A 112781-nucleotide genomic window follows, 5' to 3' on the forward strand; every position below is an offset into this window, starting at 1 on the left:
CCTGACCGGCCTGCTCTGGTCGGCGTCCAAGCTGGCCGTGCCCGCCCTGGTCGCGCGCACCATCGACCAGGGCGTGGTGCCGGGGGACCGGGACGCGCTGTACGCCAACATCGCGCTGCTCGCGTGCGTCGGCCTGGCCGGCGCGCTGATCGCGGGACTGCGCCGGTGGTACGCCCAGCTGCTCGCCTACCTCGTCGAGCGCGACATCCGGCAGCGGCTGGTCGCCCACCTGTACCGGCTGCACCTCGGCTTCCACGACACGACGCCCACCGGGCTGCTGGTGTCGCGGACCGGCTCCGACCTGCTGCAGATCCAGCAGCCGTTCATCGGCATCCCGATGCTGCTCTCGAGCATCGTGATGCTGCTCGGCGCGATCGTGCTGCTGGCGCTGATCAACGTGCCGCTCATGCTGGTCGCCCTGAGCCCGACGGCCCTGATCCTGGTGGTCGCGGTGCGCTTCACCCAGCGGCTCGGCCCGCGCTCCGAGGCACTCCAGCACCGCCTGGCCGACCTGTCCGGCGTCGTGCAGGAGTCGGTCACGGGGATGGGCGCGATCAAGGGCCTGGGGGCCGAGCAGCCGGAGCTGGCGCGACTGCGCGGCCGCGCCGCCGGGGTGTACGACGCCGCGATCGGGCTGACCCGGATCCGGGCGACGTACCTCCCGCTCTTCGACTTCCTGCCCGCGCTCGGCCTGGTCGCGACCCTGTGGCTGGGCTCGGTGTTCGTCGAGCGCGGCACCCTGACGCTCGGCGAGCTGGTGCTGTTCAACGCCTACGTGCTGATGCTGGTCGGTCCGCTGCGCCTGGTCGGGATGACGCTCTCGCAGCTGCAGCGCGCGCTGGTCAGCGCCTCGCTGATCGGCGAGCTGCTCGAGGTTGAGCCCGAGATCGCGGACCCGCCGTCGCCGGTGCCGCTGCCGGACGAGGAGGGCGAGCTGCGGTTCGAGGGCGTGACGTTCGCGTACCCGGGCTCCGACGAGCCGGCCCTGCGCGACCTCGACCTGACCGTCAGCGCCGGCGAGACCGTCGCGGTCGTCGGCGCGACCGGTTCGGGCAAGAGCACGCTGGTCTCGCTGGTGCCGCGGCTCACCGACCCGTCGGCGGGGCGCGTGCTGATCGACGGCGTCGACGTGCGCGACGTGGCGCTCGACGACGTGCGCTCCGCGGTCGCCGTCGTCTTCGAGGACTCGCTGCTGTTCACCGGCACGATCGCCGACAACATCCGGTTCGGCGCGCCCGACGCCAGCGAGCACGAGGTGCGCGCAGCCGCGCGCGTCGCCGGCGCCCACGACTTCATCTCGCTGCTGGACGACGGTTACGACGCGCTCGTCGGTGAGCGCGGCTCCGGACTCTCCGGCGGCCAGCGCCAGCGGATCGCGATCGCCCGGGCGATCCTCGCGCCGGCCCGGGTCCTGGTGCTGGACTCCGCGACCAGCGCGGTCGACGCGGTGAAGGAGGTCGAGATCCGCGACGCGATCGCCGAGGTCACGAAGGACCGTACGACGCTGCTGATCGCGCACCGCGCCGCGACGATCGAGCTCGCCGACCGCGTCGTGCTGCTGCACGAGGGGCGGCTGGTCGACCACGGCACGCACGCCGAGCTGCTGTCCCGATCCGCGTTGTACCGCCGGGTCCTCGCCCGTGACGAGGCCGACAACCCCGAGACCGACACCGACGTCGAGCTGGTGAGCTGATGGCGCGTCGCATCTGGGCGCTGCTGCGCCCGTCGCGCGGCCGGCTCGTCGCGGTCGCGTTCCTGCTCGTGCTGACCACCGCGGCCACGCTCGCCGGGCCGTGGATCCTGCGCTACGCGATCGACCACGGCCTGACCGGCACGTCGCCGGACCTCGACGTGGTGACCCGCGCCAGCCTGCTGTTCCTCGGCATCGGGGTCACCGCGTTGGTGCTGGTCCGGGTCCAGACGCGGCTGGTCGCGCGGATCGGCGAGCGCTTCGTGCGCGACCTCCGCGAGAGCGTCTTCTCCCACATCCTCTCGATGCCGCCGCGGTTCTTCGAGCGCACCGCGGCCGGCCAGCTGGTCACCCGCATGACCTCCGACATCGACGCGCTGCAGCTGCTGGTCGAGATGGGCATGGTCCAGCTGGTCCAGGCGCTGCTGACGCTGTTCCTCCTCGCCGTCGCGCTGACCGTCCTGTCCTGGAAGCTCACGCTCGCCTGCCTCCTGGTCGCACCGCTCGTCGCGATCGCGACCGTGTGGTTCCGCCGCAACTCCCAGCGCGCCTACCTCGGCCTGCGCGACCGCGTCTCCGAGACCGTCGAGACGCTGGTCGAGGGCGTCGGCGGCGTCCGCGAGATCCAGGCGACCGGCCAGCAGGACCGGATGCTCGCGGCGTTCTCGGAGCGCAACGACCGGCAGTACGACGCCAACGTGCGCTCGGTGTGGGTGCAGGCGCTCTACCTGCCGGTGATGGAGCTGCTGCCGATCGTGTCGAGCTGCATCGCGCTCGGCCTCGGCGGCTGGCTGGTGATCGAGGGCGAGATGACCGTCGGCACGCTGAGCGCGTTCCTGCTCTACCTCCAGCTGACGTTCGAGCCGATCCAGTCGCTGAGCTTCCTGTTCAACCAGGTGCAGTCCGCGGGCGCGGCGCTGCGCAAGATCTTCGGCCTGCTCGACACCCCGAGCGACCTGCCGAGCGGTACGGCGACGCTGCCCGCCGGTGGTGACGTCGAGCTGCGGGGCGTGTCCTTCCGGTACGACCGCGAGGCGCCGTACGTGCTCTCCGGCGTGGACCTCGTGATCCCGCGCGGGGAGCACCTCGCGCTGGTCGGCGCGACCGGTGCGGGGAAGTCGACGCTCGCCAAGCTGGTCGCGCGGTTCTACGACCCGGCCGCCGGCCGGATCCTGCTCGGCGGCACCGACCTGCGCGACGCCGACCTCGCCGGGCTGCGTCGCCGCATCGCGATGATCACCCAGGACGGCTACCTCTTCGACGGCAGCGTGCGCGACAACATCCGCGTGGCTCGCCCGGACGCCACCGATGCCGACGTGGAGGCCGCCGTCGCCCTGATCGGCGCGACCGAGGCGCTGACCCCGCTGCTGGACTCCCTCGCCGGCCAGGGCGGGAGCCAGCTCTCGGCCGGGCAGCGCCAGCTGGTCGCGCTGGCGCGGGCCGCGCTGCTCGAGGCCGAGGTGCTGATCCTCGACGAGGCGACCTCCGACCTCGACCCCGGCACCGAGCTCGCGGTCACCACCGCGATGACCGAGGTGATGCGTGGCCGCACGGTGCTCGTGATCGCGCACCGGCTCTCGACGATCCTCGAGTCCGACCGGATCGCGGTGGTCGCCGACGGCGGCATCGCCGAGCTCGGCACCCACGACGAGCTGGTCGCACGTGGTGGTCGGTACGCCGCGCTCTACGCCAGCTGGCCCGGCGGGGACGTCATACGAACGTGAACATCCGGCTCCCTGGCGCGGGCAGTCCGGGAGGGCCCGGCCACCGGTGCACGCCGACGCGGTAGCTCACGTCGTCGGGCCGCACGAACGCGACCTCCTCGAAACCCGCGTCCGCGAACAGGTCCCGGACCAGGTCGGCGGGGTCGCCGGCGTACCCCGTGGGGTCCTGCGGCACCCGGTTGCCGCGCGTCCAGATCACGTGACCGCCGTGCGTCAGCAGGGTCGGCAGGGTGGCGACAGTCCGGGCGATGTCGTCGTCGGTGATGTTGCCGAAGACCCCGCAGGCGAGGAACAGGTCGGCCGGGCAGGCGTCGGCGTACGACGCGGTCGTGCCGGCGTCGGCGGTGCGGACCTCGATCCCGGCGGGCGCGTTCGCGCGGGCGCGCCCGGCGAGCTCGGGGTCGATCTCGACCAGCACGCCCGACACGCGTGCGCCCTCGAGCACCGGCAGGGTGTCGCGGCCGTCACCGGCGCAGATGCTGACCAGCCGGACCGGCCCGTCGGCCGCGGCGAGCAGCGAGCCGAGCTGGTGGCGCACTTCGGCGAGCCGACGCGACAGGCTCGAGCCCGGGTCGTCGTACGCGTCGTACCAGGTGTGCCAGTCGCGGCTCACGAGTCCAGCCACTCCCGGACGGACTCGTTGTGCTGGCCCAGCGTCGGGGGAGCGAGGTGCTCGGAACGCCCACCGGAGTAGGGGTTGTCGTCGAAGCGGATCGGTGACCCGGGGAGCTTGAGGTCGCCCTTCGTGGCGTGCTCGACGTCGAGCACCAGCCCCTGCGACAGCGTCTGCTCCCAGCCGTAGACGGCGTCCATCGACCGCACCATCCCGGCCGGGACACCGGCGTCCGACAGCAGCCCGAGCCAGTGCTCGGCGGGTCGGTCGGCGAACAGCGCCTCGATCCGCTCGATGAGGGCGCCGCGGTTGGCGACCCGCAGCGCGTTGGTCGCGAACTCCGGCTCGGCGGCGTCCCAGCCGAACGCACCGCACAGCGCGCGCCACAGGCCCTCGGACCCGCACGCGATCTGCACCGGAGCGCTGCCCGTGGCGAACATGCCGTACGGCGAGATCGACGGGTGGTGATCGCCCGCGAGGCCGGGCACCTCGCCGCCCACGGTCCAGCGCGTGCCCTGGTAGGCGTGCACGCCGACCATCCCGGCCAGCAGTGACGTCCGGACCACGCGGCCGACGCCGGTGCGGTTGCGCTCGTGCAGCGCGGCGACGACGCCGTACGCGCCGTACATCCCGGCCACCAGGTCCGCGATCGGTACGCCGACCTTGGTCGGCTGCTGCGTGCCGGTGATCGACATCAGTCCGCCCTCACCCTGGGCGATCTGGTCGTAGCCCGACCGCGACGCCTCCGGGCCGTCGTGGCCGAAGCCGGTGATCGACATGATCACCAGGCCGGGGTTGATCTCGTGCAGCCGCTCGACCGTGAAGCCGAGACGGTCGAGCACGCCGACCCGGAAGTTCTCCATCAGCACGTCCGCGCGCGCGACCAGCCGCGTGAGGACGTCGCGACCGTCGTCGGACTTCAGGTCGAGGACGATCGACTCCTTGTTGCGGTTCGCCGACATGAAGTACGTCGACTCGCGGTCCTCGCCCTCGCCCAGGAACGGCGGGCCCCAGCCGCGGCTGTCGTCGCCGTCGGGCGACTCGATCTTGATGACGCGCGCGCCCATGTCGCCGAGCATCATCGCGGCGTGCGGCCCGGCCAGCGCGCGGGTCAGGTCGAGCACGAGTACGTCGGACAGGGGGCCTTCGGTCATGGGGGCACGCTACTGACGCGCGCCGACAGCGCCTATGGCGAGACGTGCCAACAGGCAGCCGCCGTCGTTGGTCGAGTAGCGAGCGTATCGAGACCCGGCGGTCTCGATACGCCGGTCGCGAGCTCCTCCGTCGCTCGCGCGGCTACTCGACCTCGAGCCCGAGTCCTGGCCTTCGCAAGCTCAGGCCGGGGGCTACGACTGCCACATCCACTCCATCTCGGTGACGGTGCGGTCGCGGGTCTCCTGCCCGGCCAGCAGCTGCACGACGTGCAGCGCGAGGTCGACGCCCGCGGACACCCCGGCCGAGGTGAGGACCGTGTCGCTGCTGCGTACGAACCGCTGTCCGCGCACCACCTCGATGGTCGGGGAGATGGCCGCGAGCTCGTCAGACGCGTCGTGGTGGGTGGTCGCCGGACGCCGCTCGAGCAGGCCGGCCGCGCCGAGCACCAGCGCGCCCGTGCACACCGACAGCAGCAGCTCGACCTCCGCCGCCCGCTCCTTGACCCAGGCGAGCAGCGCGTCGTTCGTCATCAGCGCTCGGGTGCCGGCGCCGCCGGGGATGAGCAGCAGGTCCGGCGGCGGGGCGTCCTCGATCGAGTACGTCGGCAGCACGGTGAACCCACCGCGGCCGACGGCCGGCTCGCGGGTCAGGCCGACCGAGAACACCGAGAACGGATGGCCCTCGCCGAGCTCCCCGGCCACGTTGAACACCTCGTAGGGCCCGGCGAAGTCGAGCACCTCCATGTCGTCGAAGGCGAGGATCGCGACGGTTCGTTGGCTCACCGGCCCATTGTCGGGGCTTGTCGGCGGCAGGTGGTCGAATAGCCACATGACGGCCACTGCGTCTCCGGCGACGACCTTCCACCTGGTCCGTCCCGACGCTGCCGTCACGGTGCCGGAGCTCGACGAGCACCAGCGCCGCGTCGTCGACCACGCCGGCGGCCCGCTGCTCGTGCTCGCCGGCCCCGGCACCGGCAAGACCACCACGCTGGTCGAGGCGATCGTCGACCGCATCGAGCACCGCGGTGCCCGGCCCGACGAGGTCCTCACGCTCACGTTCTCCCGCAAGGCCGCCGAGCAGCTGCGCGACCGCGTCACCGCGCGCGTCGGCCGCACGATGGCGACCACGCTGAGCTCGACCTTCCACTCCTTCGCCTACGGGTTGGTGCGGCGCTACGCGCCCGCCGAGCTGTACGCCGCGCCGCTGCGCCTGCTGTCGGCGCCCGAGCAGGACGTCGTGCTCCAGGAGCTGCTGACCGACAACCCCGAGTCCGTCCGCTGGCCCGACGCGCTGAAGGCCGCGGTCGGGACGCGCGGGTTCGCCCGCGAGGTGCACACGATCCTGTCCCGCGCGCGCGAGCGTGGGCTCGACCCCGACGACCTGGTCGCGCTCGGGCGCGCCGAGGGCATCGCGGAGTTCGAGGCCGCCGGGCTGTTCCTGGCGCAGTACCTCGACGTCCTCGGCGACCAGGCCGCGATCGACTACCCGGACCTCATCGCCCGCGGCGTGATCGAGGCGCAGCGGCACCGTGACGAGCTGCGCGCCCAGTTCACCCACGTCTTCGTGGACGAGTACCAAGACACCGACCCGAGCCAGGTCGCGCTGCTCCGCGCGCTGGCCGGCGACGGCCGCAACCTCACCGTGGTCGGCGATCCCGACCAGTCCATCTACGGGTTCCGCGGCGCCGACGTGCGCGGCATCCTCGACTTCCCGGCGGACTTCCGCACCAGCGAGGGCGACCCCGCCCCGGTCGTCGCGCTCGGCACCACGCGCCGCTTCGGCTCGCGGCTGCTGCGCGCCTCGCGCACCGTCGCGGCCTCGATCGGCATCAGCGGCGCGATCCCGCACGAGGCCTGGGGCGCGTTCCGCAACCCCGAGGCCGCCCCCAACGAGCTCGGTCGCGGCACCGTCGAGGTCCTCACGTTCGACACCGCCCGCGCCGAGACCGAGCACGTCGCCGACCTGCTCCGGCGCGCCCACCTCGAGGACGGCCTGCGCTGGTCCGACATGGCGGTCCTGGTCCGCTCGGGTCGCGGCAGCATCCCCGCGCTGCGCCGCTCGCTCGCGGCGGCCGGCGTACCCGTCGAGGTCGCGAGCGACGAGACCCCGCTGGTGCGCGAGCCAGCCGTGCTGCCGCTGCTCGGCGCGCTCGCGGTCGTCGTCGACGCCGCCGTCGACGACCCGACCGACGACGACTACGTGGGCGCCGACCGCGCGGAGGCGCTGCTCACCTCGCCCCTCGGCGGTCTCGACGCCACCGACGTCCGAGCCCTGACCCGAGCGCTGCGCGCCCGCGACCCCGAGGCCGCCCCCCGCGATCTGGTACGCCGCGCCGTGCTCGACCCGGACGCCCTCGACGGCATCGACGGCGAGCCGTCCCGCCGCGCCCGCCGGCTCGCCCGGCTCCTCGCCCTGGCCCGCCAGGAGGCTGCCGACGGCGGCACGGCCGAGGAGGTGCTGTGGTCGCTGTGGGACGGCTCCGACTGGGGCCGCCGGCTGCGCCAGGCCACCCAGTCCGGCGGGTACGCCGCCCGGCTCGCGCACCGCGACCTCGACGCGATCTGCGCGCTGTTCGAGGTCGCCGCGCGCACCGAGGAGCAGCGCGGCCACACCAGCATCGGTGCGTTCCTCAGCACCCTGCGCGCCCAGGAGATCCCCGCCGACACCCTCGCCGACCGGGGCGTGCGCGGCGACGCCGTCCGCCTCCTCACCGCGCACCGCTCCAAGGGCCTGGAGTGGCGCCTGGTCGTGGTCGCCCACGTGCAGGAGGGCGCCTGGCCCGACCTGCGGAGGAGGTCGACGCTCCTTCGGTCCGACGAGGTGGCTGACGGCTTCCTCCGACCGCCGACGTCGGCTCGCGAGCTGTTGGCCGAGGAGCGCCGGCTCTTCTACGTCGCCGCGACCCGGGCCCGCCAGCGGCTGGTCGTCACCGCCGTGCAGTCGCCCGACGACGAGGGCGAGCAGCCGTCGCGCTTCCTCTCCGAGCTCGGCCGCCCGCTGGAGCACCGGGTCGGCCGGCCGCGCCGGCCGCTGTCGATGGCCGGCCTGGTCGCCGAGCTGCGCCGCACGCTCGCCGATCCGGCCCAGCCCGAGCCGCTGCGCCGCGCCGCCGCGCGCCGGCTGCGACTGCTCGCCGACACCGACCTCCAGGGCCGCCCGCTCGCGCCCACCGCCGACCCGGCCTCCTGGTGGGGGCTGCGCGCGACCACCCGGTCCGATCGTCCGGTGCGGCCGGAGGACGCGCCGCTCACGATCTCCGCGAGCGCGCTCGACGGCCTGCTCACCTGTCCCGCGCAGTGGTTCCTCCAGCGCGAGGCCGGGGGAGAGGTCGTCAGCTCCGCGAGCCAGGGCTTCGGCAAGGTCGTGCACGCGATCGCGGAGCGGGTCGCGTCCGGCGAGCTCGACACCGGTGACCCGATGCCGGCGCTGATGGAGATGGTCGACGAGGTCTGGGGGCGGATGGAGTTCCGCACGCCCTGGTCCTCCGCGCGCGAGCGCGAGGCGGTCGAGGCCGCGCTGCTGCGGTTCCTGCTCTGGCACCGCCGGCCCGGCGCCCGCACCGTCGTCGCGACCGAGCCGCGGCTGCAGGCCGAGGTCACGCTGCCCGACGGCCAGGTGGTCCGGCTGCACGGGTACGCCGACCGTCTCGAGCTCGACGAGGACGGCCACGTCGTGGTCGTCGACCTCAAGACCGGCAAGTACGCCCCGACCGGGCCGGAGGTCGAGCGGCACTCCCAGCTCGGGCTCTACCAGCTCGCGGTCGACAGCGGCGCCGCCGACGAGCTGGTCGGCCGGCCCGCCCGCTCCGGCGGCGCCGAGCTCGTGCAGCTCCGCCTCGGCGACGACCTGCCCAAGGTCCAGCACCAGCCGCCTGCGGCCGGCGACGGCCCCCGGCTGGTCGAGCAGCAGCTGGAGGTCGCCGCCTCGGCCCTGCGCGCCGAGGAGTTCGCGGCCCGTCCCGGCTCGCACTGCGACCGCTGCACGTTCTGGGCGGTCTGCCCGGCCAAGGCGTCCGGGACGGTGCTGTCGTGATCACCCCGCGGAGTTCGTCACTTCCCCCGGCTGCGCACCTCCGTGAACAACCCCGTGAACAACCCCGCGAGGACCCCGCGATGCTGAGGACCATCGACACCCCGGAGCAGCTGCGCGACGTCCTGGGCGCGGACTTCACGTTCAGCGCCCAGCAGTTCGCCGCGATCACCGCGCCGCTCGAGCCCGCTGTCGTGATCGCCGGCGCCGGCTCCGGCAAGACCACGGTGATGGCCGCGCGTGTCGTCTGGCTGGTCGCGACCGGTCGGGTCAGCCCCGATCAGGTCCTGGGGCTGACGTTCACCACCAAGGCGACCGCCGAGCTCCAGCAGCGGATCCGCGAGAGCCTGCGCCAGGCCGGGCTGCTGCCCGACCGGTCCCGCCCGCTCGCCGACGACGACGAGGAGGTCGAGGAGCCGACGGTCGCGACGTACCACTCCTACGCTGCCAACCTGCTCAGCGAGCACGGCCTGCGCATCGGCCACGAGCCCGACACCCGGCTGATCGCCGACGCCAGCCGCTACCAGCTCGCCGCCCGCGCCGTGCAGCGCTACACGACGCCGATCGAGAAGCTCAGCGACTCCCCGCGCCACGTCGTGCAGTACCTCCTCTCGCTCGACGCCGAGATGAGCGAGCACCTCGTCAGCCCCGCGCAGGTGCGGGCGTACGACGCCGCCGAGCGCCCCCGCTTCGAGGAGGGGATGGCGACCGAGCACCGCAAGACCTACCGCGAGCGCAACGAGAAGGCGATCCTCGCGATCGACCGGCGCGCAGAGCTGCTCGGTCTCGTCGAGGCCTACCGCGCCCTGAAGTCGCACCTGGGGCTGATGGACTTCTCCGACCAGATCGCACTGGCGGCCCGGCTCGCCCAGGACTGCCCGGAGGTCGGCGAGGCCGAGCGGGCGAAGTACCGCATCGTGCTGCTCGACGAGTACCAAGACACCTCGGTCGCGCAGGCGCTGATGCTCAGCCGGCTGTTCGGCGAGGGTCACCCGGTCACCGCCGTCGGTGACCCCAACCAGGCGATCTACGGGTGGCGTGGAGCATCGGTCTCCAACATCCTCGAGTTCGCGCAGGACTTCCCGGCGAACGACGGCCCCGGCACGACCTACCCGCTCACCGTCAACCGCCGCTCGGACGAGCGCATCCTCGCCACCGCCAACCACCTGGCCGCGCAGCTGTACGCCGAGCGCCCGGACCTGCTGCCGCTCGAGCCCAAGCCGGATGCCCGGCCGGGCGAGGTGCGCGCGATCGTGCACGAGACCGACGTCGACGAGCTCGCCTGGCTGGCCGAGCGCGTGATCGAGGCGCACGCCGCGATCGCGGCCCGCACCGACCAGCCCGCGTGGAAGGAGATCGGCGTCCTGACCCGCGACAACGCGCACGCCGCCGCGGTCTTCGACGCGCTGAGCGAGCGGGAGGTCCCGGTCGAGATCGTCGGCCTCAAGGGCCTGCTCCGGCTGCCCGAGGTGTCCGAGGTGGTCGCCACCTTGACCCTCGTACAGGACGTCACCGCGAACGCCGCCCTGCTCACCCTGCTGGCCGGCCCGCGCTGGGCGATCGGGCTGCGCGACCTGGCGCTGCTGGGCCGGCGCGCCCGCGAGCTGGCGGGCAGCGTCAGCGGCGGGGCGTCGTACGCCGACCTCGAGGCGCAGCTGCGCGCGGCGGTCGAGGGCGCCGACCCGACCGAGATCCCCTCGCTCTGCGACGCGCTCGAGGACCCGGGCGACCTCGACTACTCGGCCGAGGCGCTGGACCGGTTCCGGCTGCTGGCCGACGAGCTGCGCCGGCTGCGTACCGCGATCGGGGAGCCGATCCTCGACCTGGTCCGCCGGATCGTCGACACCACCGGCATCGACGTCGAGCTCGCCTCGTCGGTCAGCCCGGCGGCGGTCGCCCGGCGCGAGAACCTCGACCTGTTCGTGCAGGCGGTCGCGGAGTTCCAGGCCGTCGACGGCCAGGTCACGCTGGCCGCGCTGCTCGCCTGGCTCGAGGCGGAGGACGAGTTCGGGCAGGGCCTCGACGTCGCGACCCCGTCGGAGGCCGACTCCGTGAAGCTGCTGACGGTCCACCGCGCCAAGGGCCTCGAGTGGGACGCCGTGTTCCTCGTCGGCGTCACCGAGCAGAAGTTCCCGACCAACCGCGGCCGGTCCAGCTGGCTGACGGTGCCGTACGTCATGCCCGCCGCGCTGCGCGGCGACGCCCGCGACATCCCCCAGCTGCGCGGTCACACGCCCGAGGACATCGCCGAGCGCGCCAAGGCCGCGAAGGAGCACGAGGCGCTCGAGGAGCTCCGGCTCGGGTACGTCGCCTGGACCCGCGCCCGCCACCAGCTCTTCGTCTCCGGCTGGCGCTGGACGGCCTCGCGCAAGGGCGGCCTCGGCCCGTCGGCGTACCTCGTCCGCACCCGCGAGGCGATGGCCGGCTGGGGCGCCGAGCCCGACGAGTGGCGTGAGCCGGTCGCCAAGGGCGAGCCCCATCCGTTCGCGGACGCCTCGCCGGACCTGCCCTGGCCGATCTCCCACCACACGCCCGAGGTCGAGCGGCGTCGCGAGGCCGCGGCATGGGTGCGCGCCGCCGAGCCGACCGCACCCGACGAGGTCGAGGACATGCTGCTGCTCGACCGGATCCAGCAGTGGGACGACGAGATCCGGCGGCTGCTCGACGAGGCGACCCGGGAGCGTGCGCCGGAGGTCGCCGTCCCGCTGCCGTCCAGCCTGTCCGCGACGTCGCTGGCCCGGCTGCGCGACGACCCCGAGGAGTTCGCCCGCGACCTGGCTCGGCCGATGCCGCGGCCGCCGTCGTCCGCGGCTCGGTTCGGCACCCGCTTCCACGCCTGGGTCGAGGCCCGCTTCGGCCAGCAGCTGCTGCTCGACCCCGACGACCTGCCCGGCCGGGCGGACGCCGAGGTCGACGACGACGCCGACCTGCGCGAGCTGGTGAAGCGCTTCGAGGACGGCCCGTTCGGTGACCGGGTCCCGGCCGCGATCGAACCGTCGTTCGCGTTGGTCGTCCACGGGCAGGTGATCCGGGGCCGGATCGACGCCGTCTACGAGGAGGCGGACGGCTCCTACCTGCTCGTCGACTGGAAGACGAACCGGTCGGCCAACGCCGACTCGCTCCAGCTCGCGATCTACCGGTTGGCCTGGGCCGAGCTGCACGACGTGCCGCTCGAGCGGGTGCGCGCGGCGTTCTACTACGTGCGCACCGGCGACCTGGTCGAGCCCGACGACCTGCCCGACCGTCAGGCGCTCGAGGCGCTGCTCTCGGTCTGACCCAGCCAGCGAGCCACACCCGCGGCAGCGGCGCGGCCGGCACGGTTGGCTCCGATCGTGCTCGCCGACGGCCCGTAGCCGACCAGCTGCACCCGCGGGTCCGCGACCGCGGTGGTGCCGGCCCGGTCCAGCTGGATCCCGCCGTGCTCGGAGCGCAGGTGCAGGGGAGCGAGGTGGGTGACCGCGGGCCGGAACCCGGTCGCCCAGAGGATGACGTCCGCCGCCCACACCGACCCGTCGGGCATCCGCACGCCGTCGGGCTCGACGCGCACGAACATCGGGCGCCGCTCGTAGGCGCCCATCCGCTCGGCCACCCGCTCCTGCTCGCGCAGCGCGAGCCCGGTGACGCTGACGACGCTGGCGGGCGGCAGGCCGCGGCGTACTCGTTCCTCGACCAGCGCCACCGCCTCGCGGCCGGCCTCGGGCGTGAACTCGTCGGTGCGCCACACGGGCTCGCGCCGGGTCACCCAGAGGGTGTCGGCGGCGACCGGCGCGATCTCGCCGAGCAGCTGCACACCGGACGCGCCGCCGCCGACGACCACGACCCGCTTCCCGCGGAAGTGGTCCGGGCCGGGGTAGCCGACCGTGTGGAGCTGCTCGCCGCGGAACGTCTCGATGCCGGGGTAGTGCGGCACGTGGGGCTGGGTCCAGGTGCCGGTGGCGTTCACGATCGTGCGGGTCGTCCAGCTCCGCCCACCTGCGTGGACGACCAGGAGGTCGCCGACCGACTCGACGCGATCGACCCGCACCGGCCGCACCACCGGCAGCCGGTTCGCGCGCTCGTAGGCGCCGAAGTACGCCGGCACGACCACGTTCGCCCGGCCCGCCTCGTCGGCGGGGGACTCCGAGTCCGGCAGCGAGGCGATCCCGTGGACGTCCTGCATGGTCAGCGAGTCCCAGCGGTGCTGCCACGCCCCGCCCGGTGATGCGTCCGCATCGAGGACGACGTGCGCGACGCCGCGCCGGGTCAGGTGGTACGACGCCGACAGGCCGGCCTGGCCGGCGCCGATGACCACCGCGTCGAGGATCTCCACGCCGGGAGAACGCCCTCGGGGCGCGGGTTAGTCCGTGACGGAGGTCCCAGCGACGAGTGCCATCTCGACCATCTCGCCGAACGTCTGCTCGCGCTCCTGCGACGACGTCTCCTCGCCGGTGACCAGGTGGTCGGAGACCGTGCAGATCGCCAGCGCCCGGCGGCCGTGCTGCGCGGCCAGCGTGTAGAGCGCGCTGGCCTCCATCTCGACCGCGAGCACGCCGTACTCGACCATCCGGGCGGCCAGCTCGGGTCGCGCGGCGTAGAACGAGTCGCTGCTGTAGATCAGCCCGACGTGGACCCCGCTGGTCGAGCCCGTCGAGACCCCGGCGTCGTACGCCGCCCGCAGCAGTCCGAAGTCGGCGACCGGGGCATAGTCGAGGCCCTCGAACCGGATCCGGTTCATCGACGAGTCGGTGCAGGCGCCGGACGCGATCACGATGTCGCGGATCGCGACCTTCTCGCTCATCCCACCGCACGAGCCGACGCGGATGACCGACCGGACGTCGAACTGCGTGAACAGCTCGTGGACGTAGATCGCCAGGGACGGCTGGCCCATGCCCGAGCCCTGGACCGAGACCCGGTGACCGTTCCACGTGCCGGTGTAGCCGTACATGCCGCGCACCTCGTTGTAGAGCTGCGCCTCCTCGAGGAACGTCTCCGCGATCCACTTCGCGCGCAGCGGGTCGCCGGGCATCAGGACGAGCGGGGCGATCTCCCCGGGGTGGGCGCCGATGTGCGTGCTCATGGCGCCCACCCTAGAGAGTGGCGTCAGCCGGTGACGCCCACCAGCTCGTTGGGCACCTCGGGCAGCGTCAGGCTCCGCAGCACCGCGAGCCGGTCGAGATCGATCACGTGCACCTGCTTGCTCGCCGGCTCCGTGACGTACGCCGTGCCGTCCACGACCTCGAGCGTCGGCCGCGGCTGCTCCCAGTCCAGCGGCTCGCGCCACGGCGCGACGACCGGCAGCGACGCGCTCACCGTGCCGCGGCGCACGTCGACCACGTGCAGCGAGCCGTCGGTGCCGAGCACCAGCCCGTCGCCGCCGGGGGTGCGGCCGAGCGAGCGGAAGGAGTAGCTCGCGGGGAGGTCGACCAGGCGCAGCGAGGCATCGGTCGTGTCGATCACGCTCACCCGGGTCGGGCGCTCGAGCTCGGCGTCCGGGTCGACCTTGTAGTCGCCGAGGACGTACGCCGACTCCTCGTGGCCGGCCTGGTTGCCGATCCGGCCGTACGCGTCGGGCGCGGCGACCTTGGTGATCTCGGTGCCGTCGACCACGAGCACGCCGTCCTCACAGCCGACGACCGCGACCTCGCCCGCGAACGCCTCGCCGTGCACGCCCGGGCACTCGTCGCTGACCGCGAGCTGCTCGCCGTCCTCGGCGAGGACCGTGACGCCGGACCGCTCCTCGGAGGTGCCGAGCGTGTGCAGCCAGCCGCCGTCGTGGGTGCGGGCGGCGACGCCGTGGTGCGGGTCCGGCGTGGTTGCCGTCTCGGTCTCGAGCTCGTCGGGCTTGTCGAGGTCGTGGGTCTCGAAGGACGTCATGGTGCCGGTTCCGTCGTCGAAGAGCGTGGTCCAGCCGTGGTGGACGACCACGTGGCCCGGCTCCTCAGCCGCCACGGTGAGGTCGAGCAGCGCGGGGTCGTCGGCGTACGAGTGACCGTGGTCGCCGTGGTCGGCCGTCCAGGAGCCGACGTCCAGCGCGGTGAAGCCGCCGGTCCGGCTGACGAGCACGTGCCGGTCGTCACCGGCGGGGTTCACCCGCAGGAAGCCGTCAAGCGGCTCGTCGAGCAGCACCTCGCCGTCCGACGCGCGCAGCACGAGGACGCCGCCGTCGTACGTCACCGCGAGGCGCGGCTCGGGGTCGTCGACCGATCGGACGGACGGTGCCTCGGGTGTGGCGGTCGGCTGCTCGGCAGCGGGGGAGTCGTCGTTCCCGCAGGCCGACAGGGTGGCGAGCGCGAGGGCGACGAGGACGGGCAGGCGACGGGAGAGTGTGCGTGACATGAGAACGATTCTCATTATAAATGAGAATCGTTGTCAACTGGACGCCCGCTCCGGCGCGCCGCGCGGGCCGCCGCATAGCCTGCACTCGTGACGTACCAGCACGAGCGCCTGTCCGCGAACCCGCACGACCGGACCGCCCAGCACCGCGCGGACGACACCTGGCTCGCCGGGCGCTGGGCCGACCCGGAGACGCGGGTGCTGGTCGTCTCGGGCACGCGGGTGCGCCCGGCCGACGGCGCTCTCGACTGGGTCGCTCCGGCGCAGGCGCCGGACGGGTTGCGGGTGCTCCTCGGCGAGCACGACGGCCGGGCGTGGTTCGCGGTGATCGTCGACGCCGATATCTCCAAGGCCGACGGCGACTGGACGCCGCTGCGCGGGCTGCTGCCGTTCCTCGCGGACGACGCGCTCGCGGGCGCGCCGCTGGTCTTCCACGCCCTCGGTCTTGCCGAGTGGCTGTGGGTCACCCGCTTCTGCCCGCGCTGCGGCGAGCCGCTGAGGCCCCGGGCCTCCGGTCACGAGCTGGCCTGCGACAACGGGCACGTGCAGTTCCCGCGCACCGACCCGGCCGTGATCATGATCGTCACCTCGGGCGAGCCCGGCGCCGAGGACGAGCGCTGCCTGCTCGGCCGCCAGGCGGTGTGGCCCGCGGGCCGCTACTCGACGCTCGCCGGCTTCTGCGAGCCGGGTGAGACGCTCGAGGACGCCGTACGCCGCGAGGTGCTCGAGGAGTCCGGTGTCGTGGTCGGTGACGTCCAGTACTTCGGCAACCAGCCCTGGCCGCTCCCGGCCAGCCTGATGCTGGGCATGGTCGGCCGCGCGACCACCACCGAGATCGCGGTCGACGAGCACGAGCTCGAGGATGCGCGCTGGTTCACCCGTGCGGAGATGAAGGAGCTGGCCGAGGCGGGCACGCTGCTGCTCCCGCAGGGCGTCTCGATCAGCCGCTCGCTGGTCGAGCACTGGTACGGCGGACCGCTCCCCGGTCAGTGGTGACCGGGGAGCGGTTCCGGTCAGCAGCGCTTGGCGAACGCCGCGATCTCGTTCTCGAGCTGGGCGATGCGAGCGGTGGTGTTGTTGTCGTACGCCGCGCTCGGGCCGGGGGTCTGCCAGAAGCTCGGCAGGTAGACCTCGGCGTAGAGCGCGTCGGCGGTGGCCAGGCGGTCGTAGACCTTGGCCCAGTCGTAGCCGTCGGGCTGGATCATCTGCAGGCCGCGGGTGGGCACCGGCCCGTTCCAGATCTTGTCGAAGTCGTTCTCGACGGCGGCGCTGGGACTGCCCCACTCCTGCGTCTCGTCCCAGCCGTTGGCCTGGATCGCGAACTGGTCGACGCGGGCGCCCATGCGCTCGGCGATGTGGTCGGCGAGGGCGGCCGACTGGCCTCCTGACAGCGGGCCGTAGCCGGAGAGCGGGAGCTCGACGGTGAGGTTCTTGCTCGCGAACTGGGCGCCGACGTCGATGAGCTGCTCGTGCCCGGTCAGCCAGGTGCTCTGGCTGTAGCCGGGAGCGGCTCGGACCTCGGCGCCGTGGTTGAGCTCGGCCCAGTCCAGGCCGTACCAGGACAGGTGCAGCAGTCGTACGTCGTGGGCCTTGGACCAGGCGGCGAGCTTGGCGAGGTAGTCCCGGTAGGCGTCGAGGAAGACCTGGTGGTCACCCGAGGCGTTGGACCACGGGAGCGGGGCCGGGTTGCCGTTGACGAGGTACGACGCGGCGCCGGCGTCGAAGACGCGCTGCGGGGTGTGCGCGCCGGCCATGAACCGGATCGAGAGGGCCTTGCCGGAGTCGGCGGCGATGTCGGCGGCCTCGTCGAGCAGGGGGGTGGTGGTCTGGGTGCCGGTCATGTCGGCGGCGTCCCAGGGGAAGCGGACCGAGAACCCGACGACACCGGGCAGCGCGAGCGCGTCCTCGATCTTCGTCCGCAGCGTGCGCAGCTGCGACACGCTCTCGACCTGGTACAGCACCCAGGTGCCGCAGATCGCGTTGTCGGTCGAACCGCCGGGAGCCGGCTCCTCCGGGGTCGGCTCCTCGGGGGTGGGGTCCTCCGGCGGGACGGTCGGCGGGTTGGTCGGCGGGCCGCCCGGCGGGTTGGTCGGGGCGTTCGAGGCCGGCTCGCCGTTGGTGCGCAGCGTGTACGAGATGCCGCGCGGATCCACCGGGTCCATCGCCCGCACGCGGAGCCGGTAGTCGCCACCGGGGACGTCGGCGCTGACCTGGAGCGGACCCGTGCCGACGTCCCGGGTGATGAGGGCGCCCGTGTCGTCGCGCAGGCTCAGCGCGATCCGGGAGCTCGAGACGTTGTCGGCGCGGAGGGTGGCGACGAGCGTGCCGTCGGACGCGGTGACCTCGTGCCGCGTCAGCGGCCGCTCGGGGGTCAGTCGCCCAGCGATCTCGTTGGTCGAGCCGGAGGATGCCGGCACCAGTCCGGTGGCAGCGCCGGCCGGTGCCAGGGCGAGGACGGTCGCGGAGGCGACGGCAGATGCGAGGGAGACGGATCTGGACGGACGTTTGCGGCGCGCGGACAGGCTGGAAGTACTCACGGGGGACCTCGGGGGCTGGGTAGGCGGAGCGTCGAGGGCACCGCCTGGGTGTCACGATCGGCCCGGACTACGAGCGGCGATCGACGTTGAGCGCCGGTCCGGGTTCTCGTATGGCATCGGGACGATCCCCGTCGGACGGGCTGGGTGAACCCCCGAATTTTGGTATATCCATTCATCAGGCCGGGTCTCCCGTGAATGTCTATGCATGCGACCAGGCCCGCCCCCCGGTCGGTGACCGGGGAGCGGGCCTGTGGTTGTCAGATCAGCTGCAGTGCTGCTTGGAGAACGCGGCGATCTCGCTCTCGAGCTGGGCGATGCGGGCCGTGGTGTTGTGGTTGTACTGCGGCGTCGGGCCAGGCGTCTGCCAGAAGCTCGGCAGGTAGACCTCGCCGTACGTCGCGTTCACGGCCTCGGCCTGGTCGAAGACCTTGGCCCAGTCGTAGCCGTCCGGCTGGATCATCTGGACGCCGCGCACGAGCGGGCGGTTCCAGATCTTGTCGAACTGCGACTCGACCGTCATGTCCGGGGCGCCCCACTGGCGGGTCTCGTCCCAGCCGTTGGCCTGGACGATGAACTGGTCGTTGTTGGCGCCGACCGTGGTGACGATGTGCGCGGCCAGCGCGTCCGACTGACCACCCGACAGCGGGCCGTAGCCCGACAGCGGCAGCTCGACGGCGAGGTCCTTCGAGGCCAGCTTGGCGCCGACGTCGATGAGCGCCTTGTGGCCGGCCAGCCACTTGTCGTAGGTGTAGCCGCTGGCGGCCCGCACCTCGGCGCCGTGGTTGAGCTCGGCCCAGTCCAGGCCGAACCACGACAGGTGGAGCAGGCGGACGTCGTGCGCCTTCGACCAGGTGGCGAGCTTGCCGGCGTAGGCGGCGTACTCGTTGAGGAAGACCTGCACCTTGCCGGTGGTGCCGTCCCACGGCAGCGGGGACTTGTCACCGTTGACGGAGATGTAGCCCGCGCCGGCGTCGAAGACGCGCGTCGGGGTGTGCGCCCCGGCCATGAAGCGGATCGACAGGGCCTTGCCCGCCTTGCTGGTGATGTCGTACGCCTCGTCCAGCAGGGCGTTCGACGTCTGGGTGCCGGTCAGGTCAGCGGCGTCCCACGGGAAGCGGACCGAGAAGCCGACGACGCCCGGGAGCTTCAGCGCGGCCTCGATCTTCGGCCGCAGGGTGCGCAGCTGCGACACGTTCTCGACCTGGTAGAGCACCCAGGTGCCGCACGACGCCTCCGCGTTGGTGACGACCGGCTCCGGGGTCGGGGTCGGTGTGGGGGTCGGCGTCGGGGTCGGCGTCGGCGTGGGGGTCGGCGTCGGGGTCGGCGTCGGCGTGGGAGTCGGGGTCGGCGTGGGAGTCGGCGTCGGGTTGGTGATCGTGGTGCTGGCGGTCGTCTTCACCGCCAGCTGGTAGGTCATGCTCTTCTGGGTCAGCGGCCAGGCGGTGCTGACCTTGAGCTTGTAGCTGCCGGCCGGGACGCTCTGCTCGATGGCGACCGGGCTGGTGCCGTAGTCGCGGACGACGACCTTGCCGCTGCTGTCGACGAGCTCCAGCGTGGCGGTGAGGCCCGTCGAGCCCGTGAAGGTGAGCGTGGCGGCGAGCGTGCCCTTCGACGCGGTCACCGCGTGCGTGGCGCTGGTCTTGGACTTCGTCAGCGTGCCGCTGTACTTGTAGTCGGCCGCGTCGCTGGGCGACGCAGGCAGCACGAGGGCGACCACGACGGAGACGGCCAGGATCACCAGGGCCATCAGGGTCAGGCGGGGCGCGCTGGCAATGGACTTTCCACGGTGGGCGTCACGTGGATGGGGGCGTAGCGAATTCACTTCGTACCTCGGGGGGTGTAGGCAGCAGGCGTCCGAACGCCGCGCCAAAGCGGTGTCACGGTCGGCCCGGCACCCCCCGAATGTCAGCCGATGCTGTTCACGCGGTGCCAGGGCTTTCCGTATTGCGGTGTCCGTATGCCCTGCCGATCGGCCCGGCAACACCCCGTCTGATCCCCGATTTTTGGTAACTGGGTCGCCAAGACTCCCGATCGTGTGGGTTAGGTCACGCGAATGGGTACAGAAGGTGGTTCAGGTCACGTCAGCCGACGGTGAAGCTGGTCCACGCCGGCGTCGGATCGGCGATGCCGCCGACGTCGCGAGCGCGGGCGCCGACCCGGAACGAGCCGGCGTGGTCGGCGGACCACGTGGTCGACCACGTGGTCGGGCTCGCCATCCGGGTCGCGGGGGTGGCGTCCCCGTTCATCCACGTGAAGGGGCCCCACGTCTGCGTGACGTCGTTCCACCACAGACCCGTGGCGATGTCCTGGATCGCGACGTCGACCGCCCGGATGCCGCTGTCGTCGCTGGCCCGGCCGGTGATCGTCGTGGCGCCCAGGGGCACCGACTGCCCGCCCCTCGGCGTCGAGATCGTGGCGTTCGGGGCGGTGACGTCGCCCCCGGGGATCGTGAGCGTCACGGTCGTCGTCGCCGGGGTCGGGTCGACGTTCCCTCGGCTGTCCACGGCCTGCGCGGAGAACACGTAGGTGCCCGCGGAAGGCGGGGTCCAGGAGCTCGACCACGAGGTGCTGGTGGTCCCAGGAGCTACGGGGCTGCCGGGGAGCAGGATCTCCTCCGCGACCCAGCCGGTGCCGCCCCAGTACTGGCCGCTGAAGGCGTGCCGGACCGACCAGCGCACCGTCGCGATGCCCCGGTCGTCGGTCGCGGTGCCGGACAGGTCGACCCGCCCGACGGGGGCCGTGCTGCCGTCCAGCGGGGCCTCGAGGACCGTCTCGGGCGGCGCGCCGTCCGGCCTGTCGACGCGCACGTCGACCGCTCGGACGGGGGAGGAGACGGTGTTGTCGGCGTCCCGTGCCCGCGCCTCGACGTGGTAGGTCCGGCCGTACTGCGGGCCGGGGAACGTCCAGCTCCACCGGGCCGTGGTCGGGGTTCCCCACCACGGCGCGAAGCCCCAGGTCTGTGCGGACGTCCAGGTCGCCGTCGCCGGGTCCCACCACAGCCCGGTGCTCTCGTCGCGCACCGAGATCTCGACCGTCGAGAGCCCCCGGTCGTCGGTCGCCCTGCCGGACACGACCATCGGCGCGTCCGTGGTCGATCCAGGGGTCGCCGGTGACGTGATGGTCAGCGTCGGCCGGCCGAAGAGGTAGGCCGGCTTCGCGACCGCCGGGTCGAAGACCGAGATGCGGTCGTTGCTGGAGTCGGCGACGTACAGGCGCCCGGTCGAGTCGTGGGAGATCCCGGAGGGGTTCCGCAGCTGGTACGGCCCGGAGCCGGCGCCGCCCCACTTGCCGAGGAACGTGCCGGTGGTCGTGAAGGCCTGCACGCGCGACTGCGCCTCGTCGGTCGCGTAGACGACGCCGTTGACGACCGTGACGCCCCAGAGGCCGGTGAACTTGCCGTTGGCCGTGCCCTTGCCGCCGAAGCTGCGCAGGGCGGTGCCGCCCGTCGGCCCGTAGACGTAGATCTTCTGCTGGCCGGCGTTGGCGTCGGCGACGAAGACCTGGCCGGTCGCCGGGTCGACCGCGACCGACTTCGAGTTGCGGCCCGTGATCGTGCCCACCTGGGTACCGGTGGCGGCGTCCAGGATCTTCACCTGGACGGTGTTGCCCGTGTACGTCGAGCCCACGTCGGTCACGTAGGCGTAGCCGTTGCCGAACGCGATCGCGAAGGGCTTCTCGAACATGCCGGGGACGCTGTTGCGGCGGTTGTCCTCGTTTCCGACCTGGAACAGGAAGTTGGCCTGGTCGTCGTAGACGTAGATGGTCCCGCCGGCGTTGTTGGCGACCCAAACCCGGCGGTTGACGGGGTCGAAGCCGATGCCGCGCGGGTACTTCACGCCGTACGGCGGGGTGTTGCCGCGCCCGCCCCAGCAGCCTTCGTGGGCGCCGTCGGCGGCGTACCGGCAGAAGCGCTGGTTCCACGAGTCGGCGACCCAGACGTCCCCGGTGGCGGGGTCGACCGCGACGTCACGGGGCTGGCCGAGCTGGCCGGCCGGTCGCTCGGGGAGGGGCGAGGGCTGGATGTCGAGCGAGGCGCCGGTGGCGGGGTCGAACTCCTGGACCCGGTAGTTGCCGTACTCCGTCGTCCACAGCGTGCCGTCCGGCCCCATCGCCAGCTGGCGCGGTGCGATGAGCTGCCCGGGAGCCGTGCCCTCGCCACCGAAGTGGAACAGGGGGGTGCCGTCGAGCCCGAACACCTCGACCTGGTTCTGGAGGGCGTCGACGACGTAGAGGCGGCCGTGCTCGTCGTCGACCAGGACACTGCGCAGGTCGCCCGACAGCCCGCCGACGACGCTGACGTCGCCCGACAGCCCGATCGTGCGCACCAGGTGCCCGTCGGGATCGAGCACCAGGACCCGACGGTTGATCGAGTCCGAGACGTAGATCCGCCCGTCCTGCCCGACGTCGATGCCGTAGAACTGGCCCGGCTGCTGGTTGGGGAACGTCAGGTCCCACGCCGCGACCTGGGATCCGCCGCCGGGGGCCAGCTTGATCAGCCGGGACGGGTTCGCGGCGGTGTTCCAGAGGTGGCTGTCGAGGATGTAGATGTAGCCCTGGTCGTCGATGCTCAGCCAGGCGGTGTAGGTCTGGGCGTCGGACCCGGGGTCGACGACGACGTCCGGGAGCCGGTTGCCGGCGGCGTCGTAGTGGGCGAGCGTGTCCGGCTTCGGCTTGCCGACGTACACGTCACCGTTGCGCGGGTCGACGGCGACGGAGGCCAGGACGGACTCGGGGTCGCCGGTGGCGGCGCTGGGCTGAGGCAGCGTGCGCGCGTAGGTCCAGTCGGCGTCGTACTCGCGGACCTGGTAGTTGAAGTAGTCCGTGACCACCCAGGAGTCGGCGACCGGGTTCCAGGCCATGCCCCAGGGGAAGAGGCTGGCCCGTCCGGTGCCACCGATGCTGCGCACGTGGGACGGCGTGACCCAGGCGTCGGCGGCCGACGCCGGAGTTGCCACCACGACGGGTACGCCGACGATCAGGAGCGCCGCCGCCCCGAGGCAGGCGCAGAGTCTGTCCCACACCTTGCCGAGCGTGCCCGGTCAGCGGGCGGGGCGCCTCGCCAAATGGGGGTACGTCAGCCGGCGAGCGCGGCGAGCTTCTGCTTCACCTGCGCGAGCGACGGGTTCGTCTGCGCGGTGCCGTCGGAGTAGACCAGCGTCGGCACCGTCTGGTTCCCGTTGTTGACCGACTCGACCAGCTGGGCGGCGTCGGGCTGCTGCTCGATGTCGACGATGTCGAACGTGATGCCCTCGCGGTCGAGCTGGCCCTTGAGGCGGTGGCAGTAGCCACACCACGGGGTCGAGTACATCGTGAAGGAACCGTGCATCGGGACTGTCGCCTCCGGCGTCTAGGGTTTGGAAGGTCTCGCTGACACAACCATCGCCCACGAGGAGTTGTTCCCCCGAATGCCCGTCGCCCACCCCCTGCTCGATGCGCTCGATCCCGAGCAGCGGCGGGTCGCCGAGGCGCTCCGCGGGCCGGTCCGCGTGCTCGCCGGAGCCGGCACCGGCAAGACCCGGGCGATCACGCACCGGATCGCGTACGGCGTCGCCACCGGGACCTACGCGCCGACCGAGGTCCTCGCGGTCACGTTCACGACCCGCGCCGCGGGGGAGATGCGCGGGCGGCTGCGCGCCCTGGGCGCCGGCCCGGTCCAGGCCCGCACGTTCCACTCCGCGGCGTTGCGCCAGCTGCGCTACTTCTGGCCGCAGGCGCAGGGCACGGAGCTGCCTACGCTGATCGAGTCCAAGATCGGCCTGCTCGCCACCGCCGCCCGCCGGCAGCGGCTCTCCGCCGACCAGGCGCTGCTGCGCGATCTCGCCTCCGAGGTCGAGTGGGCCAAGGTCAGCAACGTCCACCCCGACGACTACCCGCGCGTCGCCGCCCAGCGCGGCCGCAGCGTGACCGGGCAGGACCACGAGACCGTCGGCCGGGTGTTCAGCAGCTACGAGGACGTCAAGCGCGGCCAGGGCCGGATGGACATGGAGGACGTCCTGCTCCTGACCGCCGGCATGCTCGCCGACGACGAGCGGATCGCGGCCCAGGTCCGCCGTCAGTACAAGTGGTTCGTCGTCGACGAGTTCCAGGACGTCTCGCCCCTGCAGTCCGCGCTGCTCGACCTCTGGCTCGGCGGCCGCGACGAGCTCTGCGTCGTCGGCGACCCGGCGCAGACCATCTACTCCTTCGCCGGCGCCAACGCCGACTACCTGCGCGACTTCCCGCGCAAGTACGCCAATACCACCTCGGTCGAGCTGGTCCGCAACTACCGCTCCACGCCCGAGGTGGTCGACGCCGCGAACACCCTGCTCGCCGGGTCGCCCAGCCAGGGCGTGGAGCTGCGTGCCCAGCGTCCGTCCGGCCCCACCGTCAGCTACACCCCGCGACCCGACGAGGTCGCCGAGGCGGAGTCGGTGGCCGCGGCGATCCTGCGGCTGCGCGACGCCGGCCGCAGCCTCGGCCAGGTGGCGGTGCTGTTCCGCATCAACGCCCAGTCGGAGTCGTTCGAGGAGGCGCTCTCCGCCCGCGGCATCCCGTACGTCGTCCGCGGCGCCGCCCGGTTCTTCGACCGGCCCGAGGTCCGCGAGGCGGTCACCCGGCTGCGCGGCGCAGCCCGCTCGGGCGAGGCCGGCGACGACGCGGCGAGCATCCCCGGTGCGGTGGCGGCGATCCTCGCCGGCATGGGCTGGACCGTCGAGGCGCCGACCACGCGCGGCCAGACCCGCGACCGCTGGGAGTCCTGGCAGGCGCTGGTCGACCAGGCCATCGAGTTCGCCGGCCACGAGGGCGCCACCCTGAACGGCTTCGTCGACGACCTCGACCGCCGCGCCTCCGAGCAGCACGCCCCGGTCGCCGACGGCGTCACGCTCGCGACGTTCCACGCCGCGAAGGGCCTCGAGTGGGACTCCGTCTTCCTGTGCGGCCTGCAGGACGGCACGCTCCCGATCACGTACGCCGACACCCCGGCCGCGGTCGAGGAGGAGCGCCGGCTGCTGTACGTCGGGATGACCCGGGCCCGCCTCGACCTGTCGCTGTCCTGGGCGCTGGCGCGCAACCCGGGCGGGCGGGCCGGCCGCAAGCCGTCGCGGTTCCTCGACCCGCTGCTGCCCCAGGAGGTCCTGGCGGCACGGGAGCAACCACGCAGCCGCAAGGTCGCCAGTTGCCGTGAGTGCGGCCGGCCGCTGTCGACCGGCGCGGAGAAGAAGCGGGGCCGCTGCTCGGACTGCCCCGCGTCGTACGACGAGGAGCTGTTCGAGCGATTGCGCGACTGGCGCAAGGACCGCGCGGGGGAGGAGAGCGTGCCGGCGTTCGTGATCTTCACCGACGCGACGCTGCAGCTGATCGCCGAGCACAAGCCGCGCACACCGGAGGCCCTGCTTCGCATCAGTGGTATAGGCCGGTCCAAGCTCGAGAAGTACGGCGAGGACGTGCTGACGGTCGTCGGCTGAGCACGTCCTGAGAAAAAATCAAGAAATACCCACTAAATCGTTTGCCCATTACATGGGTCGCACGATAGTTTTCCCTGGCAACAGAAACAGCGCACCACGATCTTGGCAGGATCGGCGCACTACGACTGAAGGAGGTGGCACCACATGAACAGCACCAAGACCTGGATGACGGCTCAGACCCCGTCGGCCTTTGGCATGCCCATTTCCGGTGGCCACGCCTTCGGTGCGTCGGCCATTGAGGGTTGCTCCGCTGTCGCCACGACGCTCGTCGTGCGCGATCGCGCCGCGGCAGCCACGAATGGCGCCGTCAAGACGGACCGAGTCTTTGCTCAGTCCTACGTCCCGGGGACCAGTGCCTGGAGTCCACCGATCTGTTGAGAACCAACAGCTCGGCAGCCTCCAGGCCGCGGAACCCGAAAACCGGGATCCGCGGCCTTCTTGTTTCTCAAGGCACGGATCTTCAGCCAGAACTCGCATCATCCACCGCGATCAGGTCAGAAGAGGAGGTGAAACATGACCATCAGCGAGCTCGTTCGCACCGATGGCACCGAGGTCAGCCTGGGTCAGCTGCACGACCAGGCCAACCAGGTGGACGACGACCTGCTGCCCTGCCGGGCCAACAACCCGGAGCTGTGGTTCGCAGAGTCCCCGAGCGACGTGGAGAGCGCCAAGGCCCTGTGCCTGGACTGTCCGGTCCAGGCCCTGTGCCTCGACGGTGCCCTCGAACGCCGTGAGCCCTGGGGAGTCTGGGGAGGCCAGCTCTTCCTCCAGGGCGTGGTGATCCCGCGCAAGCGTCCGCGGGGCCGCCCCCGCAAGAACCAGGCAGCCGCCTGATTCCAGCACCACCGACCAACCTCTTCGACAACGACGTCAGGAACCGAGATGAACCTCAACCACCAGTACCTCGCTCGCGCGGAGCAGACCGCTCGCCTGCGCGAGGCCGAGCAGTGCCGACCGGGTCGCCGGCTGGCCGGTGCCATGCGCACCAGCCGCAACGCCGAACGTCTCGCTCAGCAGGCCCGCCTCGCTCTCGCTCGCACCTTCTGAGCGCAGCACCGAACAACGAAAGCCACTCATGAACACCATCGTGACCACGAACCCGAACGGAATGAACGACATGAACTTGATGCATGAAGATCTGGCCCGCGCGCAAATGTCCATGCGCCTGGGAGAGGCGCAGGAGCTCCAGCTGGGTCGCCGGCTGGCCACCGCTCGTCGACTCAGCCGCAAGGCCGAGCAGGCGGCACAGCAGGCGCGTCTCGCTCTGGCCCGCGCGCTCTGATCGAACACCGGTACTCACCTGATCGCGGGTGACTGAACCCGAGAGCCGGGTGCCACGACCAACGGTCGCGGCACCCGGCTCTCGGCGTTTCCACGCTCTACCCTGGAGGGGTGGGCATGATCTGCGACTTCTGCGGCCGGCAGGAATCCGACGACGCCAAGACCCTGACCTGGACCACCTCGGTGGAGAACGGGCGGAAGCGGGCCTACTGCGACGACTGCTCGCGCGCGAACCTGCGGGCGATGGAGGGCAAGCTCGACTCCGAGTTCTGGTGACCTAGACCGCGACCCCGTCGGCCCACGAGCAGCCGCAGTGGGGGTGCCGCAGCCACGCGTGGGTACGCGGCGCCAGGTCCGCACCGACCGCGACCGTCGCGGACCACGTCGACGGCCGGCCGCCCTCGGCATGGGTGAGCACGTCGCGCACCGCCCAGGCCGCGACCAGCGCGGTCAGCCCCGGGTCGTGCGACTCGACCGCCAGGCCACCGACCTGCTCGACGACCACGGCCCGGCGCGGGTCGTGCTGGCCGAGGTGGGCATCGACGCAGCGCAGGCAGGCGGTCCACCCGGGCACCACGAACGGCCCGATCGTGAACCCGTACGCCGATGCTGCCACCACGAGGTGCGCCCGGCCGTCGCGCACGTGGGCGTCCACGTCGGCGCGGACGGGCTCGCCGTCGGCCAGCGCCAGCGCCACCTCGGCGTCCTCGGCGGGCACCAGGTCGCAGCCGGCGGCGCGCAGGATCCTCGCCGCCTCGGTGGCCACCGCGCTGCCGCCCTCGACCGCGACCCGGGCCGCCCCGCGGGGAGCGGGACTCTCCACCAGCAGGCCGGCCCGGCCGAGATCGGCCAGCGCACGGTGCGCCTGCGGTGAGTCCGGGACCGGCGGCCGCCCGGAGACCAGGTCGTCGAGGAGGCGGCGTACGTCCGGCCGGTCGGGGAGGACCAGGCGCCACGGCGGGTCGACGCCGACCTGGAGGTGGTCGTCGTCGCGGCGCACGACGTGCAGGCCGGGTCGCAGTCGGGGATGGCTCATGAGAGCCGTCTACCCGGTGAGTCGGGGACCGATCAGCCTGTCCACAGATGGGTTTCGAGATGTCTCGACCTCAGGGGCTGAGGCTCGTCCCTCGCAGGCTCGGTCAGAGCTGCCCATGACAAACGGCGCCCACCCGGTCCGTCGGACCGGATGAGCGCCGTTGTACTAGCTCAGTTCGGCGATACGCGGATGTGCGTCAGGCCTTGCCGAGGATGCGGTTGAGGTTCGTGCCGCAGACGGGGCAGACGGCCTTGGCCATCCGGGTGCCCTTGTCGTTGACCTTGACCTCGCCCTCCGCCTCGCGCTTCTCCTTGCACTTCACGCAGTAGAACTCGCCGCTCCAGGTCTCCGCCATGACGGCCTCCTTGCCTAATCATTTTCATCGGTCGTCGCGACGGGGAAAAGGGGAAGACCCGTCGGAGTACGACGGCGGGTGCCGTCGAACCGCCTCGACCCTACGACACGCACGCCTGAGCGTGCGTCAGGCGCACCGTGAGCGGTGAATCGGGTCACGGCGCGCCGGATCGGCGTTCAGTACCTTGACCCCATGACTACCCGGTCCCACCTGCGTCTCGAGCGCCCCTCCGAGGGCGTCGCGCTGCTGACGCTCGACAACCCTGACCAGCGCAACGCGATGTCCGACGAGATGACCTCCTCGTGGGTCGCGGCGATCGACGAGCTGGCCGCGGACCGCTCGGTGCGAGCCGTGGTCGTCACCGGTGCGGGCTCCGCGTTCTGCTCGGGCGGCAACACGTCGTGGATCGCCAGCGAGCCGGACGCGTCGGTCGACCACCTGCGCACGCGGATGATCGCGTTCTACCGCGCGTGGCTGTCGATCCGCCGGCTCGAGGTGCCGACGATCGCCGCCGTCAACGGTGCCGCGATCGGCGCGGGTCTGTGCCTCGCACTCGCGTGCGACCTGCGGTACGCCGCCTCCGGCGCCAAGCTGGGCGTGCCGTTCGTGAAGCTCGGCATGCACCCGGGCATGGCCGCGACCCACCTGCTGCCGAACGTGGTCGGGCCCGCGCACGCGCGCGACCTGCTGCTGACCGGCCGCGTGGTCGACGCCGACGAGGCGCTGCGGCTCGGCCTGGTCTCGCAGGTGCACGCCCGCGAGACGTTCCTCGACGACGTGCTCGCGACCGCGGCCGGCATCGCCGCGACCGCGCCGATCCCCAGCAAGCTCACCAAGCTCGCGCTGATGGACGGCGGGCACGAGGACTTCGAGGCCGCGATCCAGTGGGAGGCGATGGCGCAACCGATCACCCTCGCGACCGCTGACCTGCAGGAGGGCATCCGGGCCGCGCAGGAGAAGCGGGCGGCGGTCTTCACGGGGCGCTGAGAACCCGGCTGATGATCGCGTGCACCCGTGCCCGGGTGCTGTCGTCGTCACGCCAGTGCAGCCGCCGTCCCAGGTCGGTGACCGTGGAGATCGCGGCCAGCGCCAGGAACCGCGCCTCGGGCAGCCCGAGGTCGGGCCGCGCCCCGCGCAGCAGCGTCACCCACAGCGCTACGTGCTCGCGCTGCAGCGCGCGCAGCCGGGCCTGGTCGGCAGCAGGGAGCGTCGTGACGTTGGCGTAGTAGACCGACATCTGCTCCTTGTGGGAGAACGAGTGGGCGACGTACGCCCGCGCGAGCCGGTCGAGCGCGATCGCCGGCTTCGCGCCGCGGATGCCGGCCGCCTCGACCGCGGTGTTCAGGTCCTGGGAGGCGACCAGGCACGCCTCCAGCAGCACCTCGGCCTTGCTGCGGAAGTGCCGGTAGAAGCCCGAGGTCGTCAGGCCGGCCTCGGCGGCGATCGCCTCGATCGTGACCTCGGCGAAGCCCTCCGCGTAGAACTGGTGGACCGCCGAGTCCAGCACGGCGGTACGCCGGGGGACGCGCCCCGGTGACGCGACGGGTGCCGGAGCGGCCGCGCCGGGGGACGCGGGCGGCAGCTCGGTGCCCACCACCCGGGTGGCGGCGTCCGCGACCAGCCGCGTGAGGCGCGTGATCGGGAGCGAGGTCCGGTGCGCGGTGATGCTGGCGACGACGCTCAGCGCTCCGGAGCTCAGCAGGTCGATGTCCGCGGACGGGTCGTCAGGGCACACGGTGCGCACGTCGGCCGCGACCCGCGCGATCATCTCCTCGAACTGGAGGCGCACCTCCTCGCGGTCGCCCGGCTCGAGGTAGCGGCCCTCCCAGCGGTAGATGCCGCCGGCGCTGCGCTGCCTCGCGGTGACGCGGGTGAGGGTGGCGAAGACGTCGTGCAGGTGGGCCATCGCGACCTCGGGATCCGCGAGGTCGGCGCCCAGGGGAGCGGTCGCCCACTCCTCGAGGAGCGTGCCGCTGAGCGAGGTCGCGCAGGTCGCGAACATCGCGTACTTGCTGGGGAAGTGGCGGTACAGCGCCGGGCCCGAGACCCCCACGGCGGCGGCGATGTCCTCCATGCCGACGTTGTGGTACCCGCGCGCAGCGAAGGCGTCGCCGGCGGCAGCCAGGATCAGCTGCTTGCGGTTGCGCGGCCGCACGGCGACGCGTTGCGCACCTGCCACGGGGCCAGCCTCTCCCAGTCTCGAACGTGTGGATGGGCGTTAACTTATCTGTGAATCTCGATTAACAAAATCCTTGCAAATCCGTTCGCGACCCGGGCATGCTGTGCCGCACGTCACGTCGGCAGGCCGGCGGGAACCGGGAGAGGGAGCGCATGGAGCTGACCGAGAAGCAGCGGGCCAACCTGGCCCTGATCTGCGACACGTTCGCCCCGGGGGACGGCGACCGGATCCCGTCCGCGAGCGCCCTCGGTGCCGTCGCGGTCGTGGAGGGTCTGGCCGCCCACAACCCCCGCGCCGCGGAGTTCGAGCAGCTCGCCCGGCTCCTCTCGGCCTGGGACTCGCGGACGCTCGGCCTGCTGCTCGGCTTCGGCCCGCGCCGCTTCTCGCGGCTCGACCAGGACCAGCGCGAGGCGGCGCTGATCGGGCTCTCGGACTCCCGGATCTCCCAGAAGCGGGCGCTGTTCCAGGCGCTCAAGGGCGCCGCGACCCTGGCGTACTACATGACGCCTGGACCCACGGCCCGCTCCCCGCTGTGGGACGCCATCGGCTACCCGGGACCCCTCGGCCCGCTCGCGACCGCGCCCGCACCGGCGCTCCAGCCGGTCACGCCGAGCGGTCCGCTCGAGCTCGACTGCGACGTGGTCGTCGTCGGCTCCGGGGCCGGCGGCGGTACGGCGGCCGCGGTGCTCGCCGCGGCCGGCCACGCGGTCGTCGTGCTCGAGAAGGGCCTCTACTACGACGACCGCGACTTCGACGGCGGCGAGCTCAGCGGCATGTCCCGGCTCTACGCCCCCGGTCCGTCGGCCACGGTCGAGGGCCAGCTCAGCCTGCTCACCGCCCAGTGCCTCGGCGGCGGCACGGTCGTGAACTACTCGACCTGCTTCCGCACGCCCGACGACGTGCGGTCGGAGTGGGCGGGCCTCGGAGTGCCGCAGTTCGCGACCGAGGAGTTCGACCGCTCGCTCGACGCGGTGTGGGACCGGCTGCGCGTCAACGGCGACCACAGCCAGATCTCCTCGCGCGACAGGATCATGGAGGCCGGGCTCGAGAAGCTCGGCTGGCACGTCGACTCGCTCGACCGCAACGTGGTCGGCTGCGACACCGGTGCCGAGTGCGGCCGGTGCGGACTGGGCTGCCGGATCGGCGCGAAGCAGTCGGTCACCAAGACCTGGCTCGAGGACGCCGAGCGCAGCGGCGCGCGGCTGGTCACCGGTGTCGACGTACGCACGATCACGCGCAGCGGCGGGACGGCAGACGGCGTCGAGGGCCGGACGGCGGACGGGCACCCGGTCCGCGTGCGAGCCCGAGCCGTGGTGGTCGCCGGCGGCAGCATCCAGACCCCGGCCCTGCTACGCCGCTCCGGGCTCGGCAACGCCAACATCGGCAAGCACCTGCGCCTGCACCCGGCCACGGCCGTGTGGGCGGACTTCGACGAGCAGGTCGTCCCGTGGGAGGGGGCGATGCAGAGCCGGTACTCGCGCGAGCACGCCGACCTCGACGGCTCCGGGTACGGCGTCGTCTACGAGACCGCGGCCGCGAACCCGGCCCTGGCCGTCGCGTTCATGTCCTGGCGCGGCGCGGCCACGCATCGCGAGCGGATGCTGCGGCTGGCCAACCTCAGCAGCGTCGGCGTGATCACGCGCGACCAGGACTCGGGGGAGGTGCGGGTCGGCAAGGACGGCGAGCCGGTCGTCAGCTACCGCCTGTCGGACCGCGACGAGCGGCGGTTGCGGGCCGGCGTCGCCGGCGCCGCCCGGATCCTCGAGGCCGCCGGCGCGCGCAGCCTGTTCTCCGGCCACCAGGCCGGCGTCACCTGGACCCGCGACCGGGACGGCGGTGTCGAGGGGTTCATCGAGCGCTGCGACCGCGCCGGGTACGGCCCGGGCCGGTGCGCGATGGCGGCCCTGCACCTCATGGGCTCGGCGCGGATGGGCGGCGACGCCGCGACCAGCGCGACCGACCCCGACGGCGTCACGTGGGACGACCCGAACGTGGTCGTCGCCGACGCCTCCAGCTTCCCGACCGCCTCGGGCGTGAACCCGATGGTCTCCATCGAGGCGATCGCCCACATGAACGCGTCGCGCCTCGCCGCGCGGCTCTGATCCACCCACCACTGCGCTCGGGCGCCCATCGAAGAGAGGTATCCATGCGAACCAGGCACTCCCTGTGGCGCTCCGTCGTCGTGTCGTCGGCGGTGGCGCTCGCCCTCGCCGGCTGTGCGTCGGACAGCGGCGGCGGCAGCGGCAGCGACGACGAGACCGACGCGGCGGCTCCGTCGACGACGGCGGCCGCCGAGCTGACCGGTACGCCGGTCAAGGTCGGCTTCCTCAACCCCTCGGGCGGCCCCGTCCCGCAGCCCGGCGCCGACACCGGCGCCACCGCCGCGGTCGACTACGTCAACGGACAGGGCGGCATCGGCGGCCGTCCGCTGGAGCTCGTCTCCTGCGACACCGACACGACGCCGGAGTCGGCCACCTCGTGCGCGAACACGTTCGTCGAGGAGGGTGTCGTCGCGGTGATGGACGGCTTCAACCTCTCGTCGAGCGCCACCCTGCCGGTGCTGAGCTCGGCGAAGATCCCGCTGGTCGGCATGATCCCGTTCGACTCCGTGACCGGCTCGGCGGCCGAGGACCGCGTGTACTTCGCGGCCCCGCAGGCGTCGTTCCTCGTCGGCGCCATGCAGGCCTTCAAACAGGCCGGCAAGGACTCGGTCGTGCTGGCGCTGGTCGACACCCCGTCGTCGCACCAGACCATCGACACCCTGCTGCCCGCGCTCGCCGGCGCCCTCGAGATGGACGCGTCCGGTGTCTACTTCTCGCCGACCAACCCGAACTTCACCGCGCTCGCGGCGACGATCGCCAAGGACGACCCCGACGTCGGCGGCCTGATGGCCTCGCCGAACGAGGCGGCCTGCACCGCGCTGGTCCAGGCGCTGCGCCAGCAGCAGTACGACGGCACGATCTTCACCGCGGCCTGCACCGACTACATCGAGGCGGCCCCCGCGGACGCGGCCGGCGGCGCGCTCTACTCGTCGACCTGGCTCCCGGACGCGATGGACTACGCGCCGGACGACGTCAAGGCCGACCTCGAGATCGCCCAGCAGGCGATCGAGGGTGTCGACGGCGGCACCGGCGGCTTCTACGCGTACGCCGAGTTCGCCCAGTTCGTGACGTTCGCGAACGCGCTCGAGGGTGTCGAGGGTGACCTCACCGGCGCGACCGTGCTGTCGACGCTCAAGGGGCTCGAGAGCTTCCCGAGCTTCCTCGGCCCGGACATCACGTGCGGCAGCAAGACGTCGCCCAACTGCACGACGGAGATGCTGCTCTTCGACGTCCAGGAGGACGGCACCATCAAGCCCGCGGGTGACGGCTTCCTGACGCCGGTGCCCGAGATCCTGGCCCAGATCCCCGGCGCGACCTGACGTGGATCAGCTGGTCCTGTTCGTCAGTCTCGGCTTCACGGTGGGAGCCGTGTATGCCGTGATCGGCTCGTCCCTGGTCGCGATCCACAGTGCGACCGGCGTCCTCAACTTCGCGCAGGGCTCGGTCGCCCTGTGGGGAGTCTGGGTCGCCGCCGAGCTCGGCACGACCGGCACCCTGGTCCTGCCCGTCGGTGAGCTCCAGCTCACCGACGGGCCGGCCACGATCCCGGTCACGGTGGCTCTCGGCGTCATCAGCTCGACCGTGCTCGCGCTGCTCCTGCACCTGCTGGTGCTCCGGCCGTTGCGGGCAGCGCCCGCACTGTCCCAGGTGGCCGCGTCCGTCGGCGTGATGCTGCTGGTCGCGAGCCTCGTGCCGCTGCGCTTCGACGTCACCACCACGGTGGCCCGCCCGATCCTGGCCGACTCGTCGGTGACGATCCTCGGTGCCGAGGTCGCGGTGGCGAACCTGGTGATGCTCGGCCTCGCGGTCGGCGTCGCGCTGCTGCTGGCCGGCTACCTGCGCTTCACCCGCTGGGGTACGGCGACCCGGGCCAGCGCCGAGGACGAGGTCGCCGTGCTGCTCACCGGCTACTCGCCGGACCGGCTGGCCGCCGTCGTCTGGCTGGTCACCGGAGCGGCGACCGGCCTGATCGCCGTCGTGGGGTCGCCCTCCATCGGGCTCGACCCGTTGGCGTACACGTTCTACGTCCTGCCCGGCCTGGCCGCGGCGCTGGTCGCCCGGCTGCGGTCCGTGCTCGTCGCGTGCGCCGCCGGCCTGGCGATCGGCTCGTTCCAGTCCGTGCTCCTGCTGCTGAGCACGTACGACTTCTGGCCGGTGTGGGCGCAGGCCGGCTTCGGAGACACGGTGCCGTTCCTGGTCGTCGTGGTCGCGCTGTTCGTCAACGGCAAGAGCCTGCCCGAGCGCGGCGGTGTCGTGAGCGGCCGGATGCCCGCGGTGCACCCACCCACGATGCGCGCCCTCCCGGCCCTCCTGACCCTGGCCGGCGTACTCGCCGCGATCCTGCTGACCGAGGGCAGCTGGCGCTTCGGCGTCGTCACCTCGGTGATCATGGCGCTGATCGCGCTCTCGCTGGTGGTGCTGACCGGCTACCTCGGCCAGATCTCGCTGGCCGCGATGGCGTTCGCCGGCACCGGCGGCTTCCTCCTCTCGCGCGTGACGACGGAGTGGGGGATCCCGTTCCCGCTCTCGCTCCTGGTGCCGGCGCTGGGCGCGACGGTCCTCGGCGTCGTGGTCGGCATCCCCGCGCTGCGGATCCGCGGCGCCCACCTCGCGGTGGTGACGCTCGCCGGCGCGCTCGCGATCCAGAACTTCGTGTTCGGCAACCCCGCGCTCACGCCGTACGAAGGGAACCTCATCGCGGACCCGACGCTCGGCGGTCTCGACCTCGGCGTGCGCGAGGGCACGAACCTCACGACGATCCGGTTCGCGTTCATGGTGGTCGTCGTGGTCGGCGCGTTGACCTGGCTGACCGCGCGGCTGTTGAGCGGCCGCACCGGCCGCGCGTTCCTCGCCGTACGCTCCAACGAGCGCGCCGCCGCGGCGGCCGGCATCAACGTCGCCGCGACCAAGCTGCTCGGCTTCGGCATCTCCGCGTTCCTGGCCGGAGTCGGCGGCTGCCTGATCGGCTACAGCCGCGGCCAGCTCTCGGTCGAGTCGTTCAGCATCCTCGTCGGGCTGGCGCTGCTCTGCACGGTGTACGTCGCCGGCATCACCAGCCTCACCGGCGCGCTGCTGGCCGGGCTGCTGGCCCCGCTCGGCGTCGCCGAGACGTTCCTCGAGTCGAGCCTGGGGCTGGGGGAGTACTACAACCTCATCGCCGCGCTCGCCCTCGTCGTCACCGCGGTCCTCAACCCGGTCGGCATCACCGGCAGCGTCCGCGCCGCGATCACCCACGCCCGCAGCAGGAGGCAGCAGCATGTCCTCGCAGCCTGAACCCGTCCTCCGCACCCGCGGCCTCACGGTCCGCTACGGCGGGGTCACCGCCAACGACGCGGTCGACCTCGAGGTCCACCGCGGCCAGGTGGTCGGGCTGATCGGACCCAACGGCGCCGGCAAGACGACGTACGTCGACGCCGTCACCGGGTTCGCCCGCTCCACCGGTGAGGTCTGGCTCGCCGGCCGGCGCATCGACCGGCTGCCCGCGCACCGGCGCCGCCGGGCCGGACTGGCCCGCACCTGGCAGGCCGGCGAGCTCTTCGACGACCTCAGCGTCGCGGAGAACCTCGCGGTGGTCGCCCAGGGAGGTGGGCTGCGCGGCCTGGCCGCGGACGTGTTCCGGCGCCGGGCCGACCGGTCGCCGCGGGATCCGGTGCTCGACGACCTCGAGCTGACCGACGAGGCCGCCCGCCGCCCGGACGCGCTCAGCCTGGGCCGGCAGAAGCTCGTCGGTGTCGCCCGCGCCCTCGCCGGCGAGAGCCACGTGCTGCTGCTCGACGAGCCCGCCGCCGGGCTCGACACCCACGAGAGCCTGGCGTTCGGCGAGGAGGTCCGGCGGATGGCCGGCCGCGGCTCGGGGGTCCTGCTCATCGACCACGACATGAACCTCGTGCTCGGCACGTGCGACCTCATCTACGTGCTGGACTTCGGCCAGGTCATCGCCTGCGGCACCCCGGACGAGGTGCGCCACGACCCGGCGGTCGTGGCGGCCTACCTCGGCGCGGAGGTGGCACCGTGACCGTGCTGGAGATGCGCGGCGTGACCGCCGGCTACGGATCCGCGGCGGCGGTCCGAGACCTCGACCTCACCGTCGCCGCGGGCGAGGTGGTCGCGCTGCTCGGCCCCAACGGTGCGGGCAAGACCACCACCCTCAAGACCGCGATCGGCCTGATCCGGCCGCGCGCCGGCGAGGTGCGCGCGCTCGGGCGCGTCGTCGACCGCCGCGTCGACCGGACCACGCGCCACGGCGTCGTCCTCGTGCCGGACACGCGAGCGATCTTCTCCGGGCTCTCGGTGCGCGACAACCTGCGGCTCGCCGCACGCCGCGGTGGTCCGCGGTGGGACTCCGCGCTGGAGCGCCTGCCCCGACTGGCACCGCTGGTCGACCGGCGGGTCGGGCTGCTGTCGGGCGGCGAGCAGCAGATGCTCGCGCTCGCGAAGGCCCTGCTCTGCCGGCCGAAGGTGCTGCTCGTCGACGAGCTGAGCCTCGGGCTCGCCCCGGTCGCGGTCAAGGAGCTGCTGCCGGTCGTCCGTGGCCTGGCCGACGACCTCGGCGTCGGCGTGCTCCTCGTCGAGCAGCACGTCGACCTGGCCCTCGGGGTCTCCGACCGCGGCGTGGTGCTGCACCACGGGCGCACCGCGCTGGAGGCGTCCGCCGCCGAGCTGCTCGCCGACCGCGACGCCGTGCACCGCGCCTACTTCGGCGCCGACGAGAGGAACGACTGATGGACTTCGACCTGCCCGACACCGCACTCGCGGTGCGTGAGGGGGTCGCCGCCGTCGCAGCGAAGTACGACCACGCGTACTGGTCGCGCTGCGAGGACGAGCACCGGTTCCCCGCGGAGGCCTGGCGCGACCTGGCCGACGGCGGCTGGGTCGGGCTCTGCGTCCCGGAGGAGTACAGCGGCGGGGGAGCCGGCATGCTCGAGCTGGCCGTCGCGTGCGAGACCCTTGCCGCGTCCGGCGGCACCGCGGGCACGTTCCTCTACATCCTCACGCCCGGATTCGGCGCGATGACCCTGGCCCGGCACGGCACCGAGGAGCAGCGGCGCCGGATCCTTCCGGGCGTCGCGACCGGCGAGACCCAGTTCTGCATGGCGCTCACGGAGCCGGACGCCGGCTCCAACGCGATCGAGATCGCCACGACCGCGCGCGTCGACGGCGACGAGCTGGTGCTGCGCGGTCAGAAGGTCTGGATCTCCGGTGTCGAGAACGCCGCGTGGATGCTCGTGATCGCCCGGTCCACGCAGGCGGCCGAGGCCAAGGAGCGGCTCGGCTCGCGGACCGCGGGCTTCACGATCGCGCTGGTCGACGTACCGGCCGCCCTCGCGGCCGGGACGCTGAGCTACACGCCGATCCCCAAGCTGGGCGGCAACATCGTCACCTCGAGCCAGGTGTTCCTCGACGACGTGCGCGTCCCGCTGTCGAACGTCGTGGGTGAGGTCGACGAGGGCTTCGCCGTGCTGTGGGACGTGCTCAACCCCGAGCGGATCCTCGCCGCCGCTGGTGGGGTCGGCGGCGCCGAGGCCGCGCTGCGACTGGCGGTCGACTACGCGACCGAGCGGGAGGTGTTCGGCCGGCCGATCGGCGCCAACCAGGGCATCGCGTTCCCGCTCGCGCAGCTCAAGGCGAAGGTCGAGCTCGCCCGGCTGATGACCTACAAGGCGGCCTGGCTGTTCGACCAGGGCCGCCCGTGCGGCAACGAGACCAGCGTCGCGAAGCTGACCGCCGCACAGGTCGCCTGGGAGGCGGCCGACCGCGCGTTCCAGACGTTCGGCGGGATGGCGTACTCCAAGGAGTACCCCGTCGAGCGGCTGTTCCGTGACAGCCGGATCGGGAAGAACATCCCGGTCTCCGAGGAGCTCGTCCTCGCCCACATCGGCACCCAGATGCTGGGTCTGCCGCGCAGCTACTGAGCCCCGAAGATCAAGGAGAGAGCCATGACCGACGTCCTGACCGAGCGCGCCGAGATCGAGCACCGGATCGACGGACTCACGCTGCCCATCACGCTGGCGCGGGTGGTCGCCGAGCGTGGCGACGGGCCGGCGTACTCCGACAAGGTCGGCATCGACGGGACCGGCTGGCGCACCGTCAGCTGGCGGGAGTACGACGGGCTCGTGCACGACGTGGCGGCCGCGCTGCTCGAGCGCGGGGTCGGCCGCGGCGACACGCTCGCGATCATGGCATCGAGCCGGATCGAGCACGTCGTGGTCGACATGGCCGCCGTGCACGCGGGCGCGACGCCGATGTCGATCTACGCGACGCTCTCGCCCGAGCAGGTGGCGTACGTCGCCGGCCACTCCGAGCCGACCGTCGTCGTGCTCGAGGGAGCCGACCAGCTCGCGCGGTGGCGGCCGGCGCTGGACGCGTCGGCGAGCGTGCACACCGTGGTGCTGCTCGACGAGTCGGCGGTGCCGGCAGGGGACAGGTACGTCTCCTGGTCCGCGCTGGTCGAGCTCGGCCGCGCCGCCGACCGGAGCCGGCTGCTGGAGACCGTCGTCGCCGTACGCCCCGACGACCCGGTGACGATCCTCTACACCTCGGGCACCACCGGGAACCCCAAGGGCGTGGTGCTCACGCACCGCAACGTGCTGTTCGAGGCGCACTCCTCGCTGCGCACCGCCGCGCCCGAGGGCGACCTGGTGTGGATCTCCTACCTCCCGCTCGCGCACATCGCCGAGCGGCTGCTGGGGATGTACATCCCCCAGGTCATGGGCGGTCACGCCCACCTGGTCGCCGACCCGTCCCAGCTCGTCGGCGCGCTCGCCGAGGTGCACCCGACGCGGTTCTTCGGCGTCCCGCGGGTCTGGGAGAAGATCCAGATGGGACTCGGTGCCCGACTGGCCGCCGAGCCGGACGAGGCCAGGCGGGCCGCGGTCGCGGCCGCCATGGCCGTCGGGCTCGAGTACGTCGAGGCGCAGGAGTTCGGCCGCCAGCCGTCCGCGGAGCTCGCCGAGCGGTTCGCCGCCGCGGACGCGCAGGTCCTGATGCCGATGCGCGCCCTCCTCGGCCTCGACCGGGTCGAGTGGGCGACGTCCGCCGCCGCCCCGATGCCGCTCGAGACGGCGCGCTTCTTCGCGGGCCTCGGGATGCGCATCTACGACGTGTACGGCATGACCGAGACCACCGCGGCCGTCACCGCGGGCGGGCCGGCGCAGTTCCGGCTGGGGACGGTCGGCAGACCGCTGGCAGGCATCGAGGTGCGGCTCGCCCCGGACGGCGAGATCCTCGCCCGCGGCCCGGTCACCACGCCCGGCTACTTCCGGCAGGAGGACGCGACCGCGGCGCTCATCGACGCCGACGGCTGGGTGCACACGGGTGACATCGGCGAGCTCGACGAGGACGGTTTCCTCAGGGTCGTGGACCGCAAGAAGGAAATGATCATCACGTCCTCGGGCAAGAACATCGCGCCCTCCAACGTCGAGAACCTCCTCAAGGAGTCGCCGGTCATCGGCCACGCGCTGGTCTTCGGCGACGCGCGGCCGTACTGCGTCGCCGTCCTCACCCTCGACGGCGAGGTCGCGCCGCTCGTCGCGCAGCGCCTCGGCATCGAGGCCGGCTCGCTGGCCGAGCTCGCCCAGCACCCCGCGATCCTCGCCATGGCGCAGGACGCCGTGGACAAGGCGAACGCCCGGCTGTCGCGGCCCGAGCAGGTGAAGGCGTTCGAGCTGCTGCCGGTCGAGTGGAGCGCCGAGTCCGAGGAGCTCACGCCTACGCTCAAGCTGAAGCGGCGCGTCGTGCACCAGAAGTACGCCGACGTGCTCGACCGTCTCTACGCCTACCCGTCCCGTGAGGAGGAAGGTGCCTGATGGAGCCCACGCTGCTGACCCGCCGCCTCGCGGCGCTGCGCCGGATGGACAACGTGCCCGCCGAGGACCTCGACGCGCTCTGGGCGGACTGCACGCCCGTGCGCGCGGCCGACATCCTGGGCTCCTGGGCCGGCTCGGACTTCGACACCGACCACCCGGTGCACGGGATGCTCGCCGCGTCCGGCTGGCACGGCAAGCGCTTCGAGTCGGTGAAGGTCGCGCACCCACTGATCTGCCGCGGCGAGGACGGCGCGCTGTTCTCCAACGAGGAGCTCGGCCGCGGGCTCGCGTCCCTCTGGGACATCGAGTTCCGCGACGAGGTCACCGCGTCGATGGTCTACGACGGCCAGCCGGTCGTCGACCACTTCAAGGCCGTCGACGCCGACAGCCCGCCCACCATCCTGCTCGGGGTGATGAACGGCAAGGGCGTGCGCCACCAGGGCCGGCACTACTACTTCGTGCTCGAGCGCGAGGCCTGAGAACGAAAGAGAGGCCCCCGGTCTGCCAGCCGGACACTTGCCTTCCCCTTGCGAGTGTCCTTCGGCGGGCCAGGGGCCTCGTCTGCGCGCAAACCTAGGAGCGGGGACGGGCACTGGTCAACGCCACGCAGTCACAGCCTGTGGATAACTCTGTGGACAACCTTGTGGAGGACGCCGCGGACCGGTGGAGGAACCCGGTCCGGTGCGGGATCAGGCTGTGGACGAGCCGCGGTCCGGGACGACGTACCCGCCCCTGACCAGCAACAATGGCTCTCCACCGGGTGTGGAGAAAAGAAACCCGGAACGAGTTCGGGAGGTCATCGGCGTGTCGGAGCCCCGCTACGAGGGTGGTCCAGTCGCGGCGCTGCGCCGGATCGCGTTCCTGCTGGAGCGCGGCCGCGAGGACACCTACAAGGTGAAGGCGTTCCGCGGCGCGGCCGCGTCGATCCTCCCGCTGCCGTCCGAGCAGGTGGCGGCGGCGGTCGAGGACGGCACCCTCACCGACCTTCCGGGGGTCGGCGCCAGCTCGGCGAAGGTGATCGCCGCGGCCGTGCGCGGTGAGATGCCGGCCCGGCTGGCCGAGCTGGAGCACGAGCACGGCGGCCCGCTGACCGCGGGCGGCGCCGAGCTGCGTGCCGCTCTGCGCGGCGACCTGCACTCCCACTCGGACTGGTCCGACGGCGGCTCGCCGATCGAGGAGATGGCGTTCACGGCGATGGAGCTCGGCCACGAGTACCTCGTGCTCACCGACCACTCGCCTCGGCTGACCGTCGCGCACGGGCTGAGCCCGGAGCGGCTCACCCGCCAGCTCGGTGTCGTCGACGCCGTCAACGACCACCTGTCAGGGAACTTCACGCTCCTCAAGGGCATCGAGGTCGACATCCTCGACGACGGCGGGCTCGACCAGGAGGACGCGCTGCTCGCCCGGCTCGACGTCCGGGTCGCGAGCGTGCACTCGAAGCTCAAGATGGACGCCCCCGACATGACCAAGCGGATGATCGCCGCGGTGCAGAACCCGTTCACCAACGTGCTCGGCCACTGCACCGGCCGGATGGTGATGGGCAACCGCGGCACCCGGCCCCCGTCACGGTTCGACGCGAAGGCGGTCTTCCGGGCGTGCGCCGACAACGACGTGGCCGTCGAGATCAACTCGCGCCCCGAGCGCCGCGACCCGCCCACCGACCTGATCGCGCTCGCGCTCGACCTGGGCTGCGTGTTCTCGATCGACAGCGACGCACACGCGCCCGGTCAGCTCGACTTCCAGGTGTACGGCTGCGAGCGCGCCGAGGAGGCCGGGATCCCCGCCGAACGCATCGTCAACACCTGGCCGCGAGAGCGCCTGTTGTCGTGGGCGAAGAAGTAGCGTGCTGACATGACCCAGCCGCAGGTGGAGGTACGGCGCTCGAAGCGGCGCCGGCGTACCGTCTCGGCCTACCGCGACGGCGACCGCGTCGTGGTGATGATCCCCGCCTCCTTGTCGCGCAAGGAGGAGGCGGAGTGGGTCGAGACGATGCTCGCCCGCCTCGAACGGTCCGAGCGGCGGCGCAAGCCCAGCGACACCGACCTGCACCGCCGGGCCACCGAGCTGAGCGACAAGTACCTCGGCGGGCTGGCGATGCCGGAGTCGGTGCGCTGGGTCGACAACCAGCGGTCGCGGTGGGGCTCCTGCACGCCGGGGGACCGGACCATCCGGCTCTCGTCGCGGCTGCAGGGCATGCCCGGCTGGGTGGTCGACTACGTGCTCATCCACGAGCTCGCGCACCTGCTCGAGCCCGGGCACGACGCGAAGTTCTGGGCGTGGGTGGACCGCTACCCGCAGTCCGAGCGGGCCAAGGGCTACCTGATCGGCTGGTCCGCCGCGGCCAAGCTCGATCCGCCGCCGGTCGAGCACGACTGACGCACGCGCGCCAGCGCGATCGCCTCGACGAGGTCCGGCTCGGGCTCGGGCAGCGCGTCGACCGGCCACCAGCGCACGTCCAGCGACTCCTCGCTGACCGCGTGCTCGGCGCCGGCCGGTGCGACGGCGACGAACCGCACGTCGAGGTGGTGCACGTCGCCGGCGCCGCCCTCGGACGGGCCACAGAACGGTACGGCGTGCTCGCTGAGCTGGACCGGCTCCGGGTCGAGCACCAGCCCGGCCAGGCCGGACTCCTCGGTCGCCTCGCGCAGCGCCGCTCCGGCGAGCGTGGTGTCACCGGGCTCGCAGTGCCCGCCGAACTGGAACCACCGCCGCGCCTTGGCGTGCAGCGTCAGCAGCACCGCGCTGCCGTCGCCGTTCAGCACCACCGTGCTCGCGGTGACGTGGTCGGGCCGGCAGCCACGGGTCATCCCGTCGGGGTGCGCGCGCAGGTGGGCGACGTACCGCTCGCGGAGCCGCTCCTGCCCGTCGTGCGGCGCGCGCCAGCCCTCGAGGAGCGCCAGCGCGTCGGCGTGGAGACTCACTCCCCGTCGAGGAGCTTCTTCAGCTCCGCGTCGAAGTCCTCGTCGGCCAGCTCCGGCGGGGCCGTCGCGTCCTCGCGGAACCCCAGCGGGTCGTCGAGGTCCTCCGCGGTCGGCAGCAGGTGCGGGTGCATCCACACGCCGTCGCGTCCCTCCGTGCCCTGGCGGGTGCGCAGCGAGCCCCACAGCGTGGAGGCGTCGCGCAGCCGGCGCGGGCGCAGCTCGAGGCCGACGAGCGTGGCGAACGTCTGCTCGGCCGGGCCGCCGGCCGCGCGGCGGCGCCGGAACGCCTCCTGCAGCTTGGCCGCCGACGGCATCCGCTCGACGGTGGCCTGGCCGACGACCTCGTCCACCCAGCCCTCGACGAGCGCGAGGGTGACCTCGAGCCGCTGCAGAGCGGCGTCCTGCGAGGCCGATCGCGGCAGGTCGAACAGGCCGCCGTCCAGCAGCGCCTGCATCGACTCCGGGTTGGTGGGGTCGATGCCCTGCATCTGCTCCTCGATCTTCGCCTGCAGGCCCTGGGCGTTGACCTCGATGCCGCGGGCGTACTCGGCGACCGCGTCGATCAGGTGCTGGCGCAGCCACGGGACGTGGGAGAAGAGGCGCTGGTGGGCGGCCTCGCGCAGCGCGAGGTAGAGGAGCACGTCGTCCTCGGTCACGTCGAGACCGGCCGCGAACTCGGTGACGTTCGTGGTCACGATCGCGGCCTGGCCGGGCGCGGCGAGGGGCAGGCCGATGTCGGAGACGCTGAGCACCTCCGAGGCGAGCCCGCCCAGGCCGGAGCCGACCTGCGAGGCGAGCATCCCGCCGACCGCCTTGCCGAGGATGCCGAGCAGCGGCCCGGCCATCGACGCCTCCTCGGGCAGCGCGCCGCCGAGCGCCTGCACCGACGACTCCGCGATCGGCTCCACGAGCACCTTCCACACGTCGGTGGTCCCGACGACCCACTCGGCGCGGCTCCAGGCCGCGGTCGAGGTGACGCCGGACGGGAACTCGGTGGTCGTGTCGAGCCAGTGGTCGGCGAGCCGGACCGCGTCGGCGACGGCGTCCTTCTGCTTCTGCGACGGCGACGGGTCGGGGGACTGGGCGACGACCTTGCGTGCGGTGTCGAGCACGAACTCCCAGTTCACCGGGCCGTCGTGCGGCTGCATGAGGAACTGGAGCTGGCTGAAGAGCTGGTTGAGGTCGGGGAGGCCCGGGGCGGCGCCCGCCGGTCCGTTGGCGAAGGCGCCGAAGATCTGCTCGAACGGCGTGCCCTTGAACGGGTTCTTGCCCTCGTCGGGCGTCTCGCCCGGCTTGTCACTCATGGCACCAACGGTACGCCGCGGGCCTAGGGTTGGCGTGTGACCTCCGCCGTACGCCTCGTGGACCTCCGGGAGACCCCGCTCGACGTCAGTGAGGTCGTCGCCGCGCTCGACGACGACGCCTCGGGCGGCCTGACCCTGTTCGTGGGCCGGGTGCGCGACCACGACGGCGGCAAGGGCGTCCACGGCCTCGACTACAGCGCCCACCCGACGGCGCTGGAGAAGATGCGCGAGATCTGCGAGCAGGTGGCGTCGACGTACGACGTCCACGGCATCGCCGCCGTCCACCGGGTGGGCACGCTGGCGATCGGCGACATCGCGGTGATCGTCGCGACCACCACCGCGCACCGCGGGGAGGCGTTCGACGCGTCGCGCGCGCTGATCGACACCCTCAAGGCCGAGGTGCCGATCTGGAAGCACCAGCGCTTCGCCGACGGCTCCGAGGAGTGGGTGGGCACGCCGTAGGAGACGCGGGAAGCCGTGGCAGGCAGTGGTGCGGGGACCTCGCTGGCGCTCGCTGCTCGACCACCGGTGCGCGAGCCTCCCCGGCGGCGGGCGCGTGCGCGCCTAGCCTGAGCACGTGGAGATCCTGCTCTGGCTGGTGCCGTCCGTCGTCGTCACGCTGCTGGCGATGCTCTGGGTCGGCTGGCTGGGGCGAGAGGGCCGCGGCGAGGTCGAGCGCGACGTCGCCGTGCGCCGGATCGCCACCGCGCTCGAGCCGAACCCGCGGCGTCGGCGCCCGGCGCCCGGCTACGCTGTGAAGCGGCCCGACCCCGACCGCTCCACCGGCATCGCTGTACGCCCGTCGCGTCGCGCTTCCTGACCCGCCTGCGCCGGGTTGGGCGGGTTTGAGAGGCTTGGCGCCATGACGCAGCGGACCGTGGCCGGAGTGCTGGCCGTCCCGTTGCTCATCGGGTTGTGGCTGGCCGCCGCGCTGCACCCGCTCCCGTACGTCACCTACGAGCCCGGGCTGACCGTCGACGTGCTCGGCACGAACGACCAGGGCGACGAGATCATCGAGGTCTCGGGGCACGAGACCTTCCGCGACGACGGCCAGCTGCGGATGACGACCGTGTACGTATCGCAGCCCCTCCCGAAGGGCTCGAACAACCTCTTCGAGCTGATGTACGACTGGGTCAGTGACGAGGACGCCGTCTACCCGTACGACGCGGTCTACCGCGAGGACGAGACCGTCGAGCAGAACCGCGAGGAGGGCGCCGCGGAGATGACGTCCTCGCAGGACGCCGCCACCGCGGCCGCGCTCGAGGAGCTCGGGTACGACGTCACGCACCCCGCGGTCGTCGGCGTCGTGCCGAAGGCGCCGGCCGACGGGAAGCTCGAGGACGGCGACGTGATCCTCGAGGTCGACGACCAGGAGGTCGACGACACCCAGGCCGTCGCCGACGCGGTGGCGGCGGCCCCCGAGGGCGAGCCGGTCGCGTTCCTGGTGCTCCGCGACGACCAGCGCATCGAGGTCGAGGTCACGCCCGAGGTCGCCGACGGCCGGCCCCAGGTCGGGATCCAGCTCGGCACCGTCGTGACGCCCGACCTCCCGGTCGACGTCACGATCAACATCGACGAGGGCATCGGCGGCCCGAGCGCGGGGCTGATGTTCTCCCTCGGCATCTACGACACGCTCACGCCCGGCTCGCTCACCGGCGGCCAGGTCGTCGCCGGCACCGGCACCCTCGACGCCACCGGCACCGTCGGCCCGATCGGCGGCATCCAGCAGAAGGTCGTGGGCGCCCGCGACGCCGGGGCGAAGCTGTTCCTCGTGCCGCCGGACAACTGCGACCAGGCCGTGCTCGCGCCGAACGACGACATGCGCCTGGTCCGGGCGCCCACCATGCACAGTGCGCGCGAGTCCGTCGAGGCGTGGGTCGAGGACCCCGATGCCGAGCTCCCGAGCTGCGAGAAGGGCGACGCATGATCACCCCACGCAATCGCGCAGTTCCCCCGCTGCGCTCCTCCAGCCCACGATTCCGAGGGGACCCCGCGTGACCGAGTTCGACGACAGCCTCGACGTGGACCCGGCGCTCGCCGCCGCGGTCCTCGAGATCGAGAGCCACACCGCAGCCGGGGGCTGGGACCAGCCGGCGCGTCTCTACGCGCTGGTCGACACCGCGGCGCTGGTACGCCGCGAGCCCGCCCTCGCCGCCGCGATGGGCCTGGACGCCTCCTCGGCGCAGGGGTCGCTGACCCCGGTCGAGCAGGACCAGCTCGCCCCGGACCAGCCGCTCGAGGTCGTGCTCGAGTCGATCGTGTGGCCCGAGGAGGTCGCCGGCTGCGCTGCCGTGGTGGAGCGGCTGGTGCTGCCGCCGGACGCCGACGCGCACATCCCGGACGACCAGGCGGCCGCCGAGGAGTTCGCTCGCGAGCACCCGGAGCGCCAGGAGGTCCGCATCGTCGCGGGCGCGACCCGCGCCGGCGCTACCTACTGTGCCCTACGTTTGCGAGCGCACGACGACGACCAGTCCGTCGTGGGTGGGGGTGACCTCGTGCCGGCACTGCTGCAGCTGCTGCGCGCGACGTTGGAGGAGCCCGGCGCTGCCGGGCACGAAAGGGAGAACCAAGCATGAGCGAGCTCTTCGACCAGGAGTCGCGGGAGAACCAGCCCCCGCCCCGGTCCGGGTCGCGGCGTTCCCGCGCGCTGATCATCACCGCGGTCGTGCTGGTGATCGCGTTCCTCTTCCTCAGCACGTTCGCCGGCCTCTACACCGACCGCCTCTGGTACAAGGACGGCGGCTACTCCGAGGTGTTCAGCACCCTGGTGTGGACCAAGACCCTGCTGTTCGTCGTCTTCGGCGCCGTGATGGCCGCCGTCGTGGGCGTGAACATCTACCTGGCCTACCGGTTCCGCCCGTTCTTCCGGCCGAACTCGCCCGAGCAGAACGGCCTGGACCGCTACCGCGAGGCGATCTCGCCGATCCGGACCTGGCTGCTGGTCGGCATCTCGCTGGTCCTCGGCGCGTTCGCCGGCAGCTCCGCGATCGGTCAGTGGCGCTCGTACCTGCTGTGGCGCAACGGCGTGCCGTTCGGCACGGAGGACGAGTGGTTCGACAAGGACATCGGCTTCTACGTCTTCGACCTGCCCTGGTTCCACTTCCTCATCGACTTCACGATGGCGGTGCTCGTCGTCGCGCTGCTCGCGTCGGCGCTCGTGCACTACCTGTACGGCGGCATCCGGCTGCAGACCGCCCGCGACCGGCTCTCCGGTGCGGCCCAGGTGCAGCTGTCGGTGCTGCTCGGCCTCTTCGTGCTCGCCAAGGCGGTCGACTACTGGCTGGACCGTTTCGACCTGGTCACCCAGGGCGGACCGCTGTTCACCGGCATGGGCTACACCGACCACAACGCCGTGCTGCCGGCCAAGAACATCCTGCTCGGCATCTCGGTGGTCTGCGCGATCCTCTTCTTCATCAACGTCTGGCGCCGCACCTGGCTGCTGCCGTCGGTCGGCCTCGCCCTGCTCGCGGTGTCAGCGATCCTGCTCGGCCTGATCTGGCCGGGCATCGTGCAGCAGTTCCAGGTCAAGCCGTCGGAGGCGGACAAGGAGCAGCAGTACATCGCCGCGAACATCGACGCGACCCGGATGGCGTACGACATCGAGGACGTCGAGGTGCAGCAGTACACCAAACGCGCCGTCGCCTCGAACGACGAGCTCACCTCCCTGGTGGCGGAGACGAAGTCCGTGCCGCTGGTCGACCCGCAGCTGGTGCGGCAGACGTTCGAGCAGAACCAGCAGGTCCTCGCGTACTACTCGGTGGCTGACGTGCTCGACGTCGACCGCTACGAGATCGACGGCACCGACCGGGCGCTGGTCCTCGGCGTGCGCGAGCTCAACCAGGACGACATCAGCGACGGCAACAAGAACTGGTCGAACCTGCACACCGTCTACACCCACGGCAACGGCATCATCGCGGCGTACGCCAACCAGCGCCCCGCGAACGACGGCCCCGAGCAGACCGACACCCAGTGGGCCCAGGGGCTGCAGAGCGCCGACCAGGACTCGCTGACCGAGCTCGGCACCGGGCCGTACCAGACCCAGGTCTACTTCGGTGAGCAGAGCCCGGACTACTCCGTCGTCGGCAAGGAGTCCGGCGGCAAGGACGTCGAGCTCGACCTGCGGACGACCGAGCCCGCCGGCGACGACACCGCGACCGAGGGGGAGACCGACGCCGACAGCGAGACCGCCGACAGCGAGGCGGAGACGTTCACGACGTACGACGGCGACGGTGGCGTCCCGGTCGGGAGCTTCTTCAACAAGCTGATGTACGCCGTGAAGTTCGGTGAGCCGAACTTCCTGCTGTCCGAGCGCGTGAACTCCAACAGCGAGGTCATCTACAACCGCAACCCGCGCGAGCGGGTCGAGAAGATGGCGCCCTGGCTGACCATCGACGACGACCCGTACCCCGCGATCGTGGACGGCAAGATCGTCTGGATCCTCGACGGCTACACGACCACCGACCGCTTCCCGAGCGCCGAGAAGGAGTCGTTCGACGACATGACCGACGACTCGCTCCAGGCCGACACCGGTCTGGCGACGCTGCCGACCGACGAGGTCAACTACATGCGCAACGCGGTCAAGGCGACCGTGGACGCCTACGACGGCACCGTCACGCTCTACGAGTGGGACGAGGAGGACCCGATCCTCAAGGCCTGGAGCAGCGCGTTCCCCGGCACCGTGCAGCCGAAGTCGGAGATCTCCGACGACCTGATGGCGCACCTGCGCTACCCCGAGGACATGTTCAAGGTGCAGCGCTACCAGTACGCGCGCTACCACGTCACCGACCCGGTCGACTTCTACAACGGCAACAACCGCTGGCAGGTCCCGGAGGACCCGAACTCCCGCGACCACCTGCAGCCGCCGTACCGGATGTTCGTGAACCAGGGGAGCAGCACCGGCGCCGAGGTCGACGACGTGTGGTCGCTGACGTCGAACTTCGTGCCGTACTCCAAGAACAACCTCGCGGCGTTCGTGTCGGTCTCCTCCGACGCGACCGACGAGGAGAACTACGGCAAGATCAACGTCCTGCAGCTCGCGGACACCGACACACCCGCGCAGGGCCCGGGCCTGATCGCGAACGAGTTCGCGGGTGACCCCGACGTCCGGGCGGCGCTGCTGCCGTTCCAGACCGGCGGCAACCCGCCGCTGTACGGCAACCTGCTGACGATCCCGGTCGACGACGGCCTGATCTACATCGAGCCGATCTACGCGGCGCGGGCCGGCACCACCGGCGGGTACCCGATCCTGCAGTACGTCCTCGTGTCGTACGGCGGCAACGTCGGCATCGGCTCGACGTTGTTCGAGGCCCTCGGCGATGCCCTCGGCGCGAGCGACGTCACCGAGGAGCCGGGCACCGAGGAGCCGGGCACCGAGGAGCCGGGGACCGAGGAGCCGGGGACGGAGGCCCCGATCCCGGACCAGATCCGCGACCTGCTGATCGACGCCCAGGCGAAGTTCAACGCGGCCGACGAGGCCCAGCGCGAGGGCGACACGGTCGAGTGGGCGACGCTGATGGAGGAGGGCAAGGCCCTCGTCAACCGCGCCGTCGAGCTCTCCGGCCAGCTGCCGGAGAACCAGGACCCGAGTGACACGGCCTCGCCCTCGGAGTCGGCCAGTCCGGAATCCTGACCCCCGGATTTGGACCGGCCGACCCCGCCCGGTAGGGTTGGTCTCACCGACGCGGGGTGGAGCAGCTCGGTAGCTCGCTGGGCTCATAACCCAGAGGTCGCAGGTTCAAATCCTGCCCCCGCTACAAGAACCAGAAGGCCCCTCACTCAGGTGAGGGGCCTTCTGCATGTCACGACGACGGAGGGGTGCATGGCCAGCGGCGACCACCTCGTCGTACGTCGGGGACTCCGGTACAGCCACCACGGGATCGACTGTGGCGACGGCTCGGTCATCCACCACATCCGGGAGAGTCGCAAGCTGCGCGTGGCCCGGACCTCCCTCGAGGAGTTCGCCGCGGGCTCGCGGGTGCGGGTGCGGACCTATGCCGGCCGGCTGAGCGCCGAGGACGCGGTCCGCAACGCCGAGTCGCGGCTCGGCTCCACGGACTACAGCCTGGTGCGCAACAACTGCGAGCACTTCGCGGCCTGGTGCAGCACCGGGCGCGCGAGGAGCGCGCAGGTACGCCGCTGGGTGCTGCTCCAGGGTGCGGTCGTCGCCGCCCTGCTCGTCGGCGCGGTCCTCGGCAGGACGGTCTAGATCAGGACGCGGTGACGCCGGCGTCCTCGATGACCTGACCCCACAGGTCGATCTGGTCCTCGAGCTTCGTCTGCTGCGCTGCGGGGGTCACCTGGTCGGCCGGCACCGGTGCGGTGCCCAGGTCGGCCAGCCGGTCGACGACCTCCGGGTCCTGCAGGGCCGTCTCCAGCGCGTCGGTCAGCTCCTCGACGATCTCGTCGGGCGTGCCGGCCGGCACCCAGAGTCCGTGCCACACGGTCACCTCGACGTCGGGCAGCCCCTCCTCGGCCGTGGTCGGGAGGTCGGGGAGCGCGTCGATCCGCTCGGGCGTGGTGACGGCGTACGCCTTGATCTCGCCGGACCGGATCTGGTCAGCGGTGTTGGTGGTCTGGTCGCACATGAAGTCGACCTTCCCGTCGACCAGGTCGGTCAGCGCCGGCCCGGTGCCGTCGTACGACGCCTCCTCGAGCTGCACCCCGATCGCCTGCTCGAGCATCAGGCCGCACAGGTGGGACGCGCCGCCGACGCCGGCGTTCGCGATGGTCACCGTGTCGGCGTTCTCGGTGACGTAGGCGACCAGCTCGTCGAGCGTCTCGGCCGGGAAGTCGCTGCGGGCCACGATCGTCATCGGGACGTCGGCGACCAGCCCGATGGTGTCGAAGTCCGCCACCGGGTCGTAGGCGAGGTCGGGGTAGAGCGACGGGGCCGTGGCCATGCCGAGGTTGTGGATCATCACCGTGTAGCCGTCGGCCTCGTCCTCGGCCACCGCGGCGGCGGCGACGGTGCCGCCGGTGCCCTCGACGTTCGTGACCACGACGTCCTGGCCGAGCTCCTCGCCCATGGGTTCGGCGAGAAGGTGGGCCAGCGTGTCCGTGGGGCCGCCTGCCGGGAACGGCACCACGAGCGAGATGTCGTGGTCGGGATAGTCGTCCGCAGCCTCGTCGGAGCCGCGGCACGCGGCCAGCGAGAGCAGGGCAGCACCGGCGAGTACGGCGACCGCGCGGCGGCGGGTCCGGGTCGAGTCCATGGTTGCTCCTTGGTCGGCCCGAGATACCTCGGCGGACAGTGTGCCGGTGGTGCGCGGCCGCCGTGGTGAAAACGCCGATCTCGCCTGCGGAGCGGCGTACCACCCGCCCGGGGCAACGCGCCCACCGCGAGGCCGCCGCTCACCCGAAGGGGTGAGTTTAAGGACGCGTCCATCTGCCCACAATCCAGCCATGCCTGCTGGTATCGCCAAGGTGGCGGTGCTGAGCCCGCACCCGGTGGTGGTCGAGGGATTCTCGGCGATGCTGAGTCGCCACCACGACCGGGTCGAGGTGATCGACCTGCCAACCTCATTCGATGATCTCGAGCCCGACGTCGTCCTCTACGACGTCGCGGCTCTCGCCGACGGTGACGGCGTGGACCTGGACGAGCTGGTGAAGGCCACCGCCAGCGTCGTCCTCGCCGTCGCCCGTGACCTCCGACCCGACCTCCTCGGTCGCGCCCTCTCGCGCGGCGTCGACGGGTTCATCCCGCTCGGGGCCGGCGAGGAGGAGCTGATGGCCGGCATCGACTCGGCCATGACGGGGTGGCAGGCCGGCGACCCGGGCCCGGACCCCGTCGTCGGCTCCAGCACGTCGGAGCAGCGCTCGCACCGGCTCGGCGCGGACGTGGGGCTCAGCGTCCGCGAGGCCCGCGTGCTCTCGCTGATCGCCCAGGGGCGGAGCAACGACGAGATCGCCGCCGAGGAGTTCCTCAGCGTGAACACCGTGAAGAGCTACATCCGGACGGCGTACCGCAAGATCGGCGTGCACACCCGGTCCCAGGCCGTCGTGTGGGCGGTCCAGCACGGCGTCGAGACCGACGCCGAGCGCTGACGGGTAGGCTGAACTGGTGTCCAGCCACCCGTCCGTACTGCCCCAGCGCGGCCTCAACGTGCGCCAGGTCGAGACCGTCGAGAAGCTGTTCGCGTCCGCGCGGGCGCTGCTCGACGAGGCGGCGTACGACGACATCTCCATCCGGCTGGTCGCCACGGGCGCCGGGGTCTCTGCCGCGACGGCCTACACCTACTTCTCGTCGAAGGACCACCTGTTCGCGACGCTCTACTGGCGACACCTCGCCGATGCGGGGCGACCGGCGCTGTCGGGCGATCCTGCCGAGCGTCTCCAGCAGACCGTGCGCCACCTGGCGGACACGATCGCCGGCGGTCCGATGCTGTCCGCGGCCGCGACGAAGAGCCTGCTCGCCTCCGACCCGGACGTCGAGCGGGTCCGCAGGTCGGTCGGCCAGCACTGGTACTCGCTGTTCAGCGAGGCCCTCGGCGACCGCGCCGAGCCTGCGCTGCTCCGCACCCTCGTCTTCACCTTCTCCGGCGCCCTCATCGAGGCAGGCGTCGGCGTCATCGAGTACGCCGACCTCGGCCGCGAGCTCGAGGCGTCCGTCGCGCTGATCGCGCGCGGCAACACCTGAGCCGCCTCAGGCGCGGAAGCCCCGGAGGCTGCGCGGGACCGGGAGGTCGGCGCTGCTGGCGAACCCGGGCGGTGCCGCATGCACGTGCGGGATCGCGTTGACGACCTGCATCGCGGTCGCCACGCTCGCGGCACGCACGTGGTCGGCCATGCTGCGCGGCTCGGAGAAGCTGGCCAGCGTCATCAGGTGTGCGGAGACCGACGGGTCGCCCTCGAGCTGGAGCGTCCAGCCGTGCTGGGCGGCCGGCCAGTCGGCCGTGGTCGGGCCGACCGTCCACCTGCAGTCGATCTCGACCAGGTCCACGCCGGCCGAGCGCCCGGTCCAGCGCCAGCGCTGCGCGTTGACGGTGCCGGGCTCGATGACCCGGTCGAAGACCGGGATCCGCTCCTCGGTCACCACGACCTCGTGCTCGGTCGCGACCTCGTCGAGGTCGGCACCGAGCGCGTCCCCGAGCAGCCACACCTGCTGGCGGAAGAGGTCGGCGTTGAAGGCCAGCAGGTCGCTGGCCGACTCCGACACGTCCTCCGGCGGCCACCCGAACCGCATCGCGTCGAAGGTGATGCTGGTGCTCTCGTAGACCGCCCAGTCGGCGCGCTCGGTCAGTGACACCTTGCGCAGGCGGTGGACCAGCCCGGACAGTGCCAGGGGTACGGCGGCGCTGAAGTTGCCCGGGTTGAGGCCCGAGCCGTGCAGGGTCGAGCCGCCGGCGCGAGCGGCCTCGAGCAGGCGGCTCCGGTCCGGCTCGGCCATCCGCGCCGGGTGGAAGCAGAACGCCGTCGTCACCACGTCCACCCCGGCCGCGAGCAGGTGGCAGACCTCGTCGACCGACGGCGTCCGCGGCGTGTAGACCACGACGTCGGGACGGGCGGCGAGCAGCTCGTCGACCGAGAGCGTCGTGCTGGCCCCGTTGCCGGCATCGGCGCCCGCCTTGCCGGGGGAGTGGACCTTCACGGCGACGAGCTCGAGGCCGGGCGCGTCCAGGATCCCGGCGATCGCCTCACGGCCGACGGCACCGGTCGCCCACTGGGCGACCCGGATCGGTGCGTGGTGGCTGCTCATGTCGACTCCTCGGAAAATGGACGAGGCCCCGGCACGCGATGCGTGCCGGGGCCTCGGTCGTTCGTCGTACGGCGTCAGGCCGTGCGGCGGCGCCGGATCAGCAGCCCGCCGGCGACCAGGCACAGCGCACCGGCGATGTAGAAGACGATCGGCAGCGTGCTCGTGACGAGGTTGAGCAGCTTGATGTTCGACTTGGCGTCGTCGACCTTCTGGGTGTACTCCGCGTCGGTGAACTCGAAGTCCAGGTTCAGCACGAGGTCCTCACCGTTGAGGAAGCGCTCCTGGTGCTCCTTCTTGCCGACGATCGAGCCGGTGACCGGGTCGACGTACCAGGTGGCCTGGTTGATGTAGGTGCCGGGGACGTCGGAGAGGATGTTCACGTCCTCGGCCGTCACGTCGGTCTCGAACACGTAGACGTCCAGGCCCTTGAGCGTGGTCTCCTCGACGAACTTCGCCTCGACGGAGTCGCCGACCACGCCGTCCCACATCTCGTACGACTTCTTCTCCACGTCGAACGGCCACTTGTTGATCAGGCCGGTGTGGGGGATGGCGTCCTCGCCGATGTACTCGACGTCGTTGACGGCCTCGCCGGTACGGCGGTCGGTCGCGTAGCGGTCGAGGTCGGCGGTGACCAGCCGGCCCTCCGGGTCCTCGGCGTCGACGCAGCCCTCGAGCTCGCCCTCGTCGCGCAGGAGGCAGGTGTACTCGTCATAGACCGCGACGTCGTCGTCGGACTTGTCGGTGTCGGACTTGGTGCCCTGGTAGACCCGGATGTCGGCCTGCTCCAGGTTGGTCGGCTCGGCGAAGTTGGCCGGCAGCAGGGCCACGCCCTCGAGCTCGGTGACCTCGTCGGTGTCGATCGGAGCCCGCTTCAGCTGGTCGGGCGCCCAGAACTGGAACAGAAGGCCCGCAACGACGAGGAAGGCGGCCAGGCCTACCAGGACGAATCCCAGCCAGCCGCCGCGCTTCTTGTGTTCGGTCTTGCTGGGCGCACCGTCGGCGCTCCGGCTCTGCGTGGTGGTCATGTTTCCCTTTCGCCGATTCGCGCTCGCCGGGGCACCCGGGGCGCGCGTCGGAGGTCGCTCGTCCTGCCTGCGTGTAGGCAGACAAGGCCGCCCCTCCCGCGGAGGAGGGTAGACGTCTGTCTGATCGGAGGTCCAGCACTCGCGGGTAACAATTTGGAGTGTCGCGCTCGCAGGCATGGCCCGGTCTATCGGGGTTCCGTAACGATCGCGTGGGTCCCTTGACTCTCGTCTGGACACCTGTTTAGATCCGTTTCGCGGTGACGGAGGTCACCCTGGGCCGAATTGGGAGGGGGTCCGGCACTTCCGCGCGGGGGTGGACGGACGGCTATTTCTCTCACAGGTCTCGGCTCTCCAGATCTGGACTGGTACCACTCCGCTTCGGCGGCCCGAGCTCACCAGGAGAGAAATGAAGCAAGTTGCGAACCGACGCGGTCGGATGGCTGCCATCGCGCTGGTCAGCGTCGCGACGCTGGCCCTGGCCAGCTGCGCGAGCAGCGACAGCGATGGCGGCGGTGACGGGTCCGGCGAGACCAAGGAGACGACCGACCTCGGCGAGAAGAACCCGGCCACCGGAGACCCGGTGCGCATCGGCGTCGCTGCCGAGGAGGCCGACGACGCCCGCCTGACCGGCTACCGCGCGACCACCGAGTACATCAACGAGTACCTCGGTGGGCTCAACGGACACCCGATCGAGCTCGTCGAGTGCGCGACCAAGAACACCCCTGCCGGTGGTACGGCGTGCGGCGTCCAGTTCGGCCAGGAGGACGTGGCCGCGGTGCTGGCGCCGAACATCGGCGTGTCCCTCAGCGTGTACAAGCCGCTCGAGGACTCCGGCATCCCGTTCATCACCCAGCTGACGGCGGACATCGACGTCCTGGGCAGCGACGAGTCGTTCGTGCTCTTCAACCCGCTCGGCCTGGGCAGCGCGACGATCGCGGTCGCCAAGGACGAGGGCGTCGAGAGCGCTGCCTTCGTGATGCCGGACCTGCCGTCGACGACCGGTCCGGTCAAGGAGCTCGCCGAGCCGCAGTACGAGTCGGCCGGCCTGGAGCTCGAGATCGTGCCGATCCCGCTGCAGGTGGCAGACCCCACGGCCGCCATCCAGCAGGCGATCAACGACGGCGCCGGTCAGCTGGTCTTCTTCGGCGAGACCGAGTTCGTCACGACGGGCATCAAGACCGCGAAGCAGCTCGGCTTCGACGGCCCGCTGATCACCCAGGTGAGCGGCTTCCCGGAGGACCAGATCGCGTCCATCCCCGGAGGCCTCGAGGGCGTCATCGTGCTCGGCAGCACGACGCTGGACGAGAGCGACGACGACCGGAAGCTCTACAACACCGTGATCGAGACGTTCGCCGACGGTGCGCCGACCGACGACATCTTCACGACCGCTGCCTTCCAGGTCGAGCTCGCGCTCTACCACGCGCTGGCGCTGACGCCTGACGCCGGTGCCGACGCCGCGTCCGTCATGGACGCCCTGCAGAACATGGACCGGCCGGTCCCGCTCCCGCTCGGCGGTGGCATGACCTTCCAGTGCGGCGCCGACGTGATCGCGGTGCTTCCGGGTGTCTGCGTGGCGACGACGCTGCGCTCCAACCTCGACGCCGAGGGCAACGCGACCTCCGAGGAAGTCCTCACGGCCGCCGACGCCGGCTGACGACCCCCACACCGGTGGGGTCGGCAGCAGCTGACCCCACCGGTTCCCCGGTCGACCCCGCACGCAGAACGTCCACCGGCCAGGCCTGACTACTCGAGGTATTCATGGATCAGCATCTCGTCTTCCTGCTCTTCGGCCTGGCGAACGGGGCCATCTACGCCGCGCTGGCACTGACCCTGGTCGTCACGTACCGCAGCAGCGGCGTCATCAACTTCGCCACCGGCGGGCTCGCGGCGCTCGGCGCCTACACCTACGCGTTCCTCCGCCGGGGTGAGCTGCTCATCCCGATCCCGGGTCTGCCCAAGACCGTGGACCTCGGCTCCGAGCTGACCTTCTGGGGTGCCGCCGCGATCTCGGTGGTCATCACCTCGCTGTTCGGCCTGGTGCTGTACCTGGCGGTCTTCCGGCCCCTGCGCGACGTACCTCCGGTCGGCAAGGCCGTGGCCTCCATCGGCGTGATGCTGCTGCTCTCGGGCCTCTACACCGTCCGGCTCGGCGACATCGGCATCACCACGGAGCCGATCCTGCCGGTCGAGCCCTGGAAGATCGCCGGCGCGAACGTCACCAGCGACCGCGTGTGGTTCGCGATCGTGATCCTCGCGATCACGATCGCGCTCGCAGCGTCGTTCAAGTTCACCCGGTTCGGCCTGCTCACCCGGGCGGCCGCCGAGAGCGAGAAGGGCGCCTACGTCAGCGGCATCCAGCCGGACCGGATCGCAGCCGTGAACTGGATGATCAGCGGCGCGGTCGCCGCGGTCGCCGGCATCCTGATCGCCCCGATCGTGCCGCTCACCCCGAACCTCTTCACCCTGCTGATCGTGCCCGCGCTCGCGGCCGCGGTCATCGGGAACTTCCAACGCCTGCTCCCGGCGGTGATCGCCGGCCTCGCGATCGGCATGGTCCAGAGCGAGCTGACCTACCTGAAGGGGCAGCACGACTGGCTGCCCTCCTCGGGCCGCGACGAGATGCTCGTCCTGCTGCTGATCCTGATCGTGCTGGTCGTCCGCGCGAAGCCGCTGCCCAGCCGTGGCGTCGTCGTCCGCCCGGCACTCGGCCGCGCACCGCGGCCGAGGTCCATCCTCCTGCCGACCGTGGTCGGGACGGCCCTGGGTGCCGTCGGGGTGCTGACGCTCTCGGGCGACTGGTTGATCGCGCTCATCAGCGGCTTCATCTTCTCCGTCATCGGCCTGTCGCTGGTGATCGTGACCGGGTACGCCGGCCAGATCTCCCTCGCCCAGCTCACCCTCGCCGGTGTCGCCGGGTTCGCCATGGGCCGGCTCATCGACGGCGGGGTCCCATTCCCGATCGCGCCGGTCCTCGCCGCCCTGATCGCAGCGGCGATCGGGGTCGTCGTCGGCCTCCCGGCGCTGCGCATCCGCGGCCTTCCCGTCGCGGTCGTCACCCTCGCCACCGCCGTCGCCATCGAGGCGTTCTGGTTCCACAACCTCGACTTCGTGAACGTGTCCGGCCAGGACATCGACGGTCCGACCATTCTCGGCATCGACCTGAGCGCGCGGGTGGGCTTCGAGTACCCCCGCAAGGAGTTCGCGTTCCTCTGCCTCGCGGTCCTGGTCATCGTGGCGGTCGGTGTCGCGAAGCTGCGCACCTCGCGCCTCGGCTCGCAGATGCTGGCGGTCCGGGCCAACGAGAAGGCCGCGGCCGGCGCCGGCATCCCGGTCGTCCGGGTCAAGATCATCGCGTTCGCCATGGGTGCCTTCACCGCCGGCCTCGGTGGCTCGATGCTCAGCTACTTCCAGGCGAACATCACCTTCATCACGTTCTCCGTGTTCCTCGGCCTGACGGTCTTCGCCACCACCTACCTCGCCGGTATCACCAGCGTGTCCGGCGGTGTGCTGTCCGGCGTCGTCGGTGCGGGCGGCCTGCTGGCGATCGGGATCAACGAGGGTCTCGGCCTCGGCGGAGACCTCTACCCGATCCTCTCGGGCATCGGTCTGGTGACGATCCTGATGACCCAGCCGGAGGGCATCGTCGGTCCGTTCCACAACTGGCTCGACGCACGGCGTCGCGCCAAGCTCGCCGACCTGCAGGCCGTCGCCGTCCAGGCGCTCGAGGGCCACCTCGAGCCCCAGGAGCCGGTGCCCGGTGGGGACGTCGTCCTCCAGACGCGCGGCGTGGCGGTGCGGTACGGCGGCGTCGTCGCCGTGGACGGCGTGGACCTCGACGTCCGCGAGGGCACGATCGTCGGGCTCATCGGTCCCAACGGCGCGGGCAAGACGACCCTGCTCGACGCGATGAGCGGCTTCACGCGCTCGACCGGGACCATCGAGCTGCACGGCCGGGACCTGTCCTCGCTCAAGCCGCACCAGCGGGTGCGCGCGGCGATGGGCCGCACGTTCCAGCACACCGAGCTCTACGAGGACCTGTCGGTCAGCGAGAACATCGTCGTCGGTGCCGCCGCAGCCCAGGGTCGTGACCCGAAGACGCTCGAGGAGACCCTCGAGCTGCTCGGTCTGAGCGACGTCGCCGAGGTCCCGGTCGCCGAGCTCTCGCAGGGCCGGCGCCAGCTGGTCTCGATCGGCCGCGCGCTGATCGGCAACCCGCGGGTGCTGCTGCTCGACGAGCCCGCGGGAGGTCTCGACAGCCGGGAGAGCCAGTGGCTCGGGCAGCGGCTGCGCACCCTGCGGGACAGCGGCGTGACCATCCTGCTGATCGACCACGACATGCACCTGGTCCTCAACCTGTGCGACGACATCTACGTGCTCAACTTCGGCAAGGTCATCGCCCACGGCGTGCCCGCGCAGATCCGAGCCGACCGGACGGTCGCCGAGGCCTACCTCGGCTCCACCCACGCCGATCAGGAGGTCGTGTCGTGACCATCGCAGAGCCGCTCGCGGCGAAGGCCACCCCGGGCAACCCCGTCTTCGTCTGTGACGGCGTCAGGGCCGGCTACGGCAAGGTCAACGTCGTCCACCAGTTCGACCTCGAGGCCGCTGCGGGATCGGTCATCGCCGTCCTCGGGCCGAACGGGTCGGGGAAGACCACGCTCCTCACCACCCTGGCCGGGCTGCTGCCCGCGCAGGCCGGCACGGTGTCGATCGACGGGCAGGCGCTGAAGAACGGCCGTCCTGGGATCGCGGCGCGGCGCGGGCTGGTGCTCGTGCCCGACGACCGGGCCCTCTTCACGGGGCTGACGGTCGAGGAGAACCTCAAGGCCGCTCGCGGCAAGCACGCGACGACGGTCGACCAGGCCTTCGACCGGTTCCCGGCGCTGGCCAAGCGGCGCAAGATCAACGCCGGCGACCTGTCCGGCGGTGAGCAGCAGATGCTCGCGGTCGCCCGGGCGCTCATGCAGGAGCCGCGGGTGCTGCTCATCGACGAGATGAGCATGGGCCTGGCGCCGGTCATCGTCGAGGAGCTGATGCCGATGGTCCGCAAGATCGCGGACGAGACCGGCGCGGTCGTGGTGCTCGTCGAGCAGCACGTGCAGCTCGCTCTCGAGGTGGCCGACCGCGCGATGGTGCTCGTCCACGGGGCGGTGGTGCTCGACCGGCCCGCGACCGAGCTGGCGAAGCAGACCGAGCTGCTGGAGGCGGCGTACCTCGGCGACGTCGAGAGCGTCGAGGCGAAGGCCCCGGCGGCGGAATGATCGCCCGAAGGGCCCGGCGGTGACGACTCCTCAGGCGCGGCGGCCCGGACGACGCCTCGACCTCGACGTCCCGAGCGTGCTCGTGGACACCGCCGAGCGGATGTTCGGGGAGGGCGGCGTGGACGCGGTCTCCGTGCGGGCGGTCGCCCGCGACGCCGGGGTCGCTCCGGCTGCCGTGTTCTACCACTTCGCGAGCAAGGACGACCTGGTCACCGCGGTCGTCGACCGGCGCGGACGCGCCGTCAGCGACGAGATGCGGGCGAACCTCGTCGCGCTGGCGGACTCCAAGCAGAAGACGTCGGTGCGCGACGTCATCGACGCGGTGCTGCTGCCGCTCGTGCACGTCATCGACGACGACCCGGTGGCCGGCCTCAACTGGATGAAGGTCGTCGACTGGCTGGGCGTGACCCGGGACGCCGCCTTCTACGAGGCGCAGGACATCGAGCCGGGCATCACCGCGCTGTTCGCCACGTGCGTCCGCCGCGCGACCGGGCGGAGGAGCCAGAAGATCGGTCGGCGCTACGGGATCGCGATGTTCGGCATGCTGCACGCCCTCGCCCGCGCCGACCTCTACGGGTACGGCGGAGCGGTGGGCCCGTCAGGCCTCGACAGCGACTGGGTCGAGCAGCTCGCGGTCTTCACGGCGGGCGGCCTGGAAGCTCCCTGACGGCTGTCGACACGCAGGAACGCTTCAGCGCTTGAGGTCGCGCAGCACCCGCTGGCTGGCGAGCTTGCCGGGGGAGCCGATCACGCAGCCGCCCGGGTGCGTGCCCGAGCCGCACTGGTAGTAGCCGTCGATCGGGGTGGCGTACTGGCTGTATCCCGGCGCGGGGCGGAAGAAGTACATCTGCGGGGCGAGGAACTCGCCGGCGAAGATGTTGCCCTCGGTCAACCCGGTGCGCGACTCGATGTCGACCGGCGTGACGACCTCGCGGTGCAGCACCAGGTCGCCGAAGCCGGGGAAGTGCGACTCGAGCACGGCCTGCGCCTTGTCGCCGAAGTTGTCCCGCTCGGTCTCCCAGTCGCTGCCACGCAGCTCGTACGGCGCGTACTGCACGAAGCACGACATGACGTGCTTGCCCGGGGGTGCCATGTCGGGGTCGACGACGGACTGGATCGCGGCGTCGATGAACGGCCGCTCGGAGTACCAGCCGTACTTCGCGGCGTCGAACGCCTTCTCGACGTACTCGATCGTCGGGCCGATGTTGAGGAAGCCGCCGTAGTGGTCGACCGTGTCCGGCAGCGCCGGGAACACCGGCAGCCCGTCGAGGGCGAAGTTCACCTTCGCCGAGACGCCGCGGAACTTCATCCGGCGGATGTTGTCGACCAGGTCGAGCGGCAGCTCGCGCGGCTCGACCAGCTCCAGGAAAGTACGCCGGGGGTCGAGCGCGGAGACGACCACGGGGGCACGGAACTCGGTGCCGTCCTCGAGGGCGACCCCGACCGCGCGGCCGTCCTGGGTGATGACCGAGGTCACCGGAGCCGCGAGCCGGATCTCCGCGCCGTAGGCCTGCGCGGCCCGGGCCAGCACCTGCGTGAAGCCGCCGTTGCCGCCCTTGTGGAACGCCCACGAGCCGAGGTGGCCGTCGTGCTCGCCCATCTTGTGGAACAGCAGCACCAGGCCGGAGCCGGGCGACATCGGCCCGACCTTGGAGCCGATGATCGACGAGGACGCGTGGTAGCCCTTGATCGCCTCGTGCTCGAAGTAGTCGTCGAGCCAGTCCTTGGCGCTGCCGGTGAGCAGCCGCACGGTGTCGTGCATGGTCTTGCGATCGATGCCACCGAGGTGGTCCATCAGCCACTTCACGTCGACCGCGTCCTCGGGGTCCGTGCCCCACAGGTTCGGCGGCGGGTTGTCGAACAGCGGCCGGATCGCCTGGCAGACGCGGTCGAGGTCGCGGTGGTAGCGCTCGTACGCGTCGGCGTCGCGCGGCGAGTGCCGGCGTACCTCCTGGAGGTTCTGCGTGTGGTCGTCGCCGAACAGCAGGTAGTCGCCGTCGCCCGTGGGGTGGAACGACGACGGCATCATCAGCGGCAGGAAGCCGTGCTTCACGAGGTCGAGCTCGTGGATGATCTCGGGCCGCAGCAGGCTCAGCGCGTACGAGAACGTCGTGAAGCTGAAGCCCGGCATCAGCTCCTCGGTGATCGCGGCTCCACCGACGAGGTCGTTCTTCTCCAGCACCAGCGTGCGCAGGCCCGCCTTCGCGAGGTACGCCGCGTGCGTGAGTCCGTTGTGGCCGCCGCCGACGACGATCGCGTCGTACTCGTTGCTCATGACTTCTTCCTGTCGGGCTCGAAGAACGGCATCGGAGTCGTGGCGATCCGCACCGTGGTGTTGTGGTGGTTGACGGCGAGCTCGAGCCGCAGCTCGGTGCCGGCCGCGGCGAGGTCCGGGCGGACCCGCGCGATGCCGATGTGGCGCTGGAGCACGGGGGAGTAGACGAAGCTGGTGCAGTAGCCGACCTCGGCGCGGTCGTCGTCCAGGATCATCGACTCGTACGGCAGCGGGTGCTCGGACTTCGGCGGGAACAGGTCGGCCGCGCGGTAGAGCCGGTCCCAGTCGCCGGCGTCGACGACGATGCCGGTGGTCGCCCAGCGTGACGTGCCCTCGACGAGCTCGCGACGGATCGCCTCTGAGCCGACGAACCGCCGGGAGCCGTCGCGCACGCCGCGGAGCATCCACCCGAGGCCGAGCTCCTTGGGGGTCACGCAGTCGGCATCGCTGAGCGTGAGCCGGGCGTCGTGCCACTCGATGTCGACCAGCGGGAGGCCGGCCTCGATGCGCAGCGTCATCAGGGCCTCCTCGCCGAACGGCCTGATGCTGTGCGGCTTCCCCGCCTCGAGCACCGCGTCGAGGACGGCGACCGCGTCGTCGGAGGCGACGGTGATCTCGAAGCCGAGGTCGCCCGTGTAGCCGGTGCGTGAGAGGACGACGGGGGTGCCCGCGACCTTGGCGGGGGTGTGGTCGAAGTAGCCGAGCGTCTCGGCCCCGGGCATCAGCTCCGCGAGCACCGCGCGTGAGCGTGGTCCCTGGACCGCGAGCATGCCGTAGTTCTCGGTGACGTCCTCGAGCTCGACGCGGAGTCCGGTCCCGAGCTCCTGGAACCACGACAGCGCCGGGCGGCCGGCCGTGAGCAGGAACTCGTCCGACGCGTGCCGGAACACCACGCCGTCGTGCATGACGTAGCCGCGGTCGTCGCACCACGCGGTGTAGTGCGCCTGGCCCGGACGACACGTCCTGATGTCGCGCACCAGCGCCCCGGACAACAGCTTCTCGGCGTCGGGCCCGGTGACGGCGTACTTGTAGAGAGGAGAGGTGTCGAAGACGCCGACGCTGTTGCGGACCGCGAAGTACTCGTGCTTCGGCGCATGGGTGTAGCGCAGCGGCGACAGCGTTCCCTGCCAGTGCGTGAACAGGTGCTGGTCGTTGAGCTCGTTGAGCCGTGCGTGGAACGGCGTCGTCCTGATCATCGGTTCGATCCTCTCAGAGCACTGCGTCGAGAAAGGTCTTGGTCTCCGGGCGGGTCGGCGCGGAGACGATCTGCTCCGGCGGGCCCTCCTCGAGGATGCGTCCCTCGTGGAAGAAGCACATCCGGTCGGCGACCTCGCGGGCGAATCCCATCTCGTGGGTCACCACCATCATCGTCATGTGCAGGTCCGTCGCCAGCGAGGTCATCACCGCGAGCACCTCGCCGGTCAGCTCGGGGTCCAGCGACGAGGTCGGCTCGTCGAACAGCATCACGTCCGGCTCCATCGCCAGCGCGCGGGCGATCGCGACCCGCTGCTGCTGGCCGCCGGAGAGCCGGATCGGGTGCTCGCCGGCCTTGTCGGCCAGCCCGACCCGGTCCAGCAGGTCGAGGGCTCGCTGCTTCACGACCGCCTCCTTGCCTCCGCCGGCGCACATCGGGCCGCACATGACGTTGTCGAGCGCGGTCATGTTCGGGAACAGGTTGAACTGCTGGAACACCATGCCGGTCCTCAACCGGAGCTGGCGGATCTGCCTGCGCTTGCGTCGGGTGCGGTGCCCGCCCCCGAGACGTACGCCGGACACCTCGATCGTCCCCTCGGTCGGGTCCTCGATCATGTTCACGCAGCGCAGCAGCGTGGACTTGCCGGAACCCGAGCGGCCGAAGATCACCACGACCTCGCCCTTCTGGACCTCGAGGTCGACGCCACGCACGACCTCGAGGTGGCCGAAGCTCTTGTGCAGCCCGTCGATGCGGACGATCGGCCCGCTCATGCGAGGCCCCCGCCGCCGCCGTGGGGCTGGATCGGAAGGGTCTTCACCGGCGTCCGCACGTACCCGCGGGCGACCCGGTCCTCCAACCGGCGCTGGAAGAACGAGAAGATCGCGGTGAGCACCCAGTAGAGCAGTGCGCAGGCGATGTACGCCTCGAGGTTCTTGAAGTCCGCCTTGCCGACGAGCTGCGCGCGCCGGAAGATCTCGGCGTTGGCGAGGGTCACGCCGAGGAACGAGATGAGTGCGGTGTCCTTCATCATCGCGATGAACTCGTTGCCGGTCGGCGGGATGATCACCCGGAAGGCCTGCGGCAGGATCACCTTCCGCATCTTCTGGCTGTGTGTCATGCCGAGGGCGTCCGCGGCCTCGGACTGCCCGACCGCGACCGCTTGGATGCCGGCCCGGAAGATCTCGGTCATGTAGGCGCCGTAGTTGAGACCGAGCGCGATGGTCCCGGCGACCGCGGCGTCCATGATCAGCGCGGCCTCGAAGCCCTCGGGAACCCAGCCGTACTTGTCGGTGATGTTGCGGCCGACCGGCGGCAGCGCCAGGTAGAGCAGGAACATCTGGACGATCAGCGGGGTGCCCCGGAAGAACGAGACGTAGAACCCGGAGACGCCGTAGGCGACCGGGTTGCGTGACAGCCGGGAGAGCGCGCCGAACGTCGCCAGCACGATCGCGATCACGATGCCCCCGACCGCCATGATCAGCGTGAACTTCAACCCGCCGGCGATGTACTCGAGGTTGTCGCGGATCCACTCCCGGTCGAAGCCCGCCGCCAGGAAGAACCACCCGAGCACGACGAAGATCACGGCCCAGACGGCGGCCACCTTCAGGCGGAACGGGACGCCCGCGCTGGCCAGGGCGAGCCGCTCCAGCGGCGACTCCGCTCCGCCGGAGTCAGGGGAGGTCACTGCTGGACCGTCAGGTCGATCCCGTCGTACCACTCCTCCGAGAACCCGGTCAGCGTGCCGTCGTCGTGCATCTCGCCGACGATCGCGTCGACCGCCTCGACCAGGCTGGCCGGGTCGAGCTCGGAGGACTTGTCGATGGCCACGGCCAGCGGCTCGTAGAAGATCGGGTCTCCGACGATCTTGGTCGGGTTGCCGGCCTTCTCGAAGCCCTGCGCCACGGTGATCGAGGTGATCGCCGCATCCAGGCGGTCGCCGTCGCCGACGGCGAGGTCCTGCATCGCTGTGGTGTCGGTGTCGTAGCCGACGATCTCCGCGTCGTCGATGACGAAGTCGAACGTGAAGCCCTCGATCGCCAGGCTCTTGTCGAGGAACTGCTCGTAGGTGCAGCCGGCGCAGACGCCGATCGTCGTGCCGTCGAGATCGGCGCTCAGGTCGGCGACGCTGTCGTTGTCGGCGTTCACCGCGACCACGGCCGGCGTGTAGTAGTAGGGCTGGGTGAAGTCGAGGACCTCCTGCCGGTCGTTGGTCGGGGTCATCGAGCCGACGCTCATGTCCCAGCGGCCGTTCCAGCTGCCGGCGGTGATGACGTCCCAGGACGGCGTCTCCCAGGCGATGTCGACGCCGAGGCGGTTCGCGATCTCGGTGGCGACGTCGATGTCGAAGCCGACGTACTCGTTGGTCTTCGGGTCCAGCTCGGACTGCGGCGGGTAGGCCGCGTCGGTCGACACCGTGATCACGCCCTTCTCGCAGATCTCGGCGAGCAGGTCGCCCGTCGCGTCGGTCGTCGCGCACACGCCCTCACCGGTGGCGGCGGGCTCCTCCGCGTCGGACCCGCCTCCGCTGTCGTCGCCGCACCCGGCGAGCAGGAGGGCCAGCGCGGCGGCGGCGATGAGCGGCTTGATCATGGGTGCCTCCTCGGGACGGGACGCAGCGGCGTCCTCTCGCAGGATGGCAGAAACCCGGGGTATCGGCATCGACTATCGTGCGGCGGTGCTCTGCCACGCGTGCTATGCCGATCCGGGCGTGATGCCCGACTGCGCGGCCTGCCGGGGCACCGGCCGCGCCACGTCGATGCCGTTGTGCGACGACCCGTGGAACGAGGTGGTCCCGCGACTGTGGCAGGGCGGCCACGACGTCCGGTCGCAGAGCCGATCCGCGTGCGTGGTCGGAGCCGAGTTCGATCTCGTGGTCAGCCTCGCCACCCGTGAGGGATACGGCCCGGACCCGGGAGTCGAGCACATTGTCGTGCGGCTCGCCGACGCTGTGCTCGACGACGGCGCAGCCGCTCGGGTGGACGAGCTCGCGGTCCGGGTGGCCGAGGCGGTCGAGAGTGGGCGTCGCGTGCTCGTGCGCTGCTCGGGTGGCCTGAACCGGTCCGGCCTGGTGGTCGCCAATGCACTGGTGCGGATGGGACGCACCCCGGAGCAGGCGATGGCGCTGGTGCGTGCCGCGCGCGGCCCCTGGTCGCTGACCAACCCGGCGTTCGTCCAGCATCTGAGCACGTCCGCCTGAGTTTCGTCGATCTCGGGACGAAGTTCGTCCGATCCGACGAGGATGGGCCGGGCTCGACTTCGACCACGGGTCCATCACCCGAGGATCCAGGAGCCCACGTGCAGCACCCGTTGACCGGCCGACGTCTCTCGAGCGCGGCGGTCGCCGCCGTCGCGGTGGCCGGCATCGCCGTCACCGCCACCGCCTCCGCGCCGCTCTCGCGCGTCGGGAGCGAGCGGACCATCAACGCCTGCTACCTGCCGAAGGACGGCTCGCTGCGGCTGGTCACCCAGAAGGCCGGTGGTTGCCGGGCCGCGGAGCGTCCGCTGACGTGGAACACCAAGGGACCGCGCGGCGCCACGGGTGCGACCGGCGCTACGGGTGCGACCGGAGCCATGGGTGCGACCGGAGACACGGGCGCCGCGGGTGCGACCGGTGCCACGGGCGCGACCGGCGCCGCGGGTGCGACCGGCGCTGCGGGTGCGACCGGTGCTACCGGTGCTACCGGTGCTACCGGTGCAGCGGGCACGAACCCCTGGTCCGCGATCACGGTCTGGGACCAGGCCGCCGAGTACCTCGCGGGCCCGCCGTCCGACGTCGTCACCTATGACGGCGGTGCGTACGTCGCGACCGGTGACAGCACCGGCGTCGAGCCCGGCACCGACCCGGGTCGCTGGATCCAGATCGCCCGCCCCGGAGCCGACGGCCCTCAGGGCATCCCCGGCGCGGTCGGCGCCACCGGCGCCACCGGCGCCACCGGCGCCACCGGCGCTCAGGGTCCCGCCGGGCCTACGGGACCCACGGGACCCGCCGGGCCCACGGGCCCTGCGGGAGCTCAGGGGGCGGCGGGACCGCAAGGCCCGGCCGGTGTTCTGGCCGGGTACGGCGACGGCAGCTCGGGTTCGCTCACCGTCGCCGCCGGCATGACGCTCGACCTGGGTGCGTCGGCCGGACTCCTCAACCCGCAGTTCACGTCGATCACCGTTCAGACCGGCGCCACGCTGAAGGTGCCGAGTGGCACCGTCCTGCGCGCCACCGGCAACATCACGATCAACGGCATGGTCCGGGTGCTTCCCGGTGCGTTGACCCAGCCCGGCGGTCCGGCCAACCCTGGTGTCGGCCTCGCCGCGGCGACCGCCGGCTTCGGTGGGCTCGGGATGGACTCGCCCGGCCAGGCCGCGCAGGTCGGCCACACGCTGCTCGGCGGCGGCTCTGGTGCCCGCGGCACGGGTTCGCCCGACGGCGGATCCTCCGATCCCCGCGGCGCCGGTGGGGGTTCGCTGACGATCGCGGCGGGCGGAAGCGTGACCGTGGGCGCGAGCGGCGTGGTGCGGGCGAACGGCGAGAACGCCGCGGCATCCTCCTCCACCGGGATCGTCCCCGGCGCGGGCGGCGGCGCCGGCGGGGTGATCCGGATCTTCGCGAAGGGCACGCTGTCGGTCAGCGGCACCGTGACCGCCGACGGCGGTGCTGGCGCCGACGGCGTCTCGTCGGTCGCCAACAACCTCGCGGGTGGGGGCGGAGGCGGAGGCGGCGGCATCGTGCATCTCTTCGCGGTGCAGTCGCCTGCGGTCGCCGGCACGGTCACCGTCAACGGTGGTGCTGGTGGTTCCCCCGCCGGCGGTGGGACGTTGACCACCGGGTTCGGTGGCGGGGGTGCCGGGGGCAATGGCGGCGGCTCTGCGGGCGGCAACGGCGGCGCGGGTGCGGCCGGCATCTACGTCGTGACGGTGCTGCCATCACCCGAGTACGCCCTCGGCGTGGGCTGAGCGCCTCCGCAGGCGACCGACCACGTGTGGCGCCTGCGGCCGCCGGGAACGGTGCGGGGGTGACCCGATCTCATGTGCTCGCCCTCGTCCAGGCCGGTGGCGCCGGCGGCCGGATGGATGTCCTGACGCGGGAGCGGGCCAAGCCCACGCTGCCGTTCGCCGGGGTGTTCCAGCTCGTCGACTTCCCGCTCTCGAACCTCGCGAACAGCGGTATCTCCGACATCTGGCTGTCGGTGCAGTTCCAGGGCGCCGGGATGGGCGAGGAGGTGGCGAACGGCCGGCCGTGGGACCTCGACCGCAACCGCGGCGGGCTGCGGCTGCTGATGCCGCAGCAGGGCACCGGCGGCACCGACGAGGAGGGGTTCGCGAAGGGCAACGCCGACGAGCTCTACCGCTTTCGCGACCAGGTCGTGGCCGAGGCCCCCGACGCGCTGGTCGTGCTCAGTGCCGACCACGTCTACCGGTTCGACGTGACCGAGGCGCTCGAGACGCACCGTCGCAAGGGCGCCGAGTGCACCATCGTCACCACCGAGATCCCGGTCAAGGAGGCGAGTGACCACGCGACGGTGGTGGCGAACCGGCAGGGCCGGGTCACCGACTTCGCCTACAAGCCGGGCCGGCCGAGGACGGGGACCGTCGCCACCGAGATCTTCGTGTACGACCCGGCGGTGCTGGTGCCGGTCCTGGAGGAGCTCCACCGCGAGCTCGGCGCCGATGCGGAGGCGGGCGACACCGGGCTGGGCGACTACGGCGAGCACCTGGTCCCGCGCCTCGTCGAGCGTGGGAAGACCTACGTCCACGCGATGCCCGGCTACTGGAAGGACCTCGGCCAGCCGGCCAAGTACCTCGCGGCACACCACGACATCCTCGACGACGACCTCGGGGTGCTCGGCGACGCCGACTGGCCGATCCTCGGCCACCAGCAGCCGCGACCCGCCGCCCGCGTCCTCGACGGCGGCCGCGTCAGCGACAGCCTGCTGAGCCCCGGTTCGTGCGTCAGCGGCACCGTGATCCGCAGCGTCATCGGCCCGGGCGTCGTGGTCGAGGAGGGCGCGCTCGTCCGCGACAGCGTGGTGTTCCGCGACTGCGTCGTACGCTCCGGCGCGCGGGTGGACTGGGCGATCGTGGACCAGGACTGCGAGATCGGGCCGGACGCCGGGATCGGCTCGCCGGACACCGACCCCGAGGACTCGGACGCGATCGTGCTGGTCGGCCGTGGGACGACCGTCGGTCGCGGCGTCGAGCTGCCGGAGGGCGCCCGGCTCGAGCCGGGCAGCAGCGCCTAGGAGCCCGCGCGCGTCGGGCACTCCGGGTTGGTGCACACGCGCTCGTCCGGGGTCGAGTCGGCATCACCGACGTACCCCTCCTGGGGGCCGACGGGGCCGTCGGGCACCTCCGGCGCGCTCACGGGACGCAGCTCGACCTGCGCTCCGCAGACGGAGCAGGGCTTGGTGTCGAAGTACACGTGGTCTCCTTGTCGTGAGCCGATCGTGAGCCGGTGGTCAGCGGGTACGGCGGGCGCGGCGGTAAGCAGGCTCGCGCAGCCGGACGACGGCGTCGTACTGCTCGAGGCCCGGGACGCGGTGCAGCAGCGGGTCGAACGACAGCCGCGCGCTGTCGTCCTGTCGCTCTCCGAGCTGGAGGGTGGCGAACGCCGTCCATGGCCCCGACGGCCGCGCCCAGCAGAGCTCGAAGGAGCCGTCGCCGGCGCCGTCGGCGCGCAGCAGCACCGCGCCGGTCGGGGTCCGGTAGGGGAGCAGCGTGGTCATCGGCCGGCCGGGGTCGCGGGTGGCGGTGAGCAGGTAGCGGGTGAGCCGGCGGGTGCCGGTGTTGGCGAACAGCAGGTCGCCCGGCCCGTCCGGCCCGTGGACGCGCACGGCGAGGCCGTGGATGTCCGGGAGCGCGTCCGGCAGCCCGACCGCGCGCGACAGCCTCACCTCGACGTCGTCGGTGCCGGGCTCGTCGAGCCAGGCGACGCCCGTCGAGGCCGTGCTCCCCAATCGCCGGAGCGATCCGTGGAAGACCTTGCCCGACGGGTGCAGGGGCTTCGCCGCCGTCCGCACGGTGGCCAGCGCGTGCGTCGCGGTGGCGAGCGCGCCGCCGGCGAGCCGGGAGATGTCGGGCATGGCTCGCAGGTACCCGGTCCGGTCGGGTTGCATCCGACAGCCCTGGGTAAAGGGAGGTGGTGACCAGGGGACCGCGGACGTGAGTGGCTTCCACGACGTGCTCATGTTCGCCAGCGACCAGGAGCTGGCGGACGGGACCCGCGAGCTGATCGAGGCCGGGGTGATGGCCGGTGACCTCGTGCTCGTGGTCGGCGACCAGCAGGAGCTCGGCGTCCTGCGCGACGCGTGGGACGACGACCCGCGGATCACGTTCACCCACCGGGACGAGGTCTACGAGCACCCGATGCGGACGATCGCCGAGTACCAGCGGCTGCTCGACCGGGAGCGCGAGAACGGCGCGCAGCTGCGAGTCACGGGCCCGGTGCCGTTCGGGGAGGACGCGCGCCGACGCCGCGGCTGGATGATCTACGAGGCGCTGATCGACCGCGCGTTCGCGGCGTACCCCTTTCGGTCGCTGTGCCAGTACGACACCCGGACGACCCCGAACGAGCTCGTCGAGCACGCGCGTGAGACCCACGAGCGGATCTTCTCCAGGACCGACGTGAGCCCCGGCAATGGTCGCGGGGCGGAGGTGCTCGCCGAGCTCACCCGAGCAGACGCGGCCGACGTCGTCGAGAGCGGGCCTGTCGTGTACGCCGACGTGCTCACGGGTGTCGGCGACCTCTCGGGATTCCGCGCAGCGATGCGGACGGCGCCGGAGTCGCTGGTCTTCGCGGCGAACGAGATCGCGGCGAACGCGCTGGTGCACGGGAGCCCGCCGGTCGACGTGCGGCTGCGCAAGGGAGCGGAGGACTGGCAGTGCGTCGTGTCCGACCGCGGGCCCGGCCTGCTCGACCCGTACGCCGGCATCGACTCCCCGCTCCACGACGAGCTCGAGGTGGGCGGGCGCGGGCTGTGGCTCGCCCGCCAGGCGTGTGACCGGCTCACGATCACCGCCGATCCGGGCACCGGCACGACCGTCCGGCTCGAGCACCGGGTCTGAGATCTCTGGAACGCTGTCGTATCGAGACGGACCTGTTCGTGGTGATGGCGAGAGGCGGTCACCGAGGTCGCCCGGAGCTGAGGAGACGACGATGACGCACTACCTGCTGAGCGTGCACGGCCCGGCCGAGCTGGGTGAGTTCGGTAGCTACGACTCGAAGGAGGAGATGGAGGAGGCGCTCGCGACGACCGGCGCCTTCAACGACAAGCTCCGCGCCGAGGGTCACTGGGTGTTCGCCGGCGGTCTCAAGCAGGCCTCGTCGGCGACCGTCGTCGACGGCCAGGGCGACGCGCCGTTGTTCACCGACGGCCCGTACCTGGAGACCAAGGAGTACATCGGGGGGTTCTGGATCATCGAGGCACCCGACCTCGACCGCGCCCTCGAGCTCGCCGCCGAGGGGTCGAAGGCCTGCCGGGGCAAGGTCGAGGTGCGCCCGTTCGAGGGCCTCGGTTGAGCGATCGCGAGGTCGCTACGCTGCGGGCATGCACCGGATCTTCTCCACCAGTGTCGCCTCGGTCTATCCGCACTACGTGACCAAGGTCGAGAAGAAGGGCCGCACGCAGGCTGAGCTGGACGAGGTGATCTCGTGGCTGACCGGCTTCGACGAGGCCACGCTCCAGAAGCACCTGGCCGAGGAGACGACGTTCCAGGACTTCTTCGCCGAGGCCGACCTCAACCCGAATGCCACCCTGATCACCGGTTCGGTGTGCGGGGTGAAGGTGCAGGAGGTCGAGGACCCGTTGATGCGGCAGATCCGGTACCTCGACAAGCTCGTCGACGAGCTCGCCAAGGGCCGTCCGATGGAGAAGGTCCTGCGCGGGTGATCGGCTCCCTCAGGGTCGCGGTCGGCACGCTCACCGCGATCCCGGTCGGTGCCGTCGCGCTCACCCCTGCGACCGCCCGCGGGGCGATGCTGGTCGCGCCGGTGGCCGCGCTGCCCCTCGGGGCGCTCGTGGCCTTCGTGTGCTGGGCGGGCTCGGAGCTCTCGCTGCCTGCTGTCGCGGTGGCCTTCGTCGCTGTCGGCGCACTCGCCGCGGGCAGTCGGGCGCTGCACCTCGACGGCCTCTCCGACGTCGCGGACGGGTTGACCGCCAGCTACGACCGCGAGCGCTCGCTGGCGGTGATGAAGGGAGGTACGGCAGGTCCGGCCGGCGTCGTCGCGGTCGTGGTCGTGCTCGGCATCCAGGCCACCGCGCTGGCCGCCTTCGACGACTGGCTGCTCGCCGGTGCGCTGGTCTGCGTGTCGCGTGCCGCGCTCTGGATCACCTGTGCCCGCGGGGTTCCTGCCGCTCGCAGCGACGGTCTCGGCAGCGCCTTCACGTCGTCGGTGCCGCGGACCTTCGTGGTCGTGGGCTGGCTGGTCCTCGCCGGCCTGTCCGCGCTCGTCGACTGGTGGCGCGGCCCGCTCGCCGTCGCTCTCGCCGCCCTGGTCGTGGTGCTGCTCGTCACCCGCGCCGTACGGCGCTTCGGCGGCGTCACCGGCGACGTCTTCGGCGCCGCGATCGAGCTCGCGCTCGCCGTGCTGCTGCTGGGATTCGCCCCCGCGTCGGGGGTGTGAGAACCTGACGGAGAGCTGAAGACCTCAGCTTCCGGACGAGACGCGCCGTACCCGCCGCCAAGACGACGCACCCGGGAGATCGACGTGTTCGAACAGATCATTCAGGTGGCGGGCTCGCTGCTCATCCTCGTGGCGTTCGTGGCCGCGCAGAAGGGCCGGATGTCCACCTCCTCGCTGCCCTACCTCGTCCTCAACCTCGTGGGCTCCGCGGTCCTCGCGGTCCTCGCCGCCCTGCACCTGCAGTACGGCTTCCTCCTGCTCGAGGGGGTCTGGGCGTGCGTCTCCGCCGCCAGCCTCGTGGCGGTGCTGCGCGGCAGGACGCCGGTCGCCGCGCACGGTGGGTGAGGTCGGCGCCCTGATCTCGGTCGGAATGCCCTCCGGCACCCGCGTCAGAGCCGCAGCACCCGACCGGCGACGACAAGGTGCACCTCGTCGACACTCGCGGCTACGCGCAGGTTCACCGTGCCGAGGAGGTCGCGGAACAGCCGGCCGGAGCGGTGCTCGGGGACGACGCCGAGGCCGACCTCGTTGGTGACGAGGACGACCGGACCCGACGGGGAGGCAAGAGCATCGAGCACCGGTGACAGACGACCCGCGACGAAGTCGGTGACCTCGTCGGACGGCGCCTCCCACAGGCCGGCGTCGTCGACGATCGCGTTGATCCAGGTGCCCAGGCACTCGACGATGACGGCGCCGGGAGCCGACGAGAGAGCAGCGTCGAGCGTGCTGGTCTCGACCGTCTCCCAGTGCGCGGGCCGCCGTTCCTGGTGGGCGGAGACGCGCGCCTGCCAGTCGGCGTCGTCGTACGCCGGCCCTGCGGCGACGTACCGCACCGCGGGCTGGTCGGCGAGGAGTCCCTCGGCGTGGAGGGACTTCCCGGACCGGACACCTCCGGTGACGAGCACGCGCATGGGGACACGCTAGGGGGTGCTCGCGGAGCACGGCGCCGAGGGCGCCACCGGGTCCTCGAGGTACGGCGCGGCGCGGTGGCGGCCGAGGTTCCACTCCAGCCAGTCGTCGTCGATCGGGTCGCGGCCGGTCAGCGCGCAACCGGCGACGTCGGCCGGGAGCGTGTCGAGCACGGGTACGGCGTCGTCGGAGAGCTGCTGCAGGTAGGACCAGTCGATCTTGCCGGTCTCCTCGTACCGGTCGATGTTGTGCTGCGCGACCCAGGCGTCCGGGTTGATCGCAGCCAGCAGGAGCAGGGCGCTCGCGCCGCTGAGCAGCGCGGTGCGCGGGAGCCAGGTGGCACTGAGCCGGACCCCCGCCGCGAGCACGCCGACGATCATCAGGCCCAGCCAGGCCTCGAAGACGTCCACGAGCAGGCGCAGCTGCGTGAAGCCGTACGCCTCCTGGTAGACGTGCATCCGGTACAGCGCGGACGCGACCACGACCAGCGTCAGCACGCAGAGCAGACCCAGCGACCCGCGCAGCCAGCCGAGGTCGGCCGGCGTCGACCGCGGCGCCTTCCGCGCCGCCGCCCACACGACGAGGAGCGTGAGCGCGGTCGCGACCGTGAGCTGGCCGAAGCCCTGGTGCACGTACTCCGCATAGGTGAGCCCGGTGGTGCTCTCGACGTACGAGTGACCACCGAAGATCACCGACGCCTGCGCCGCGAGGAACACCAGGAACACCGCGTCGACCAGCAGCACCGGCACCAGCCACTCGTAGCGATGCGCGACCGGCCGCGCCGGGCCTCCCGTGGTGTCGACGTTCGGCGGGTTGATGGCGACGTACGCCGCCGCCAGCACCACACCGCCCACGGCGACGGCCACGAACGCCCGCAGCACGAACGAGCCGAGGTCGAGGTCCGGGATCAGCGCGCCCACCCACTCGGCGAAGATCGCGTCGGCCGAGGCGAACAGCAGCCCGAACACCGCCACGCCCAGCAGCGACAGCAGCCCGGTGCGCAGCGCCGAGGCGCTGGACCCGTGGCCGCTCACGGCGCGAGCGGACCGTCCCAGCCATGGCATCCCACGCAGGGCGGCGAGCGGCCAGGCGATCGCGGCCAGCACGAACGACGGCAGCGTGCGCCCGTCCACGAGCGCGGCGACGCACACGGCACCGCCGGCCATCAGGCACAGGATCACGATCCACTCCGCGTCGCGGACGAACGTGGTCGCGGCGAGCAGCACGCACAGCCCGGCGCACGCGAGCGTGAACGGCGAGCGCCGGTTGACGCTGAAGCCGAGGATCACGCCGCCGGCGGCGAGCAGCACGAGGAACGTGCCGATCCCGAGCCCGCGGAACGGCAGGATCACGGCCGCCAGCACGCCCACGCCGAGGCAGGCCAGGACCGCGCGGGCGTTCCCGGGGACCCCGTCGTCCGGCCAGAACCGGCCGAACAGCGAGTCCATCGCCGGCTCCGGGGCCGGGACGGTTGGTGGCGTCGGTGCCGGGACGACCGGCGTGGGCTTCGTCATGAGGGGCTCCTCGATGCTCGTGGGGAGGTCGACGCGCACGCGCGCGCCGGTGCTCGGGGGCTCGGGGTCGACGACGTGGATGACGCCGCCGTGCAGGTCGGTCACCCAGCGGGCGATGGCGAGACCGAGACCGGTGCCGCCTCCGCCCTCGGTCTCCGTGAGGGTCCCGAACCGCTCGAAGACCCGTTCCCGATCGGCCGCCGGGATGCCGGGACCGTCGTCGGCCACCTCGAGCCGCCAGCCGGTGGCGGTCCCAGTGGCGCTGACCCGTACGACGCCACCGGCCGGACTGTGCCGCGACGCGTTGTCGAGCAGGTTGGTGACCAGCTGGAGCAGCCGGGCCGGGTCGGCGGTGACCGCCAGCGTCGGCGGGGTCACGCGGACGTCGTACCGCACGTCGCGGCCGGTCGCCCGGGCCTCGGCCACGGCGTTCTCGAGCAGCACCACGACCGGGACCTCGGCGGTGGACAGGTGGGCTTCGCCGGCGTCGACGCGAGCGAGGTCGAGGAGGTCAGACGCCAGTGCAGACAGGCGTTCCGCCTGTCCGAGCGCGACGCGCAGCGTCTCGGGGTCGGGCTCGGCGACCCCGTCGGCGAGGTTCTCGAGCACCGCGTACAGCGCGGCCAGGGGAGTGCGCAGCTCGTGGCTCACGTTGGCCACCAGCTCCCGTCGCTGCCGGTCCACCGCGCCCAGGTCCTCGGCCATGCTGTTGAACGCCTTGGCCAGCTGCCCGACCTCGTCGCTCGACATCGCGGTCACCCGGGTGGAGTAGTCGCCGCGCGCCATCCGCCTGGCCGCGGCGGTCATCTCGCGCAGGGGGGACGTCATCCCGACGGCGAGGAGCTGGGTCACCCCGAGCGCGAGGGCGACGGTGACGGGGAGGCTGAGCCAGGACGGCACCCCGCCGGCCGCGCCGATCGCGGCGACGGCCCAGGCCACGGTGACGCTGGCCGCGACGAGCAGCCCGAGCTTCACCTTGACCGAGGTGACCTGGTCCAGGGCGCTCATGAGGCGGCCCGCGGCTCGAGCGCGTAGCCGACGCCGTGCACCGTGCGCACCCGGTCGGAGCCGATCTTGGCGCGCAGCGCCTTGACGTGGCTGTCGACGGTGCGGGTCCCGGAGGCGCCGGGCCACCCCCAGACCTCGGTGTACAGCTCCTCCCGGGTGATGACCACGCCCGGGCTGGCCGCCAGGCAGGCGAGCAGGTCGAACTCGGTCGGCGTGAGGTGCACCTCGTCGCCGGCGACCCAGACCCGGCGCGCGGCGGCGTCGAAGTGCAGGTCGCCCAGGTCGGCGACCGGACGGGCGGCCAGCTCGGCGGCCCGCTCGACCCGGCGCAGCAGGGCGGCGACCCGGGCCACCAGCTCCCGCATCCGGAAGGGCTTGGTGAGGTAGTCGTCGGCGCCGACCCCGAGCCCGACCAGGATGTCGGCCTCGTCGTCGCGTGCGGTGAGCATCAGCACCGGGACCGGACGCTCGGCCTGGATCCGGCGGCACACCTCGTGGCCGTCGTACCCGGGCAGCATCACGTCCAGGACCACCAGGTCGGGCGAGGTCGCGGCGCAGGTCGCGACGGCGCTCGGCCCGTCGAAGGCCTGGACGACCTCGTGGCCCTCGGCGCGCAGGCGATCGGCGACGGCTTGGCTGATGATCGGCTCGTCCTCGACGACCAGGATCGTGGCTGGCATGCAGCCGAGCCTAGGAGCGGGACCGGTCGGGAATCGGGGACGACTCGTGGAGGTTCTGTGGAGATCCTCCTGTGCTGAGAACGTCCTTGTATTCAATACAGAGGTGTTCCAGAATGGCCGGGTGGCGGCCACGACGAGGACCAACCGGCGCTCGTACGACGCCTCGCGCCGCCGTGCCCAGGCGGAGAGCACGGTCGCCGCGGTGCTGGAGGCGGCGGCGGAGCAGTTTGTTACCCGCGGTTGGACCGTCGGCATGCGCGACATCGCACAGGCGGCCGGGGTGTCGGTCGAGACCGTCTACGCCACGGTCGGTAACAAGGCCGCGCTGCTGCTGCGGGTGCTCGAGCTGGCCGGCTCCGAGCGCCCCGAGGTCGGCTCGCTGGGCCAGGGGCGCCGCGCGGAGCGGGTCGCGGCCGTCGCGCACCTGATCACGGCGTTCCACCAGCGCACCGCCGAGCTGCGGCGCACGCTGAGCCACGCAGCGACCGGGGATCCAGCGCTCGCCGAGCGCTGGAGCGAGTACGACGCGCGCCAGCGCGCCTGGCTCACCCTCGGCGTCCGTCAGCTGCTGGGCCGGCCGCCCGACCTGGACCTGGTGGACGGCATGGCCGCGCTCGGGAGCCCCGAGGTCTACCTGCAGCTCACCGAGAGCGCCGGGTGGAGCCCCGAGAAGTACCGCCGCTGGCTGGCCGACCGGATCGACCAGCTGCTGCCGTAGCGGCTCAGCTCATCCAGCCGGGGTTCGCCGGCAGCTCGGGCGTGGTCGCCGGGCGCAGCTTGCGGTAGGCGCGCAGGACGCCGGACAGCTGGGACGGTGTGGCGCCGTGCATGATGATGCTGTCGACCCCGGTCGCCGGGAACTGCGCGATCACCTGCTCGGCGCAGGACCGCTCGTCGCCGGTGATCGCCGCGGCCAGCCACTCGGCGGGGATCACCTTGTCCCGCAGGTACTCCAGGTCGTCGACGGTCCCGACGGTGTCGAAGGCGCCCTGGAACGACGTGACCTTCGGGTCCTCCCGGAACCGCTGGAGCGCGGCGGGGTCCCAGTCGTTCGCGGCGACCAGCGTGTCGCCGTATCCCTGGAGGTACGTCGCCAGCCGCCCGACGGTCTTGCGCAGCCGGGTCTGCTCGTCGATGGCGTCGTCGATCACCGCGGTGCACGCCCAGATCCGGACCGACGCCGGATCCCGGCCGGCCTCCTCCGCCGAGCGGCGTACCGCCGCGACCGAGCGGGCCACGGCCTCGTCGGACATGTAGGTGTGCAGCACGACGGCGTCGGCGATCCGGCCCGCGAGCGCCATCGACTTCGGGCCGATCGACACCATCAGGATCGGGATCTGCTCGTCGAGCGGGCTGACGGTGAACAGGTACGGGTACTCGCCGGCCGGCCCGGAGTGGCCGAACTGCTCCCCGCGCCAGAGGCGGCGCAGGATCTCGAACGAGTCGGTGAGCTGCGCGTTGGTGATGCGGGGGAGGCCCATCAGGTCGAACAGCGGCGCGAACCCGCGGCCCAGCCCGAGCGCGAACCGGCCGCCGCTCGCCCGGTGCGCGGTGGCGGCCATCGTCGCGGTGATCAGCGGGTGCCGGGTGTTGTGGTTGGTCGCGGCCGTGGCGATGCCGAGCCGGGTGGTGGCGGCCACGGCCATGCCGGCCATCACCGCGGCGTCCTTGAAGTTGAAGCGCTCGGAGAGGAACACCGACCCGAGGCCGAGGTGCTCGGCCTGGCGGACCTCTCCGATCAGGTCGGCCGGGTTGTCCGAGTGGCCCGCGAGACCGTAGAAGCCGAGCTCGGGGAACTCCGGTGTGTCCGACATCGATCCTCCAGGTGAGTGGGCCGCGCCCACTTCTACCGTGACCGTCCGCCGTCGCGCCAGGATTCGTCCGAAATTCAACGGGTTGACGTACCCTCGGTGTGGGCTCGGGACCCAGCAACGTCGAACCATGACTGTCGATTGGACCGAAGCCGGTGGAAACCGCCCCTACCGACTGGCGCGTCTGCCCGCCCGTCGAGCTCACCCCCCTGCTGCGGCACGCGGCCGAGGCCTTCTTCGACCAGGGCTTCCACGGCACGTCCGTGCGTGACATCGCGGGCCGGGTCGGCGTGACCGTGCCGGCGCTGTACTACCACCACGAGAACAAGGAAGCGATCCTGCTCGCGGTGCTGCGGTCGTCGATGGTGGACCTGCTGCCCCGAGGGGAGGCCGCGATCGCGGACGGGCACGGCGACCCGGTCCTCGAGCTGGCGAACCTCGTGCAGTCGAACGTGCTGCACCTCGCCCGCCGGGCCCGCTTCGTGGCCCTCGACTCCGAGACCCGGTACCTGAGCCCGCAGGCGCGCAACGAGTACATCGAGCTGCGGCGGGCCGTGGAGCGCCTGACCCGCAAGGTCGTCCAGCGCGGGGTCGACCGGGGCGTGTTCCACGCCGTCGACGTCGCGGTGTCGACCCGTGCGATCCTCGGCATGCTCCAGGCGATCCCGCGCTGGTACAAGGACACGGGGGAGATGAGCCCGAGCCAGCTCGCCCAGCGCTATGCCGAGCTCTCGCTCGCCCTGCTCGGCATCCCGCCGGAGGAGTGCGCCCGGGTCAGCGCCTCCGCGTCCTGACGGCGTGAGACTCTGCTGCGCGATTGTATGCAATGTAGGTACCATCGAGCCGTGGAGATCATCGAGGTCGGGCCTCGCGACGGCCTGCAGAACGAGTCCGTGCTGGTGTCGACCGAGGACAAGGTCGCGCTCATCGAGCGCAGCATCGCCGCCGGCCTGCGCCGGATCGAGGCGACCAGCTTCGTGCACCCGGGCCGGGTCCCGCAGATGGCCGACGCCGAGGCCGTGATGGCCGCGGTGCCGCGCCGCGACGGCGTGTCGTACATCGGGCTGGTGCTGAACCGTCGCGGCTTCGACCGCGCGGTCGCAGCCGGTGTCGACGAGGTCAACTGCGTGGTCGTCGCGTCGGAGACGTTCAGCCAGCGCAACCAGGGCATGTCCATCGCGGACTCGGTCGAGAACGTGCGCGGGCTCGCCGAGGAGGCGCGCACCGCCGGGCTGACGCTGTCGGTCACGATCGCCGCGTCGTTCGGCTGCCCGTTCGAGGGTGAGGTCCCGGAGTCGACCGTCCTCGGCATCGCGCGCCAGGTCGCCGACCTCGGCGTCGACGAGATCGCGCTGGCCGACACGATCGGTGTCGGCGTACCGGCGCAGGTACGCCGGCTGCTGGCCGGCCTGGCCGAGGTCGCGCCGAACGCCCGGACCCGCGCCCACTTTCACAACACCCGGAACACCGGCTACGCCAACGCGATCGCCGCGGTCGAGGCCGGGGTCGCGTCGCTCGACTCGTCGACCGGCGGGATCGGCGGCTGCCCGTTCGCCCCCGCGGCGACCGGCAACATCGCCACCGAGGACCTCGTCTACCTGCTGGACCGCAGCGGCATCACCACCGGCGTGGAGATCGCGCCCGTCATCGAGACCGCCGACTGGCTGTCCGACGTGCTCGGCGAGAAGGTCCCGGCGCTTCTCGGCAAGGCCGGCACTTTTCCCGTCTAGGTCCCGTCTAGGTCCCGGCTAGCCCTCGAGGTGCGCGACGAGCACGTCGCGACCCTGGAGCACGTGCTCCCGCATCAGCGCCGACGCCCGGGAGGCGTCCCCGGCGACGATCGCGTCGCGGATCAGCTGGTGGAACAGGTGTGACCGCTCGGTCTCGGCGCGGTCGAACTGGCGGAACGCCTGGAACGACAGGGGTACGTCGACGGTGCGGTCCAGCAGCTGGCCGAGCCGGTCGTGCCGCGCCGCGGCCAGGACCGTGCCGTGGATGCGCCGGTTCGCGTCCGCGATCAGGCGCGTGACGTCGAGGGGGTCGGACTCGTCGTCGGCCAGCGCCCGGTCGAAGTCCGCGATCGCGGCGTCGAGCTCCTCGACCTGGTGCGGCTCGATGCGTGCGGCGGCGAGCTCGGCGGCGTACGCCTCCAGCTGGGCGCGCAGGCCGTAGAGGTCCGAGAGGTCCTCGATGGTCATGTCGCGCACGACCGCGCCGCGGTTCGGCTCGCTGTGGACCAGGCCCTCCGCCTCGAGCCGGCGCAGCGCCTCGCGCACCGGGGTGCGCGACAGCGCGAACTCCTCGGCGATCCGCTGCTCGATCAGCCGCTGACCGGGCTGGTAGCGGCCCTCGACGATCGCCTGGCGGATCTGGGCGTAGGCGGTGGTCACGGACTCAGCATCCCAGATTGCACACAATCCGCTAGCCTCGAGCCGTGGACATGCGCACACTCGGTCAGGGCCTCGAGGTCTCCGCGCTCGGACTCGGTTGCATGGGGATGAGCGCCAGCTACGGCCCCCGGCCGGAGCGCGCGGACATGGTGGCGGTGGTCCGCGCCGCCGTCGAGCGGGGGGTGACGTTCTTCGACACCGCCGAGGTCTATGGGCCGTTCGACAACGAGGAGCTCGTCGGCGAGGCGCTGGAGCCGGTGCGCGACCAGGTCGTGATCGCGACCAAGTTCGGCTTCGACATCGAGCCCGACGGCACCCAGCACGGCCTGTCCAGCCGCCCCGAGACGATCCGCAGGGTGGCCGACGAGGCGCTGCGGCGGCTCCGCACCGACCGGATCGACCTCTTCTACCAGCACCGTGTCGACCCCGACGTGCCCATGGAGGACGTCGCCGGCGCGGTCAAGGACCTGGTCGAGGCCGGCAAGGTCGGCCACTTCGGCCTCTCCGAGGCGGGTGTCGCGAACATCCGCCGCGCGCACGCCGTCCTGCCCGTGACCGCGCTGCAGAGCGAGTACTCGCTGTGGTGGCGCGAGCCCGAGGCCGAGATCCTGCCGGTGCTCGAGGAGCTGGGCATCGGCTTCGTGCCGTTCAGCCCCCTCGGGCGCGGCTTCCTGACCGGCAAGCTCGACCCCAACGCGACGTTCGGCGCCGACGACATCCGCGCCAGCATCCCGCGCTTCGCGGCCGACGCGATGGCCGCCAACCAGGCGATGGTCGACCTGCTCGCCCGGATCGGCGCCGACAAGGACGCCTCCCCGGCGCAGGTCGCGCTCGCCTGGCTGCTCGCCCAGAAGCCCTGGATCGTGCCGATCCCCGGCACTCGCAAGGTCGAGCGTCTCGAGGAGAACCTCGGCGCCGCAGCCCTCACGCTGACCGCGGACGACCTGCAGGCGATCGACGCCGCCGCCGAGCAGATCCAGGTCGCGGGCGAGCGCTATCCCGAGCAGATGGACCGGATGATCGACCGCTGACGCAACCTTCCGCCGGCTTCGGTAGTCATCGGAGCATGGACGTTGTGACGAGCAGGTCGGACACCCCGACGTTCGAGGAGTACGCCAGCGGCGCGTGGCCGTCGCTGTACCGCTACGCCTACCTGCTCACGGGCAGCCACGCGGACGCCGAGGACCTCGCCCAGCAGACGCTCGTGAAGGCGTACGGCGCCTGGTCGAAGGTCGTGCGGGCGGACTCGCCGACGGCGTACCTGCGCCGGACGCTCACCAACACCTACCTCACCCAGAAGCGGCCGAAGGCGCGCCGGGCCGAGGTGCTCACCGACGAGCCACCCGAGCGAGGTACGGCACCACCGCCGGGGCCGGAGGACCGGATGGTGCTCTGGCCGCACGTCCGCTCGCTGCCGCCGCGGCAGCGAGCCGTCGTGGTGCTCCGCTACTACGAGGACCTCAGCGAGCAGCAGATCGCCGACGTGCTCGGCTGCTCCACCGGCAACGTGAAGTCCACGGCGCACCGCGCCCTGCAAGCGCTCCGGGGCGCACTCGAGACCGATGGGAGGGAGGGCTGACATGCACGACGTCGAGGAGATCCTGAACCGGGAGCTGCACGAGGTGGCCGACGGCCTGCGCGTGCCGCCGCTCCCCACCCTGTCCGAGGACACGCGGCGCCGGCCCTGGCTGCCGGTGCTGGCCGCGGCCGCGGCGCTGCTGGTCGTGCTCGGCGTGGTCGCGGTGGTCGCGATCAATCGCGGTGGTACGGCGCCCGAGCCGGCACCGTCGCCGACCGAGACCGCGTCGACCGCGCCGCCCGTCCCGGTCTCGACGGACCCGCCGACGGTGCCGTACACGCTCGACGGCCGGCTGTACGTCGACGGCGAGCAGGTGCCCGGGACCTGGTGGTACCTGTCGGTCGGTGGCCCGACCTGGCTCGCGATGAACGCCGACGACCAGACCTGGTACTGGGGGCGCGGGCCGGAGCTCAACGAGGTCACGGACATGTGGGTCGACCTCGCTCCCGTCCTGTCGCCCGACGGACGCTTCGTGGCGGTCGTGCGGGACTACGGGCTCGCGAGCCTCGATGACACGAGCGACGGCGGCGAGGTGGGCTCGCTGCCGGTCCAGCTCGGCGAGCCGGAGCTGCGCATCCGGGCCGTCACCGACGACGGCTGGGTGATCGTCCAGGGTGCGAGGACCGCGACTCTCTGGCAGCCGCTGGCTGACGGTCGGACCGTCGACCTGGCCGTGACCGCACCGGGTCAGATCGTCCGCGCGAGCACGGCGGCCGGGTTGTGGGTGTCGAACGCCGAGGAAGGGCCGGCGTACCTCGCCGACATCTCCGAGGACGGCCGGCTGACGACGGTCGTCGATCTCCCGGACCTCGACAGCCTCGCGGTCAGCCCGGGCGGCGAGTGGATGGCGTGGACGCCCCTGGGAAGTCTCGGCGGCGAGGTCACCGAGCTCGGCTCGCTCGAGGCCGGCACCGTCGACGGTGGACGGAGCACGACGTTCACGCCGCCGGACGGCTGGGGCTTCAAGGTCCAGGACTGGATCTGGGAGGACGACGACAGCCTGGTCTCCACCGTGGTGAAGGGCCGGGCCGAGCGGATGGTCCGCTGCAGCGTCCTAACCGAGACCTGCGTCCTGCTCGACGCTCCCTGACCGGCGCTCCCGCCGGACCCGGCGCGCGACCACGAGGAACACGATCGCGACCACGACCGTCGACGCGAGCGCCGACATGACGACCGAGGCGAGCGGTGCGTCGACCAGGGCGGTGCCGACCAGGTAGGCGACCGAGCAGTTGTAGACCGCCCACATCGTCCCGCCGAGCGACGACCAGCGCACGAAGTCCCGGTAGGGATGGCCGGACAGCCCCATGCTGGCGTTGACGACGAAACGCATCCCCGGCAGGTAGCGGCCGAACACGATCAGCTCGGTGGTGGTCGACCCGACGATCTCCTGGGCGGCAGCGACCTTCGGGTTCTTCAGCGCCGAGTCGAGCCGCGCCTGCACGCGCGGCCGGAACAAGCGGGCGATCCAGTACAGCGTGGAGTCGCCGACGACAGCACCGAGCGCGCCCGCGAGCATCACCCAGTGCAGCTCGAGCACGCCTTGGGCAGCCAGCGTCGAGGCGGTGTTCAGCGTGGTCTCACCGGGCAGGACGGCGATCACCGCGTCGCCGAGCACCAGCGCGAACACCGCGACGTACGGCCAGACGTCCTCCGGACCCTCGACGGGTGGCTGGTCGGCCGCGACCGAGTAGGCGCCGGCTGCCAGGAGCAGGCAGATGGTGAGCCACGCCCACAGCAGCCAGTACTTCTTCACCGGTGGATTGTGGCGTGCGGGGTGATGTTGCCGACTCACCCGGACCGAGTGAGGTGGGCGGGCCCGCGGGCTGCGAGCGTGCCGCTATGGGACTGCTACGAGGACGACGGGACGACGAGCCGCAGGGCCGCCGGTTCCAGATGCGCCAGAAGCTCGCCTCGATCGGGGACGACTTCTGGATCGAGGACGACGGCGGCGAACGCGCGTTCAAGGTGAACGGCAAGGCCTTCCGCGTGCGCGACACGTTCGTGCTGGAGGACCTGGCCGGCAACGAGATCGCGCGCATCCAGGAGCGCAAGCTCAGCGTCCGCGACAAGATCGCGATCGAGCGCGGCGGGGACACGGTCGCGACCGTGCACAAGGCGCTGGTGGGCATCCGCGACCGGTTCGCCATCGACGTCGAGGGCGGCGCCGACCTGAAGGCGCACGGCAACATCGTCGACCACGAGTACGAGATCGAGCGCGACGGCCAGACCGTCGCCAACGTCTCGAAGCGCTGGTTCCGGGTCCGCGACACCTACGGCGTCGAGGTCAGCCCGGGTGAGGACGCCGGCCTGGTGCTGGCGATCGTGGTGGCGCTGGAGTCGCTGACTGACTGACCTCGCGCAGCAGGGCCGCTGCGACGCCGACCGCGATCGCGGCGGGCTCCTTGCCGTCGATCCCGTCGATGCCGATCGGAGTCGTGATCCGGGCGACGTCGGCGGGGGAGTGACCCTCGTCGAGCAGCTTGCGCTCGAAGCGTGCCCACTTGGCGGCCGAGCCGATCAGACCGACCGACCCGAGCGCCGGCGTACGCAGCGCCGCGTCGCAGAGCGCCGCGTCCTCCGCGTGGTCGTGGGTCATCACCAGCACGTGCGTGCCCGCGGGCAGCGTGGTGAGGACCAGCTCGGGGAGCACGGGCACGTCGTGCACCTGCACGCGCGCGACCGGGTCGGCGAGCACCGGCGCGAGGCGCGCCTCGGTCAGCTGGTCGGCGCGGGAGTCCACGAGGTGCAGGTCGAGGTCGTGCCGGGCGAGGATCCGCGCCAGCTCCAGCCCGACGTGGCCGATGCCGAACACGGCGACCGCCGGGACGACGGGCAGCGGCTCGAGCAGCAGCGTCACCTCGCCGCCGCAGCACTGCACGCCGTGCTCGTACGGCGCCTTGTCGGACAGGTTCACGGTGACCATCTCCGGCTCGGCACCCAGCGCCCGGGCGCGCTCGGTCGCGACCTCCTCGAGGTTGCCGCCGCCGACCGTGCCCCAGGTGGCGTCGGCGGTCACGACCATCTTGGCGCCGGCGTCTCGGGGCGCGTGCCCGCGGACCGCCGCGACCGTGACCAGCACCCCGGGCGTGCGCGTCTCACGCAGCCGGGTGACCGCGGTCAGCCAGTCCACGACAGACTCCGCTCGCGGGCGCGCTCGACGGCCCAGAAGACCGCCTCCGGGGTCGCGGGCGAGGCCAGCTCCACGCTGGTGCCCGGCGGACCGAACGCCGCGGCCGCCTGGCGGAGTGCCTCGCGAACGGAGAACGCCAGCATCAGCGGCGGCTCGCCGACCGCCTTCGACCCGTAGACGGCGCCGGTCTCGGTCGCGTCCTCGAGCAGCGCGACGTTGAAGACCTCCGGCATCTCCGAGAGGCTCGGCAGCTTGTAGGTGCTCGCGGACTGCGTCGCGAGCCGTCCGTCGCGCCCGTCCCAGCGCAGGTCCTCCAACGTCAGCCAGCCGACGCCCTGCACGAAGCCGCCCTCGACCTGCCCGAGGTCGACCAGCGGCGACAGGCTGTCGCCGACGTCCTGCACGACGTCCACGCGGCGGACGACGTACGACCCGGTGAACCCGTCGACCTCGACCTCGCTGGCGGCGACGCCGTACGCGAAGTACTTGAACGGGTTGCCGCGCATCGCGCCCGGGTCCCAGTGCAGGCCGTCGGTCTTGTAGTAGCCGGCGGCGAACAGCTGGATCCGGTCGAGGTACGCCCGGTGCACCCGCGCCTCCCAGGTGTCGCCGGGCACGCCCGCGAGCCGCTCGAGGATCTGCTCGCACGCGTCCTTGACCGCCGCGCCGTTGAGGTCGGTGCCGGAGCTCGCGGCGGTGGCCGAGGTGTTCGGGACCTTGTCGGTGCGGGTCGGCGCGAGCCGGACCTTCGCGAGGGGTACGCCGAGCGTGCTCGCCGCGACCTGCAGCATCTTGGTGTGCAGGCCCTGGCCCATCTCGGTGCCGCCGTGGTTGATCAGCACGGAGCCGTCCTTGTAGACGAGCACGAGCGCGCCGGCCTGGTTGAACGACGTGAAGTTGAACGAGATGCCGAACTTCACCGGCGTGATCGCCAGCCCGCGCTTGCGGTGGGGACTGGCCTCGTTGAACGCCGCGACCTCGGCCGTACGCCGCGCGAGCTCACCGGACTCGGTCACCTGCTGCCAGGCGCGCTCGATGCGCTCGGGGTGCCGCACCGGCTGGCCGTACGGCGTGGCCTGCCCGTCGGCGTAGAAGTTGCGGCGCCGCAGCTCGTCGGCCGCGATGCCGAGCAGCGGCGCGCAGCGGCCGAGGACGTCCTCGACCACCAGCATCCCCTGCGGGCCGCCGAAGCCACGGAACGCGGTCTGCGACGTCTTGTTGGTGCGCGCGACCCGGCCGACGGCGCGCACGTTCGGGATCCAGTACGCGTTGTCCACGTGGCAGAGCGCGCGCGAGAGCACCGGCTCGGACAGGTCGAGGCTCCAGCCGCCGTCGGACGTCAGTGCCGTGTCGAGCGCTACCAGCCGGCCGTCGGCGTCGAAGCCGACCCGCCAGGTGGCGTGGAACCCGTGCCGCTTGCCGGTCATCGTGACGTCCTGCGCGCGGGTGAGCCGGACCCGGACCGGCCGTCCGGTCAGCGTCGCGCCGAGGGCCGCGATCGCGGCGTACCCGTGCGGCTGCATCTCCTTGCCGCCGAAGCCGCCGCCCATCCGCAGGCACTGCACGGTCACGTCGTGGCTGTGCAGCCCGAGCACGTGCGCCACGATCTCCTGGGTCTCGGTGGGGTGCTGCGTGCTGCACTGCACGAAGATCTGCCCCGACTCGTCCACGTGCGCGAGCGACGCCTGCGTCTCCAGGTAGAAGTGCTCCTGGCCGGCCATCTCGGTCTCGCCCTCGAAGACGTGAACGGCGGCGTCGAGCCCGGCCTCGACGTCGCCGCTCTCGAGCAGCAGCCGGTTGCCTTGGTACGACTCCGCGGCGATCGCGTCGCGGAGGTCCACGATGGAGGGCAGCGGCTCGTAGTCGACCTCGACGGCCGCGGCGCCCAACCGGGCCGCCTCGAGGCTCTCGGCGAGCACCCAGCACACCGCGTGCCCGTGGAACATCACCTCGGTCGGGAACAGCGGCTCGTCGTGCCGCACGCCCGCGTCGTTGACGCCCGGGACGTCGTCACCGGTGAGCACCCGCACCACGCCGGGCACGTCGTACGCCGGAGCCGGGTCGAGCCGGACGATCCGCGCGTGGGCGTGCGGCGCCTGGACGGGGTGGGCGTGCAGGACGTCGCGGGTGCGGCCGACGAGGTCGTCGGTGAACAGCGCCGCGCCGGTGACGTGCAGGGCCGCGCTCTCGTGGGGCAGGGGAGTGCCGACGATCATGCGGTCACCTCCGCGTGCAGGCGGAGCAGGGCCTGGCCGAGCATCGCCGAGCGGTACGACGCGCTCGCGCGGTGGTCGTCCAGCGGGGTGCCCTCGGTGGCGAGGACCGCGGCGGCCGCGCGGACCGTCTCGTCGGTCCACGGCTGCCCGACGAGCGCCGCCTCGGTCGCGGTGGCGCGGAGCGGGGTCGCCGCCACGCCGCCGAGGCCGATCGCTGCCCGCGTGACGATGCCGCCGTCGACGTCGAGCGCGAACCCGACCGCGACGCTGGAGATGTCGTCGAAGCGGCGCTTTGCGATCTTGTGGAACGCCGCGGTGCGGGCCACCGGCAGTGGGACGCGGACCGCCCGGATCAGCTCTCCGGGCCGCCGGACGGTCTGCCGGTAGCCGGTGAAGTACGCGGTCAGCGGCACCTCGCGCTCGCCCTCCGCGCTGACCAGCAGGACCGTCGCGTCGAGCGCGAGCAGGGCCGGCGGGAGGTCGCCGATCGGGGAGGCGGTGCCGAGGTTGCCGCCGACGGTCGCCGCGTTGCGGATCGGCCGGGAGGCGAACTGGGGGAGCACCTGCTCCAGCAGCGGGACCGCGCCGTCGAGGCGGCGCTCGATCTCGGTGAGGGTGAGCGCCGCACCGACCTCGACGTACTCCGGCGTCGAGCGGAGCTCGCGCAGCTCCGGGAGGTGGTCGACGGGGACGAGACGAGGAGGCCGGGCGCCACGGAGGTTGGCCTCCACGCCGGTGTCCGTGCAGCCGGCGGTGACCAGGGCGTCGGGCTCGTCCGCGAGCAGCCGGAGCACCTCCGCCAGGCCGGGGCGGCTCGAGGGGGTGGGTGGGGGCGGCTGGTGCCGCCGGGCCGCGAGGAAGTCGTCGAGGTCGGGCTGCCCGAGCGCGCGGGCGGCGTCCAGGATCGGGCGGTAGCCGGTGCACCGGCAGAGGTTGCCGCTGAGCGCGTGCGTGTCGAAGCCGTTGGAGCCGTTCAGCTGGACCCGGTCGGCCCGGTAGTACTCCGCGGCCATGCTGCAGACGAACCCGGGCGTGCAGTAGCCGCACTGCGAGCCGCCCCGGACCGCCATCTCGTGCTGCACCGGGTGCAGCGCCTCGGGCGTACCGAGCCCCTCCGCGGTGACGACCTCCTGGCCGTCGAGGGCGGCCGCGGGCAGCAGGCACGAGTTGAGCGCGGTCCACTCGGTGGGGGTGTCCGCGCCGGGGCGGGCGAGGAGGACGGTGCAGGCGCCGCACTCGCCCTCGGCGCAGCCCTCCTTGGCGCCGGTGAAGCCCTGGCCACGCAGCCAGTCGAGGGCGGTGGTGTGCGGGGGCGCGCCGAGCGGGCGGGGCGCGCCGTTCACGATGACGGTGTCGGGTTCCATGGACGTTCCTGGGTCGGAGGTGCGGGCGGCCTGTGAGGCGCGCTTCAGAAGCCGTGCGCGACGCGTCCTCGCGTCCAGGCGGTCCGGTGCACGTGCCGACGTACGTCCATGATCGACCAACTTACGCCGCTCCGCGGGGGTCGCGCTATGCTGTCGCCAGCACATCCGCCGTCCGTGGGCGCTCTGCCCCCGTCGGCGACTTCTCGTCGCGGATCGACTCCGGTCGAACCCGTCTGACGACCGTTTCACGTACTCCAAGGAGGAGTCTTGGCTCGACAGGGCCAGCAACAGCAGGCAGGCCGCCGTACGTCGACGCGACAGCGCCGCGGCCGCCCCCTCGACAACGAGGGCATCATCCCGGTGCTCGCCCGCGCCGTCCGCGAGGTCGAGACCGCCGTGCAACGCGGCGCGGTGTCGCCGTCCACGCGCACCAAGTACCAGGTCGTCGCCCTGCTGGTCCGCGAGGAGCGGGCCAACCTCAAGGCCGACACGACCACCACCGAGGCGCAGCGCGCCGAGCAGCTCAAGCGCCTCGACGGGATCGCCACGATCCTCGCCAAGACCGCCGCGCGGGACACCTCGCTGCTGATGCTGCTCGCCGAGGACGCCGAGGTGTCCGACTCCGCGCGCGAGCTGCGCCGGCGGATGCTCGAGGCCGGCGGCGTCGAGCTGCCCGAGGAGGAGCCCGAGCCCGAGGCTCCGGTCGAGGTGACCGCCGCGCCGACCACGCGCCGCGTCGTACCCCTGTCGGTCGTCCAGCGTCAGCTCTCCAACCCGTTCCTCGTGCCGGACTTCACCGCCGTGCAGCCCGGCAGCGGCAAGGCCCGCCGGCTCGCCGGCTGGGAGCTGCTCGGCCCGCTGTTCCGGTCGTTCGAGTACGCCAGCAACGGCCCGTCCTGCATGCCGCTGCCCGACCCGGTGCAGACGCCCGTCCCGCTGCCCGCGGGCCGCGAGCTCATGCACCACCAGGCGCAGCTGATCGCCGGTGCCGCCGAGGGGCACCGCACGTTCCTGCTCGCCGACGAGCCGGGTCTCGGCAAGACCGCGCAGGCGCTGCTGGCGGCCCAGGCCGCGGACGCGTTCCCGCTGCTGGTCGTCGTCCCCAACGTCGTGAAGATGAACTGGGCCCGCGAGGTCGGGCTCTGGACGCCGAACCGCTCCGTGACCGTGATCCACGGCGATGGCAGCGACATCGACGGCTTCGCCGACATCTTCGTCGTGAACTACGAGATCCTCGACCGGCACGTCGGCTGGCTGGCCAACCACGGCCTGCGCGGCATGGTCGTGGACGAGGCGCACTTCATCAAGAACAAGTCCTCGCAGCGCTCGCAGCACGTGCTGTTCCTCGCCGACCGGATCCGCGCCCGGATGGGCCGGCCGCTGCTGATGGCGCTGACCGGCACCCCGCTGATCAACGACATCGAGGACTTCCAGGCGATCTGGGAGTTCCTCGGCTGGATCGACGAGAAGAAGCCGCTCGGGCAGCTCATCGACAGCCTCGAGGAGTCCGGGCTGACCCCGGCCGACCCGGGCTTCTACCCGGCCGCCCGGCGCAGCGTCGTCGACCGCGGCATCGTCCGGCGCCGCAAGATCGACGTCGCCTCCGACATCCCCGCCCGCCGGGTCGCCGACCTCCCCGTCGAGCTCGACGACGAGGCCGGCCGCTCGATCCGCGCCGCGGAGCAGGAGCTGGCCCGCCGCCTGGTGGCCCGCTACGAGACCGCGCTCGCGACCCGTACGTCGGGCCGCACCGTCGAGGGCATCGACCACCGCCTGGTCCGCCAGGTCGCCACGTGGGAGCGCGAGGACATGGAGTCCTCGAGCGACGAGAACGTCTTCAGCATGATGCGCCGCATCGGCAAGGCGAAGGCCGGGCTGGCGGCGGACTACGCCGCCCAGCTGGCGCGCAGCGTCGGCAAGGTCGTGTTCTTCGCCAAGCACATCGAGGTCATGGACGCGGCCGAGGAGACCTTCGCCCAGCGCGGCCTGCGGTACTCCTCGATCCGCGGCGACCAGACGACCGCCGTACGCACCCGCAACATCGACGAGTTCGTCAACGACCCCGAGGTCGCGGTCATCGTCTGTTCGCTCACCGCGGCCGGCGTCGGCGTGAACCTCCAGGTCGCCTCGAACGTCGTCCTCGCCGAGCTGTCGTGGACCGCCGCCGAGCAGACCCAGGCGATCGACCGGGTGCACCGGATCGGCCAGACCGAGCCGGTCACCGCCTGGCGGATCATCGCCTCGCAGACCATCGACACCCGGATCGCCGAGCTCATCGACTCCAAGGCCGGCCTGGCCGCGGTCGCGCTCGACGGCTCGGACGAAGAGGTCTCGAAGTCCGCCGACCTCCAGCTGGAGGCGCTGGTCGCCCTGCTCACCCACGCGCTCGAGGACGCCGAGGCCGCGCGCGTCGGCTGATTGAACCGCGGCACCACCACCTCCGTGTGTACTGGAGGTGGGAGGTGTGATGGCCGACAGCCCGGTCGCCCTGATGCAGCAGCTGCACGACGAGCACGCGAGCGCGCTCTGGGGCTACTGCCTGCGCCTGACGAACGGGGACCGGGCGCGGGCCGAGGACGTCGTGCAGGAGACGCTGCTGCGGGCGTGGCGCAACTTCGCCGCGCTCGAGGAGTCGCACGGGTCGGTGCGTTCGTGGCTGTTCCGCGTCTCGCGCAACATCGTGATCGACGAGTGGCGCACCAAGCGGTCGCAGAGCGAGATCAGCGTCGCCGACGTCCCCGACCGGCGTGGCGAGCCGGACCGCACCGACCAGGTGCTGCTGGCCTGGGTGGTCGCGGATGCGCTGACCCGCCTCTCGCCGGACCATCGCGCGGTGCTGCTCGAGTGCTACTACCGCGGGCAGACGGTCGCCGAGGCGGCGCGCCGGCTGGGCGTCCCCGAGGGCACGGTGAAGTCGCGCACCCACTACGCGCTCCGTGCGCTGCGGCTGGCGCTGGAGGAGATGGGGGTGGTCGCGTGAACGACACGGGGACCTGCGACTTCGCCCACCTCGACGCGGCGTACGTCCTCGGCGCGCTGAGCGCCGACGAGCGGCTGGAGTACGAGCGGCACCTGCCCGGCTGCCGGTCGTGCTCGCAGGCCGTCCAGGAGCTCGCCGGCCTGCCGGGCCTGCTCGCCCAGGTCTCGCCCGACGTGCTCGAGTCAGAGCCGGACGAGGAGCCGGTGCCGGACACGCTGCTGCCCTCCCTGGTCCGGGAGGTACGGCGCACCCAGCACCGCCGGCGCTGGACGGCAGCGCTGGTCGCGGCCGCGGCCGTCGTCCTGGTCGCGGCCGTCAGCGTGGTGGTGGTGGCGACGAACGGCGACGAGGCTCCGCCCGCGGCCGCGCCGGCCCGCGAGATGACCCAGGTCGAGCAGAGCAGTGTGTGGGGCGAGCTCTCGATGACCTCGGTCGACTGGGGCACCCGGCTCGACCTCACCTGCAGCTACGAGGCCCCGAGCGGGGGCTACCTCGACGACGGCCCGCCGGTCTACTCGCTCGTCGTGCACACCCGAGACGGCGCCACCGAGCAGGTGGCGTCGTGGACCGGCCTGCCCGGGGAGCCGGTGCACATCACCGGCGCGACCGCACGGACCACCGAGGAGATCTCGTACGTCGAGGTGCGCACCGCCGACGGTCAACCGGTGCTCTCGCTGGCCCAGAGCCGGAACAGCAGGTAGGCCGACACCGCGCCCAGCAGGTGCCACGCCCCGTGGCCCTGGAGCAGCGAGTGCGGGTCGCACCAGTGGGTCTTGGTGACGTTCCAGATCGCGAACGCGACGAGGATGACGCCGAGCGCTCCCGCACCCCACCGGAGGTCGGTGCGGACGCCGTTCTCGTGGCGCCGCCACAGACGGACCTCCACGACGACCGCGGTCAGCAGCAGCGCCGCGAACGCGACGTTCCCCGCCTGCTGCACGACCGGCACGTCGTCGCCGAGCAGCCCGATCAGCTCGCAGGCGGCGACGAGCAGCAGGAACAGCTGCCAGAAGAACACCCGGTCCCGGCGGTACCACCGCAGCACGGCGTACGCCGCCGCGAAGGACGCGACGAGGTACATGCTCAACAGGTCGAGCTGGCCACCGACCTCGGACTGGGTGGCATGCATCGCCGCGCTCGCCGGCCCCAGGAGCACCACGAGGCAGGCGTACGGCGTCGCCAGGCCGTTGAGCGCCCATTTGTCCCGGGGAATCCGGCCGGCGTGCCAGGCGATGACCAGCCCGGCGACCACGAACCCGAGGTTGGAGAACGAGTTCGCCGGCTGCAGCACGACCGCGTCGCGGGCCGCCTCGCAGAAGTTCGCCCCGCGCCCGACGTCCGGCCCGAGCCAGTCCGCGCCGACCGCGACCGCCAGCAGCGCGATCGAGACCACGGCGACCGCGCCCGCGCACGCGAGCGGGCGTAGCGACCGGTCGGGCATGGCCCCAACCTAGGGCCAGTCCTCCGGACCGGCCGGGACCAGCGCGGCGCTGCCGCCGGCGCGGCGCACCCGCCGCCCCTGGTGCGTCGTCCAGGCCACCGCGGCCAGGGCGACGACGAGCTGGGGGAGGAGGTACTGGCCCGTGAACGCCAGCAGTCCCAGCGTCGCCACGAACGAGACGACGGCCCCGCGCCACACCCAGGTGCGGCGGGGGAGCAGCTTCATGGCGGCCGCGGTGCCGGCGAGGTAGACGATCGTGAACGCACCGGTCACCAACCACATGGTCTTCTCGAGGGGTACGTCGACGAGCGCCACGGCGGCGAGGGTGCCGAGCGACCCGGCCGTGACCACCAGCAGCGAGTGGCGCGGCACCTCCCCGGCCGTGGAGCCGCGGGCGAACCACAACGGCAGCGAGCCGTCGCGGCCCAGCGCCGCTCCGAGGCGCGCGCTGCCGGCGAAGTAGGCGTTCATCGCGCCGAGCGACAGCAGCACCGCGACCACCGTGGTCGCCCCGCGGGCGGGCTCGCCGAAGCCGAGGACGAGCAGGTCCGACAGCGGGGCCTTGCCGGTGTCGGGGCCGAGCACCGCGACGGTCGCGAACGCGATGCCGAGGTAGAGCACCGCCATCACCACCAGGGCGATCGCCGTCGCCCGGCCGATGTCGCGCTCGGGGTTGCGGTAGTCGCCGGACAGCGACGTCACGACCTCCCAGCCCGCGAAGGCCCACACCAGCAGGGCGGCCGCGGAGCCGACCGCGGCCCAGCCGTGCGGGGCGAACGGCGTGAGGTGGTCGGTGGTCGCGTGGGGGAGCGAGACCAGTGTGGCCACCATCAGCAGCAGCGCGAGCGCGGCCGCGATGAACAGCTGCACGCGGCCCGAGACGCGGACGCCGAACCAGTTCATCACCGCGACGGTCGCGATCAGCGCACCCGCGGTGAGCAGCTGCGTCTGCCGGCCGCCGCCGGCGCTGTCGGCGACGTACGCGCCCGCGAAGCCGGCGGCCGCGGGAGCGCCCAGCGGGATCGCGAAGTAGAAGCACCAGCCGATCACCGTCGCCGGGCCCGCGCCGAACGCGCGCCGGACGTACGTCGACACGCCACCGCCGTCGGGGTGCCGGGCGCCGAGCGCCGCGAAGGTGGTGGCCAGCGGGACCGAGAGCAGCACGAGGACCAGCCAGGCCACCAGCGAGGCCGGGCCGGCCTCGTGAGCGGCGAGCGCGGGAAGGGAGATCACGCCGGTGCCGAGCACGGCACCGAGGGTCAGTGCCGCGCCCTGGGGGACGCCGAGGCTGCCATGGGTCACGCGGACAATCTAGGGACCGCCACCGACAGTCCGCAGCGGGGTTTCCCTAACGGCGCGCCGGCACCACCGAGGCCGACAGGATGAAGCGCTGCTGGTCGTCGCGGGCCCGGCCCTGGCACGACCAGTTCGTCTGGTGCCAGCACGAGAACCGGGTCGACGCGTTGACCAGCGTCACCGTCGCGGAGTAGGTCTGCCGACCGCTGAACGGGATGAGAGCACGCCCGACCCCCTTGCTGTTGAGCGGGATGGGGTTGGTGCTGATGCCGTTCTTGCGGCGCACCACGAGGTACGCCGCCGGCGACGTACGCGCCTCCGGCCCGTCGACGGCGATCCGCAGCTTCCAGCCCTTGCGGACACCGGCTCCGGGCGTGATCTTCACGTTCCGCGACGCCAGGTGGTTGATGCGCAGGGTGTCGGCCTTCCGGGGCGCGGCCTTGGTGAGGTCCCACGTCTGGCTGGCCGGCGCGGCCGGCCAGGCCTTGCCCTCGGCGTACGTGCGCGCCGGGACGGCGTTGCCGCCGGCGTACGCGCGGAAGACGTTCGCGAACCCGCCGCGGCGCGCGAGCACGCTCTTGACCGCGGCCGTCGAGAACTGGTGGCCGCCACCGGCGAACGCGCCGGCCTCGTTCCAGATCGAGCGGACCACGCCGATGCCGTAGCGGGCGGAGAGGAACTCGAAGAACGCCCAGTTGCCGTACTGGTTGAAGCCCTGCTCGTTGAAGCGGTCGAGGGACTGTGAGGGCTGGCCGACCTGGCCGTGCGCGAGGTACTGCCGGTTGTCGTTGACGTCGTCGGCGACCCGCTCCTCCATCCAGGTGGCGGTGGCCTCCATCAGCCAGGGGTCCTCGCCGTAGTCATAGCTGTACTGCACGGCGTGGAAGAACTCGTGCGCGGCGGTGACCCGCATCGAGTCCCGCGGCGGGGCGCCGTACTGCGCCTCGGAGAAGTCGTTGTCGAGGACGCAGTAGCCCGACGCGAGCCACTTGCGCCCCTGCGCGCGGCGCTCGGGGGCGCAGTAGCCGTAGACGCCCCGGGAGCCGACCTCCTTGAGGTAGACGTCGAGCTTGCCGTTGCCGCCGCGCTTCTTGTCGCTGAGCGGGGCGCGGTAGCCGAGCTGTCCGACCTCGATCCGCCAGACCTTGTTCATGAACTTCAGCGTGGAGTTCACCCAGGCCTGGCTGGGCGGAGCGTCAGCCGTCGACGTCACCCAGTGGATGCAGATGTGGCCGCGGCACTTGCGCTCCGCCGGGACCGCGTAGCCGTCGCCGAACTGGTCGGTCGCACCGTCGGTGGGACGGGCCAGGTAGGCCTGCGCCTCGCGGCGCTGGGCGCCGCCGAGCTGCTGCTGGGCGATGAACAGGTCGCGCAGCACCATGGTCGTGTCACGGGTCGGCTCGCCGGAGAACGCCGACCTGGCGGCGTCGAGCGCCGGGTCCACCGGATCGTCGGCGACCGCCGGCACCGGTGCCAGCAGGGTCAGGGCGACCACGACGGCCAGGATCCAACCACGCAATGTTCTGTTCCTCCCCGAGAACGACGAATGCCGTGAGACTGCCCGCACCGACGGGCCTGCCAAACCAGGTCAGCCCGTGCCGGAGATCTTCTCGATCAGCGCGGTGGTCGAGATGGCCGGCGTACGCGGGAGGTAGACGACCTCGCAGATGTCGTTGAACTCGTCGAATCGGCCGGCCCAGTCGTCGCCCATGACGAGGACGTCGGCCTGGTGCTCGAGGATGTAGTCGCGCTTGAGCTCGAGGCTCTCCTCGACGAACACCGCGTCGACCGGCTTGAGCGCTGCCACTATCGCGATCCGCTCGGCCTGGCTGAACACCGGCTCGCGGCCCTTCTTGCTGATGTTGAGCGCGTCCGCCGAGACGCCGACGACCAGCCGGTCCCCGAGCGCGGCGGCGCGCTCGATGACGCGGAGGTGTCCGACATGGAACACGTCGAACGTGCCGAAGGTGATCACGGTGCGAGGCATCCGGGAATTCTGGCACGCGGGTTGGGCGAACACGCGTGGGGGAGGATGGCGAGCGATGACGACCACAGCGATCCCCCTGATCACGCCGGACCCCGCCGCGGACGACGAGCGCCGCCGTGGGCTGCGCCGGATGCGCACCCTGGCGGTGTCCCTGCTGGGCTTCGCCGCCGTCGTGTACGTCGCGACGCTGGGGCAGGACGGGTTCCTCGGCTTCGTGAACGCCGGCGCCGAGGCCTCGATGGTCGGCGCGATCGCGGACTGGTTCGCGGTCACCGCGCTGTTCAAGCACCCGCTCGGGCTGCCGGTCCCGCACACCGCCCTGATCCCGAAGCGCAAGGACGAGCTCGGCAAGGGGCTCGAGGAGTTCGTGGGGGAGAACTTCCTCCACGAGGAGATCATCCGCGAGCGCGTCGCCTCGGCCACGATCTCGCTGCGGGTGGGGCGCTGGCTCGCCGTACCGGAGCACACGCAGCGTGCCGCCGACGAGATCGCCGACGTCGCGGTGCTCGCGCTGAACCGCGTCCGCGACGAGCACGTCGAGGGGCTGATCCGCGACGCGCTGGTGCCGCGGTTCCACGAGGAGCCGATCGCGCCCCTGCTCGGCACCATGCTGGAGGAGGCGGTCCGCGACGACCTCCACCACGGGCTCGTCGACCTCGGCCTGGTCGAGCTGCACCGCTGGCTGGTCGAGAACCCCGACACCGTCACGCTGATCCTGGGGGAGCGGGCGCCGTGGTGGGCGCCGACCCGGCTCAACGACGCGGTCACGTCGCGCGTGCACCGGGAGCTCGTGCAGTGGGTCGAGGACATCCGCGACGACCCGCACCACCACGCCCGGCAGGCGATGGACTCGATGCTCGCCCAGCTCGCCCACGACCTGCTCCACGACCCGGCCACGCAGGAGCGCGCCGAGCGCTTCAAGGACCGGCTGCTCGACCACCCGCAGGTCCTCGCGTCGAGCGTCTCGCTCTGGAACGCGCTGCGCCGCTCGCTGCTGGCCTCGCTCACCGACCCGGCCGGCGCCGTACGCCAGCGGCTGCTGTCCGAGCTGTCGTCGTTCGCCGAGCGGCTGCTGGCCGACGAGGCGCTGCGCACGCGGCTGGACGGCCTGGCCGCCGACGCCGCGGTGTTCGGCGTCGAGCGGTACGGCGCCGAGGTCACCACGATCATCACGACCACGATCGAGCGGTGGGACGGTAAGGAGGCGGCCCGCCGCATCGAGCTGCACGTCGGGCGGGACCTGCAGTTCATCCGGATCAACGGCACGATCGTCGGCGGTCTCGTCGGTGTGCTGATCCATGCTGTCTCCGGGACGATCGGATGACCCTGGAGCTGTCGCGCGACGACGCGAGGCGGATCGCGGTGCGCGCCCAGCTGCTGGACGCGGAGCGCCCGACCGACCTGCTCGAGGTCGCGCGGCACCTCGCCGTGATCCAGGCCGAGCCGACCAGCCCGATCGCGCCCAGCGCCGACCTGGTGCTGTGGAGCCGGCTGGGGTCGTCGTACGACGTCGACGAGCTGCGCGACGCGATCGACGAGCAGGCGCTGATCGAGCACCAGGGCTTCATCCGGCCGGTCGAGGACATGCGGCTCTTCCGCGCGGAGATGGCGGTGTGGCCGGGCGCCGGGCCGCTCAAGGACTGGGAGGTCGAGCGCGCGGAGTGGGTGGAGGCCAACAACGGCTGTCGGCTCGACGTCCTGGACGCACTGCGCTCCGACGGGCCGCTGCCGACCAGCGCGCTGCCCGACACCTGCGAGGTGCCGTGGCGCTCCAGCGGCTGGAACAACAACCGCAACGTGCAACGGCTGCTCGCCCTGATGGTCCAGCGCGGCGAGGTCGCGACCGTCGGCCGTCAGGGACGCGAGCCCTTGTGGGACCTCGCCGACCGGGTCTACCCCGACGACCCGGTGCCCGACGTGGAGTCGGCGCGGCAGGAGCTGGCGGAGCGCGAGCTGCGGGCGCACGGCATCCTGCGGAGGAGCGCGGCGGGGGAGCCCGCGGTGGTCGACGGCGTGCGCGGCACGTGGAGGGTCGATCCGACCCTGCTCGACACCTCGTTCACCGGTCGGGCCGCGCTGCTCTCGCCGTTCGACCGACTGGTGCAGGACCGCAAGCGGCTGGCCGACCTGTTCGGCTTCGACTACCAGCTCGAGATGTACAAGCCGGTCGAGCAGCGGCGCTGGGGCTACTACGCGCTGCCGGTCCTGTACGCCGACCGGCTCGTCGGCAAGCTCGACGCGGCCGCCGATCGGGCCGAGGGGGCGCTGGTCGTCCGTGCGCTGCACGAGGACGATCCGTTCACGCCCGACATGGAGGCCGCCGTCTGGGCCGAGGTCGACGACCTGGCGCGATGGCTGGACCTCGACGTCGTACGGGCAGAATGAGCGCCATGGCCGAGCCGTTCGACGTACCCATCCGTGACGAGTCCATCCGGCTCGGTCAGTTCCTCAAGCTCGCCAACCTCGTGGAGAGCGGCGCGGAGGCGAAGCCCGTGATCGCCGACGGTGCGGTGCTGGTCAACGGGGAGGTCGAGACCCGCCGCGGCCGGCAGCTGGTCAAGGGCGACGTGGTCACCCTCGGGCCGCAGTCCGCGCGGGTCTCCGACGAGTCGGCCTACGACGACCTGCCCTGGTAGGTCAGCGGACCGACAGCAGGTCGACGACGAAGATCAGCGTCTCGCCCGGCTTGATGACCGCGCCGGCGCCGCGGTCGCCGTACCCCAGGTGCGGCGGGATGACCAGCTGGCGGCGACCGCCGACCTTCATGCCCTGCACGCCCTGGTCCCAGCCCTGGATGACCTGACCGATGCCGAGCCGGAAGTCCAGCGGGGCGCCGCGGTTGTACGACGCGTCGAACTCCTCGCCGGTCGAGTGGGCGACGCCGACGTAGTGCACCGACACGGTCGAGCCGGCGGTCGCCTCGGCGCCGCTGCCCTCGGTGATCTCGGTGACCACGAGGTCGGCGGGCGGGTCGAAGTCGGGGAAGTCGATCTCGGGCTTGTCCATGCGACCCACCCTAGCGAGCGTCACTCGGCGCGAGCGTGTCGAGCACCGGCCGGCGGGTACTGGTCGTGCATGAAGCTGATGAGGACAGTGGCGCTCGCCGGCGTCGCCAAGAAGATGTACGACGAGTCCCGCAAGCCCGAGAACCAGGCCCGGATCAAGGCCGCCATCGCGAAGGTGCGCGATCGGCGCCACCGGCGGTGACCTGCGAACGCAGCGGGTTCATCGGTATGGGTGAGGACGGGTCTTGGGGGCGAGGCGTAGCGTCGACAGCGAGTGCTCGCGACGCGGAGACCTGATGCCCTGGGGCCGGTTTCGCGTCCATCCCTCTCTCGGGCGGGTGCTCACCGGAGGATCACCGGAAGCAGCGAGGTGTCACTCCGGTGGTCCCGGTCGCCGCTGCCGGTCGGGGCCAGGGGCCGCGGAGTGTGGGCATTTGCCCAGATCAGCACTCAGCGGCCCCACCCCACCCGATGACCGCTCAGCGGACGGCGCCGCCGAAGAACACCTGGATCTCCACGATCTGGCCGTCGGCGACGGTGATCAGCTCGGTGTTGCGGTGACTTGGCGGCCTGCGGGTGCGTGGGCGGTACCGGTTCCTGATTTCGGATTACGGGGTCACCGCGGTCTGTGGGTCACCGGAAGGTGGTGACGGCGGTAGGTCGGCTTGCGGGTCCGCTCGCGTCGACCGTTGTGGTCACCGTTGGAAGACGGCTTCGGTGGCTGAGGTGCGAGCGCTGGCGAGCCTCGTAACCACCTGCATGTGGCGCCCGACGGCCCGCGCGGATCGCGGTGGCTAGGCGGCTTGCGGGTGCGTGGGCGGTGCCGGTTCCTTGATTGTCGGATTACGGGGTCACCGCGGTCTGTGGTCACCGGAAGGTGGTGACGGCGGTGGGCCGGCTTGCGGGTCCGCTCGGGTCGACCGTTGTGGTCACCGTTGGAAGAACACGACGAATGCCCCGCCGGCCGTGGTCGGCGGGGTGGGGGTCAGCGGATATGTCGGTCGACGCGGACGTGGTAGCTGCAGCCGGTCGGGCTGGTCCAGGTGAAGGTCCGTGGGCCGGTGCGGTGGTAGGTCCAGGCGGTGAAGGTCTTCACCCGGTGATGGTGACGGCACAGGGGCGCGAGGTTCCGGGTGTCGGTGCGACCGATCGGGAACTCGGTGATGTGGTCGTTGTCCGCGGAGCGTGACCTGCGGCTGCAGCCGGGGAACACACACCGCGGGAAGGTCAGGACGACCTGCTCCTGCTGCCGCTCCGTCGGCGTGTAGGCGTCGGTGGCGAGGTCCTCGTTCAGGTCCAGCACCGGCCGGACCGTCACCGTGGTGCCGGCGGTCTGGCACCACTGCTGGACCTGCTCCGGAGTCACGACGGTGCGGGTGTTCTCGACCTCGACCATCCGGGAGTCGGCCTGGGCGTGGGTGTAGATCACGACCTCACGCTCGGCGTCGCTGTCACCGCTGCCGAGCATCCCCGCGGCGATCGAGCGGCGGACGTCGATCGGGAGGGCGGGGTCGAGGGTGGCGGCCTTCGCCTTCAGGTTCTCGTCCAACGCGACCGCGTCGGCGAGGTCCATGACCCCGGCGACGGGGACCTGTCCGGTCGAGGTGACCTGGCGCCAGTAGAACGTGAGGTGCCGGTGCTCGGCGTCGGCTTGGCGGCGTTGTTCGGCAGCTTGGGGGTCGAACTCGGCACGGGCTGCTTCGACGGTCCGCTCGATCTGGGCGAACGTGCACGTGTGCAGCACCGGCGCGAGCGCGCGGTCCACGAACGCCGCCGCATCGACCGGCAGCGACTTGGTCTGCTGCGCGAACTTGCGGGCCTTCCACGACGCAACATCCGCGCCGAGCACCCGTGCCCAGGTGCGTGGGAGCCGGTGCGCCAGCTCGACCGCGTCCCCGATGAACACCCGGCCGGCGTCGGTGTTCATCCCGACCGCCAGGGCGAACTCCGCGATCGAGAACTCCGCCACCGTCGGGGCCTCGTCGCCGGCGACCTCGAGCTCCCGCTCCTCCCAGGACCGCGACGCGTCCACGACGTCGCCGGGGTTCAGTGCCGCCCACTCGACGGCGAGCTGCAGCTTGTCGATCTCGGCTTTCACGGCGGCGGCTTGGCGTTGGCGGGCGACCTTCAGCACCTGCTCACGAGTGAGAGTGCTGGTCGTCGTCATGGTTCAACCCAAGCAGGGACCACCGACAGTGAGGCCCCGGAATCCCTTGTTTTGACCGGGATGTGGACACTTTCGAGAAATAGTTCGGAGGATTTCGGTGGTCGTTTCGAGGCCCACCGCCGGAAAGCCGGGAAGCAGCGCCAGCCCGAAGCCGCCGTATCCGCGTAAAAGCCCTATCGGTCGCAACCACCAGCAACCCGCAGGCGACCGAGAGTCAGCTGGTTTCGAGGCTCGCTAGCCCTCGCACCCCAACCACCGAGCCCCACCACCGCAAGCCGGGAAGCAGCGCCAGCCCGAAGCCCGCCGTACCGTGTAAAAGCCCTGTCGGTCGCAACCACCAGCAACCCGCAGGCCACCGAGACTCAGGTCTGGTGCACGTAGCTGTCGAGCTGGTCGCGCTCGAACTCGAGCTGGTCGATGCGGTGCTTCACGACGTCGCCGATGGAGATGATCCCGACGAGGGCGTCGCCGCGGACGACGGGGACGTGGCGGATGCGGCGGTCGGTCATGGTCTTCATCAGCTCGTCGACGAGGGTGTTCTCGTCGCAGGTCTCGACCGCGGTGGTCATGATCGCGCTGACGGTGTTGTTGATGACGGTGCCGTCGCGGTGCAGGTGGCGTACGACGTCGCGCTCGCTCACGATGCCCTGCAACGTGGTGCCGTCGGAGCTGACGATCAGCGCGCCGACGTTGTTCTCGTCGAGCAGCGCTATCAGCTCGCGCACGCCGGCGTCCGGGCTGATCGTGACGATCACCTGGCTGGGCTTGGCCTGCAGCACCTCACTGATCCGCATGGCTTCGACGGTACTGGCGCGCGGCCACGCAGTACAGAGGTCACTCCCTGGATCGGTGCATCCTCAGGTCCGACACCGAGCCCGGGCCGGTACGTCGCGAGTCCGGGTCGTCGTCGTCGTGCGGCATCGAGCCGAGGAACGACAGCGCGGCCTCGTGCAGGTGACCGTTGGTGGCCAGCGCGTTGCCGCCGAACGGCCCGTCGGTGCCCTCGAGCGAGCTGAAGCGCCCGCCGGCCTCGCGCACGATGATGTCGAGCGCCGCCATGTCGTAGACCTCGAGCTCGGGCTCGGCGGCGATGTCGACGGCCCCCTCGGCGAGCAGCATGTACGACCAGAAGTCGCCGTACGCCCGTGTCCGCCAGCAGCGTCGCATCAGCGTCATGAAGTCCTCGAGCTGGCCGCGCTCCTCCCAGCCGTGCAGGGAGGAGTACGACAGGGACGCGTCCTCGAGCCGGCGTACGTCGGACACCTGGCAGCGGGTCGCCTTGAGCAGCGACCGGCCGGTCCAGGCGCCGTTCCCGGTCGAGGCCCACCAGCGCCGGTTCAGCAGCGGCGCGGACACGACGCCGAGGACGACCTCGTCGTCGACGACCAGCGAGATCAGCGTCGCCCAGACAGGGACGCCGCGCACGAAGTTCTTGGTGCCGTCGATCGGGTCGATGACCCAGCGGCGCTGGCTGTGCCCGGTCGAGCCCTGCTCCTCGCCGGTGATCGCGTCCCGGGAACGGACCCGGGAGAGAGTACGCCGGATGCTCTCCTCGACCGCCTGGTCGGCGTCCGTGACCGGGGTCAGGTCGGGCTTGCTCATCACGTGCAGGTCCAGCGCCTTGAAGCGCGCCTCGGTCAGGGAGTCCGCGTCATCGGCCAGCACGTGAGCCAGCCGGAGATCGTCGGTGTAGTCAGTCGACACGCCGCCAGCCTATTCACTGAACGCTCCGGGGTGGGGGACCGTGTACCAGTCATGGAGATCAACGGCCTCCCACTTCACCCCCTCGTCGTCCACGCGGCGGTCATCTTCGGCCCCCTCGCGGCCCTCGCGGCGCTCGCGTACCTCGTGCCGCGCTGGCGCGACGTGATGCGCTGGCCGATGGTCGTGCTCGCGGTGGTCGCGACCGGCGCCCTCGTCCTCTCGTACTTCTCGGGCGGCGACTTCCTCGACAGCAGGTCCGAGCTCCGCCAGCTCCCGCAGGTGCAGGAGCACGAGGACCTCGGCGAGCAGCTGCTCTGGATCAGCCTCGCGTTCGGCGCGGTCGCGGTCGTCTCCGGCTGGCTCCACGCCCGCACCGGAGCGCTCCGCGTCGTGTTCGACGTGCTGCTCGCGGTGACCGCGGTCGTGCTGCTGGTGTGGGTGTTCCGCACCGGCGAGGCCGGCGCCCGCGCCGTCTGGGGCTAGTAGACCGACTCGCTCCGCGCGGCCAGCAGCCGCCGGAACGACGCGACCCGCTCCGGGTCCGCCGTACCCGCCTCGACCGCCTCGTCGAGCCCGCACTCCGGCTCGTCGGTGCCGTGGGTGCAGCCGCGCGGACAGTCCTCGGTCATCTCGTCGAGGTCCGGGAACGCCTCGATCAGCCGTTCCGGCTGCACGTGCGCCAGGCCGAACGAGCGGATCCCCGGGGTGTCGATGATCCAGCCGGCCCGGTCCGGCAGCTCGAGCATGAACGCCGAGGTCGACGTGTGCCGCCCGCGGCCGGTGACCGCGTTGACGACGCCGACGTCGCGGTAGGCGGTCGGCACCAGCGCGTTGACCAGCGTCGACTTGCCGACGCCGCTGGACCCGACCAGCACGCTGGTCCGCCCGTGCAGCCGCTCGCGCACCTCGGTCAGGTCGCCGCCGCGCTCGGTCACCACCCACGGCACGCCCAGCGACCGGTACGTGCCCAGCAGCGTCTCGGGGTCGGCGAGGTCGGCCTTGGTCAGGCACAGCAGCGGCTGCATGCCGGCGTCGTACGCCGCGACCAGCGCGCGGTCGATCAGCCGGGGCTGGGGCTCGGGGTCGGCGAGCGCGGTCACCACGACCAGCTGCTCGGCGTTCGAGACGATCACCCGCTCGACGGGGTCGTCGTCGTCGGCGGTACGCCGCAGCGTCGTGACGCGCTCGCGCACCTCGACGATGCGGGCCAGGGAGCCGTCGTCGCCGGACGTGTCGCCCACGACCCGGACCCGGTCGCCGACCACGACGCCCTTGCGGCCCAGCGGCCGCGCCTTCATCGCCATCACCTTCTGGCCGTCGATGAGCAGCGTGAACCGGCCCCGGTCGACGGTGACGACCACGCCGTCGATGGCGTCGTCGTACGTGGGACGTTCCTTGGTGCGCGGACGGGTACGCCGACGGGGACGGTCGTAGTGCTCGACGTCGTGGTCGGAGTACCGCCCGGTCACGACGGAATCAGCCCCGACCAGAAGCCCGCGAAGTCGGGGAACGTCTTGCCGGTGGTGCCGATGTTCTCGACCAGCACGTCCTCGACCGCGGCGCCGATGATCACGCCGGCGTGCGCCATCCGGTGATCGGCGTAGGTGTGGAACACCCCGCCGTGCAGGGCCGCCGGGTTGATGCTCAGGCCGTCCGGGTGCTCGGTGACGTCCGCGCCGAGCCCGCCGAGCTCGGTCGCGAGCGCCGCGAGCCGGTCGGTCTCGTGGCCGCGGATGTGCCCGATCCCGCGCAGGTGCGACGGGCCCTCGGCCAGTGCGCACAGGGCGGCGACGGCGGGGGTGAGCTCGCCGACGTCGTGCAGGTCGACGTCGAGGCCGAGCAGCGTGCCGCTCCCGGTCACCTGCAGCCCCTCGTCGGTGAAGCCGACCTCGCAGCCCATCGTGGTCAGGATCTCGCGCAGCGCGTCGCCGGCCTGCGTGGTGGAGCGCGGCCAGTCGCGCACGGTCACGGTCCCGCCCGACACCGCCGCGAGCGCGAGGAACGGCGCCGCGTTGGAGAGGTCCGGCTCGATGACGTGGTCGACCGCGCGGATCGGGCCGGGCGCGACGGTCCAGCGGTTGGCGTCTGCCCCTGATGACGGGGCGTCGACCTCGACGCCGTGCTCGCGCAGCATCGCCACGGTCATGTCGATGTGGGGGAGCGAGGGCACCGGCTTGCCCTCGTGGCGTACGTCGACGCCCTCGTCGTACCGCGCCCCGGCGAGCAGCAGCGCGGAGATGAACTGCGACGACGCCGACGCGTCGACCACGACGGTCCCGCCGCGGACCGAGCCGGAGCCGCGGACCGTGAACGGCAGCGCGTCGCCCGGGACGTCGACCCCGAGGCCGCGAAGCGCGCCGAGGATCTCGCCGATCGGCCGCTTGCGCATGTGCGGGTCGCCGTCGAACGACACCGCGCCGGTCGAGAGCCCCGCGATCGGCGGGACGAAGCGCATCACGGTGCCGGCCAGCCCGCAGTCGACGGTCGCGTCGCCGGTGAACGCGCCGGGGGTGACCGCCCAGTCGTCGCCGGAGGTGTCGACGGTGGAGCCGAGCGCGGTGAGCGCGGCCGCCATCAGCAGGGTGTCGCGCGAGCGCAGGGCACGCCGTACGACGGACGGGCCGTCGGCGATCGCCGCGAGCACGAGCGCGCGGTTGGTGAGCGACTTGCTCCCGGGCAGCGACACGACGGCGTCGACGGGGTGGCCGGCGCGGGGCGCGGGCCAGGGATCCTGCCAAGAGTCATGCTGGGCGTCGCTCACCCGCCGAAGCCTAGTGGCGCAGGTGAGCGTCCTTCGCGAGACGTCTTGCCTCGCGGCGCGCGTCCTTCGCCGCGCGCCGGGCCCGCCAGGCCACGCCGGGCTTGCCGTCGGTGTCGCCGGCGGCGATGACCAGGCCGCCGAGCACCGAGATGTTCTTGAAGAAGTGCAGCCGCTGCTGGGTCTTCTGCGTCGGGTCGTCGATCTCCCAGTACCGGTGACCGGCGATCGTCGTCGGCACCAGCGAGGCGGCGAGCACCGCCGCCGACAGCCGCGGCGCTCGGCCGGTCGCGAGGGCGAGGGCGGCGCCGATCTGCACGCCGGCGTTCACCCGGACCAGCGTCTCGGGGTCCTGGGGCACGGGGATGCCGGCCTTGCGCATCACCGGCACCAGCCGGCTGGTCACCGGCTCGGCCTTCGGAGCGGCCGCGGACGGCTTCTTCAGGGCGGCGGCGGAGCCGACCAGGAAGATCGACGCGAGCATCGGGCGGGCGATCAGTCTGCTGACGGTCATGGGTACTTCCTACCCACACTCGGTCATGGCAATGCAGGAGCGGGAACCGTCGCGTCGATGACGACCGGCGGCAGTCCGAGAACGCCGACGGTGGCACCGACGCCGATCCCGTCCGGGCCGATCGAGGCCTCGACGCCGATCTGCGCGAGCGGGGACTGCGGCGGCACCGTCGGCACCTGGCTGGGTCCACCGCTGGGCTGACCGCTGGGCTGACCGCTGGGCTCGCGGGTCGGTCCACCGGTGGGACCGCCCGTCGGGCCTGCGGTCGGACCGTCCGACGGCTCGGTGCCGGGGTTCGTCCCCGGGTCGACGGAGTCGGGGCTGGCGGTCGGCGTGGGCGCGGACCGGGCCGGTGCGGTTCCCCCGGCAGCGCCCACCCGGACCCGCTCGGCGGGCAGCACCGGGTCGGTGGTCGACGGGGCGGGCAGGTCGGTCATGACCGGCGTGCTCTCGACGGCTCCGTCCGGCCGGTCCTGGCGCATCGTCACGAACAGGCCGGCCGCCACGACGGCCGCGGCTGCGCCGGCGACGGCGGCCGTCGGGCCGTAGGACACCACCGCGTCGCGCGCCCGCCCGGCCAGCACGGTCACCGCGCCGGTCGCGGCGGCGACACCACCGGCCGACGAGGCGCCGACGTACGCCGCCGCCGCGCTGCCGAGCAGCAGCGGGGCCAGCAGCGCGCCGAGGCGGGAGTTGACCTCGGTGAGCTCGAGGTAGAGGGCCGCGCACCGCCGGCACCTCTCGAGGTGCTCCTCGACGCGGCCGTTGTCGCGGCGCGAGAGCCCGCCGCGGACGTAGGCGCCGAGAGCGGCGCGGGTGCGCGCGCAGGCGTCCTCGTCGACGTCCGCGGCGTGCATGGAGAGGTAGGCCTGGCGCAGCCCCTCGCGGGCGCGGTAGGCGAGCGCGGAGACGGAGTTCGCGGTCATGCCGAGCAGCAGCGCGACCTCGGCCGGCTTCTGCTGCTCGACCTCGGTGTGCCAGAGCACCAGCTGCCACCGCTCCGGCAGCGAGGCGAAGGCGCGGGAGGCCGCGGCGCTCTCGAAGCCCTCGACCGCGGTGTCGCGGAACGGCACGCCGGGGTCGAACGGCGTCAGGTCGCCGGTGGTGTGCAGGCGGGCCGTCGAGCGGATCCGGTCGACGTGCAGGCGGCGTACGGCGGTCAGCAGGTAGGCGCGGAACGCGAGGTCGGGGCCGCCGCCGCGCTGGAGGACGACCAGCACCTTCGCGAACGCCTCGGACACCAGGTCGTCGACGTCGCCGGGCGGCACCAGCTGCCGGGCGAGCCGGCGGGCGGCGTCGACGTGCCGGGCGAAGAGCTCGCCGTAGGCGTCGACGTCACCGCCCCGGACGGCGGAGATCAGCTCGCCGTCGCTGGGGCCGTCGATGGTCGAAATATGGCTGGCCACAACCCTTCAACGGCGCACGAGGAGAAAAGAAACGAAAAACCTCTGAGTTCCGCGTCACGTACCGCGCGCCCGCCCGTTTCATCGCCGCAGACCAAGTGAGGGGGCCACCGTGGGATGGTTCGCGAGTCGCGGACGATGTGGGGCCACGGGCGACCCCGAAGCAAGAGGGGAGCTGTCTCCGGAGCAACGTGCGGCCGTGCCGCCGCGCTTCGAGGCAGTGGGGGAGACCCTTGCTTCGGGGTCGGGCGCCTCCTCGTCCTGCGAGGTGGTCGGCGCCGAGCTGGCCCGCGACGGTCTGTCGCTCGCCGAGGCGCTCGACCTGCTCGCCGAGACCACCGCTCTCGTCCGTGGTGACGAGCCGACCTTCTCCGAGGCCCGGGCGCTCGGCGTCGCGTGGAGCGAGGCGACGCTCGGCTACCTGCACAGCCTCTCGTGCGACGACCCGCTGACCGGGCTGGCCAGCCTCGCGCACCTGCGCAGCCGGCTCTCCGAGGTCTACCGCGCCGCCGAGGGGCGTCCCGCCGACCACGCCCTGGTCGTGGTGGTCACGCCCGATCCCGAGGCCGACGTGCTCACCCGCTCGATGCGGGTCGCCCAGCTCGGTGACACGGTGCGCACCGTCTTCCCGGGCGCCGAGACGATCGGGCACGTCGCTCCCGGCCGCGTCGCGGTGCTCGCCGGTCGCGACGACCGGATGGCGCGCCGGGTCGGCCTGCTGCGCGAGATGCTCGAGGCGCGGGTCTGGATCGAGGGCCTGCCCGAGACCGACGAGGGTGCGGCCGCGCTGCTCGACGAGCTCACCCGGGTGTAGCCGCGCCCCTCTAGAGTGACCGCATGTGCGGTCGCTACGCGTCGAGCCGTCGTCCTGAGGACCTCGTCGAGGAGTTCGACATCGCCGACGTGCGCATACCCGCGCCCCTCGAGGCCGACTACAACGTCGCTCCCACCAAGGAGGTGTACGCCGTCGTCGAGCGGCCGCCGTCGAAGGAGAGCGAGGAGCCGCCTGAGCGCCAGCTGCGCGTGCTGACCTGGGGACTGGTGCCGTCGTGGGCCAAGGACCCCTCGATCGGCAACCGGATGATCAACGCCCGGATGGAGACCGTCGCGGAGAAGCCGGCGTACAAGAAGGCCTTCGCGGTACGCCGCTGCCTGCTTCCGGCCGACGGCTACTTCGAGTGGTACCCGACCGAGGAGAAGACCAAGGCGGGCAAGCCGAGGAAGCAGCCGTTCTTCATCCGTCCCAAGGACGGCGGCGTGCTCGCGATGGCGGGGCTGTACGAGATCTGGCGCGACCCGACCAAGGCCGAGGACGCCGAGGACCGGTTCCGCTGGACGTGCACGGTGATCACGACCGAGGCCGAGGACTCCGTCGGCCACATCCACGACCGGATGCCGCTGATGGTCGAGCGGGACCGGTGGTCGGAGTGGCTCGACCCGCGCTCCGGTGGGGACACCGGCCTGCTGGTGCCCGCGGCGCCCGGGATGCTGGAGGCGTTCCCGGTGTCGACGCTGGTGAGCAACGTCCGCAACAACGGGCCCGAGCTGCTCGAGCCGCTGCCGCTGGAGGACTCGTGACCGAACGCCGGATCGACACCCCGCACGGCGAGGCGCGCCTCGTGACCGCGAGGGCGCGCAGCCCGTACGCCACGCTGCTGCTCAGCCACGGCGCCGGTGTCGGCATCGACACCGCCGACCTCGAGGCGCTCGCCAAGCACCTGCCGCACAACGGCATCACCGTGGTCCGGCTCGAGCAGCCGTGGCGGGTCGCCGGCAAGAAGGTCGCGACCCCGCCGCCGACCCTGGACGCCGGGCTGACCGCGGCCGCCCAGCAGCTGCGCAGCAAGTCGCCCCTGGTGATCGGCGGGCGTTCGGCCGGCGCCCGGTCCGCGGCGCGCTGCGCGCACGACCTCGGCGCGGCCGGCTGCCTGGCGCTGGCGTTCCCGCTGCACCCGCCGGGCAAGCCGGAGAAGTCGCGGCTGCACGAGCTGCGCGGCGCTCGGGTCCCCACGCTGGTGATCCAGGGCGAGAAGGACACGATGGGGCGGCCCGACGAGTTCCCGCAGGAGACCGACCTCGCCGTCGTACCGGCCGCCGACCACTCGTTCAAGGTGGCCAAGAGCGCGCCGGTGTCGCAGCAGGATGTGCTCGAGATCATCGTCGAGTCCACGCTCGAGTGGCTCACCCGCGAGATCGTCGGGAATGAGCGGCCCGCCTGACGCGTTCCGTCATCATGCTGGCTGTGCTCGAACGCCCCACGTCGGGGCTAGTCTGGGAGACGATGACAGACGCCACTGAGACGACCCCGGAGGTCGTCGACCTCGCCACCGAGTCGGAGGCCGACCGCACGGCGCGCTTCGAGCGCGACGCGCTGCCGTTCCTCGACCAGCTCTACTCCGCCGCGATGCGGATGACGCGAAACCCCGCGGACGCCGAGGACCTCGTCCAGGAGACGTTCGCGAAGGCGTACGCGTCGTTCCACCAGTTCAGGCCCGGCACGAACCTCAAGGCCTGGCTGTACCGCATCCTGACCAACACCTTCATCAACAACTACCGCAAGAAGCAGCGCCAGCCGCAGCAGTCGATGTCCGAGGACGTCGAGGACTGGCAGCTGCACCGTGCCGAGTCGCACACCTCCACCGGGCTCCGCTCGGCGGAGATGGAGGCGCTCGAGCACCTGCCCGACTCCCAGGTCAAGGACGCGCTGCAGCGCCTGCCCGAGGAGTTCCGGCTCGCGGTGTACCTCGCCGACGTCGAGGGCTTCGCCTACAAGGAGATCGCCGAGATCATGGACACGCCGATCGGGACCGTCATGTCCCGGCTCCACCGCGGCCGCCGCCAGCTGCGCGACCTGCTCTCGGACTACGTGCGCGACAACGACCTGATGCCCGTCGGGCCCGAGGGAGGCGCGTCGTGAGCCACACGCACGGCAACGAGCCCACCGCGAGCGAGTGTGCCGACTTCCTCGAGCAGATCGTCTACTTCCTCGACAACGAGCTGGACCAGGCCGACTGCGCGGTCGTCCGCCAGCATCTCGACAGCTGCAACCCGTGCCTGGAGAAGTACGACCTCCAGCGCACCGTGAAGTCCGTGGTCGCCCGCTCCTGCTCGGAGGCGGCGCCCGACGAGCTGCGGCAGAAGGTGCTGTTCCGGATCCGCGAGGTCCAGGTCCAGATCCAGGTCACCGAGAGCTGACCCACACAAGCGAGAACCCCCGGACCGGATCGGTTCGGGGGTTCTGTGCTTGATGCGCTCAGGCGTTGGGGCGCTTGCCGTGGTTCGCGCCCTTCTTCTTGCGAGCGCGGCGCTTGCGGCCGGTCTTGCCCATGGTTTTCCTCCTGATCGAGACGTCTGTGGCCCGGGGGCCACGGACGAGT

At 72.1% G+C, this 112781-nt stretch carries 109 protein-coding genes, 1 tRNA gene and 1 riboswitch (1 of these 111 only partly in view); of the genes, 63 read left to right on the top strand and 47 right to left on the bottom strand.

All coding sequences use genetic code 11. From position 1 onward, the window contains the following. Both MJ604_RS09440 and MJ604_RS09445 read left to right on the top strand, forming a co-directional pair. Positions 1–1693 carry the 3' portion of an ABC transporter ATP-binding protein gene (locus MJ604_RS09440; RefSeq protein WP_243058088.1) on the top strand. The gene continues 92 nt to the left of window position 1, outside the view, so only the last 1693 of its 1785 coding nucleotides appear in the window; its start codon lies beyond the left edge, outside the window; its stop codon occupies positions 1691–1693. Then, entirely contained in the window at positions 1693–3414 is a 1722-nt protein-coding gene (locus MJ604_RS09445) for an ABC transporter ATP-binding protein (RefSeq protein ID WP_243058089.1), read from the top strand. Before MJ604_RS09440 ends, MJ604_RS09445 begins: the two co-directional genes overlap by 1 nt. On the opposite strand, the gene MJ604_RS09450 is transcribed toward MJ604_RS09445, so the two are convergent. From MJ604_RS09450 to MJ604_RS09460, 3 genes are all read right to left on the bottom strand, one after another. Beyond that, the gene (locus MJ604_RS09450; protein ID WP_243058090.1) at positions 3401–4027 is read right to left on the bottom strand and encodes a class I SAM-dependent methyltransferase; all 627 of its coding nucleotides are present in this window, start codon (positions 4025–4027) and stop codon (positions 3401–3403) included. The genes MJ604_RS09445 and MJ604_RS09450 overlap by 14 nt on opposite strands. Continuing rightward, positions 4024–5181, bottom strand: a complete 1158-nt coding sequence (locus tag MJ604_RS09455) for a CaiB/BaiF CoA-transferase family protein (RefSeq protein WP_243058091.1) — start codon at positions 5179–5181, stop codon at positions 4024–4026. Before MJ604_RS09455 ends, MJ604_RS09450 begins: the two co-directional genes overlap by 4 nt. 192 nt (positions 5182–5373) lie before the next feature. Then, complete coding sequence (locus MJ604_RS09460) at positions 5374–5964, bottom strand: DJ-1/PfpI family protein (RefSeq protein ID WP_243058092.1); 591 nt, start codon at positions 5962–5964, stop codon at positions 5374–5376. A gap of 46 nt (positions 5965–6010) precedes the next feature. Here MJ604_RS09460 and MJ604_RS09465 point away from each other — a divergent pair, with 46 nt between their 5' ends. Both MJ604_RS09465 and MJ604_RS09470 read left to right on the top strand, forming a co-directional pair. Continuing rightward, on the top strand, positions 6011–9214 hold the full coding sequence (locus MJ604_RS09465) for an ATP-dependent DNA helicase (protein ID WP_243058093.1): 3204 nt from the start codon (positions 6011–6013) through the stop codon (positions 9212–9214). 80 nt (positions 9215–9294) lie between these two features. After that, on the top strand, positions 9295–12486 hold the full coding sequence (locus tag MJ604_RS09470) for an ATP-dependent DNA helicase (RefSeq protein ID WP_243058094.1): 3192 nt from the start codon (positions 9295–9297) through the stop codon (positions 12484–12486). Here MJ604_RS09470 and MJ604_RS09475 read toward each other — a convergent pair. The 3 genes from MJ604_RS09475 to aztD are packed head-to-tail and all read right to left on the bottom strand — an operon-like array spanning position 12456 to position 15526. Next, a complete protein-coding gene (locus MJ604_RS09475; RefSeq protein ID WP_243058095.1) occupies positions 12456–13520 on the bottom strand; it encodes an NAD(P)-binding domain-containing protein in 1065 nt (354 codons plus the stop codon). The genes MJ604_RS09470 and MJ604_RS09475 overlap by 31 nt on opposite strands. Before the next feature lie 27 nt (positions 13521–13547). Continuing rightward, entirely contained in the window at positions 13548–14267 is a 720-nt protein-coding gene (gene deoD, locus MJ604_RS09480; RefSeq protein ID WP_243058096.1) for a purine-nucleoside phosphorylase, read from the bottom strand. Positions 14268–14290: 23 nt separating this feature from the next. After that, positions 14291–15526 (bottom strand): zinc metallochaperone AztD, encoded by a 1236-nt coding sequence (aztD, locus tag MJ604_RS09485; RefSeq protein ID WP_243058097.1) that lies wholly within the window; start codon positions 15524–15526, stop codon positions 14291–14293. A gap of 87 nt (positions 15527–15613) precedes the next feature. Here aztD and nudC point away from each other — a divergent pair, with 87 nt between their 5' ends. Further along, entirely contained in the window at positions 15614–16519 is a 906-nt protein-coding gene (gene nudC, locus MJ604_RS09490) for an NAD(+) diphosphatase (protein WP_243058098.1), read from the top strand. 17 nt (positions 16520–16536) lie between these two features. Here the strand turns inward: nudC and MJ604_RS09495 are convergent, their stop codons facing one another. The 4 genes from MJ604_RS09495 to MJ604_RS09510 form a co-directional block, all read right to left on the bottom strand. Then, the gene (locus tag MJ604_RS09495; protein WP_243058099.1) at positions 16537–17940 is read right to left on the bottom strand and encodes a hypothetical protein; all 1404 of its coding nucleotides are present in this window, start codon (positions 17938–17940) and stop codon (positions 16537–16539) included. A 382-nt stretch (positions 17941–18322) separates the two neighbouring features. Continuing rightward, positions 18323–19807: a hypothetical protein gene (locus MJ604_RS09500; RefSeq protein ID WP_243058100.1), complete on the bottom strand. Its 1485-nt coding sequence runs from the start codon at positions 19805–19807 to the stop codon at positions 18323–18325. Between the two features lie 334 nt (positions 19808–20141). Then, positions 20142–23081 (bottom strand): Ig-like domain-containing protein, encoded by a 2940-nt coding sequence (locus tag MJ604_RS09505; RefSeq protein WP_243058101.1) that lies wholly within the window; start codon positions 23079–23081, stop codon positions 20142–20144. A gap of 53 nt (positions 23082–23134) precedes the next feature. Continuing rightward, positions 23135–23386, bottom strand: a complete 252-nt coding sequence (locus tag MJ604_RS09510) for a mycoredoxin (RefSeq protein ID WP_243058102.1) — start codon at positions 23384–23386, stop codon at positions 23135–23137. A 79-nt stretch (positions 23387–23465) separates the two neighbouring features. On the opposite strand from MJ604_RS09510, the gene MJ604_RS09515 reads away from it, so the two are divergent. The 6 genes from MJ604_RS09515 to MJ604_RS09540 all read left to right on the top strand — a co-directional run bounded on the left by MJ604_RS09515 (position 23466) and on the right by MJ604_RS09540 (position 27062). Next, entirely contained in the window at positions 23466–25505 is a 2040-nt protein-coding gene (locus MJ604_RS09515; RefSeq protein WP_243058103.1) for an ATP-dependent DNA helicase UvrD2, read from the top strand. 144 nt (positions 25506–25649) lie between these two features. Beyond that, a complete protein-coding gene (locus MJ604_RS09520; RefSeq protein WP_243058104.1) occupies positions 25650–25883 on the top strand; it encodes a hypothetical protein in 234 nt (77 codons plus the stop codon). Between the two features lie 135 nt (positions 25884–26018). Then, positions 26019–26339 carry a WhiB family transcriptional regulator gene (locus MJ604_RS09525; protein WP_243058105.1) on the top strand — a complete coding sequence of 107 codons (321 nt, stop codon included), beginning with the start codon at positions 26019–26021 and terminating at the stop codon, positions 26337–26339. A 48-nt stretch (positions 26340–26387) separates the two neighbouring features. After that, on the top strand, positions 26388–26552 hold the full coding sequence (locus tag MJ604_RS09530) for a hypothetical protein (protein ID WP_243058106.1): 165 nt from the start codon (positions 26388–26390) through the stop codon (positions 26550–26552). A gap of 28 nt (positions 26553–26580) precedes the next feature. Beyond that, a complete protein-coding gene (locus tag MJ604_RS09535; protein ID WP_243058107.1) occupies positions 26581–26787 on the top strand; it encodes a hypothetical protein in 207 nt (68 codons plus the stop codon). A 110-nt stretch (positions 26788–26897) separates the two neighbouring features. Continuing rightward, entirely contained in the window at positions 26898–27062 is a 165-nt protein-coding gene (locus tag MJ604_RS09540; protein ID WP_243058260.1) for a hypothetical protein, read from the top strand. A 1-nt stretch (position 27063) separates the two neighbouring features. Here the strand turns inward: MJ604_RS09540 and MJ604_RS09545 are convergent, their stop codons facing one another. Together MJ604_RS09545 and MJ604_RS09550 are read right to left on the bottom strand one after the other, a co-directional pair. Further along, a complete protein-coding gene (locus tag MJ604_RS09545; RefSeq protein ID WP_243058108.1) occupies positions 27064–27822 on the bottom strand; it encodes a hypothetical protein in 759 nt (252 codons plus the stop codon). A 196-nt stretch (positions 27823–28018) separates the two neighbouring features. Then, positions 28019–28177: a DUF5679 domain-containing protein gene (locus MJ604_RS09550; RefSeq protein WP_011754982.1), complete on the bottom strand. Its 159-nt coding sequence runs from the start codon at positions 28175–28177 to the stop codon at positions 28019–28021. A gap of 192 nt (positions 28178–28369) precedes the next feature. On the opposite strand from MJ604_RS09550, the gene MJ604_RS09555 reads away from it, so the two are divergent. Next, a complete protein-coding gene (locus tag MJ604_RS09555; RefSeq protein ID WP_243058109.1) occupies positions 28370–29164 on the top strand; it encodes an enoyl-CoA hydratase/isomerase family protein in 795 nt (264 codons plus the stop codon). On the opposite strand, the gene MJ604_RS09560 is transcribed toward MJ604_RS09555, so the two are convergent. Then, a complete protein-coding gene (locus MJ604_RS09560; protein ID WP_243058110.1) occupies positions 29151–30356 on the bottom strand; it encodes a TetR/AcrR family transcriptional regulator in 1206 nt (401 codons plus the stop codon). The genes MJ604_RS09555 and MJ604_RS09560 overlap by 14 nt on opposite strands. 152 nt (positions 30357–30508) lie before the next feature. Here MJ604_RS09560 and MJ604_RS09565 point away from each other — a divergent pair, with 152 nt between their 5' ends. The 10 genes from MJ604_RS09565 (at position 30509) to MJ604_RS09610 (ending at position 42639) form a co-directional block, all read left to right on the top strand. Continuing rightward, the gene (locus MJ604_RS09565; protein WP_243058111.1) at positions 30509–32458 is read left to right on the top strand and encodes a GMC family oxidoreductase; all 1950 of its coding nucleotides are present in this window, start codon (positions 30509–30511) and stop codon (positions 32456–32458) included. 44 nt (positions 32459–32502) lie between these two features. Then, the gene (locus MJ604_RS09570; protein ID WP_243058112.1) at positions 32503–33777 is read left to right on the top strand and encodes an ABC transporter substrate-binding protein; all 1275 of its coding nucleotides are present in this window, start codon (positions 32503–32505) and stop codon (positions 33775–33777) included. A 1-nt stretch (position 33778) separates the two neighbouring features. Next, on the top strand, positions 33779–35731 hold the full coding sequence (locus MJ604_RS09575) for an ABC transporter permease (protein ID WP_243058113.1): 1953 nt from the start codon (positions 33779–33781) through the stop codon (positions 35729–35731). Beyond that, positions 35715–36473, top strand: a complete 759-nt coding sequence (locus tag MJ604_RS09580; RefSeq protein ID WP_243058114.1) for an ABC transporter ATP-binding protein — start codon at positions 35715–35717, stop codon at positions 36471–36473. Before MJ604_RS09575 ends, MJ604_RS09580 begins: the two co-directional genes overlap by 17 nt. Then, positions 36470–37180 (top strand): ABC transporter ATP-binding protein, encoded by a 711-nt coding sequence (locus MJ604_RS09585; protein ID WP_243058115.1) that lies wholly within the window; start codon positions 36470–36472, stop codon positions 37178–37180. Before MJ604_RS09580 ends, MJ604_RS09585 begins: the two co-directional genes overlap by 4 nt. Continuing rightward, positions 37180–38370: an acyl-CoA dehydrogenase family protein gene (locus tag MJ604_RS09590; RefSeq protein WP_243058116.1), complete on the top strand. Its 1191-nt coding sequence runs from the start codon at positions 37180–37182 to the stop codon at positions 38368–38370. The genes MJ604_RS09585 and MJ604_RS09590 overlap by 1 nt, the downstream gene beginning before the upstream one ends. 24 nt (positions 38371–38394) lie before the next feature. Continuing rightward, positions 38395–40263 carry a long-chain fatty acid--CoA ligase gene (locus MJ604_RS09595; protein WP_243058117.1) on the top strand — a complete coding sequence of 623 codons (1869 nt, stop codon included), beginning with the start codon at positions 38395–38397 and terminating at the stop codon, positions 40261–40263. After that, positions 40263–40742 (top strand): DUF4334 domain-containing protein, encoded by a 480-nt coding sequence (locus MJ604_RS09600; RefSeq protein WP_243058118.1) that lies wholly within the window; start codon positions 40263–40265, stop codon positions 40740–40742. The genes MJ604_RS09595 and MJ604_RS09600 overlap by 1 nt, the downstream gene beginning before the upstream one ends. A gap of 325 nt (positions 40743–41067) precedes the next feature. Then, on the top strand, positions 41068–42105 hold the full coding sequence (locus tag MJ604_RS09605; RefSeq protein ID WP_243058119.1) for a PHP domain-containing protein: 1038 nt from the start codon (positions 41068–41070) through the stop codon (positions 42103–42105). 9 nt (positions 42106–42114) lie between these two features. Then, positions 42115–42639, top strand: coding sequence for a M48 family metallopeptidase (locus tag MJ604_RS09610; protein WP_243058120.1), 525 nt, complete (start codon positions 42115–42117; stop codon positions 42637–42639). Here MJ604_RS09610 and MJ604_RS09615 read toward each other — a convergent pair. Continuing rightward, positions 42579–43184: an NUDIX hydrolase gene (locus tag MJ604_RS09615; protein WP_243058121.1), complete on the bottom strand. Its 606-nt coding sequence runs from the start codon at positions 43182–43184 to the stop codon at positions 42579–42581. The genes MJ604_RS09610 and MJ604_RS09615 overlap by 61 nt on opposite strands. Continuing rightward, positions 43181–44488: a zinc-dependent metalloprotease gene (locus tag MJ604_RS09620; RefSeq protein WP_243058122.1), complete on the bottom strand. Its 1308-nt coding sequence runs from the start codon at positions 44486–44488 to the stop codon at positions 43181–43183. The genes MJ604_RS09615 and MJ604_RS09620 overlap by 4 nt, the downstream gene beginning before the upstream one ends. Before the next feature lie 36 nt (positions 44489–44524). Between MJ604_RS09620 and MJ604_RS09625 the strand changes: the two genes are divergently transcribed. The 7 genes from MJ604_RS09625 to MJ604_RS09655 all read left to right on the top strand — a co-directional run bounded on the left by MJ604_RS09625 (position 44525) and on the right by MJ604_RS09655 (position 50693). Further along, entirely contained in the window at positions 44525–44950 is a 426-nt protein-coding gene (locus tag MJ604_RS09625) for a molybdenum cofactor biosynthesis protein MoaE (protein WP_243058123.1), read from the top strand. Positions 44951–45065: 115 nt separating this feature from the next. Continuing rightward, positions 45066–45308 carry a hypothetical protein gene (locus MJ604_RS09630; RefSeq protein ID WP_243058124.1) on the top strand — a complete coding sequence of 81 codons (243 nt, stop codon included), beginning with the start codon at positions 45066–45068 and terminating at the stop codon, positions 45306–45308. Between the two features lie 42 nt (positions 45309–45350). Next, complete coding sequence (locus MJ604_RS09635) at positions 45351–46415, top strand: PDZ domain-containing protein (protein WP_243058125.1); 1065 nt, start codon at positions 45351–45353, stop codon at positions 46413–46415. 67 nt (positions 46416–46482) lie between these two features. Beyond that, the gene (locus MJ604_RS09640) at positions 46483–47064 is read left to right on the top strand and encodes a PPA1309 family protein (protein WP_243058126.1); all 582 of its coding nucleotides are present in this window, start codon (positions 46483–46485) and stop codon (positions 47062–47064) included. After that, entirely contained in the window at positions 47061–50117 is a 3057-nt protein-coding gene (locus MJ604_RS09645) for a UPF0182 family protein (protein WP_243058127.1), read from the top strand. Before MJ604_RS09640 ends, MJ604_RS09645 begins: the two co-directional genes overlap by 4 nt. Before the next feature lie 50 nt (positions 50118–50167). Further along, positions 50168–50241, top strand: a tRNA-Met gene (locus MJ604_RS09650). Positions 50242–50306: 65 nt separating this feature from the next. Then, positions 50307–50693 (top strand): lecithin retinol acyltransferase family protein, encoded by a 387-nt coding sequence (locus tag MJ604_RS09655; RefSeq protein WP_243058128.1) that lies wholly within the window; start codon positions 50307–50309, stop codon positions 50691–50693. A gap of 1 nt (position 50694) precedes the next feature. On the opposite strand, the gene MJ604_RS09660 is transcribed toward MJ604_RS09655, so the two are convergent. Further along, a complete protein-coding gene (locus MJ604_RS09660; RefSeq protein ID WP_243058129.1) occupies positions 50695–51699 on the bottom strand; it encodes a tripartite tricarboxylate transporter substrate-binding protein in 1005 nt (334 codons plus the stop codon). Positions 51700–51889: 190 nt separating this feature from the next. Between MJ604_RS09660 and MJ604_RS09665 the strand changes: the two genes are divergently transcribed. Beyond that, positions 51890–52531 carry a response regulator transcription factor gene (locus MJ604_RS09665; protein ID WP_243058130.1) on the top strand — a complete coding sequence of 214 codons (642 nt, stop codon included), beginning with the start codon at positions 51890–51892 and terminating at the stop codon, positions 52529–52531. A 16-nt stretch (positions 52532–52547) separates the two neighbouring features. Beyond that, entirely contained in the window at positions 52548–53123 is a 576-nt protein-coding gene (locus tag MJ604_RS09670) for a TetR/AcrR family transcriptional regulator (RefSeq protein ID WP_243058131.1), read from the top strand. A gap of 6 nt (positions 53124–53129) precedes the next feature. Here MJ604_RS09670 and MJ604_RS09675 read toward each other — a convergent pair whose 3' ends face one another. After that, positions 53130–54182: a hypothetical protein gene (locus tag MJ604_RS09675; protein ID WP_243058132.1), complete on the bottom strand. Its 1053-nt coding sequence runs from the start codon at positions 54180–54182 to the stop codon at positions 53130–53132. Between the two features lie 74 nt (positions 54183–54256). Further along, entirely contained in the window at positions 54257–55207 is a 951-nt protein-coding gene (locus MJ604_RS09680; protein ID WP_243058133.1) for a DUF3068 domain-containing protein, read from the bottom strand. A gap of 436 nt (positions 55208–55643) precedes the next feature. On the opposite strand from MJ604_RS09680, the gene MJ604_RS09685 reads away from it, so the two are divergent. The 4 genes from MJ604_RS09685 to MJ604_RS09700 all read left to right on the top strand — a co-directional run bounded on the left by MJ604_RS09685 (position 55644) and on the right by MJ604_RS09700 (position 61135). Further along, positions 55644–56861: an ABC transporter substrate-binding protein gene (locus tag MJ604_RS09685; protein ID WP_243058134.1), complete on the top strand. Its 1218-nt coding sequence runs from the start codon at positions 55644–55646 to the stop codon at positions 56859–56861. Between the two features lie 104 nt (positions 56862–56965). Continuing rightward, positions 56966–59695: a branched-chain amino acid ABC transporter permease/ATP-binding protein gene (locus tag MJ604_RS09690; protein ID WP_243058135.1), complete on the top strand. Its 2730-nt coding sequence runs from the start codon at positions 56966–56968 to the stop codon at positions 59693–59695. Further along, positions 59692–60468: an ABC transporter ATP-binding protein gene (locus tag MJ604_RS09695; protein WP_243058136.1), complete on the top strand. Its 777-nt coding sequence runs from the start codon at positions 59692–59694 to the stop codon at positions 60466–60468. Before MJ604_RS09690 ends, MJ604_RS09695 begins: the two co-directional genes overlap by 4 nt. Before the next feature lie 19 nt (positions 60469–60487). Further along, complete coding sequence (locus MJ604_RS09700; RefSeq protein ID WP_243058137.1) at positions 60488–61135, top strand: TetR/AcrR family transcriptional regulator; 648 nt, start codon at positions 60488–60490, stop codon at positions 61133–61135. A 24-nt stretch (positions 61136–61159) separates the two neighbouring features. Here the strand turns inward: MJ604_RS09700 and MJ604_RS09705 are convergent, their stop codons facing one another. Genes MJ604_RS09705 through MJ604_RS09725 form a run of 5 tightly spaced genes read right to left on the bottom strand, consistent with a single transcriptional unit; the run spans position 61160 to position 66527 of the window. Beyond that, entirely contained in the window at positions 61160–62743 is a 1584-nt protein-coding gene (locus tag MJ604_RS09705; protein WP_243058138.1) for an NAD(P)/FAD-dependent oxidoreductase, read from the bottom strand. Further along, on the bottom strand, positions 62740–63939 hold the full coding sequence (locus tag MJ604_RS09710) for an aminomethyltransferase family protein (protein WP_243058139.1): 1200 nt from the start codon (positions 63937–63939) through the stop codon (positions 62740–62742). The genes MJ604_RS09705 and MJ604_RS09710 overlap by 4 nt, the downstream gene beginning before the upstream one ends. Positions 63940–63952: 13 nt before the next feature. Continuing rightward, complete coding sequence (locus tag MJ604_RS09715) at positions 63953–64696, bottom strand: amino acid ABC transporter ATP-binding protein (RefSeq protein ID WP_308194127.1); 744 nt, start codon at positions 64694–64696, stop codon at positions 63953–63955. A gap of 8 nt (positions 64697–64704) precedes the next feature. After that, positions 64705–65622, bottom strand: a complete 918-nt coding sequence (locus MJ604_RS09720) for an amino acid ABC transporter permease (RefSeq protein WP_243058141.1) — start codon at positions 65620–65622, stop codon at positions 64705–64707. Beyond that, positions 65619–66527: a transporter substrate-binding domain-containing protein gene (locus MJ604_RS09725; protein WP_243058142.1), complete on the bottom strand. Its 909-nt coding sequence runs from the start codon at positions 66525–66527 to the stop codon at positions 65619–65621. Before MJ604_RS09725 ends, MJ604_RS09720 begins: the two co-directional genes overlap by 4 nt. On the opposite strand from MJ604_RS09725, the gene MJ604_RS09730 reads away from it, so the two are divergent. From MJ604_RS09730 to MJ604_RS09740, 3 genes are all read left to right on the top strand, one after another. Next, positions 66511–67134 (top strand): hypothetical protein, encoded by a 624-nt coding sequence (locus tag MJ604_RS09730; protein WP_243058143.1) that lies wholly within the window; start codon positions 66511–66513, stop codon positions 67132–67134. The genes MJ604_RS09725 and MJ604_RS09730 overlap by 17 nt on opposite strands. Positions 67135–67232: 98 nt before the next feature. Continuing rightward, positions 67233–68882, top strand: a complete 1650-nt coding sequence (locus tag MJ604_RS09735) for a hypothetical protein (protein WP_243058261.1) — start codon at positions 67233–67235, stop codon at positions 68880–68882. Positions 68883–68941: 59 nt separating this feature from the next. After that, positions 68942–70168 carry a sugar phosphate nucleotidyltransferase gene (locus tag MJ604_RS09740; protein WP_243058144.1) on the top strand — a complete coding sequence of 409 codons (1227 nt, stop codon included), beginning with the start codon at positions 68942–68944 and terminating at the stop codon, positions 70166–70168. Here the strand turns inward: MJ604_RS09740 and MJ604_RS09745 are convergent. Next, a complete protein-coding gene (locus MJ604_RS09745) occupies positions 70165–70347 on the bottom strand; it encodes a hypothetical protein (protein WP_243058145.1) in 183 nt (60 codons plus the stop codon). The two genes, MJ604_RS09740 and MJ604_RS09745, sit on opposite strands and share 4 nt — an antisense overlap. 37 nt (positions 70348–70384) lie before the next feature. Next, entirely contained in the window at positions 70385–71008 is a 624-nt protein-coding gene (locus tag MJ604_RS09750; RefSeq protein ID WP_243058146.1) for a hypothetical protein, read from the bottom strand. Positions 71009–71087: 79 nt separating this feature from the next. On the opposite strand from MJ604_RS09750, the gene MJ604_RS09755 reads away from it, so the two are divergent. The 5 genes from MJ604_RS09755 to MJ604_RS09775 all read left to right on the top strand — a co-directional run bounded on the left by MJ604_RS09755 (position 71088) and on the right by MJ604_RS09775 (position 73893). Beyond that, positions 71088–71990, top strand: a complete 903-nt coding sequence (locus MJ604_RS09755) for an MEDS domain-containing protein (RefSeq protein WP_243058147.1) — start codon at positions 71088–71090, stop codon at positions 71988–71990. Positions 71991–72081: 91 nt separating this feature from the next. After that, positions 72082–72444, top strand: coding sequence for a YciI family protein (locus MJ604_RS09760; RefSeq protein ID WP_243058148.1), 363 nt, complete (start codon positions 72082–72084; stop codon positions 72442–72444). A gap of 28 nt (positions 72445–72472) precedes the next feature. Next, positions 72473–72814 (top strand): DUF2200 domain-containing protein, encoded by a 342-nt coding sequence (locus MJ604_RS09765; protein ID WP_243058149.1) that lies wholly within the window; start codon positions 72473–72475, stop codon positions 72812–72814. Then, positions 72811–73548: an adenosylcobinamide-GDP ribazoletransferase gene (locus tag MJ604_RS09770; protein ID WP_243058150.1), complete on the top strand. Its 738-nt coding sequence runs from the start codon at positions 72811–72813 to the stop codon at positions 73546–73548. Before MJ604_RS09765 ends, MJ604_RS09770 begins: the two co-directional genes overlap by 4 nt. Before the next feature lie 9 nt (positions 73549–73557). Further along, positions 73558–73620, top strand: a riboswitch (guanidine-III (ykkC-III) riboswitch). 12 nt (positions 73621–73632) lie between these two features. Further along, the gene (locus MJ604_RS09775; RefSeq protein WP_243058151.1) at positions 73633–73893 is read left to right on the top strand and encodes a hypothetical protein; all 261 of its coding nucleotides are present in this window, start codon (positions 73633–73635) and stop codon (positions 73891–73893) included. 44 nt (positions 73894–73937) lie between these two features. On the opposite strand, the gene MJ604_RS09780 is transcribed toward MJ604_RS09775, so the two are convergent. The 3 genes from MJ604_RS09780 to MJ604_RS09790 are packed head-to-tail and all read right to left on the bottom strand — an operon-like array spanning position 73938 to position 77659. Continuing rightward, the gene (locus tag MJ604_RS09780) at positions 73938–74459 is read right to left on the bottom strand and encodes a bifunctional adenosylcobinamide kinase/adenosylcobinamide-phosphate guanylyltransferase (protein WP_243058152.1); all 522 of its coding nucleotides are present in this window, start codon (positions 74457–74459) and stop codon (positions 73938–73940) included. 9 nt (positions 74460–74468) lie between these two features. After that, positions 74469–76979 (bottom strand): DUF4153 domain-containing protein, encoded by a 2511-nt coding sequence (locus MJ604_RS09785; RefSeq protein WP_243058153.1) that lies wholly within the window; start codon positions 76977–76979, stop codon positions 74469–74471. Further along, complete coding sequence (locus tag MJ604_RS09790; RefSeq protein WP_243058154.1) at positions 76976–77659, bottom strand: response regulator transcription factor; 684 nt, start codon at positions 77657–77659, stop codon at positions 76976–76978. Before MJ604_RS09790 ends, MJ604_RS09785 begins: the two co-directional genes overlap by 4 nt. Before the next feature lie 121 nt (positions 77660–77780). Between MJ604_RS09790 and MJ604_RS09795 the strand changes: the two genes are divergently transcribed. Then, entirely contained in the window at positions 77781–78377 is a 597-nt protein-coding gene (locus tag MJ604_RS09795) for a TetR/AcrR family transcriptional regulator (RefSeq protein ID WP_243058155.1), read from the top strand. 4 nt (positions 78378–78381) lie between these two features. Here MJ604_RS09795 and MJ604_RS09800 read toward each other — a convergent pair whose 3' ends face one another. Further along, positions 78382–79473, bottom strand: coding sequence for a TIGR03857 family LLM class F420-dependent oxidoreductase (locus tag MJ604_RS09800; RefSeq protein ID WP_243058156.1), 1092 nt, complete (start codon positions 79471–79473; stop codon positions 78382–78384). 152 nt (positions 79474–79625) lie between these two features. On the opposite strand from MJ604_RS09800, the gene MJ604_RS09805 reads away from it, so the two are divergent. Both MJ604_RS09805 and MJ604_RS09810 read left to right on the top strand, forming a co-directional pair. Further along, positions 79626–80264, top strand: coding sequence for a TetR/AcrR family transcriptional regulator (locus MJ604_RS09805; protein ID WP_243058157.1), 639 nt, complete (start codon positions 79626–79628; stop codon positions 80262–80264). Positions 80265–80315: 51 nt separating this feature from the next. Next, positions 80316–81200, top strand: coding sequence for a hydroxymethylglutaryl-CoA lyase (locus MJ604_RS09810; RefSeq protein WP_243058158.1), 885 nt, complete (start codon positions 80316–80318; stop codon positions 81198–81200). Positions 81201–81218: 18 nt separating this feature from the next. Here MJ604_RS09810 and MJ604_RS09815 read toward each other — a convergent pair whose 3' ends face one another. After that, positions 81219–81860 carry a GntR family transcriptional regulator gene (locus tag MJ604_RS09815; RefSeq protein ID WP_243058159.1) on the bottom strand — a complete coding sequence of 214 codons (642 nt, stop codon included), beginning with the start codon at positions 81858–81860 and terminating at the stop codon, positions 81219–81221. A 44-nt stretch (positions 81861–81904) separates the two neighbouring features. On the opposite strand from MJ604_RS09815, the gene MJ604_RS09820 reads away from it, so the two are divergent. Genes MJ604_RS09820 through MJ604_RS09830 form a run of 3 tightly spaced genes read left to right on the top strand, consistent with a single transcriptional unit; the run spans position 81905 to position 84529 of the window. After that, complete coding sequence (locus tag MJ604_RS09820; RefSeq protein WP_243058160.1) at positions 81905–82891, top strand: aldo/keto reductase; 987 nt, start codon at positions 81905–81907, stop codon at positions 82889–82891. 35 nt (positions 82892–82926) lie between these two features. Next, a complete protein-coding gene (locus MJ604_RS09825; protein ID WP_243058161.1) occupies positions 82927–83439 on the top strand; it encodes a SigE family RNA polymerase sigma factor in 513 nt (170 codons plus the stop codon). A gap of 1 nt (position 83440) precedes the next feature. Next, entirely contained in the window at positions 83441–84529 is a 1089-nt protein-coding gene (locus MJ604_RS09830; protein WP_243058162.1) for a hypothetical protein, read from the top strand. On the opposite strand, the gene MJ604_RS09835 is transcribed toward MJ604_RS09830, so the two are convergent. Then, positions 84494–85192, bottom strand: a complete 699-nt coding sequence (locus MJ604_RS09835; RefSeq protein ID WP_243058163.1) for a DedA family protein — start codon at positions 85190–85192, stop codon at positions 84494–84496. The genes MJ604_RS09830 and MJ604_RS09835 overlap by 36 nt on opposite strands. A gap of 86 nt (positions 85193–85278) precedes the next feature. On the opposite strand from MJ604_RS09835, the gene MJ604_RS09840 reads away from it, so the two are divergent. Then, complete coding sequence (locus MJ604_RS09840; RefSeq protein WP_243058164.1) at positions 85279–85791, top strand: LURP-one-related/scramblase family protein; 513 nt, start codon at positions 85279–85281, stop codon at positions 85789–85791. Here the strand turns inward: MJ604_RS09840 and xdhC are convergent. The 3 genes from xdhC to MJ604_RS09855 are packed head-to-tail and all read right to left on the bottom strand — an operon-like array spanning position 85724 to position 90149. Continuing rightward, positions 85724–86569 carry a xanthine dehydrogenase accessory protein XdhC gene (xdhC, locus tag MJ604_RS09845; protein WP_243058165.1) on the bottom strand — a complete coding sequence of 282 codons (846 nt, stop codon included), beginning with the start codon at positions 86567–86569 and terminating at the stop codon, positions 85724–85726. The genes MJ604_RS09840 and xdhC overlap by 68 nt on opposite strands. Next, on the bottom strand, positions 86557–88785 hold the full coding sequence (locus tag MJ604_RS09850; protein WP_243058166.1) for a xanthine dehydrogenase molybdopterin binding subunit: 2229 nt from the start codon (positions 88783–88785) through the stop codon (positions 86557–86559). Before MJ604_RS09850 ends, xdhC begins: the two co-directional genes overlap by 13 nt. Then, a complete protein-coding gene (locus MJ604_RS09855; RefSeq protein ID WP_243058167.1) occupies positions 88782–90149 on the bottom strand; it encodes a xanthine dehydrogenase small subunit in 1368 nt (455 codons plus the stop codon). Before MJ604_RS09855 ends, MJ604_RS09850 begins: the two co-directional genes overlap by 4 nt. Positions 90150–90416: 267 nt before the next feature. Here MJ604_RS09855 and MJ604_RS09860 point away from each other — a divergent pair, with 267 nt between their 5' ends. From MJ604_RS09860 to MJ604_RS09870, 3 genes are read left to right on the top strand one after another with little or no spacing between them, the layout of a single operon-like run. Beyond that, positions 90417–92567, top strand: coding sequence for a DEAD/DEAH box helicase (locus MJ604_RS09860; RefSeq protein ID WP_243058168.1), 2151 nt, complete (start codon positions 90417–90419; stop codon positions 92565–92567). 49 nt (positions 92568–92616) lie between these two features. Then, positions 92617–93129, top strand: a complete 513-nt coding sequence (locus MJ604_RS09865; protein ID WP_243058169.1) for a sigma-70 family RNA polymerase sigma factor — start codon at positions 92617–92619, stop codon at positions 93127–93129. After that, the gene (locus MJ604_RS09870) at positions 93126–93830 is read left to right on the top strand and encodes an anti-sigma factor (RefSeq protein ID WP_243058170.1); all 705 of its coding nucleotides are present in this window, start codon (positions 93126–93128) and stop codon (positions 93828–93830) included. The genes MJ604_RS09865 and MJ604_RS09870 overlap by 4 nt, the downstream gene beginning before the upstream one ends. Here MJ604_RS09870 and MJ604_RS09875 read toward each other — a convergent pair. The 4 genes from MJ604_RS09875 to MJ604_RS09890 all read right to left on the bottom strand — a co-directional run bounded on the left by MJ604_RS09875 (position 93788) and on the right by MJ604_RS09890 (position 97853). After that, positions 93788–94570: a ceramidase domain-containing protein gene (locus tag MJ604_RS09875; protein ID WP_243058171.1), complete on the bottom strand. Its 783-nt coding sequence runs from the start codon at positions 94568–94570 to the stop codon at positions 93788–93790. The genes MJ604_RS09870 and MJ604_RS09875 overlap by 43 nt on opposite strands. Before the next feature lie 9 nt (positions 94571–94579). After that, positions 94580–95872: an APC family permease gene (locus MJ604_RS09880; RefSeq protein WP_243058172.1), complete on the bottom strand. Its 1293-nt coding sequence runs from the start codon at positions 95870–95872 to the stop codon at positions 94580–94582. Positions 95873–95918: 46 nt separating this feature from the next. Beyond that, complete coding sequence (locus MJ604_RS09885) at positions 95919–97385, bottom strand: MXAN_6640 family putative metalloprotease (RefSeq protein ID WP_243058173.1); 1467 nt, start codon at positions 97383–97385, stop codon at positions 95919–95921. Between the two features lie 69 nt (positions 97386–97454). Beyond that, a complete protein-coding gene (locus tag MJ604_RS09890; RefSeq protein WP_243058174.1) occupies positions 97455–97853 on the bottom strand; it encodes an adenylyltransferase/cytidyltransferase family protein in 399 nt (132 codons plus the stop codon). Between the two features lie 55 nt (positions 97854–97908). Here MJ604_RS09890 and MJ604_RS09895 point away from each other — a divergent pair, with 55 nt between their 5' ends. From MJ604_RS09895 to MJ604_RS09905, 3 genes are read left to right on the top strand one after another with little or no spacing between them, the layout of a single operon-like run. After that, on the top strand, positions 97909–99177 hold the full coding sequence (locus tag MJ604_RS09895; protein ID WP_243058175.1) for a DUF445 domain-containing protein: 1269 nt from the start codon (positions 97909–97911) through the stop codon (positions 99175–99177). After that, on the top strand, positions 99174–100238 hold the full coding sequence (locus MJ604_RS09900; protein WP_243058176.1) for a DNA glycosylase AlkZ-like family protein: 1065 nt from the start codon (positions 99174–99176) through the stop codon (positions 100236–100238). Before MJ604_RS09895 ends, MJ604_RS09900 begins: the two co-directional genes overlap by 4 nt. Before the next feature lie 5 nt (positions 100239–100243). Continuing rightward, positions 100244–100489, top strand: coding sequence for an RNA-binding S4 domain-containing protein (locus MJ604_RS09905; RefSeq protein WP_243058177.1), 246 nt, complete (start codon positions 100244–100246; stop codon positions 100487–100489). A gap of 1 nt (position 100490) precedes the next feature. On the opposite strand, the gene MJ604_RS09910 is transcribed toward MJ604_RS09905, so the two are convergent. After that, positions 100491–100859, bottom strand: coding sequence for an FKBP-type peptidyl-prolyl cis-trans isomerase (locus MJ604_RS09910; RefSeq protein ID WP_243058178.1), 369 nt, complete (start codon positions 100857–100859; stop codon positions 100491–100493). Between the two features lie 78 nt (positions 100860–100937). Between MJ604_RS09910 and MJ604_RS23830 the strand changes: the two genes are divergently transcribed. After that, positions 100938–101060: a hypothetical protein gene (locus MJ604_RS23830; RefSeq protein WP_279235680.1), complete on the top strand. Its 123-nt coding sequence runs from the start codon at positions 100938–100940 to the stop codon at positions 101058–101060. A 783-nt stretch (positions 101061–101843) separates the two neighbouring features. Here MJ604_RS23830 and MJ604_RS09915 read toward each other — a convergent pair. From MJ604_RS09915 to MJ604_RS09925, 3 genes are all read right to left on the bottom strand, one after another. Further along, the gene (locus MJ604_RS09915) at positions 101844–103025 is read right to left on the bottom strand and encodes an HNH endonuclease signature motif containing protein (RefSeq protein WP_243058179.1); all 1182 of its coding nucleotides are present in this window, start codon (positions 103023–103025) and stop codon (positions 101844–101846) included. 362 nt (positions 103026–103387) lie between these two features. Next, positions 103388–103819 carry a CBS domain-containing protein gene (locus MJ604_RS09920; protein ID WP_243058180.1) on the bottom strand — a complete coding sequence of 144 codons (432 nt, stop codon included), beginning with the start codon at positions 103817–103819 and terminating at the stop codon, positions 103388–103390. A 40-nt stretch (positions 103820–103859) separates the two neighbouring features. Then, a complete protein-coding gene (locus MJ604_RS09925; RefSeq protein WP_243058181.1) occupies positions 103860–104729 on the bottom strand; it encodes an inositol monophosphatase family protein in 870 nt (289 codons plus the stop codon). A gap of 51 nt (positions 104730–104780) precedes the next feature. Here MJ604_RS09925 and MJ604_RS09930 point away from each other — a divergent pair, with 51 nt between their 5' ends. After that, complete coding sequence (locus MJ604_RS09930; RefSeq protein ID WP_243058182.1) at positions 104781–105212, top strand: DUF2231 domain-containing protein; 432 nt, start codon at positions 104781–104783, stop codon at positions 105210–105212. On the opposite strand, the gene rsgA is transcribed toward MJ604_RS09930, so the two are convergent. The 4 genes from rsgA to MJ604_RS09950 are packed head-to-tail and all read right to left on the bottom strand — an operon-like array spanning position 105209 to position 109407. Further along, entirely contained in the window at positions 105209–106198 is a 990-nt protein-coding gene (gene rsgA, locus MJ604_RS09935) for a ribosome small subunit-dependent GTPase A (protein WP_243058183.1), read from the bottom strand. The two genes, MJ604_RS09930 and rsgA, sit on opposite strands and share 4 nt — an antisense overlap. Beyond that, positions 106195–107490 carry a 3-phosphoshikimate 1-carboxyvinyltransferase gene (aroA, locus tag MJ604_RS09940; RefSeq protein WP_243058184.1) on the bottom strand — a complete coding sequence of 432 codons (1296 nt, stop codon included), beginning with the start codon at positions 107488–107490 and terminating at the stop codon, positions 106195–106197. Before aroA ends, rsgA begins: the two co-directional genes overlap by 4 nt. A gap of 10 nt (positions 107491–107500) precedes the next feature. Next, positions 107501–108001 (bottom strand): DoxX family protein, encoded by a 501-nt coding sequence (locus tag MJ604_RS09945; RefSeq protein ID WP_243058185.1) that lies wholly within the window; start codon positions 107999–108001, stop codon positions 107501–107503. A 23-nt stretch (positions 108002–108024) separates the two neighbouring features. Beyond that, positions 108025–109407 (bottom strand): sigma-70 family RNA polymerase sigma factor, encoded by a 1383-nt coding sequence (locus MJ604_RS09950; protein WP_243058186.1) that lies wholly within the window; start codon positions 109405–109407, stop codon positions 108025–108027. Positions 109408–109603: 196 nt separating this feature from the next. Between MJ604_RS09950 and MJ604_RS09955 the strand changes: the two genes are divergently transcribed. Genes MJ604_RS09955 through rsrA form a run of 5 tightly spaced genes read left to right on the top strand, consistent with a single transcriptional unit; the run spans position 109604 to position 112599 of the window. Further along, positions 109604–110218 (top strand): hypothetical protein, encoded by a 615-nt coding sequence (locus MJ604_RS09955; RefSeq protein WP_243058187.1) that lies wholly within the window; start codon positions 109604–109606, stop codon positions 110216–110218. Between the two features lie 23 nt (positions 110219–110241). Beyond that, positions 110242–110982 (top strand): SOS response-associated peptidase, encoded by a 741-nt coding sequence (locus MJ604_RS09960; RefSeq protein WP_243058188.1) that lies wholly within the window; start codon positions 110242–110244, stop codon positions 110980–110982. After that, positions 110979–111623, top strand: coding sequence for an alpha/beta family hydrolase (locus MJ604_RS09965; RefSeq protein WP_243058189.1), 645 nt, complete (start codon positions 110979–110981; stop codon positions 111621–111623). Before MJ604_RS09960 ends, MJ604_RS09965 begins: the two co-directional genes overlap by 4 nt. After that, on the top strand, positions 111620–112321 hold the full coding sequence (locus MJ604_RS09970; RefSeq protein ID WP_374458345.1) for a sigma-70 family RNA polymerase sigma factor: 702 nt from the start codon (positions 111620–111622) through the stop codon (positions 112319–112321). Before MJ604_RS09965 ends, MJ604_RS09970 begins: the two co-directional genes overlap by 4 nt. Beyond that, positions 112318–112599 (top strand): mycothiol system anti-sigma-R factor, encoded by a 282-nt coding sequence (gene rsrA / locus MJ604_RS09975; RefSeq protein ID WP_243058191.1) that lies wholly within the window; start codon positions 112318–112320, stop codon positions 112597–112599. The genes MJ604_RS09970 and rsrA overlap by 4 nt, the downstream gene beginning before the upstream one ends. Positions 112600–112657: 58 nt before the next feature. Here rsrA and MJ604_RS24400 read toward each other — a convergent pair whose 3' ends face one another. Continuing rightward, positions 112658–112732, bottom strand: coding sequence for a 50S ribosomal protein bL37 (locus tag MJ604_RS24400; protein WP_369759046.1), 75 nt, complete (start codon positions 112730–112732; stop codon positions 112658–112660). Positions 112733–112781: the final 49 nt, after the last annotated feature.

This window comes from Nocardioides sp. SR21 (assembly GCF_022761125.1).
In the GTDB taxonomy this organism is placed as follows: Bacteria; Actinomycetota; Actinomycetes; order Propionibacteriales; family Nocardioidaceae; genus Nocardioides.

Excerpts from the sequence above, each read along its gene's own strand:
- MJ604_RS09865 (WP_243058169.1), top strand. The coding sequence starts at position 92,617 with ATGGCCGACAGCCCGGTCGCCCTGATGCAGCAGCTGCACGACGAGCAC.
- MJ604_RS09530 (WP_243058106.1), top strand. The coding sequence starts at position 26,388 with ATGAACCTCAACCACCAGTACCTCGCTCGCGCGGAGCAGACCGCTCGC.
- MJ604_RS09945 (WP_243058185.1), bottom strand. The coding sequence starts at position 108,001 with ATGACCGTCAGCAGACTGATCGCCCGCCCGATGCTCGCGTCGATCTTC.
- MJ604_RS09800 (WP_243058156.1), bottom strand. The coding sequence starts at position 79,473 with ATGTCGGACACACCGGAGTTCCCCGAGCTCGGCTTCTACGGTCTCGCG.
- MJ604_RS09785 (WP_243058153.1), bottom strand. The coding sequence starts at position 76,979 with ATGAGCGCCCTGGACCAGGTCACCTCGGTCAAGGTGAAGCTCGGGCTG.
- MJ604_RS09690 (WP_243058135.1), top strand. The coding sequence starts at position 56,966 with ATGGATCAGCATCTCGTCTTCCTGCTCTTCGGCCTGGCGAACGGGGCC.
- MJ604_RS09515 (WP_243058103.1), top strand. The coding sequence starts at position 23,466 with ATGCCCGTCGCCCACCCCCTGCTCGATGCGCTCGATCCCGAGCAGCGG.
- deoD (WP_243058096.1), bottom strand. The coding sequence starts at position 14,267 with ATGAGCACGCACATCGGCGCCCACCCCGGGGAGATCGCCCCGCTCGTC.
- MJ604_RS09595 (WP_243058117.1), top strand. The coding sequence starts at position 38,395 with ATGACCGACGTCCTGACCGAGCGCGCCGAGATCGAGCACCGGATCGAC.
- MJ604_RS09850 (WP_243058166.1), bottom strand. The coding sequence starts at position 88,785 with ATGATCGTCGGCACTCCCCTGCCCCACGAGAGCGCGGCCCTGCACGTC.
- MJ604_RS09635 (WP_243058125.1), top strand. The coding sequence starts at position 45,351 with ATGACGCAGCGGACCGTGGCCGGAGTGCTGGCCGTCCCGTTGCTCATC.
- MJ604_RS09600 (WP_243058118.1), top strand. The coding sequence starts at position 40,263 with ATGGAGCCCACGCTGCTGACCCGCCGCCTCGCGGCGCTGCGCCGGATG.
- MJ604_RS23830 (WP_279235680.1), top strand. The coding sequence starts at position 100,938 with ATGAGGACAGTGGCGCTCGCCGGCGTCGCCAAGAAGATGTACGACGAG.
- MJ604_RS09920 (WP_243058180.1), bottom strand. The coding sequence starts at position 103,819 with ATGCGGATCAGTGAGGTGCTGCAGGCCAAGCCCAGCCAGGTGATCGTC.
- MJ604_RS09730 (WP_243058143.1), top strand. The coding sequence starts at position 66,511 with ATGAGCGGCTTGATCATGGGTGCCTCCTCGGGACGGGACGCAGCGGCG.
- MJ604_RS09645 (WP_243058127.1), top strand. The coding sequence starts at position 47,061 with ATGAGCGAGCTCTTCGACCAGGAGTCGCGGGAGAACCAGCCCCCGCCC.
- MJ604_RS09470 (WP_243058094.1), top strand. The coding sequence starts at position 9,295 with ATGCTGAGGACCATCGACACCCCGGAGCAGCTGCGCGACGTCCTGGGC.
- MJ604_RS09725 (WP_243058142.1), bottom strand. The coding sequence starts at position 66,527 with ATGATCAAGCCGCTCATCGCCGCCGCCGCGCTGGCCCTCCTGCTCGCC.
- MJ604_RS09895 (WP_243058175.1), top strand. The coding sequence starts at position 97,909 with ATGACGACCACAGCGATCCCCCTGATCACGCCGGACCCCGCCGCGGAC.
- MJ604_RS09580 (WP_243058114.1), top strand. The coding sequence starts at position 35,715 with ATGTCCTCGCAGCCTGAACCCGTCCTCCGCACCCGCGGCCTCACGGTC.
- MJ604_RS09900 (WP_243058176.1), top strand. The coding sequence starts at position 99,174 with ATGACCCTGGAGCTGTCGCGCGACGACGCGAGGCGGATCGCGGTGCGC.
- MJ604_RS09510 (WP_243058102.1), bottom strand. The coding sequence starts at position 23,386 with ATGCACGGTTCCTTCACGATGTACTCGACCCCGTGGTGTGGCTACTGC.
- MJ604_RS09570 (WP_243058112.1), top strand. The coding sequence starts at position 32,503 with ATGCGAACCAGGCACTCCCTGTGGCGCTCCGTCGTCGTGTCGTCGGCG.
- MJ604_RS09790 (WP_243058154.1), bottom strand. The coding sequence starts at position 77,659 with ATGCCAGCCACGATCCTGGTCGTCGAGGACGAGCCGATCATCAGCCAA.
- MJ604_RS09620 (WP_243058122.1), bottom strand. The coding sequence starts at position 44,488 with ATGAGTGACAAGCCGGGCGAGACGCCCGACGAGGGCAAGAACCCGTTC.
- MJ604_RS09565 (WP_243058111.1), top strand. The coding sequence starts at position 30,509 with ATGGAGCTGACCGAGAAGCAGCGGGCCAACCTGGCCCTGATCTGCGAC.
- MJ604_RS09550 (WP_011754982.1), bottom strand. The coding sequence starts at position 28,177 with ATGGCGGAGACCTGGAGCGGCGAGTTCTACTGCGTGAAGTGCAAGGAG.
- MJ604_RS09465 (WP_243058093.1), top strand. The coding sequence starts at position 6,011 with ATGACGGCCACTGCGTCTCCGGCGACGACCTTCCACCTGGTCCGTCCC.
- MJ604_RS09655 (WP_243058128.1), top strand. The coding sequence starts at position 50,307 with ATGGCCAGCGGCGACCACCTCGTCGTACGTCGGGGACTCCGGTACAGC.
- MJ604_RS09840 (WP_243058164.1), top strand. The coding sequence starts at position 85,279 with ATGGGACTGCTACGAGGACGACGGGACGACGAGCCGCAGGGCCGCCGG.
- MJ604_RS09445 (WP_243058089.1), top strand. The coding sequence starts at position 1,693 with ATGGCGCGTCGCATCTGGGCGCTGCTGCGCCCGTCGCGCGGCCGGCTC.
- MJ604_RS09930 (WP_243058182.1), top strand. The coding sequence starts at position 104,781 with ATGGAGATCAACGGCCTCCCACTTCACCCCCTCGTCGTCCACGCGGCG.
- MJ604_RS09555 (WP_243058109.1), top strand. The coding sequence starts at position 28,370 with ATGACTACCCGGTCCCACCTGCGTCTCGAGCGCCCCTCCGAGGGCGTC.
- MJ604_RS09890 (WP_243058174.1), bottom strand. The coding sequence starts at position 97,853 with ATGCCTCGCACCGTGATCACCTTCGGCACGTTCGACGTGTTCCATGTC.
- MJ604_RS09705 (WP_243058138.1), bottom strand. The coding sequence starts at position 62,743 with ATGAGCAACGAGTACGACGCGATCGTCGTCGGCGGCGGCCACAACGGA.
- MJ604_RS09960 (WP_243058188.1), top strand. The coding sequence starts at position 110,242 with ATGTGCGGTCGCTACGCGTCGAGCCGTCGTCCTGAGGACCTCGTCGAG.
- MJ604_RS09660 (WP_243058129.1), bottom strand. The coding sequence starts at position 51,699 with ATGGACTCGACCCGGACCCGCCGCCGCGCGGTCGCCGTACTCGCCGGT.
- MJ604_RS09545 (WP_243058108.1), bottom strand. The coding sequence starts at position 27,822 with ATGAGCCATCCCCGACTGCGACCCGGCCTGCACGTCGTGCGCCGCGAC.
- MJ604_RS09590 (WP_243058116.1), top strand. The coding sequence starts at position 37,180 with ATGGACTTCGACCTGCCCGACACCGCACTCGCGGTGCGTGAGGGGGTC.
- MJ604_RS09535 (WP_243058107.1), top strand. The coding sequence starts at position 26,581 with ATGAACACCATCGTGACCACGAACCCGAACGGAATGAACGACATGAAC.
- MJ604_RS09825 (WP_243058161.1), top strand. The coding sequence starts at position 82,927 with ATGGACGTTGTGACGAGCAGGTCGGACACCCCGACGTTCGAGGAGTAC.
- MJ604_RS09780 (WP_243058152.1), bottom strand. The coding sequence starts at position 74,459 with ATGCGCGTGCTCGTCACCGGAGGTGTCCGGTCCGGGAAGTCCCTCCAC.
- MJ604_RS09905 (WP_243058177.1), top strand. The coding sequence starts at position 100,244 with ATGGCCGAGCCGTTCGACGTACCCATCCGTGACGAGTCCATCCGGCTC.
- MJ604_RS09760 (WP_243058148.1), top strand. The coding sequence starts at position 72,082 with ATGACGCACTACCTGCTGAGCGTGCACGGCCCGGCCGAGCTGGGTGAG.
- MJ604_RS09500 (WP_243058100.1), bottom strand. The coding sequence starts at position 19,807 with ATGGCCCTGGTGATCCTGGCCGTCTCCGTCGTGGTCGCCCTCGTGCTG.
- MJ604_RS09525 (WP_243058105.1), top strand. The coding sequence starts at position 26,019 with ATGACCATCAGCGAGCTCGTTCGCACCGATGGCACCGAGGTCAGCCTG.
- MJ604_RS09830 (WP_243058162.1), top strand. The coding sequence starts at position 83,441 with ATGCACGACGTCGAGGAGATCCTGAACCGGGAGCTGCACGAGGTGGCC.
- MJ604_RS09610 (WP_243058120.1), top strand. The coding sequence starts at position 42,115 with ATGACCCAGCCGCAGGTGGAGGTACGGCGCTCGAAGCGGCGCCGGCGT.
- MJ604_RS09685 (WP_243058134.1), top strand. The coding sequence starts at position 55,644 with ATGGCTGCCATCGCGCTGGTCAGCGTCGCGACGCTGGCCCTGGCCAGC.
- MJ604_RS09455 (WP_243058091.1), bottom strand. The coding sequence starts at position 5,181 with ATGACCGAAGGCCCCCTGTCCGACGTACTCGTGCTCGACCTGACCCGC.
- MJ604_RS09680 (WP_243058133.1), bottom strand. The coding sequence starts at position 55,207 with ATGACCACCACGCAGAGCCGGAGCGCCGACGGTGCGCCCAGCAAGACC.
- MJ604_RS09520 (WP_243058104.1), top strand. The coding sequence starts at position 25,650 with ATGAACAGCACCAAGACCTGGATGACGGCTCAGACCCCGTCGGCCTTT.
- MJ604_RS09875 (WP_243058171.1), bottom strand. The coding sequence starts at position 94,570 with ATGCCCGACCGGTCGCTACGCCCGCTCGCGTGCGCGGGCGCGGTCGCC.
- MJ604_RS09665 (WP_243058130.1), top strand. The coding sequence starts at position 51,890 with ATGCCTGCTGGTATCGCCAAGGTGGCGGTGCTGAGCCCGCACCCGGTG.
- MJ604_RS09675 (WP_243058132.1), bottom strand. The coding sequence starts at position 54,182 with ATGAGCAGCCACCACGCACCGATCCGGGTCGCCCAGTGGGCGACCGGT.
- MJ604_RS09750 (WP_243058146.1), bottom strand. The coding sequence starts at position 71,008 with ATGCCCGACATCTCCCGGCTCGCCGGCGGCGCGCTCGCCACCGCGACG.
- MJ604_RS09855 (WP_243058167.1), bottom strand. The coding sequence starts at position 90,149 with ATGGAACCCGACACCGTCATCGTGAACGGCGCGCCCCGCCCGCTCGGC.
- MJ604_RS09910 (WP_243058178.1), bottom strand. The coding sequence starts at position 100,859 with ATGGACAAGCCCGAGATCGACTTCCCCGACTTCGACCCGCCCGCCGAC.
- MJ604_RS09915 (WP_243058179.1), bottom strand. The coding sequence starts at position 103,025 with ATGACGACGACCAGCACTCTCACTCGTGAGCAGGTGCTGAAGGTCGCC.
- MJ604_RS09765 (WP_243058149.1), top strand. The coding sequence starts at position 72,473 with ATGCACCGGATCTTCTCCACCAGTGTCGCCTCGGTCTATCCGCACTAC.
- aztD (WP_243058097.1), bottom strand. The coding sequence starts at position 15,526 with ATGTCACGCACACTCTCCCGTCGCCTGCCCGTCCTCGTCGCCCTCGCG.
- MJ604_RS09710 (WP_243058139.1), bottom strand. The coding sequence starts at position 63,939 with ATGATCAGGACGACGCCGTTCCACGCACGGCTCAACGAGCTCAACGAC.